The organism is Streptomyces sp. NPDC028314 (assembly GCF_055565795.1).
In genome coordinates this window covers 167,579-282,921 of the sequence record NZ_JBVHTP010000006.1, presented here as the reverse complement: position 1 = coordinate 282,921, position 115,343 = coordinate 167,579, and the positions used below count along the sequence as shown (strand labels likewise).

Here is a 115,343-nt window from a genome sequence, read left to right as displayed (position 1 = left end):
GAGCTGTCCGGCATCGCCTTGAAGCGGCGGATCGCGTCGTTGGGGAAGCGGGTGGTGATGGTCGTGTGCGCGCCGTCGCGCAGCAGCCGCAGCGCGATGTACATGCCGATCTTGGCGCGGCCGCCGGTGAGCAGGGCGCGGCGGCCGGTCAGGTCGGTGCGGGCGTCGCGGCGCGCGCGGTTGAAGGCGGCGCAGTCCTGGCAGAGCTGGTGGTAGAAGGCGTCGACCTCGACGTAGCGGGTCTTGCAGATGTAGCAGGAGCGCGGACGCTGGAGTATCCCGGCGATGGGGCCCTTGGTGGCGGCGGTCAGGGCGTTGCCCTGGGTCTCGTCGTCGATGCGCTCGGCGGAGCCGGTCGCGGTCGCCTCGGTGACGGCCTTGTCGTTGGCGGTCTTGGCGGCGCGGCGCTCCTGGCGGCGGCGCTGCTTGACCGTGCGGTAGAGGCCTGCGGTGGCGCGGCGTACGGTGATGGCGTCCGGGTGGTCGACGTCGAGCTTGTCCAGCTCGCCGAGCACGTTCAGGACGAGGGCCAGCCGCTCGGGGTCGATGCCCGGCCCGTATGCGTGGTTGTCTTCGGTCACCGTCATGGCCGCTGCCGTTCCTTGATCACTCGTCCGCGTCCGCCTGCTGCGGAGGTCCCAAAAGGGCAACTGTACGGACGCGGCGCGCCGGGAACCAAACCCGTGCCCGTGCGCCTCACGCACCGCGAGCGGGTGGCCACGGTACGGATGGGTTCGAGGGTGACGGCCGGGTGGCCGGAAATGGCCCGTCCGGAAGTCTCGTACTCCGTCTGGAGTATGCCGTGAGGATGACTCGAGGCCGCCTTGAGGGGCCTCGCGGGGGAGGAATAGGCTGCTCGGGTGGGGCATTGTGGAAATCATGAGTGCCCTAGCCCTGTCGGTACTGCTCTGCCTGGTTTCCGCCATCGCGTACGCCGGCGGCGCGATCGTCCAGGAACACGTGGCGGCCAGTTCCCCCGACCGCGCGTACGCGCCCCTGCGCCGGGCCGGCTGGTGGGTGGCGGTCGGGCTGAACGGCCTCGGCGCGCTCCTGCACGTGGTGGCCCTCGCGTACGGGCCGCTGAGCCTGGTCCAGCCGCTCGGGGCGCTGACCATCGTCTTCGCGCTCCCGATGGCGGCCGTCTTCGTACGCCGGCGGGCGGGCGCGGCGGCCTGGCGCGGTGCGGTGCTGGCCACGGCGGGGCTGGCGGCGCTGCTGGCCCTGACCGGCGGGAACGGCGACGCGGACCAGCCGCTGGCCGGCGGTGAGCGGAGCCTGCTGCTGGCCGTGACCGGAGCCGGGGTGGCCGCCCTCTTCCTGGCGGCGCACCGGATGGACCGGGCGGTGCTGCGCAGTGTGCTGCTGGCCGCGGCGGCCGGCACGGCCTTCGGCATGGCCTCGGTGTTCACCAAGTCGGTGGCCGAGGGCTTCTCCCCGGGTGCGCTGGGTGCGATGTGGCCGGATCTGGCGGCGATCGCCGTCCTGGCGGCGGTCGGGCTGCTGCTGTCCCAGGCGGCTTACCGGGGCGCGGGGCTCACCGCGCCGCTGGCCACGGTGACGGTGGTCAACCCGGTGGTCGCGGCGGCGGTCGGCGTCTCGCTGTTCGACGAGGGCTTCCGGTACGGGGCCCTGGGCACGCTGGCGGCGCTGGTGAGCGCCGTGGTGGCGGCGGCCGGCCTGATCCTGCTCACGGCCGTGCCGCCGCACGTACGGGGGTCAGATGCCGACGCCGTGGCCGCGGAGGTACTTCAGCGGGTCGATGTCGGTCCCGTAGCCGGGTCCGGTGCGGATCTCGAAGTGCAGGTGGGGTCCGGAGGTGTTGCCGGTCGAGCCGGAGCGGCCGATCCGCTGGCCTCCGGAGACCTGCTGCCCGGCCTTGACGCCGAGCGCGGAGAGGTGGGCGTACTGGGAGTAGCGGCCGTCGGGGTGCTTGATGACGACCTCGTAGCCGTACGCTCCGGACCAGCCGGCCGAGAGCACCGTGCCGGCGCCCACGGCCTTGATGCTGGTGCCCGTCGGCACTGGGAAGTCGATGCCCGTGTGGTAGCCGCTGGACCAGGAGGAACCGGCGACGTGGTAGGCGGTGCCGAGGGCGGCGTCGACGGGCGCGAAGAACCCTCCGGACGCCGGCTTCTGCTGCGCTGAGGCCGGCTCGGGCTTCGGCTTGGGCGTCTCGGCGGGCTTGCTCTGCTGCGGCTTGGGCTTCTCCGCGGGCTTCTCCGCGGGCTTCTCCGCGGGCTTCTCGGCCGGCTTGGTCTGTTCGGGTTTCGGCGCGGCCGGTGCCACGGGCTTGACCGGCTCTGCGGTGCGCGGCGGTTTCTCGGGGTTCTGTGCGGGCGGGGCGGTCGTGATCCGCAGGGTGAGCCGCTGACCGGGGAAGATCAGGTTCGGGTTGCCGCCGATGGTGGTCCGGTTGGTCTCGTACAGCGCCTGCCAGCCGCCCTCGACGTGCTGCTCGGTGGCGATCGCCGAGAGGGAGTCCCCCGGGGCGACGACGTACGGGTTCGGCAGGACGGAGGTGCCCGTCGGGCGGGGCGCGGTCTCGGGGGTGGGGGTCCCGCTCTGCGGGAGCTTGGCCGTGACCTGTACCTTCTGCGGCCCGGCCAAGGGCGTCGGGGCCTTCGCCTGCTGCGGCTTCGAGGTCTGCTGCGGGGTCACGGCGGGCGCCGGACCGCTGCGGCTGAGCCCGGCGGCGGGTCCGCACGAGGGCCAGGCCCGCGGCCCCTGCCCCTTGAGGACCTTCTCCGCGACCGCGATCTGCTGTTCCTTGGTCGCGAGGTCCGCCCGGGGCGCGAGGACGGTGCCCCCGAAGGCGCGCCACGTGCTCTGGCTGAACTGGAGGCCGCCGTAGTAGCCGTTGCCCGTGTTGATGTGCCAGTTGCCGGTGGATTCGCAGGTGGCGACCTTGTTCCAGGTGTCCACCGAGGCGGCGTGGGCGGAGCCGGCTCCGACGAGGGGGAGCGCGATCCCGGCACCACCCGCGGTGACGACGAGCGAGGCCCGGTTGATGCTGCTCGGCTGGTACCGGCGGTGCCGGCCCCGTACACCCATGGGAGCCCCCTTGAAGACATCAGGAACCGCACAACCTAACGGCGACACGAGGGGCTGACAAGGGCCACAACAAGCCGCGCTCAAGGCGAAGTTGAGAATACGTCCAGAACGGACGAGCCGTCGCATCCCGGCCGATGTAGCGTCGGGGGTTCCCCGCACATCGAGGCACGCAGGAGCGCACGCATGAGCAGCAGCACCGCCCAGATCGGTGTCACCGGACTCGCGGTGATGGGCAGTAACCTGGCCCGGAACTTCGCCCGCAACGGATTCACCGTCGCCGTCCACAACCGCACCACCGCCAAGACCAAGGCCCTGGTCGAGGAATTCGGCCACGAGGGCTCCTTCGTCGCGGCCGAGTCCGCTCAGGAGTTCGTGGACGCGCTGGAGCGACCCCGCCGGCTGATCGTCATGGTCAAGGCCGGCGAGCCGACCGATGCGGTGATCCGTGAGTTCGCCCCGCTGCTGGAGGAGGGCGACGTCATCATCGACGGCGGCAACGCCCACTTCGAGGACACCCGCCGCCGGGAGCGCGAACTGCGCGAGCAGGGCATCCATTTCGTGGGCGCGGGCATCTCGGGAGGCGAGGAGGGCGCACTGCTCGGCCCCAGCATCATGCCCGGCGGTTCGGCGCAGTCGTACACCTCGCTGGGCCCGATGCTGGAGAAGATCGCGGCGAAGGCCGCCGACGGCACCCCGTGCGTCTCGCACGTGGGCCCCGACGGCGCTGGCCACTTCGTGAAGATGGTGCACAACGGCATCGAGTACGCCGACATGCAGCTGATCGGCGAGGCGTACCACCTGCTGCGCGAGGTGGCCGGGTACTCCCCCGCGAAGATCGCGGAGACCTTCCGGACCTGGAACCGGGGCCGGCTGGACTCGTACCTGATCGAGATCACGGCGGAGGTGCTCGCGCACACGGACGCGGCGACCGGCGGCCCGTTCGTGGACGTCGTCGCGGACGCGGCCGAGCAGAAGGGGACCGGGCGCTGGACGGTGCAGATCGCCCTCGACCTGGGCGTTCCGGTCTCGGGGATCGCGGAGGCGGTCTTCGCCCGCGCGGTGTCGGGCCACGGCGAGCTGCGCAAGGCCGCGCGGGGACTGTCCGGCCCGACGGCCGCGCCGCTCTCGGGGGCGGCCGCCGACGCCTTCGCGGCCCAGGTGGAGCAGGCCCTGTACGCCTCGAAGATCGTTTCGTACACCCAGGGCTTCCACCAGATCCAGGCGGGCAGCGCGGAGTACGGCTGGGGCATCGACCTGGGCGCGGTGGCCTCGCTGTGGCGCGGCGGCTGCATCATCCGGGCGGCGTTCCTGGACCGGATCCGCGCCGCGTACGACGCCCGGCCGGAGCTGCCGAGCCTGCTCGCGGACGCGCACTTCGCCGAGGAGACCAGCGCGGCGCAGGACGACTGGCGGGAGGTGCTCGTCGCGGCGGTCCGCCAGGGCATCCCGGTGCCGGCGTTCGGGGCCTCACTGGCGTACTACGACGCGCTGCGCGCGGAGCGGCTCCCGGCGGCCCTGACCCAGGGCCAGCGGGACTTCTTCGGGGCGCACACCTACCGTCGCGTGGACCGCGAGGGCTCGTTCCACACGCTCTGGAGCGGCGACCGCTCCGAGGTCCGTACGGACTGACGCGCGCCCGGCGCCGCTGTCAGCTGAGGGGTCCGGGCTGCGGGAGCGGCGCGGGCCCCGGCGGCGGGGGCACCGGGTCCGGCTCGGGCACGGGCCCGGGCACGGGCGGCGCGGGCCGCGGCATCGGCTCGGGATCCGGGAACGGGCCGGGCCCCGGGGTCGGACCGGGCCCGGGCGGCGGGGCGGGGACGGGGGGCTGGGTCTGCTCATCGTTTCGCACCATGTGTCCCACCTTCCCCGGAACCGTACGAGTACGCCCCCCGGACCACGCCCCGGACGACGGCGCCCCCGGCAGCTCGGCGCTGCCGGGGGCGGGGTCGGGTGTCGGGCCTCAGACCTCGGGCCTCAGACCTCGGGCCTCAGGGGCGCGGGGTCACCACAGGTCGGAGTCCGAGTCCAGCTGCGCCTTGGCCGCCTCGACGACCTCGGCCGGGGCGGCCGGCGCCTGGTCGGGGTGTTTGGCGGCCCAGCTCGCCGCGTACGGGCAGAGCGGCACCACGGGCACGCCCTCGGCGGCCGCGATCCCGTAGAAGGTCTTCACCAGGTTCCCCGCGATCCCGCGGCCCTCGTGTCCGGGTTCGACGATCGTGTGCACCGCCACGAGGGCGCGGGGCTCACGCGCGAGCACGAAGTAGGCGATGAAGCCGACCACCGCCCCGCCCTCGACGGCGAGCAGCCGCCCGCCATTGCGGTCGTCCTCGAACACGATCGCCGGATCGTCCGCCATGTTCCCCACTCCCCTCAGACAGCCACCGCGTGGGGGCTGCGCTCCTGGTCCGTTCCCGGGACCGGGGCGGACGGATCCGCACCCAGCTCGATGATCCGGTTGTCCGCGTCCACGTGCACGACGCGGGGCTTCAGCGCCCGGGCCTCGGCGTCCTCGACCTGCGCGTAGCTGATGAGGATGACCAGGTCCCCGGGGTGCACGAGATGGGCGGCGGCGCCGTTGATCCCGATGACGCCGGACCCCCGCTCGCCCTCGATGACGTACGTCTCGAGCCGGGCCCCGTTGGTGATGTCCACGATGTGGACCAGCTCGCCGGGCAACAGGTCGGCCGCGTCCAGCAGATCGGCGTCGACGGTCACGGAGCCGACGTAGTGCAGGTCGGCCTGGGTCACGGTGGCCCGGTGGATCTTCGACTTGAACATGGTACGAAGCATGTGGAAACTCCCGAAGTGTCTGCTCCCTGCCTGCTTCTCGCAGGTCAAGGGCGATGCCCGGAGCCTACAGCGGTTCGCATGTCCGGTCAGCTTTCCGGACCATCCTGAACACCCGCTGGTGACCGCTTCCGGTCCGGTTGAAGGGGCGCCGTGGCGCATGCCCTGGGTTTCACCGAGGAAGACCTGCGCCGATTGGCGGGGGCGCGCCTCCTTCGAGCGGGGCTCGGCTGTCTGACCGCGGTGTCCCGGCTGGGCATCGGGGACGCGGTGATCACCACGACGGTGGACGGCACCGACACCTACGAGGTCGAGCTGAGCGAGGACGAGGGCGGCGGCCTCACCGGCTGGTGCGACTGCCCATACGGCAGGAGGGCAACTCGCCCTGGTCGACGAACAGCTCGCCGACAACCGTGAGCTGCGCCGCCGCCTCGAACTGCGCGCGGCCACCGCCGGGGAGGACGCCGGCATCGCCCGCGAGCGCATCCTGAGCCTGCTCGACACCCGCCCCTTCGCCCGCGACGGCTACGTCGAGTACGCCGATGCCCACGCCTACGGGCAGCGGGCGGCGGAGGCGGTCACCGCCCTGCGCGCACTGACCGCGGGCGGCCGGCCGGGCCGCTGACGCGGTGGAGGTCGCCCGCGAGGCGATCCGGTCCCTGGGCGGCACGTACCGGGAGATCGACGACGCGGACGGCCTGATCGGAGGCGTCGCCACCGGGCTGGCCGAAGCCCCCTGGAGGCCTGCCGGACTGCCCGGCCCGACCCGGTGGCGACCGCCGAGTGGCTGGTGGGCCACCTGACGGACGAGGTGAACGACGCCACCGACACGGACCTCTTCGACCACCGGGAGGTGCGGGGCGATCCGGGCATGGCCCGCGCGCGCGAACTGGCGGTGGCCGCCTGGCGGGCCAACCCCAAGGGGTGGGCGGAGAACTACCTCATGGACCGCCTCCTCAAGGTCGACGGCGGCAGCGTGGACGCGCTGATCGCCGTCCACGCGGCAGACCCCGCCCCGTACGGCCACACCCACCTGGCAGGGTGCCGCCGACGGGTACGCGGACGAGCAGCAGTGGCCGGCTCTGGCCGACCGGATCCGCTGCCTGCGACCGGCCGACGCGCTGACCGTTCACCTGCGCCGGATCGAACCGCTGCGCGAGCAGACCGGTGACAGCACGTACGGCTCATGGCGGAACTGCTGCTCAGCGCCCGGGCCTGCCACCATGCGCTGGGTACCGAGGCCGAGTTCGCCGTCTGCCTGGCGGCCCTGCGCGCGGACCAGAGGCGCAAGCCGGAGCTGATCGCGACGCTCGACCGGCACGGACTCTGAGCGGTACGCCCAGGGCCGTGCGCGCCCCCAAGGCCCGGGCATACGCTGGCGCTCGCGCGGAAGCCGGCCGCCGAAGACCCCGACTCGGCTCCGGCCCGACCGCACGGTCGGCGCCCCGTCCCGTCCCTCCGGTTATCGGCGGAGGCGCAGGTCGTCATCGACGCCGACACCCGCCTGGGCTGCCGCCCCCCTGGCCCGATCAGGACCTCTCCGCGGCGCCCTTGAGCGGGGGCACGTACTCATGCGCCTAGGTACAGGTACTCATGTGGAGCCCCGTACAGCACGGGTTGTGTGGTGCTGGTGCGATGTAGTGTTCTCGGCCGGAGTGATCCACAGGGTTATACGGGGGCTGGGCGTGGCGTGGGACGAGTGGGAACAGATCAAGGCCGGCGTGGCCGATGGGCAGGGCGTGTCGATGCGGCTCAACCACGTTCCGGTTGAGCCCAGCAGCGGGCCCAGCGCCGTGACGGGCGGCCTGAAATCCAGCAAGAAGGCGTGGACCACGGCCGGCGCGGGCGTGGGCTCCCTCCGCCAGGGCGTCAGCACCGCGCTGACCAAGCTGGAGGAGGGCCAGGCAGGGCTCGGCGCAACCACGGGCTGTCTGAGCGCGGCCGCGCAGAAGGACGTGTACGACTCCTGGAAGAAGTACGCCGAGAGCGTCAGCGAGCGGTGCGGTTCCCTCCAGGGGATCCTGGAGCAGGTGGGCCGCGACGTGCTGACGACCGATGAGGCGGTCAAGGGCGAGATGAACAAGCTGAACGCCAAGTACGCGGACACGGACGCCCCCGGCGGCCAGTCGACGGGCCGGTGACGACGGGATGGACTACGCCACCCTCAAGGCCTTCAAGCCCTCCGAGTTCGAGGAAGCCGCCGACGGATACCGGACCCTGGGCAATGCTGCCCAGGCGGCCAAGGACCACCTCGAGAACACCGTCGCCACCGGCATGCGCAAGTCGTTGGAGGGCGAGGCCGTGGAGGCGTCGCAGAAACAGCTCCAGGCCCTGGCGAAGAACTTCCACTACACCCTGACCGAGTGCGGCGTGATCAGCACGGCCCTCAACGGGTTCGCCTACGACATGGCGGCCGCCAAGCGGAAGCTGGAGGCGGCGGTCGACGACGCCCAGGCCGACGGCTGCACGGTGAACGGGGACGGCTCGGTCAAGTACCCGGCGGGTCAGAAGCCGGGCGACGAGAAGGTCACCGACGGCGGCACGGTGACGGGGAGCGCCGGAGGCAACGCGACCTCCGACGCCCTGGAGCGCCAGGCGGCGAACATCCACCCGAACCCGAACTACGGCAAGGCGATGGGGTACGCGAACCGGATCGCCGACGCGCTCAAGGAAGCCACCGACGCGGACACGAAGTGGGAGCCGAAGATACGGGCCCTCAAGGCCGATGACGACCTGACCGTGTCCGGCCGGGACTGGGCGGACGTCTCGTCGGACACGGGGGGCGTGCGCGACGCGGCCGATGCCTACCTCGACACGATCAAGCCTCCGCCCAAGAACGACTGGCCCCAGGACAACGCCAACTGGTGGAACGGGCTCTCCCAGGAGCAGCGCGACGCCTACGTCTCCATGCACCCCGCGAGCATCGGAGCCCTCGACGGCCTTCCCTCCGACGTGCGCGACGACGCGAACCGCACCGTGCTCGCGGAGCAGCGCGGCGCCAAGCAGGTCGAGTACGACGCCTGGCTCAAGAAGGAACCGCAGCAGTACAAGCCCTACATCAGCCCCATCACGGGTCGCGAGGTGAAGGGCGCGATGGTCCCGACCGAGGAGTGGAAGGAGTGGAACGAGAAGAAGAAGGAGCTGGAGAACGGCTACAAGGGCATGGACGACATACAGAAACGTTTCGACAGCTTCACGAGCGAGAGCAATCGCCCCTATCTGCTCGGATTCGACGGCAACAACATGGGGCGCGCCATCGTCTCCATCGGAAATCCGGACACCGCCGACAACGTGGTGACGTACGTGCCCGGGACGTTCGCCAAGCTGGAGTCCATCGATGGTGACATCGGCAGGGCCCAGCTTCTCCAGGCGCAGGCGGAAGCCACCGACGGATCCCGGAAGACGGCATCGATCGTGTGGCTCGGTTACGACGCCCCGCAGGGCATCACGACCGATGCGACGGAAACCAAGTGGGCCGACAACGCCAAGGAGCCGCTGGGCAACTTCATCCAGGGCCTCGAGGAATCCAATCACCGTGACGGCGGCGTGAACCAGACGCTCCTGGGTCACAGCTACGGGTCCCTGGTGGTGGGCGAGACGATGAGCATGCACATAGACCTGCCGGTCGACAACGCGATCATGGTGGGTAGTCCGGGGGTGGGCGTGGACCACGCGAAGGACCTGAACATCCCGGCGGACCGCGTCTTCGCGGCCACCGCCAGGAACGACCTCATCAACCTCGCCCCGCCCCCGGCAGGACCCCTGGCCCCCCTCAACCCGAAGGCCTACATGGAGTTCTTCGACGACCACTCGGTCGTCCACGGGACCGACCCGACCTCCGACGACTTCGGCGGCGAGGTCTTCAAGGTCCCCGCCGGGAAGCTGCCGGGCTCGGGCGGGGAGATGATGCCCGCGCACTCCCAGTACTGGGACGACAAGCCCCTCAGAAGCCTGGCAAACATCGTCACCGGAGGACGGCCGTGAATCTACGGAAGGCATTCCCGGCTGCTGCCCTGCTGGCCCTGACGGTCATGGTGACCGGGTGCGGGGCACAGGAAGACAACGGAGACACAGCGAAGCGGGTCACGATGGACAAGAAGCAAGCGATCGACCGGGCGGAACAGATCATTCACCAGGCGGTGGACGGCATGTCGCCCGAGCCGACACTGGAGCGCACCGGCCCCGAGACCGTCGGCCCCTGCATCGCCAGGGACGACCACGGTCCCGACGACCGGCTGCAGGTCACCCTCTTCTACAAGCTCACAGAGGTTCCGGGGACCGAGGCCAGGAACCTGGTGCTGCAGGCGCGGGATGCCTGGCTGAAGCAGGGCTACAAGTACAACTCCTCGACCGAGGAGGACATGTCCGGCCCCTACCCTTGGGTCAGCATGCGCACGGAGCCCGACGACTTCTGGATGGAAGGCATCACGGGAGTCCTGGACCGCACCAAGGGCGAGGGCATCGCCACCCTCAAGGTGAGGTCGCCCTGCTTCCTCCCGCCGGAGAAGTCCTCGGGGTCGACCGCGGCCGGCCCCGCCGCGTTCGAGGCCCCGCAGGCCGACGATCCCGCCACGCGCCGTGCCCTCGGCCACTCCAGCCGGATCTACGACGCGCTGCGGGTCGGATCGGCGCCCACGCAGCCCGGGGAAGGCCTCAGCACGGTCCGGGACGAGTCCGGGACCTCGGTCCACCACACCTGGTCCTCCGAGCCGCTGCCGCAGGACGAGACGGTAGGGGCGCTGGCACGCGCGCGGGCCTTCTTCCGGAGCTCGGGGTGGACGGTGCGCGAGGTACCGACGGCCGAGGGCACTCCCGCCGTCTTCGCCCGCCACCCTGCGGAGGGCACGATCGCCCAGGTCGCGGCCTCGGCCACCGGGGCGGTGCGCGTCGCGGTGACGACGCCCCTCGACGGTCCGGCATCCGCGGACGTATGACAGCCGGCCCGCCGTGCGGCCGGTGCGAGGTCCGGGCGCGGGCCCGGCTCGGACCCCGGGTGAGCGGCGGCAGCCTGGCAAAGATCGTTATCGGAGGAGGACCGTGAATCTGCGCAGAGTGATCGCGCCTGCCGTACTGCTGGCCATGACGGCCGTCGTGACCGCGTGCGGGGTGCAGAAGCAGGTCACGATGGATGAGCAGCAGGCGATCGACCGGGCAGAGGAAATCATCAACCAGGCGGTGGAGGGCATGTCCCCGAAACCGACCCTGGAGCGCATGGGCCCCGCGCCCGTCGGCGCTTGCATAGCCAGGGACGACCACGGTCCTGACGACCGCGTGGCGGTCACCGTCACCTACAAGCTGACCGGGGTTCCGGGGTCCGAGGCCCGGAACCTCGTACGGCAGGCACGGGACACCTGGCTGAAGCAGGGCTACAAGTACAACTCGTCGGGCGAGGTCGACTGGTCCGGCCCCTATCCGTCGGTCTACATGCGCACGGAGCCAGATGACTTCTGGATGGACGCCGTGACCGGGGTCCTGGACCGTACCAAGGGCGAGGGCCTCGCCTCCCTCAAGGTGACATCGCCCTGTTTCCTCCCGCCCGAGAAGGTCTCGGCTTCGACCGGGGCCGACCCCGCCGGACACGAGGGCTCGCGCATCGCGAGCCCCGGCGTCCTGGCGGAGCTGGACACCTCCCCGTACCGCGCCGAGCGCCTGCTGGCCACGGCCGGAAGCGCGGTGGCGCCCTCCCGGCCGGCCTGACGCCGCATGGCACGACCGGGCCGACGCGGCCCAAGAAACCGGACGTAAGTCCTCTTCTTAGCCGTGGAGCTACGCCTGGCGGTAGGTCAACAGGTAGCGCCAGAAGAGCAGTCTGCGCATCGTGGACCCGGGAAGCAGTCCGGAGGCCGCGGCCCGGATCTCCTCGTAGGACATGGTCGGCTGCTTCACCGGCGCCTGGAGCGGGGCGGGCGGGCCGCCGGGCCCGCGGCTCCTCTCCAGGGCCGCCACCAGGGCCCGGGCGGCCGCGTTGACGGGGACGGCGGCCAGGCTCCAGGCCCAGTCCAGGGCCGACCGCTCCGGGTGGCATCCCAGGATGACCAGGACGCCGCCCGGGGCGAGGGCCGCGCGGAGCTTCGCGACCGTGCCGAAGGGCAGGTGTGCCCGCGGTCAGCCGGCGGGCGCGGCGCCGTGCTCCGGGCCGGGCATGGCGCCCTGCTGCGCACCGTGCTCCGGACCGGGCGCTGCCCCGTGCTCCGCACCGTGCTCCTGGCCCGGCATCGCGCCCTGGTCCGCGCCGTGTTCCGCCCCGTGCGCGGTGCCGGTCTCGACCGTGCCGCCGAGGTGTTCGCGCAGCGGGGCCAGGGCCTCGGCCGAGGCGCCGGTGACCACCCAGCGGTTTCCGACGAGGTAGAAGCCCCCGTACATCCGCGACTCGTCGAGCCACGCACGCTGGCCCTGGTCGGCGCTGAAGACAGTCATCCGGAAACCGTCCCTCCCCGCCCCGCACGCGCCTTCTTTCAGTTCCTCCGCGTCGACGGTGATCTCGGGCTGGCAGCCGAGGGCGGCGGCGATCTCCTGGAGCGTGGCGGGGCGGGCGGTGGAAGCCGGGGTCGATGCCGGGGTCGATGCCGGGGCCGGGGCGGCCGCCGCGGCCGGGCGGCCGTCGTGCGCGTCCGTCCGCGCCCTCCCGTGGCCCGCGCAGCCGCCGCAGAGCATCGTGGCGAGCAGTACGGCGACACACGGCGCCACGTGGCGGGCGGTGATGCGGGATGAATCTGGCACGTCTCCCTCACAGGGGTCTGGGCGGGCACGGACACGGAACCGGGCTCGGGCCCGGTCAGCCGGCCGCCGGGACCTTCTTGCCGGCGTCGTTGACCGCGAACCAGAGTCCCTGCTTGCCGTGGCCGTTGGTCTGGCCGGGCTCGGTGTCTCCTGTGAACAGGTAGACGGGCCAGCAGTCGATCGTCAGCTGCTCGCTCCCGTCCGGGCGCTTGACCTTGCCCACGAGTCCGGCGGGAATTCCGGAGGACTTCTCCTTGTCCACGGGCGCGGCCGGCTTCCAGGTGTTCAGGCAGGCATCGAGGCAACCGAATTTCATCGGCCAGGCACTGTCCTTGTCGAATCGGTAGAGCGTACGGCCTGCGGCATCCACCAGAATCTTTCCGAGCTTTTCATTGACGGCCACCGAGAGTTCGATGCCCTCCTTGGAATTCATGTCCCCCATTCCGCCGCCGTTGCCGCCATCGGTCTTCGGCGGCTGCGCGTTCTTCTTGTCTATGGCCTTCTTCCCGTCGGCGGCGAGCGCGTGCCAGGTGCCGCCGACGCCCTCACCCTTGGCCTCGCCCGCCTGAGTGTCCTTCGCGTAGCGGTACACGGGCCAGCCGCCGAGGGTCAGCTGCTTGGAGCCGTCGGTGCGTTCGACCGAGCCGAGCAGGCTCGCGTCGATGCCGGCGGCGGCCGTGGCGTCGTCGGCCGGAACCGCTGGCCAGGCCGTGGCGCAGTCGCCGTCGCAGTTCGATTTGGGGGGCTTGGGCGTGTCCTTGTCGAACCGGTACAGGGTGGCCCCGGCGCTGTCGGTGACCACGCTGCCCACGTCCGCGATGTCCCGCAGGGCGAGCTGCCCGGCCGGTCCGGACTTCCCGGCGGGCGCTTCGCCTCCGTAGCCGGCTGCCGCGCCGGCCGCCGGGTTGGCGCCCGCTCCGGCGGACCCGTATCCGGAGCCGGATCCCGATCCGTATCCCGAGTCGTATCCGTTGCCGATGGCCTTGCCGGCGCCCGCCGGCTGTACGGAATTCACCGCGCGGTCCGACCCGCCTCCGCTGCATCCTGCCGCCAGCATCAGTACTGCCATTACCGATCCGGCGGCTGCCGTCCCACGATGCCTGTTGTTCACGATCACTCCTTCGGGTCCAGCCCGGCGTTTCGCTTACTGGCTTATTCATAAGGCCTGCGAGGCCTATTGAATTCAGAATCGAAGGAATTTGTCAGATCGCGCCAAAGGCTGAACTCGCGTCGACGGCAGCCGTTTACCGCGAGCTCATTCCTGAATACGCAGGGCCAGCGCCGGGCAGCGGCGCACCGCGCGGAGCGCCTTGGGCCGCAGGCGTCCGGGTACCGGCATGACCGCCTGCGCGGGGTAGCCGTCGGCGTCCAGCCGGACGACGTCGGGGAGCAGGTCCACGCACAGCCCGTGCCCCTTGCACAGCGTCCAGTCCACGACGAGCCGTTCGGGGTTCTCGTCGGCCGGCAGCGGCAGGGCGCCCAGGACGCGGCGTCCGCAGCCGCTGCCGAGGGCGTGGTCGCGGAACTCGTCGGGGAAGACGGCCAGTGCGGAGGCGACGAAGGACGAGGTGCCGTCGGGGTGGCTGCACGCACCGCGGCCGCGCACGCTGCGCATCCGTGCCTGCACCGCTTCGAGGGCGGCCCCGCCCCCGCCCCCCACGAGGGCGTCCACGGCGTCGGCCAGCGAGGGCAGGCCGCGGACGCACGGGCCGCACTGGCCGGCCGATTCGTCGGCCATCCAGCGGGTCACCCGGGCGACCTCGCCGGCCGGGCAGGTGTCCTCGGGCAGCGGCAGCACCGCCCCGGCGCCCAGTACCGCGTCGTACGAGGCCAGCGACTGCCGGGACAGGGCGGCCGAGCGCGCCGCGCCCGGGGCCAGCCAGCGGCCGTGGTAGCCGCCGACGAGCACGCCCTGGCCGGGGGCCGTGCCGCAGAGTTCCAGGACGTACTCCAGCGAGGTGCCGGTCGGCACTTCGACGACCGTGGCTCCGGCCACGGTCAGCATGATGGTGCCGGGCTCGGCCTCGGTGCCGGCCATGCAGTACTCCTCGACGCCCAGCCGGGCGGCGACGCCGAGCTGGGCGTACGTCTCGGTGTTGGACAGCAGGGTGGGCAGCCCGCCCAGCCCCCGTTCGCTGGTCCGCACCTTCTGCCCGGACGGCAGTGCGGGGCCGCCCTCGATCCCGTTGATGAGGGAGGTCCCCTCCCCCGTGACGAACCGCTCGGGGAGCCTGACGACGCGGACCCGGCGCCCCGAGGGGCCGCGTTCGGCGACGGCTTCCCGCAGGGACTGCTCGACGTCCTCCCGGGTCACGCCGACGGCCACGTCCTCGGCGCCGATCGCGGCGGCGGCCAGCAGGGCGCCGTCGATCACCAGGTGCGGTACGTGCAGCAGCAGGGCGGTGTCCTTGAGGCAGCTCGGTTCGCCCTCGCTGCCGTTGACGACCACGGCGGTACGACCGTCGCCGGCCCGGGCGGACCGGGTGACGGCGCGCAGCTTGCGGGCGAAGGGGAAGCCCGCTCCGCCGCGGCCCCGCAGGTCGATGCCCTCGGCGAGCTCCATGAGCTCCTCGGGGCGGTACCGGGGCAGCGGCCCGTGGACGGCGAGGTGGGCCGCGCGGTCGAGCCGCGCGGCGGCGTCGAGCCCCGCCAGCAGCCGGGGCATGCCCACGCAGCCGAGAGCCGGGTTCTGCACGGTCACTGTCGCCCCCGCATGCCGTCGACCGGCCCGCCGGGCCGGTCCGTGGTGACGCCGATGCGGCTGGGAAAGAACACCGAGCCGTAGGGCGGGTAGCCGGGTTCGGGCGGTACGGGCCGGGATGCGGTCACCGGCCCGGCCGCGCCGCGCTGGATGAGGAGGGGGTCCGGCTCGCGCCCGCCGGGCCGGCCGGCTCCCTGCCCGGCGAACGAAGGCTGTGCGTAGGGCTGTTCGTAGGGCTGTTCGGGAGTCCGCCCGGCGGCCGGTGGGGCCGGCTCCCACTCGGGCTCCCATTCGGGCTGCGGCTCCGGCTCCGGCCGCTGGTCGGTCTGCCGGGCCAGCCGGGCCGTCAGCCGGGCCGCGGCCCATTCCGCGGGCCTGCGGACGAACGGCCGGGGGGTGCGCGGGGGCGCCTGCCCGGGGGTGCGGGGTGCGGAGGGCGATCCGACCGAGGGCCGGGCGGGGGTGGCACGCAGTCGCGCCCGGAGCCGGACGGCCAGCACGCCCGCGACGCCGATCAGGCACAGGCCGTACGCCACGGTCACCCAACCGCTCGCCGGGCGGCCGGACTTCAGCCCGTGCACGAGCGAGGCCCCCCAGGCCGGGTACGCGCCCATGTGCAGGGCCCGCCACCACAGGGACCGGCCCTTGGTGGCGAAGGCGCTGCGGACCGCGCCGGAGACGGCCACGGAGACGAAGAGGTATCCCGCGAGGGTGCCGAGTCCGATGAGGACGGGCCGATCGCGGTCCGCGAAGGGCACGATCACGGAGGCGGCTCCCGTCTGCGACTCGGCGACCTTGACCCAGATGTGCAGGGCGAGGAAGCCGAGCCCGGAGACGGCGAGGCCGCGGTGCACCCCCTGGGCGACCAGCCGGTGTCCGGACCTGAGCAGCGTCCGGTCGGTGGCCGCCAGGCCCCACAGGACGGCGGAGGTGAGCGAGACGAGCGACAGTACGCCCGCCCCGTAGTCGAGGAACTCCCATACGTGCGACAGGGCGCCGGCCCGGGCCGCCACGGCCAGGGCGGCCAGGGCGGCGAGCGCCGCGAGGCTGAGGGCGCCGGGGTGCAGGCCTCCGGCCGCGGACAGAAGGGGCGGCCGCCGTACGGCCCGCCGCCCGGCGGCCGCGGCGGCGGCCACGCCGGCGTGGCGTCTGGTGCGGCGGGCCCGGTGTGAACGGGGCGTACGGGGTTGGGGCAGGGGCATGTAGTTCTCCCATACGCCCAGGCCCCGAGCACTCCACCTCGCGCTCGGCGCCCGGGGGCAGTCGTCGGAACTGCTCCGCGGCAGGCGGGAGATGGGTGCCTCGCCGGCCGGGAGCGGGGGCCGGAGTGCAGAAGCATCGTGGAGCTTCGCAGCACCTCCACGGGATTTATCGAAACGTGATAATTTCTGGCCCCCGCGCAGTCATCGACTCGAACATCCCCGGAAGATTCCCTTCCAGTGGTGCGGTAGCGACCAGGTTGACGCCTTGTCCGCCGCCACACCTCCCCGACGGCAAAATCGAGGCAAGGTCGCGGGACTGCAAGTGGTTGGCATGCTCCTGGAGGGAGTACGAGGCGCTCAACTCCCCTGTCGGCACGGACGCCGACGGGGAGGGGACAGCCCCGACAGGCTTGTCACCCTCCCACGGGGCAGGCCATACCCCGGCATGAACGAGGTAACAATGTGCGAACTTCTGAACCGCATCTGGTCCCGCCCACGTGGCGAGTGGACCCGGGTCCTGCGAAAGGAACTGCCCGCGCTGGCCGCGGGGATAGTGGAGGAACTGCGGGAGGGCAACCCCGGCTCCTCCGTACTCATCGAGGACATCGACGACGAGGTGGTCAGACGGCGGGTGGAGTCGGCTCTGCTCACGGCCCTCGGTTACCGCGAGCCCGCCGCCCCGCGGCAGGACGAGGAAACCGACCAGGAGACCGACGAGGAATCCGACCGGGAAGCCGACGAGGACCAGCGGGAGCGCCGTACGGCGACGGCCGCGGCCTCCCGGCAGCAGGACACTGACCGCGGCGCCTGCGACCCGCACCCCGCCGGACCGCTGCCTCCCCTCAAGGCCGTCCCGTCGACCGGATTCGCCCCGGCGCCCGAACGCGCCCGGCGTGAGCTCTTCGCCGCACTTACGGCTGACATGCCCATGTCCGAAATAGCCCTGACCGAACTGGCCTCGGCCGCCCGCTGGCCCCTGCCCGGCGCCGTACGGGCCATCGCCCTGGCCTCCCCCGGGGAGACCCAGCAGCTGGCGGCCGTCCTCGACGACGCCCTGGCCGGTATGGCCGGCGGCCAGCCGTGCCTGCTGGTCCCCACCCCCGACCCGGAAGCACGCGCCCCCTTCGAAGGCGCGCTGCGCGGCCGGTTCGCCGCCGTCGGACACCCCGTCCCCCTCCGCGACACCGCCTCCTCGCTGCGCTGGGCCGTACGGCTGCTCAACCTCACCCCGACCCGGTCCGGCCCGGACGCCCGGGCCGTCTTCGTCGACGACCACCTCTCGACCCTGCTGCTGCTCCAGGACGAACCCCTGGCCCACGCGCTGGCCGCCCGCTGGCTGCGGCCGCTGGCCGACCTCACCCCGCGCCAGAGCGAACGGCTCGAAGTGACCCTTCTGGCCTGGCTGGAGGGCGGCGGCGCACCCGAGGCCGCCAAGGCCCTCAGCGTGCATCCGCAGACCGTGCGCTACCGCATGCGGCAGTTGGAGAAGCTCTTCGGGCCCGGCCTGCGCGACCCCCGCACCCGGTTCGAGCTGGAGATGGCCCTGCGCAGCCGCCGCCTCATGGCCCAGGTCAGGCGCCAGCACTCCCGGGTCACCCGCCGGGCCCGGGTGGTCACCGCGGACTTCCGGCCCCCGCTGGGCGCCGGGCGGATGGCCCGCGTCAACGGCCTGTAGCCGGGAGACCCCCGGCGAACGGCCCCCCGACGAACGGCCCCGGCCCCTCCCCCACACCGACGGGGAGGGGCCGGGGCCGTTGCCGTTCACCTTGCGGCGAGTACCGGGCCCGGTCCGGCGCGCAGCGCGCCGTTGAGGTCGGCCAGCTCCGCGTAGGCCCGCGCGCAGGAGCCGCAGGCCGCCAGATGGCGGCCCAGGCCGCGCGACACCCCGCGGCGCCTGACAGCCGCGCCGAGCAGGGTGGAGTAGTGGCGGCACCGGTCATCGGCGCCGCCGTCGACGTGGGCGTCCAGGTAGGCCTCGCGCAGGCCCTCGCGGGCGCGGAAGGCCAGCGAGGTCACGGCGCTCGGGGTGATGCCGAGCAGTACGGGAACCTGGTGCGGGCAGTCGTCCTCCACGAGCGTGTGCCACAGAACGGCCTTCCAGCGCGCCGGCAGGGTCCGGAAGGAGCGCACGGCCAGCCGGCGGTCCTCCCGGTCCAGCAGCCCGCGCTGCGGGTCCGCGCCGGCCGGGCCGGGGCGGCACCAGGCCTCGATGTCGGGCGTCAGGACGGTCCGCTCCTCCCCGGTGCGCCATTCCGCGGCGGTGTGCCGGACGACGGCGAGGAGGTACGGACGCCAGTGGTCGCGGGGTCCCGCGCCGGACCGTACGGCCTGGAGGGTGCGGAGGAAGGCTTCCGACACGAGGTCCTCGGCGTCCTGCGGGGCCCGGCACCAGGACCGGGCGCAGGCGAGGACGGCCGGGAAGTGGCGCCGGTACAGGAGCTCGCAGGCCTCGGGGTCCATGGCGCCCGAGGTGCGGGGCCGCCGGAGCCGGCGGATGAGTTCCCGGTCGGACGCGGCGCGCGGAGCGCGGGAGTCGTTGTCTGAGGGCACGGGCATGTCGCTCCTCGTGTGCTGCGGGGCCGGCGGGCCCCGTCGGAGACAGCAGTACGCGGTGCCGGCCCGAAGTCGCCTTCGGACCGGCACCGCTCTCGGGGCCGCGCGGGGGGAGGTGGGAGGACGGGCGCCGCCCCGAGAGTCTCAGCGGCAGGCGCGCCCGCCGTTGATGCAGCGAACGGCGTTGGCCATCAGACCGTTCGACATGACGTTGATGAAGTCGCCGTGGTCGGTCACCGGCTTGTGCAGCTGCTCGGGGAAGCTGTCCACCGCGAACTTGGCGCCGGGCGCCACGCCGTACGTGATCCGCTGCACCAGCTGCGGGATGGCCTTGAAGCCGCGCGGGCAGGAGCCGTCGTTGCCGGCGAAGGCCACGTGGGTGCGGTGGTTGGCGCTGTCGATGTTCTTGCCGTCCCAGCAGCTCTGGAACTTGAAGGTGCGCACGACGTCACTGCCCTTGGGGCAGATCGGGTACTTGTCCTTCAGCTGCCGGTTCTCGAAGCCGGTGCAGCTCCAGGAGGCGTTCGCGTTGGCGTTGCCGTTGGTGAAGGCCTTGGCGTCGCCGGTGATGATGCGCAGGAAGCGCGGCATGGCGGCGACCCGGCTGACGGGGCTGCCCTTGAACTCGATCGTCACCTGCTTCGGCTGGAGGATGGTGCCCACGTTGGCGTCCTTGCCGCCGCCGGGGGCGTTCGCGTCCTTCTCCGCGCGGCCGTCGCGCAGCCGCAGCACCGGCCAGTAGTAGGTGGACTGGTCGCCGTTGGAACAGGTGGTGCCGGAGGCGGCGAGGCTGTTGTTCGTCGAGAAGGCGTCCGTGGTCTTGTTGCCCACGTAGTCGTGCATGTGGTGGGCGCCGTTGCTCACGCCTGGGGCGACGATGACGTTGTCCGGGTTGAAGTGCTTGTTCTCGTTGCGGCCGCACTGCACGCTGAGCGAGCCCTTGGAGGCACCGGACTTGGCGGCCGGGGTGCGCACGTTCGGTTTCACATTACCGATGGCGACGAAGTCGCTGCGCGCCGGCCCGCCACTGCCGTTGCCCTTGCCGGCGGCCTGGTTCTGCGGTGCCGCCGCCTTGGCATCGGCCTGGGCGCCCGGCTCGTCCGGGGTGTCGGCGGCCGCGGCCTGCTTCATCTCACAGCCGGCGAGCCCGTCCAGTCCTTCGGGCCGGGCGGCCGACCGGCCGATCGCCTCGGACATCTTGTTGATCGTCCTGCCCCGCTGGTCCTTCAGCTCGCCGAGCAGCGCGCCGCTCTGGGCCTTGCCCGTGGCGAGCCGCTGGTACGAGTCCGCGATCTGGGTGTCCAGCTTCGCCAGTTCCGCGTCGACTTCGGGGCGGGCCTGTTCGGGTACCTCGCGGAGTTTGTCGCCCACGTCGGGGCAGTCGATGGTGGCCGTCACCGGCGCCGTCCGCGCGGAGTCCTGTCCGGCTGATGCCCCCTGGGCGACGATCACTACCCCGCCGCCGCCCAGGACCAGGGCGGACACGATGGCGAGGGCCTTGTGCGACGGCCGTAGGCGGCGTTTGTGGCCCTTTTTACTCATGCGATCACTTCACTTCGTCGGGGGTCGGGAAACGGTGGAGGGGGCGGGCGAGGCGTCCGCCAGGCCGTCGAAGTCGACCAGCCCGCTGGCCTCGAGGACCGAGATGTGGTCCAGGACGGTGGTGTTGGCGTCCGTGGCGAGCGCCCGGACCATGGAGTTGCGGGTCTGCGCGCGGATCTGGGCCACCAGGGCGAACACCTTGCCGTGCGCCCGGCGCAGCAGCTGGACGAACAGCCTTTCGTACTCGTTGCCCTGGGCGCGGTTCAGTTGGTTGAGCCAGCCCTGCTGCTGTTCGTTGGGCTGGTCGGGCAGTTCCACGCCGAGCGCCTCGCCCACCTCGATGACGCGCCGGTCGAGCTCGGTGTGGCCTTCGATGAGGTGCTCGCCGGCGGTGCGCACCGTGGGCCGCGAGCCGCGCTGCTGGGCCTGCCGCCCGGCGGGCAGCTCCCACAGTCCGGCGAGCCGTACCTTGCGCACGAAGTCCCGGTCCTGGGGGGTCAGGGGTCCGAAGGCGGTGCTCATCACCCCGGCGCCGTCGTCATCGCCGGCCGGGGCCGTGGCCGCCGAGGCGTTCCTGCCGCCGAAGCTCTGCACGGGGATCAGCAGTGCGATCAGCGTGAAGGCGAGGGCGCCGATGACGATGCCCGTTCCCATCACGTGTCTCGACGCCACCGACATGGCTCCGACGGTCGACCGGCGGAATGACAGCACTGTGCCTCCTTGCTGCTGGACCGGGAGGAGCTGCGGGTCGCAAGGTCCGGCGGCGGTGCCTGTCGCGTCGCCAGGACGGACCACCGCCACCCGAACTCCCGGGTGGCAAGGGACGCTAGTGCCAGTTGTGGTGGCCTTTTTGAAGGACCATCACGAATGGACAAACATCCGGGCAACGCCTCGAAAGGCTGGTACGGTTCGGGCGCCCGGACCGCAGGCGGCCGCTCCGAAGCCCGCCTGCCGTTCAACGCTGCTGGCGTGTCGGCCAGTTGTCCGGATTTCCACTCATTCGCGAGGAGCATGAGAGCCGCCCTCCGGGATGATTCGCCCAGCCCTTCGGGTGCCACATCGTGTGCGGGGAAGCGTCCCTCACCCGAAAGGAACGGCACTTCGTGCGCAACAAACGATTCGCACCCCTGCTCGCCGCCGCCGGACTCCTCGCATCCGCCGTCCCCCTGCTGTCCGCGACCCAGGCCTCAGCCGCGCCCGGTTCCGACCCCTACTCGCCCCAGAAGCCCTCCTGGCACCGCTGCAGCGCGGACCAGCCGGCCTCGTACGAGTGCGCGACCCTCAAGGTCCCGCTCGACTACCAGCGCCCCAAGGGGCCCTCGATCGACCTCGCGATATCCCGGGTCAGGAGCGAGAACCCGGCCGGGCGGCACGGCGCCATGCTGCTGAACCCGGGCGGGCCGGGCGGTGCCGGCCTCGATCTGCCGCTGATGATGAACGAGGCGATGCCCAAGGAGGTCCGCGAGAAGTACGACCTCATCGGCTTCGACCCGCGCGGCGTCGGCGCCAGCAGCCCCATCACCTGCGGGCTGACGGAGGCCGAGAAGAACATGAACCGGCCCTACCGGCCCGAGACCTTCCCGTCGGACGTGGCCTGGGCGCGCACCGTCGCGGACAAGTGCCGGGACAAGGCCGGCTCCGTGCTCCCGCACATCACCACCCGCAACACCGCGCGCGACATGGACTCGATCCGTGCGGCGCTGGGCGAGCGGAAGATCTCGTACCTGGGCTACTCGTACGGGACCTACCTCGGCGCCGTGTACGCGCAGATGTTCCCGAACCGCACGGACCGCTTCGTCCTGGACAGCGGGGTCGACCCGGACCGGATCTGGCGCGGCATGATCCAGGTGTGGGCGACCGAGGCGGAGCCGGCCTTCGCACGGTGGACCCGGTGGACCGCCGAACGCGCGGACCACTACCGGCTCGGCGACAGCCCGAAGGCGGTGTCCGACACCTTCTGGGCCCTGGTGGCGCGCGCCGACAAGGACCCGATCGTCGTCGACGGGCAGAAGTACACCGGCGATGACATCCGGGCGGGGCGGGGGATGTTCTTCTACCCCGAGATGGCCGCCGAGGCCGTCAAGTCCCTCAAGGACGCGGCCGAGGGCCGGCCGCCGACGGCCGCGCCCGACCTCAAGCGGTTCTCCCAGCGCCCCGCCCCCGCCGCCGGGGCGGCGGACGACAACGGTGACGCCGTGTTCTGGTCCGTGGTGTGCGGGGACACCGACACCTGGTCGCACGACCCCGAGCGGTACCGCAGGGACGCGATCAGGGACAAGGCCGCCTACCCGCTGTACGGGGACATGGCGTCCAACATCAAGCCGTGCGCGTTCTGGCAGCGGCCGGTCGAGCGGGCCACGCCGATGAAGACCCGGGCGAACGTGATGACCGTGCAGAACGAGTGGGACTCCCAGACCCCGCTCGTCAGCGGCCGGGGCCTGCACCGCGCGCTCAAGGGCTCGCGGATGGTGCTGGCGCAGGGCGGCGAGGGCCACGCGGTGTATCTCTCCGACCCCAACTCCTGTGTGAACGCGCCGGTCAGCGCGTACCTGACCACCGGCCGGCTGCCCGCCCGGGACGTGACCTGCCGGTCGGTGCCGGGCGCTCCGCAGCGGCAGGCGGTACCGGATCCCTCGAAGCCGCTGCCCTTCCCGGCGGGACCGCAGCGGTTCTGATGCCGGCGGCTCCACGGGCGTTGCGCCGAGCGGAACGCCCGTGGGCCCTCACGTCAGGAGAGGGACGGGGACGCCTCCACGGCCGCCTTGATCCGGCGGCCGAAGTCGGGGGCGTCCTTGCGGGCGGCGCTCAGCGCGAAGCCGAGGAGGAGTTTGCCGAGGCCGTGCCCTTCGAGGGTGTTGTGGATCCGGACCCGGGTACGGCCTCCGGGGAGCGCCTCGAAGTCGTAGCCGCCCTCGGCGGTGATCAGGTTCTTGCTCTGCTCGGTCCAGCGGATCGAGTGCGGCGGGTCGAACCCGTCGATCCGGAACTCCCGGGCGGTCTTCATCCCGGCGTCCTTGACGGTGCTGCGGAAGACGGTGCCGACCGCCGTCGGTCCCTCGGGGACGCGGGTGATCTCCTGGACGCGCGGGCTGAACCGCGGGTCGTTGCGGCCGTCGGCGAGGTACGCGAACTCCAGGGTCTCGCGCAGGGTGGCGGTGAAGTCGAGGCGCAGGACGGCGAGGGCGGGGTCCGCCTCGTACGCGGCCACCAGCCCCGACGCGAGCGCCGGCGGCTACTACGGCCCGGCCGGCCGGTTCGGCCTGGCCGGCCCGACCGCCGAGGCCCGCATCACCCGGCGCGCCCTGGACCGCGCCGCCAGCGCCCGGCTCTGGGAGCAGGCGGAGCGCCTCACCGGCGTCGGGCCGGCCACACACGTCGCAGCAGGCCGCTGACCGGACCGCCGGGCGATCCGGCGACGGGACCCTGCGGGGCGCTGCGGCTGGTGCGCAGCGGTGTCAGCAGTGCGGCGGCGGCGATCAGCAGGCAGAAGGCCCCGCCCGCCACGCTGACGACCGGGACCCCGTGCCGGTCGGCCAGCACCGTGAGGACGGCCGCCCCGACCGGGCCCGAGGCGTTGTGCACCGTCCAGAACGCGGAGGTGACCCGGCCCAGCAGGTGGTCCGGGGTCACCTCCTGGCGCAGGGTCATGGAGCAGACGCCTGCCAGGGTGAGCCCGAACATGGACACGGCGGCCAGCACGGCGATGACGGGCACGCTGCGGCTGACGCCGATGCCGGCGACGGAGCCGCCGATCAGCGCGACCGCGCCCGACCAGCAGGCCCCGAACCCGAACGTCCGGCGCAGCGTCCCGGCGGCGAAGGCGGCGACGATGACGCCGAGTCCGCTGACCGCGATGACGTAGCCGAGGGTGGCGGCGTCCTGGCCGAGGTCGTGCTGGACCCGGAAGATCAGCAGGTCGGTGGCGCCCACGGTGACGAAGGTCAGCGCGGTGAGCAGTACGGTCAGCGGGCGCAGCAGCGCGTGCGCCCACAGGAAGCGGAAGCCGGCCAGGAACATCTCGCGCAGCATCGCGGCGCCGCCACCGGGCCGCAGCCGCTCCCCCGCCCCCTCGGCGTCCCCGCGCGGCGTGAACCGCACCCACCGCAGGCTGGCGGCGGAGACCAGGAAGGTGGCCCCGTCCACCCCCAGCGCCCAGTCCGCACCGACCCCGGCGGTGATGAACCCGGCGGCGACCGGGCCGAGCAGGGTGCCGAAGGCGAAGGTGCTCATGAGCCGGCCGTTGGCGGCGGTGAGGTCCTCGGGCGGGACCAGGTTCGGCACGGCCGTCACGTACGCCACGTCGAACAGGGTCCTCAGTACGCCCGTCAGCGCGGTCAGTACGTACAGCAGCCAGATCCGGGGCCCCGCCAGCCACAGGAACGGCACCGCGCCCAGGAGCACCGCGCGCGACAGATCGCAGACGATCATCAGCCTGCGCCGGTCCACCCGGTCGACGACGTAGCCGGCGAAGGTGCCCGTCACGATCCCGGTGGCCGCCGAGATGACGGTGATCAGACCCATCTGGACGATGGACCCGGTGGCGTCGAGCACCAGCAGCGGAAGCGCGAGGACGGAGACGGACCCGCCGAGGACCGAGAGCGCCTGGCCGAGCCAGAAGACGTTGAAGTCCCGGTTGCGGGACAGGGCGCCTCGGCCGGCCAAGTCCCTCATCCGAGCAGGGCGTAGACGGTGGAGGCCTTCGCGGCCGGTTCCGCCGATCCCTCGGGGGTCATGGTGATGTCGGCGAAGGCCATCCGCTTGCCGAGTTTGGTGATCCGTACGTCGATCAGCACATCGGCGCCGACCACCGGCCGCTGGAAGCTCGTCGACTGCTGCACGGTGGTCATCGGCCCGTACGCGCCGCGCGCGGCGGAGATCGCGATGACGGTGGCGGTGTCGGCGGCCGCCATCAGGGCCTGACCGCTGAGGCCGCCGCCGTCCCGGGCCAGCTCCTCGGACCAGGGCAGCCGCAGGACGGCATGCCGTTCACCCGTCTCCCGGACGGTGAGGCCGAGTGAGAGCACCCAGGGGGCGAAGTTGTCGGTGAGGATCTTGTCCGCGTCTGCCGGTGTCAGCGTCACCCGAAGATTGTGGCGGCCCGGCCGGGCCGCCACAACAGAATTGATCCGTACGGGAATTACGGCAACCGCAGGCCCGTCACAGGCGCGCGGCCAGCTCGGTGCCCTGCCGGACGGCCCGCTTGGCGTCGAGCTCGGCGGCGACGTCGGCGCCGCCGATCAGGTGCGCGTCGACGCCCGCGGCGCGCAGCGCCTCGTACAGGTCGCGGCGCGGCTCCTGCCCGGTGCACAGGACGACCGTGTCGGCGGGGATCAGGCGCTGCTCGCCGTCGACGGTGATGTGCAGGCCCTCGTCGTCGATCCGGTCGTACGCCGCGCCGGGCACCGAGACGACCCCGCGGTGCTTGAGCTCCGCGCGGTGGATCCAGCCGGTGGTGGTGCCGAGGTTCGCCCCGACCTTGGTGGCCTTGCGCTGGAGCAGGTGCACCTGGCGCGGGGGTGCGGGCCGCTCGGGCGCGGCGAGGCCGCCGGGGGCGGTGTACGCGGTGTCGACGCCCCAGTGCCGGAAGTACACCTCGGGGTCCTGGGAGGCGCCCTCGCCACTGTCGGTGAGGAACTCCGCGACGTCGAAGCCGATGCCGCCGGCGCCGACGACGGCCACGCGCTCGCCCACGGCGGCGCCGTCGCGCAGTACGTCGAGGTAGGTGACCACGTTCGGGTGGTCCACGCCCTCGATGGCGGGGGTGCGGGGGGTGACGCCGGTGGCGACGACCACCTCGTCGTAGCCCTGGAGGGTCTCCACGTCGGCGCGGGTGTTCAGGCGGACGTCGATCCGGTGGGCGGCGAGCTGCGTGCCGAAGTAGCGGATAGTCTCCTCGAACTCCTCCTTGCCCGGGATGCGGCGGGCGATGTCGAGCTGGCCGCCGATGTGCCCGGAGGCCTCGTACAGGGTGACGGCGTGGCCGCGCTCGGCGGCGGAGACGGCGCAGGCGAGGCCGGCGGGACCGGCGCCGACGACGGCGACGCTCTTCTTCAACTGCGTCGGCGACAGGACGAGTTCGGTCTCGTGGCAGGCGCGCGGGTTGACCAGGCAGCTGGTGATCTTGCCACTGAAGGTGTGGTCGAGGCAGGCCTGGTTGCAGCCGATGCAGGTGTTGATGGTCTCGGGGGCTCCGGCGCGCGCCTTGTTCACGAACTCGGCGTCGGCGAGGAAGGGCCGGGCCAGCGACACCAGGTCGGCGCGGCCGTCCGCCAGCAGCTCCTCGGCGATCTCGGGGGTGTTGATGCGGTTGCTGGTGACCAGCGGGACGGAGACCGCGCCCATGAGCCGCTTGGTGACCCAGGTGTAGGCGCCGCGCGGGACGGAGGTGGCGATGGTGGGGATGCGGGCCTCGTGCCAGCCGATGCCGGTGTTGATGATCGTGGCGCCGGCGGCCTCGATCTCCTTGGCGAGGCGGACCACCTCGTCGAGGGTGGAGCCGCCGGGGATCAGGTCGAGCATGGAGAGGCGGTAGATCAGGATGAAGTCGGGGCCCACGGCCTCGCGGGTGCGCCGGACGATCTCCAGCGGGAAGCGCATCCGGTTCTCGTACGCGCCGCCCCAGCGGTCGGTACGGCGGTTGGTGGCCGCGGCGATGAACTCGTTGATCAGGTAGCCCTCGGACCCCATGATCTCGACGCCGTCGTAGCCGGCGAGCCTGGCGAGGCGGGCGGCGCGGACGAAGTCCTCGATGGTCCGCTCGACCTCGATGTCGGTGAGTTCGTTCGGGACGAAGGGGCTGATCGGGGCCTGGAGGGCGCTGGGTGCGACCAGGTCCTTGTGGTAGGCGTAGCGGCCGAAGTGGAGGATCTGCATCGCGATCCTCCCGCCCTCGGCGTGGACGGCCTCGGTGATCACCCGGTGCTCGGCGGCCTCGTCCTCGGTGGTGAGGCGGGAGCCGCCCTCGAAGGGGCGGCCGGCGTCGTTGGGGGCGATCCCGCCCGTGACGATCAGGCCGGCGCCGCCGCGGGCGCGCTCGGCGTAGAAGGCGGCGAGGCGCTCGAAGCCGCCCTCGTGCTCTTCGAGGCCGGTGTGCATCGAGCCCATGATCACGCGGTTCGGCAGGGTGGTGAAACCGAGGTCCAGCGGGCTCAGCAGGTGGGGGTACCGGCTCTGCGACATGGGGGGCGCCTCCTCGCGCGGGGGTGATGAACCTGTTCTAGCGAGGGGAGGCCGGTTTTGCAACTAGGTGCATAACCGGGTGGGGGCGGCCGGGCCCGGGATTACCGGGGTCCGCGGCCCGGCCCACCGCCGCCTGTGTCGGAGTTCACGCCCCCGACTGCATCGACGAGAGTCGGCGCACGAAGACGACGGCCAGCCCCGCCGCGACGGCGTAGAGCAGGTCCGAGCCCATCCCGGCCAGCACGGAGTCGCGGAGCCCGGCCGGGCCCGGGTCGCCGTCGGCGATCCGGTTGGCGGCCAGCGACACGAGCATCGCCGCGCCGAAAGAACCGCACCAGGCCGCGACGGGGGCCGCGGAGACGGGGGCGGCGGCGCTGCCGGGCAGCCTCGACGCGCTGGCCGCCCACACCTTCACGGCGATCATGTACGGCAGGACGGTCCAGCCCACCAGCGGGATGAACCAGACCCCGATCGCCCAGCCCGCGCCCCGGCCGAACAGCTGCGGCGCGTACACCGCGGCGTTCACCCGGACCCGGTGGAACCAGATGACGAACACCACGGCGGTGGCGGCCATGGCCAGCAGGGCCAGGCTCATCGCGATCGAGAACAGCGGCCAGGACGCCCGCGCGGCATCGGCATCGGCGAGGGGGTCCAGGGCCAGGTACCGGTTGAAGCCGGCGGCCAGGGTGAGCAGCCGGGTCGCCGCACACAGGCCGAGCAGCAGCGTCAGCGCCGTGGCCAGGCCCTTCGGGGAGCGCAGGAGAGGGCGAGCCGCGGGCGAGCCGAGCGGAGGCAGCGATCTGGTGCCGAAGGACATGACGAGGGACCCCCCACGGGCGACGGTGACATGAAGAAACCCGCCGACGGGGGCGGGCAGCCAGGAACATACGGCAACGACGCGAGCGCCGTCCACGCCGTTGAGCTGGAATTTCACCGGAGCGGTGTCGGATTCCCCGCGGCCTTCCCCGCGGCCCGGCCCCGGACCGGGTAGCCGGTCCGGGGCCGGGTGGCCGCGCCGTCAGACCCGGGGCCGGGTGGCCGCGCCGTCAGGGCCTGCGCAGGCGGACCGTGAGGATCTGGAACGGGCGCAGGGTGAGGGGGATCGTGCCGTCCGGGGCCGGGGCGCCGACGGCCGCGCCCTCCAGCGGGCGTTCGAGCAGGTCGCTCTCGACCGCCGCCGTGATCGGGAAGCCCGCCGACAGGGCGGCGCGCGCCCGGCCGCCGCGGGATTCGTAGAGGCGGACGATCACGTCGCCGCTGCGGTCCTCGGCCAGCTTGACCGCCTCCACCACCACCGCGTCCTCGTCGACCACCACCAGCGGCGCCACCGGACCCGCCCCGGTGACGGTGCGCTCCGGCAGGTTGAGCGCGTGGCCCTCGCGGACCGCGTCCCCGATCCCCGCGCCCGGCGCGAGGGAGAAGCGCAGGGTGTGGGCGCCCTGGTCGGTCTCCGGGTCCGGGTAGCGCGGAGCCCTCAGCAGGGAGAGGCGGACGGTGGTGGTCTGGCCGCCGTCGGCGCGCACGTCCCGCGTGACGTCGTGGCCGTACGTGGAGTCGTTGAGCAGCGCCACGCCCCAGCCGGGTTCCTCGGCGTGGATCCACCGGTGGGCGCAGATCTCGAACTTGGCCGCCTCCCACGAGGTGTTGGTGTGGGTGGCCCGCTGGACGTGCCCGAACTGGGTCTCGGAAGAGGTCCGTTCGGCCTTGACGTCCAGCGGGAAGGCCGCCTTGAGGAGCTGTTCCGTCTCGTGCCAGTCGACCTCCGTGACGATGTCGACCGTCTTCGCCCCCGACCGCAGGGTGACCGACTGGACGGCCCGGGAGGAGCCGAAGGAGCGGGTGACCCGCACCGTCGCCGCGTCCGGCCCGGCGGCCGTCACCTCCAGCGCGTCCAACTCCACCAGGTCGGTGACCTTGTGGCGGTAGAACTCGTCGATGTCCCAGGCGTCCCACATGTTCGGGAAGTCGGTGTGGATCTGGAGCAGGTTCGCCGCGCCGCCCGGCGCGAGCGCCTCCCGGCCCGCGTCCAGGTCGTACGCGGACACGATCAGCCCGCGTCCGTCGATCTCCACCAGCAGCCGCCCGTTGGCGAGGACGTGCCCGCCCCCCTGGCGTTCCTCCACCGTGACCGGCTCCCCGTCCGCCACCGGCAGGCCCGCGCCGCCGGCCGGGATACCGCCGCGGGCGTGCGGGGCGCAGTTGAAGACCAGCCGCTCCTCACCCTCCCCCGCCAGCGCGAGCTGCGCGGCCAGGGTGATCCCGCGGAGTTCCTCCCGTACCCGCGCGTACGTCTCGCGCGCCTCGCGGTGCACCCAGGCGATGGACGAGCCCGGCAGGATGTCGTGGAACTGGTGCAGCAGCACCGTCTTCCAGATCCGCTCCAGGTCCTCGTACGGGTACTCGAACCCGGGCACCCGCACCGCGGCGGTGGCGGCCCACAGCTCGGCCTCGCGCAGCAGTGATTCGCTGTGCCGGTTGCCCTGTTTGGTCTTGGCCTGGGAGGTGTAGGTGCCGCGGTGCAGCTCCAGGTAGAGCTCGCCGGCCCAGACGGGAGCGTCCTCGTACTCGGCGCGGGCCTTCTCGAAGAAGGCGTCGGGCCGCTCGATCTCCACGCGCGGGGAGCCTTCCAGGTCCCGCTGCCGCCTGGCCCGGGCGAGGTGCTCACGGGTGGGGCCGCCACCGCCGTCGCCCCAGCCGAAGGGGGCCAGCGAGCGCGAACCCCGGCCCTTCTCCTGGTAGTTGCGGGCCGCGTGGGCGAGCTGGGCGCCGCCGAGGTCGCAGTTGTAGGTGTCGACGGGCGGGAAGTGCGTGAAGACGCGGCTGCCGTCGATGCCCTCCCACCAGAAGGTGTGGTGCGGGAACTTGTTGACCTGGGACCAGGAGATCTTCTGGGTCAGGAACCACTTGGAGCCGGAGAGCCGGACGATCTGCGGCATGGCCGCGGTGTAGCCGAAGGAGTCGGGCAGCCAGACGTTGTGGGTCTCGATCCCGAACTCGTCGAGGAAGAACTTCTTGCCGTAGAGGAACTGCCGGGCCATGGCCTCGCCGCCGACCATGTTCGTGTCGGACTCCACCCACATCCCGCCGACCGGCACGAACTGGCCGTCCGCGATCTTCTTCTTGATCCGCTCGAAGAGCTCGGGCCGGTGGGTCTTGATCCAGTCGAGCTGCTGGGCCTGCGACATGGCGAAGACGAACTCGGGGTGCTCGTCCATCAGGTTGACCATGTTGGCGGTGGTGCGGGAGACCTTGCGGACGGTCTCGCGCAGCGGCCACAGCCAGGCCGAGTCGATGTGGGCGTGACCGACCGCGCTGATCCGGTGCGCGGAGGCGTTGGCGGGGGCTGCGAGCACCCCGGCGAGGCGTGCGCGGGCGGCGGCGGCCGTGCCGGGGACGTCCGCGAGGTCCAGCTCGTCCAGCGACGCGTCGATCGCGCGCAGGATCTCGTACCGCCGGGCGTCGCCCTCGCCGAGCTGCGTCATCAGGTCGTAGAGGACCTCCAGGTCCTGTACGAGTTCCCAGACCTCGGTCTCGAAGACGGCCAGGTCCATCCGGGCGAGCCGGTAGAGCGGCTGGTCGCCGCTGGTCAGCCTGTCGCCCTCGTACGTGGCGCGGTGGTCGACGAGGACGGGGTTGGAGGCTCCCTCGACGTACCACTCGACGCGCTCGCCGCCCTCGGCGAAGTCCGCGACGCGCACCCAGTCGTTGTACGGGTTGAGCGCCTTGACCTCGGTGCCGTCGGCGCGGTGGACCAGGCCCTCGCACTGGAAGCCGGGCATCATCCGGTCGAAGCCGAGGTCGAGGACGGCTTCGACGGTGCGGCCCGCCCAGTCGGCGGGTACGGCGCCGGTGACCTTGAACCAGGTGGTGCCCCAGGCCGGGCCCCACATCGCGCCGACGGCGCAGGGCTCGTACGCGGCGGCCAGTCCCTCGGCGACCGGGACGGGCTCGCCCGGGGCCTCCCAGCGCTCGACGTCCAGCGGGACGGAGCGGGAGTGGACGGCGGGCTTGATCCGCTCCTTGAGGACCCGGCGGAGGCGGTGTTCGGTGATGCTGCGGTCGTCATGCATGACGGCTGCTCCAGGAGAGGGGAGGTCGTGTGGTGGGGCGATGACGGTGCGGGGCGGGCGGGCTCAGGTCTTGACGGCTCCTTCGCCCACGCCCTTGAAGAAGAAACGCTGGAGGGCGAAGAAGAGGAGCATCATCGGGACGAGCGCCGCCATCGCCCCGGCGGCGATGAGCCGCTGGTCGTTGACGGTGGTGGCGCCGGCGAGGGTCTTCAGGCCGAGCTGGAGTGTGTAGTGCTCGCTGTTGGTGAGGACCAGCAGGGGCCAGAGGAAGTCGTCCCAGGCGCCCATGAAGCTCGTGATGCAGACGACGGCGAGGGCGCCCTTGGCGGCGGGGAGGAAGACGCGGGTGAAGCGGGTCCATTCGCCGGCCCCGTCCAGTACCGCGGCCTCCTCCACCTCCCGGGGGACGGCGAGGAAGGCGGCTCGCATGATCATGACGTTGAGGACGGAGACGGCGCCGGGCAGCCAGACCCCGATGAGGGTGTCGACCAGGCCCATCTCGCGGACCGTCAGGAACATCGAGATCATCACGGACTCGAAGGGGAACATCAGGGTCGCGACGAGCACGGTGAAGACGGCCTTGCGGCCCTTCCAGCCGGCCCGGGAGAGGGCGTACCCGCCCATCGCGGCGAAGAGCATGTTCGAGGTGATGGCGAGCACCGCCACGACGAGGGTGTTGCCGACGTACTGGAGCAGCGGGAACGATTCGGCGACCCGGACGTAGTTGTCGAGGGTCGGCTGCGAGGGCAGCACCCCGTCGTACACGTTCTCCGTGCGGCCGCGGATCGAGGTCAGGAACTGCCAGACGATCGGCCCCAGCATGACGACGAGCATCAGGGTGAGCGTGGCGTACCGGCCGGCGAGGCCGAGCCGGCGGCGCCCGCGTCCGGCTCCGGCCCGCCGGGGCGGCTCGTCCGCGGGAAGGGCCGGGGTGCCCGCAGGGAGGGCGGGGGTGCCCGCAGGAAGGGCCGGGCTGCTCGCAGGGACGGCCGGGGTGCTCAATTCTCGTCTCCCTTCGAGAGACGGCGGCCCAGCAGGCTGAAGACCAGCGTCAGGAGGAACAGCAGGATGGAGATGGCCGAGGCGTAGCCGGTCTCCCCGGAGAAGCCGAGGCCGACCTGCCGGATCAGGAAGGGCAGGGTGCGGGCGCCGCCGCCGGGTCCGCCGCTCTCGCCGCCGAGGATGTAGATCTCCGTGAAGACCCGCAGCGCGGAGATGGCGGAGAGGGTGCCGACCAGCAGCATCATCGGCTTCACCTGGGGGACGGTGACGCTGAGGAAGCGGCGGACGGGGCCGGCGCCGTCGAGGGCGGCCGCCTCGTAGAGGGAGGCGGGGACGTTCCCGAGGGCCGCCAGGTAGAAGACCATGTAGTAGCCGAGGCCCTTCCACACGGTCACGATCATCGCGGAGACCAGCAGCATGGTGCTGTCGGTCAGGAACGGGACCGGCTCGGAGATGACGCTGAGCTCGCGGAAGACGGTGTTGACGAGCCCGTCGCTGCGCAGCACCCACTGCCAGATCAGGCCGACGACCACGGCCGAGGCGATCACCGGGGTGTAGAAGGCGGAGCGGAAGAAGCCGATGCCGGGGATCTTCGCCTGTACGAGGACGGCGAGGGCCAGCGGAAGGAAGACCAGGCACGGTACGACGACCACCAGGTAGAGCACGCTGTTGCCGGTCGCCACCCAGAAGTCGGGATCCGCGAACGCCCGGGTGTAGTTGTCGAAGCCGACGAAGCCGCCGCCGCGCAGGATCTGGGCGTCGGTGAAGGAGAGCAGGACGGTGTTGACGAACGGCCAGAGGCTGAACAGCGTCACCATCAGCAGGCCGGGTGCGAGGAAGAGGTAGGGGGTCCACCACGTGCGGTGGGGCAGTCCCGTCTCGGTCTCCATCGCCCGGCGGGCCCGCTCGGCCCGCTTCTTCGCGGCCCTGCCGGCGCGGCCCCCGACTCTGCCCGCCGCCTGCTGCGTGGTCACTTCCTCGCCGCCTGCGCGAGCAGCTTGTTCGCCTCCTCCTGCGCCTTGCGCACCGCCGTCTTCGGGTCCTGCTCGCCCTTGATGGCCTTCTGCATCTCGCGCACCACCGCGTCACCGACCTGGTTGGTCCACTGGACCGGGGTGTTGGCGTCGAGTTCCGCGGTCTTCAGCTCCTGCGCGCCCACCGCGCGGGCCAGCGTCTCGGCGTCCTTGCCGTCGCCCTTGTCGGAGAAGTACGGGTCCGCCAGGCCCTTGGCGTTGGACGGGTAGATGGTGGCCTTCTTGGCGAACTCCACCTGGTTGGGGCCGTTGGTCACCCACTTGGCGAACTCGGCCGCCGCGTCGAGGTGCTTGGTGTCCCTTCTGATGCCGAGCGACTGGGCGTAGATGCCGATGTGGCCGAGTTCGCCGGTGACGGCGCCCGCGACCTGGGTGCCGGCGTAGACCTGCGGGGCGTTCTGCTTGATGTCCTTGACGAAGCCCGGGGAGCCCGGCCCGAAGACGAGCTTGCCGCCGCCGTAGAGCTGGTTGATGTCGTCTGCCTTGAGGAGGGATTCCCTGGGCATCGCGCCCTTGGCGTAGAGGTCCTTCATCCGCTCGACCCACTGGACGGCCCTGTCGGTGTCGAAGGTGAAGGCGTCCTTGGGCCCGTTGAGGATCGGGATGCCCATCTTCTGCCAGTCCCCGGGCAGCCGGCCCTTGGGATCGGCCATGAACGCGGAGTACTGGCCACCGGATCTGGCCGCTATCTGCTCGGCGTAGTCGAAGAACTGCTCGACGCTGGTCGGCGGCTTGGCGGGGTCCAGGCCCGCCTTCACGAAGAGCTCCTTGTTGTACGTGAGGATCTCGGGGGTCACGTACCAGGGGTAGGCGAACACCCCGTCGCCCTTGCCGGGGAGCTTGAACTGCTCCCAGGAGCCGGGGACGTAGTCCTTGGCGACCTCCCCGTCGAGCTTGGCCACGTCGGCGAGCATGCCGCGGTCCCCGAGGAGCTGGAAGGAGTCGGTGGAGAGGTTGACCACGTCGGGGAGGGCGCCGGCCTGGGCGTCGGCGACGAGCTTCTCGTTGTAGCCGTCGCCGGGGACGTCCTCCCACTTCACCTTCACGTCCGGGTACTTCTTCTCGAAGGCGTCGATGACCCCCTGCACGTAGGACGTGTACACGGGCTTCAGCTGGAGCGTGCGGAACGTGATCTCGCCGGCCACCCTGCCGCTCTTCTGCGCCTCCTCCGCCTCTCCCGGGCCACCGTTCATGCCGCAGGCCGCGGTGGAGAAAAGGGAGCCGGCCGCCAGTGCGGCGAAGGCAATACGGGTCATCTGCAAACGGGTCATCGTCGCCGCCTTCAGGGGGAGTTCCGGCCTCGCTGCCGGAGCGCGGTGCCCACGCTGGCCCGAAATGGAGATCCCGTCAATGCGGCCGAAGTCCCGGTGGCCGGGTACCCGTACGTACCGAATCGCGACACCGGTCCGCCAGGCAGACCGAAGTCACTTCGTCAACACCGCAGCCACCTGGGCTAATGCGCTTTAGTTCCTAACCCGGACCAGGTGATATCGATTTCATAACGAACCTGGTTCCCCGTCAGAGGTTTGACTTCTTATGGGTGGTTCGAGAAAGGTTGCACTAATGCGCTTTACCTGGCGCCCGGTGAAAGCTTTTCGGCCGCCCGCTCAGGACGAGCCGCCCGCATGCCGGCCCTGGCTCCGGCGGGATACCCCTACTTCAGGCGGTACTCGACCTTCTCCGCGAGCCTGCCGTCCTTGAAGCAGAAGCGGAACACGGTGTCGTGGGAGGCCTGGGGGTCCGCGCTGGAGATGTACCAGGAGCACACGCTGCCCGCCGGTTCGGCCGGACCGCCCTCCTTCAGGGCCTCCTTGACAAAGGTCTCGCCCGAGGGCAGCTTCGCGCGGACGGCGTCCTCGGCGTCGCCCACACCGACGGACCGGTAGACGTCGGGCTCCAGGAGGGTCTTGTCGGCGATGTCCATGATCTTCCCGAAGCCGAGGACGAGCGCCACGGCGGCCGCTATGCCCAGGACGAGCACCACCCCGCAGCCGATCAGACAACCCTTGCGCTGTGCCACGCCATTCCTCCACGCCCTGCCGGTGCCGGCTTCGATCCTTCTGACGGTCAGACCTTCGCAGGGCGGCGGGGCGCGGTGCCGTCTTCCAAAGTCGTCGGCTCCCGCAACGTTCGTCGTTCGAGGTCGACCCCCTCCGCCCGTGTATACAGGGAGGCAAGGCAATTCGGGCGAACCGAGAGGAAACCACCGTGAGTGAGACCGCCGAGCCCCTGATCGTCGTCGGTGTGGACGGTTCGAACCACTCGAAGGAAGCGGTGCGCTGGGCGGTCGCCCAGGCCAAGGCGATCGGAGGCCGGGTGCACGCCGTGATGAGCTGGGAGTGGAACACCAACCCCTTCGCGGTGGATCCGGTCGTACAGGAGGAGTTGGTCGGCGCCGAGGAGGCGGCCCGCCGCAAGCTCGCGGACACCGTGGCCGGGGTGGTCGGAACCTCCCCCGGCGTACCGGTCTTCCGCCGCGTCGAACAGGGCCCGCCCGCCAAGGTCCTGGTGGAGGCCTCGAAGGAGGCCGAACTGACGGTGGTCGGCACGCGCGGCTACGGTGGCTTCAAGGGCGCCCTGCTGGGCTCGGTCAGTCAGCAGGTGGTCCAGTACGCGCAGAGCACGGTGGTCGTGGTCCGCGACAACGGCTCCGACTGAGGGCACGGACTCCTGCGGCACGGCTCCTGCGGCAAGGGTCCCTACGGCGTCGTCAGGTCGGCCGGGTCCGTGTTGGCACCGCACAGGATGACGGCGACCCGCTCGCCCAGCGGCTCCGGGGCGTGGTCCAGTGCCGCCAGGGCGGTGGCGGCGCCCGCCTCGACCACGATCCGGTGGTCCTCCCACAGGCCCCGGCGGGCGGCGGTGATCGCCGCGTCGGGCACGAGCACCGACTCCGCGTTCCCCTGCTGCGCGGCGGCCAGGGCGTCGGCCGAAACCCGGGTGGCGCCGAGGGAGTCGGCGGCCACCGAGGCCACCGGGACGTCGACCGGCCGGCCGGCCTCCAGGGCGGCGTGCAGGGCACGGCAGTGCTCGGGTTCGGCCGCGACCACGCGTACGCCGTGTTCGCGGGCGGCGGTGGCGACGCCCGCGAACAGACCGCCCCCGCCGACCGCGACGACCACGGTGTCCAGGCCGGGCAGAGCGGCCCGGATCTCGTCGAGCAGGGTGCCGGCGCCCGCGGCGATGAGCGGGTTGTCGTACGCGTGGCTGCTCAGCGCCCCGCTGCGGGCCGCGAACTCCTGGCAGGCGGCGAGCGCTTCGGCGTACCGGTCGCCGACGAGCCGCACATCGGCCCCGTACCCGCGCAGCCGCTCCACCTTGACGCGCGGGGCGCTCGCGGGCAGGAACACGGTGGCGGGCACGCCCTGGGCGCGGGCCGCCCAGGCGCAGGCGAGGCCGGCGTTGCCGCCGGAGGCGATGGTGACGCCGGCGGCCGGGAGGGTGCCGGCCTCGCGGTGGGCGGCGAGGAAGTTGCGGGCGCCGCGGGCCTTGAAGGAGCCGGTGTGCTGGAGGTACTCCAGCGCGTACCAGACGCCCTCGGAGGCGGGCACCACGGCGGCGGGGCGGATCGTTCCCGCTATCCGGCCGGCCGCGGCGCGTACGGCCGCGTAGTCGAGCTGGTGTTCCATGTGCGGCTCCCCTTCAGGCGGTGGCGGGCCGGGCGGCCTCGATGAGCTGGCGCAGGGCGCCGTAGTACACCTCGTGGTCGGTCAGGGCGGGCAGTACGTCGGCCAGCCCGGCGGAGAGCACGGGGAACTCGGCCGGGTCCAGCGCGGCCAGGGCGGCCCGGGAGGCCGCGGTGGCCCCGCCCGGATCGCGGTGGTCGACGAAGGCGGCGCTGCCGAGGGTGAGCAGGTACATCCGGCGGTAGACGGTCATCGCCTCGGCGGCGGTCATCCCGGCGGCGACGCTGTCGGCGAGGGCGGGTTCGACCAGGCGGGCGAGCAGCTGGCGGCCGAGCCAGGGCCGGCCACCGCGCAGGACGAGCAGCCCGGGGTGCGCGGTGAGCAGCCGGTAGAACGCGGAGAACCGCTGCTCGGTGGCCTGCGCCCAGTCGGTCCCGGCGGGGATCTCGGGCAGCTGGCCGGCGAGGTGCTCGGTGCAGAGGTCCAGCAGCCCGGCGAGGTCGGTGCAGCGCCGCTGGACGGTGGCGTGGGAGACGGCGAGCCGCTCGGCGAGGGCGCGGAAGCTGAGCGCGCCCGGCCCCTCCTCGTCGAGGATCCGCAGGGCGGCGACCGCGATCGCCCCGGGCGTCGCGCTGTCCAGGGCGGCTGATCTTCTCGGCATGAGATACACCGTAACAGACACCGTAAGAGACTGCGTAAGAGACGGCGTAAGAGACCACGTGACAGACGCCGTACCGGACGGGGTGCGCCCGACCCCGCGGTCAACCGCGGACACCGCGCGTCAATCCCTTCGTGTGACGCGGACTGCGCCCATATTGCTGGTCATCCACACATAACCATCGACTTATGTTGACAGCCGGTAGTCGCACCGCTGCACTGAGCGCTCGACAGCCCGTCGGTACGCCCCCCACGTCAAGGAGACCCCGTGCCGCCTCGCCTGCGTGCGTCGCTCCCCTGTCTGACCGCGGCCGCCCTGCTCGCCCTCACCTTCTCCCCCGCCCCGGCGGGGGCCGAGCCCACCGCCACCTCGGACACCCCGCTCGCGCTCACCCCTCCCATGGGCTGGAACAACTGGGCCCACTACATGTGCGACATCGACGAGGCCAAGGTGGTGGCGAACGCCGACGCGCTCGTGTCCACCGGTCTCGCCGCCAAGGGCTACGACACGGTGACCGTCGACGACTGCTGGATGCTGAAGAGCCGTGACGCGGCGGGCAACCTGGTCACCGACACGCAGAAGTTCCCGCACGGCATGGCCTGGCTGGGCGACCACCTGCACGCCAAGGGACTGAAGTTCGGCATCTACCAGGACGCCGGCTCCCTCACCTGCGAGCGCTACCCCGGCAGCGGCTCCCCCGAGGGCGGCGGCGAGGACCACTACGAGCGGGACGCCCGGCTGTTCGCCTCCTGGCACGTGGACTACGTCAAGATGGACGGCTGCAACCTGTACGTGCCGCCCGGCAGGACGAAGGAACAGGCCTACCGCGACGCGTACAACGGCGTTGCCCGCGCCCTCCGGAACAGCGGCCGCGACATGATCCTCTCGGCGTCCGCACCCGCCTACTTCCAGCAGGGCGAATGGGGCGGCGCCGACTGGCACAAGGTGCTCGACTGGGTCGGCGAGACCGGTCAGCTGTGGCGCGAGGGCCGGGACATCAAGGTCTACAAGCCCGCCGCTCCCACGACCTCGCGGTGGAGCTCGGTCCTGGGCAACTACGGCTACAACCGCTGGCTCGGCCGGTACGCGGGCCCGGGTAACTGGAACGACCCCGACTTCCTGATCGCGGGCGCACCGGGCCTCACCGAGGCCGAGGGCCGCAGCCAGGTCGGCCTGTGGGCCATGATGGCGGCCCCCTTCATCCTGTCCTCCGAGGTGTCCGAGCTGACCCCGGCCGGGCTCGCCGCGCTCGGCAACACCGATCTGATCGCCCTCGACCAGGACCCGCTGGGCCGGCAGGCCGCGGTGGTCTCCTCCAACGCCACCTTCGACATCCTGGTCCGGCCCCTCGCGGGCGGCGACCGCGCGGTGGCCGTGCTCAACCGCTCGGGCAGCGCCCGGAACATCGACGTACCGCTCGACGAGCTCGGGCTGCCCGCCTCGTGCACCGCCGACGCCAAGGACCTGTGGAGCGGGCAGCGCCGCGAGGTGGCCGTCTCGCTGACCGGGAAGGTGGCCGCGCACGACACCGGCGTCTGGCGACTCAGCCCGCGCGGGTGCGGCGAGGCCGTGCCGACCGGGCAGATCACCGGCGACGGGGCGAAGTGCGCGGACGGGGCGAACACCACCGGTGTCGGCGCGGTCGTGCTGGCGGCCTGCACCGGCGGCCCCGACCAGCGGTGGACCCTGGGCGGGGCGTCGAGCGTGCGGCTGGACGGCAAGTGCCTGACCGCCGGCGAGGACGGCCTCGTCGGGCTGGCCGGCTGCCGGCTCGGGCAGCCGGGGCAGAGCTGGGCGCACGAGCGGGCCGGGGCCCTGACCGACAAGGCGAGCGGACTGTGCCTGACCGCGCCCGCCGCGGCGGCGACCCCCGACGCCCCGGCCGAGCGGCTGCGGCTGACCGCCTGCGGCGACCACCGGGCCGACCAGACCTGGGCGCTGCCGGTCTGAGCGGGGCGCGGAGGAGCCGGCCGGAGACCGACCAGGAGACGAGGAACCCGATGCCACGAAGCGGGCGCCCGCGGGGGCGCCGCACGGTCACCGCGGCGGCGCTTCCCGCAGCGCTGCTCACGCTGGTACTGGCGGGGGCGGCGCCGGGGGCGAACGCCTCGGGGGCGGGATCGCCCGCACGTGCCGACGTACGACAGGGCGGGCAGGGGGCCGTACGCCCCGAGGCGCCGCCCGCGCCGAAGCCGCGGGAGTTCGACACCGGCCCGGCGCGGGCCGCCCTGGAGCGGCTGCTGCCGCAGCACGCCCGGCAGTTCACACTGGTGGCCGGCCAGGGCGCCGGGGCCGACACCTTCACGGTGTCCGGGACGGCAGGCGCCGTGACGGTCCGCGGATCCACCGGCGCGGCCCTGCTGACCGGGGCCGGCTGGTACCTCCAGCACGTCGCCGGGGTGGACATCGGCTGGCCCGGCGACAGCATCGGGATGCTGCCCGCCGTCCTGCCCGCGGTGCCGCAGCCCGTCACCCGCAGCGCGCTGGTCCCGCACCGGTACGCGCTCAACGACACCGACGACGGGTACTCGGGCCCGTACCGCACCTTCGAGCAGCACCAGCGGCAGATCGACCTGCTCGCCCTGCACGGCATCAACGAGGTGTTCGTGCAGGTCGGCGCGGAGTACCCGTACTACAAGGCGCTCCAGCGGTACGGATACACCGCCGCGGAGCTGCGCGGGTGGATCCCGGGGCCCGCGCACCAGAGCTGGTGGCTGCTGCAGAACCTGAGCGGCTTCGGCGGCCCGGTCACCGAGCCGCTGATGCGCGAGCGCGCGGAGCTGGGCCGCCGGATCGCGGACCAGCTGCGCGGGCTCGGCATGACCCCCGTCCTGCCGGGCTTCTTCGGCACGGTGCCGCCGGAGTTCGCCGCCCGCAACCGGGGCGCGGTGACGGTGCCGCAGGGCGACTGGGCGGGCTTCGAGCGGCCCGACTGGCTGGACCCGACCTCGCCGGTGTTCGCGGAGCTGGCCGCCGCGTACTACGCGGAGCAGCGCGCGGCGTTCGGGGACAGCACCATGTACCGGATGAGCCCGCTGCACGAGGGCGGGCAGACGGGCGCGGTCGACGTCAAGGCGGCCGCCGGAGCGGTGCAGAAGGCCCTGTGGGCGGCCCATCCGGGGGCGCTGTGGGCGGTGCTGGGCTGGCAGGACGACCCCACGAAGGAACTCCTGTCCGGGGTGGACACCTCGAAGCTGCTGATCCTCGACGGGCTGTCCGACCGGTACAACCGGCTCGACCGGGAAACCGGCTGGGGCCGGACGCCGTACGCGATGGGCACGATCTACAACTTCGGCGGGCACACCACGATCGGCGCCAACACCTCGGTCTGGATGGACCGGTTCGGCACCTGGCGCGCCAAGGCGGACAGCGCCCTGGCCGGGACCGCGTACCTGCCGGAGGCCACCGGGACCAATCCGGCGGCCTTCGACCTGTTCACCGATCTGGCGTGGGAGCCCGCGCCGATCGACCAGAAGAAGTGGTTCGCGGCCTTCGCGGCCCGCCGGTACGGGCGGCCCGACGCCGAGGCCGCGGCCGCCTGGGAGGAGCTGCGCAAGGGGCCGTACAGCACCTCCTCGGGGCTGTGGTCGGAGTCCCAGGACAGCCTGTTCACCGCCCGGCCGAGCCTGAGCGCGGCAGGGGCGGCGTACTGGAGCCCCAAGTCCATGCGCTACCCGGCGGGTTCGGTACGGCGGGCCCTGGACCACCTGCTCAAGGTGGATCCGCGGCTGCGGGCCTCCAGCGCCTACCGCTTCGACCTGGTGGACACGGCCCGGCAGGCGCTGGCGAACCACTCGCGGGTGCTGCTGCCCAAGATCAAGGCCGCGTACGAGGCCAAGGACCTGACCCTGTTCCGCGGGCTGACCGCCCAATGGCGCGACGGGGAACGGCGCTTGGACGCGGTCACCGGCGCCGACCCCCACTTCCTGCTCGGCAGCTGGCTCTCGGCCGCGCGGGCCCGGGGCGCGGACGCGGCCGAGAAGGACCGGTACGAGTACGACGCGCGTTCGATCCTGAGCGTGTGGGGCCGGCGCGGCACCAGCGAGGGCGGCTTCCTGCACGACTACGCGAACCGTGAATGGAACGGACTGGTCTCGGAGTTGTACGCCCCGCGCTGGGACGCCTACTTCGATGCGCTGGAGGAGGCGCTGGTAGGGGGGCGGGCACCGCGGGAGATCGACTGGCACGCGTTCGAGGAGCAGTGGGCGCGGCGCACGACGGGTCATCCGGGCGCGCCGAGCGGTGATCCGCATGCCCTGGCGGCGGGGATCGCGGCGGCACTGCCTGCCGCCGGATGACCTACACCACCGGGCGCGGTGGAGGCCGGGATTCTCCGTGACGGTCACCCTCCCGTGGGAACTTCCGCACTCGTGCGAGGGAGAGTGCGGACAGCGGATCGCCGCACGGGACGGGCGGTCGGTTCACTGACCCGGACACGAACAGGGGCGGTCGTCGGAGCGATCCGGCGGCCGCCCCTTCCGACGCCCTCAGGAGCGCACCGAGCATGTCCGAGACCGAGCCGGAGCGGCCCTCCCCGGCACTGGAACTGCTGGCCCACCTCGCCGCCGGGGCCGCCGGGCCGGCCCTCCTGCCGTTAGCCGGGCCCGACGAGCCGGCGCAGCCGCCACCGCGCCCCTCCGAACTGCGGGACCTGGTCGCGGACGGGGTGGTCGAGCTGCGCAAGCGCCGGCCCCGCGGATGTCCGACGGCGTGACACGGGCGGGCCGTGCGGCGCGCGGGCCGTGCGGCAGGAGGGACAATGCCGTCCCGCATGGGGGATAATTCAGACGAACCTGACGATTGGCTGCTCTGAACGGCCCGTGGAATGACCCGTGGAACGACCCGTGCGAAGGCAGACCCCAGGCACCCGCGGCCCAGGGCGTGGCAGAGCGCCCTCAGCGGGCTGGTCGCCGCGTTCGCCGGGCTGGCGCTGGCGGAGCTGACCGCGGCGGCGGTGCGGCCCGAGGCCTCCCCGGTCACCGCAGTCGGCGCGGCCGTGGTCGACCGTACGCCGGTGGCCGTCAAGGAGTGGGCCATCCGCTCGTTCGGCACCGCCGACAAGCCGCTGCTGGCCCTCGGCATCGTCGCCGTACTGGCCGCGATCGCCGTCGCGGCCGGCCTGCTCGCCGTACGGCACCTGCCCGCCGGCATCGCGCTCGCCGGCTGCCTCGGGGCCGTCGGGGCGCTGGCCGCGCTCAGCCGGCCGGCGGCGACCTGGAAGGACGCACTGCCCTCGCTGGTCGGCGGGCTGGCCTCGGCCGGGGTGTTGTTCCTGCTGGTCACCGCCCTGACCCGGCCCCGGCCGACGGGCGCGCCGCAGGGCGGGGCCTGGGCGCTGGACCGGCGCGGCTTCGGACGGCTGGCGGTGGCCGCGGTGGCGGCCTCGGCGGTGGCCGGGTTCGCCGGCCGGCGCCTGGGCGCGTTCGGCTCGGCGGGAGCCACGGCCTCCCGGGCGGACTTCGCGCTCCCTCCCGCCACCGAGCCGGCGGCGCCGGTCCCGGCCCGGGCCGACCTGCGCATCCCCGGGGCGAAGCCCTTCCTGACGCCCAACCGGGACTTCTACCGCGTCGACACCGCCCTGGTGGTCCCCCGGGTGGACGCGGACACCTGGCGGCTGCGCATCCACGGGGACGGCGTCACCAGGCCGCTCACCCTCGACCTGCGGGAACTGCTCGCCCGGCCGCTGGTCGAGCACGACATCACCCTCACCTGCGTCTCGAACGAGGTCGGCGGCCCGTACGTGGGCACTGCCCGCTGGCTCGGCGTCCGCCTGGCCGACCTGCTGCGCGAGGCCGGGGTACGGCCGCCGTCCCGGGGCGGTCCGGCGGACCAGCTGGTGGCGCGGTCGGTGGACGGGATGACCCTCGGCACCCCGGTGGAAGCCGTGATGGACGGCCGGGAGGCGCTGCTGGCGGTCGGGATGAACGGCGAGCCGCTCCCCTTCGCGCACGGCTTCCCCGTACGGATGGTGGTGCCCGGGCTGTACGGGTACGTCTCCGCCTGCAAGTGGCTGCGCGAGCTGCGGCTGACCACCTTCGACGCGTACGACGCCTACTGGGTGCGCCGGTCGTGGGCGGCTCGGGCACCCGTCAAGACCCAGTCGCGGATCGACACCCCGCGCCCGTCCGCCGAACCGGCGGCGGGCCGGGTGGCGGTGGCGGGGGTGGCATGGGCGCAGCACCGCGGGATCGCCCGGGTCGAGGTACGGGTCGACGGCGGTCCGTGGCACGAGGCGCGGCTGGGGGACGCGGACGGCGACGACACGTGGCGCCAGTGGGTGTGGCAGTGGAAGGCGGCTCCCGGCCGGCACCTCCTGGAGGTCCGGGCCACGGACCGCACCGGCGCCGTACAGACGGCGGAGCGCTCGGGCACCGTCCCTGACGGGGCGACCGGCCTGCACTCGGTGTCGGTACGGGTCCGGCCCGGCCCGGCGCTCGGCGGCGGGAGCCCAGGACCGGTCCCGTGAGGACCGGTCCCTTGAGGATCAGCCCCATGAGGATCGGTCCCTTGAGGATCGGTCCCTTGAGGATCGGTCCCGTCTTGGAGGCGCTCTCCTGCGGCAACTCCCGTTGCACGGCGGCCGACACGGCGTGCTCCGGCGGCCCGGCCGGCCGGGCCGGCCGTACATTGAGGCAATGGAGCTGACCAGCACGTCGTTCCTCGTGGCGCTGATCGTCGTCACCGCGCTCGCCATGCTCGCCGCGCTGCTGCTGTGGAACCGGATTCCCGGGCCCGGCTGGCTGCGCTGGCCCGCGCGGGTGCTGATGATCGGGCTGTGCCAGTTCACCGCCATCTGTGTGGTGGCCACCTGGATCAACGGCAGCTACGGCCTCTACGCCTCCTGGGACGACCTGCTGGGCACCGCGAACGGGCAGAACGCTTCCGCGATGACCGGGCCGCCGATCGGACGGGCCAGGTTCACGCAGGGCGGGGACGGGACGCGGAGCACGTACGTCCGGGGCTCCCACTCCAAGCTCGCCGGCCAGGTGTTCGTGTGGACTCCCCCGGAGTACGACGCCCCGGGCGCGCAGAAGACCCGCTTCCCGGTGCTGATGCTGCTGCACGGCTACCCGGGCTCGCCCCGCTCGTGGCTGGACCTGGGCTCGATGCCGGGATCGCTGGAACAGCTGGTGCAGCTGGGCGCGGCGCACCCCTTCATCCTGGTCATCCCGGAGATCGCGCCCGGCGGGGTGAACACCGACTGCAGCGACGTCCCGCGGCGCAAGGTGGCCACCTGGCTGGCGGACGACGTACCGGCGCTGGTGGCGCGGAACTTCCGTACGCTGCCACAGCCCGGGGGGTGGGGGCTGATGGGCATCTCGACCGGCGGGTTCTGCGCGGCGAAGCTGCCGTTGCAGTATCCGAAGGTGTTCGGGGCGGGCGTGGCACTGGACCCCGATCCGCTGACCGGGGACCCGGAGGTGCTGACGGATCCGGGGCTGCGGGAGCGCAACAGCCCGATGTGGCTGGTCCGGCACACGCGGAAGGCGGACACCGGGCTGTTCCTGGGCACCTCCGCGCAGGACAAGGACAGCCCGCCCCAGCAGCTGGCGGCCTTCGCCGATGCGGCGGAGGGCACCGGGATCCGGGTCAGGACCCTGGTCCGCCCGTCCGGCGGCCACAACTTCCAGACCTGGACCGGCATGTACCCCGACGCCCTGGGCTGGCTCGGTACCGAGCTCTCCGCGCCCGAAGCGGCCGGAGCCGACGGAGCGCGGTAGCCCCCGGCCGGGGCGGGGCCCCCGCCCCGGGGGACGTGCTGGCCGGCGCTGTCAGTCCCGTACCCGCACCCGCACCGGCAGCGTCTCCACGCTGTTGCCGATGAAGCTGCGCTGGTGCGCGAGCGCGGCTTCCGGGACCGCGAGGTCGAGGTCGGGGAAGCGGGTGAAGAGCCGCTCCAGGGCGATGGTGGCCTCCAGGCGGGCGAGGGGGGCGCCGACGCAGTAGTGCGCGCCGTGGCCGAAGGAGAGGTTGCGGCCGTTCTCCCGGGTGAGGTCGAAGCGGTCCGCTCCGGGTCCGTACGCGGCCTCGTCGCGGCCGGCCGCGGTGTAGCCGGCCAGGACCGGGGTGCCCTGCGGGATCAGGGTGCCGTCGAGCGTCAGGTCTCGGGTGGGGTAGCGGAAGGGGAACCAGCTGACCGGGCCGTCCCAGCGCAGGGTCTCGTCGACCACGTCCGACCAGCTCGCCCTGCCCTCCCGGACCAGGGCGAGCTGGTCCCGGTGGGTGCACAGGGCCCGGACGGCGTTGCTGATCAGGTTGAGGGTGGTCTCGTGGCCCGCGACGAGCATCAGCCGCATGGTGCCGATGAGTTCGGCCTCGCTGAGCCGGTCGCCGTCGCCGTCGCGGGCCGCGATCAGGGCGCTGGTGAGGTCCTCGCCCGGCTTGTCCCGGCGGGCGGCGGCGATGGTGCCCATCAGCTCGACGAGCTCGCGTACGGCGGCCATCACCTCGGCGGGGGTGGTGTCCGTCGAGATGATCACCGTGTTGGACAGGTGGTGGAGCCGGGCCCGGTGCTCGGGGTCGACGCCGAGCAGCTCGCAGATGACGCTCATCGGGAGGGGCAGTGCGAAGTGCGTGCGCAGATCGGCGACCCCGTCCGGGGACTCGGCCGCCGCCCGGTCGAGATCGTCCAGCAGGGCGGCGGTCAGCTCCTCCACGCGCGGCCGCAGCCGCTCCACCTGACGGGCGGTGAAGGCGTTGCCGACCAGGGAGCGCAGCCGGCGGTGGTCGGCTTCATCGGAGGTGTGCATGCCCTGGGCGTTGGCGAAGACGCGCAGCGGCCAGTCGGCGGGGACGGTGCCGTCGTGCAGGCCCGGGAAGTGGCGGGCGTCCTTGGCCACGTCGGGGTGGCCGAGGAACTCCTTCAGGGCGTCGTGGCCCAGGACGACCGCGCCGGGCACTCCGCCGGGGAGTACGACTTCCGCGACGGCTCCCCGGGCCCGCAGCCGCGCGTTGAGGGCGTGCGGGCACCCCCCGGCGGGGTCGATGACGTGCGCGTCTGCAGTGTGTGGCGACAAGCCGGTTCTCCTGACCGTGTGGACGGGACCCGGCCAACAGTGCGGCCTGGACGGCGGGTTGTTCAAGTCCTCTTCGTGCCGTCTCAGAACCAGTTGACCGTCAGCGGGAAGGCCGCGGTGGCGGTGGCTCCGGTGGAGTCGGTCGCGGTGACGGTGACCTGGACGGTGCCGCTGCCCCAGGGTTTGCCGGTGATACGGCCGGAGGCGGCGTCCAGGGCCAGTCCCCACGGGAGCCCGGTGGCGGTGTAGCGGATGGCCGGTTTGCCGCCGGTGGCGGTCAGCTGGATGGTGCAGGACTGGTTGAACCTGCACGTCTGCGGGCCCGGGTCGGCCACCTTCAGGTCACCGGGGGTGGGGGTCGGCGTGGGGGTCGGTGTCGGGGTGGGCGTCGGGATGCCGTCGCAGCCCGGGGTGGCCTCGGGGGGCAGCGGGACGCGCCAGATCTGTGTGTCGTTCTCCGAGCCGACCAGCAGGCTCGTGCAGTCCGCGTACGTCACCGTCTCGCCCTGCGACTGGGCCGGCAGGGCGACGTCCGCGAGCTTGGTTCCGGCCGAGTCGTACACGGAGGCGGTGTTGGCCCCCAGCGGCCCCCCGCTGCGCAGGGTGTACGAGGCGCCGGACGGCGAGAACGCCCCGTCGGTGGCGAAGACCGGTCCCGGGCGGACCGGGGTGAGGGTGTTGACCTGACCGGTGACCGGCGGCAGGGGGGCCTTGTACAGCTGGCCGGCGGCTCCGATGAGTTTGCTCGCTACGTAGAGCTGTCCGGTGACCGGGTCGGCCAGCAGCGATTCGGCGTCGTGCCTGCCGTCGGCGTAGCCGAAGCGGTAGGTCACCGGGGTGACGGTGGCGTTGGTGAGCTGGTCGGGTTCGGCGAAGCTGTGCACGGTGATCTCGGCGCGGCCGGCGAAGTTGTCACCGATGTCGCCGACCAGGATGACCGGGGCGCCGGAGGCGTCCTTGCCGATCGCGAGGCCCTCCCAGTCGGTGTTGCCCACCCCGGAAACGGTGTAGGTGGCCTTGAGCCGGCCGGTCGCCCCGGTGCAGTCGACGGCGAAGACCTGGTTGGTGTTGCCGCTGTCGTTGACGGCGTAGAAGACGCCCGGGTGCTTGCGGCTCATGGCGAGGCCGCTGAGCTCGGCCAGGCCGCCGGGCAGCGTGCACTTCTTCTCCGGGGCCAGGGCCGCGGATGCGGGCGCGGGCGCGGCGTAGCCGGTGGTGGCGGTGGCGGTGGAGCCGGTGAGCCAGGCGGCCGCCGGCAGGGCGGTGGCGAGGGCGGCGGTCGCGAGGGCGGCGGCCCACGGCGCTGTGAGGAGTCTGGACATGGACACCATGTGATGGGACATCAGGCGATGACGCCAGGGTCAACGACAGCCCGTTCGAGCATCGTTCAATGCCGCACCGGCATGGCGGGTCATCGGGTGGGTTCCCGGACGGGCCCGTTGTGGCGCGCGTGCGCGATGAAGGCGCGGGCCGCGCGGCTGAGCTGCCGCCGGGCGTGCGCGATGCCCACCGGGCGCAGCAGCGGCGGGGTGAAGGAGCGGATCTCCGCACGGCTGCCGAAGGCCCGCGTGACGACGTCCCGGTACCAGATGAGGGAGCCGCGCCCGTCCGTGACCCCGGTGACCCAGGCGAGACGCTCGTCCACCTCCAGCGACGGGACGGGCCGCACCCCGAGGCAGCTGAACATGGCCTCCATCTCGGTGCGCCGGCCGCCGCCGGGGCGGGGCAGCACCATCGGCAGCCCGTCGAGCATCCGGAACGGCACCGGGTCCGGCAGCCGGGAGCCGATCGGCGAGATCAGCACCACCTCGCGCTCCTGGATGAAGTGCGTGGACAGCTCCTTGTCGAGCGGCAGGTCGACCAGCGCCAGCTCCGCCCGTCCGTCGGCCAGCTCCTGGACCAGGGCCTCCCGGCTGCCGTGCTGCGAGAGCCGTACGTCCACGCCGGGATGCCGTTCGGTGAACGAGGGGATCAGCTCGGCGGCCAGGTCGAGGGCCAGGGTCGGGGTGGTGACGAGGACGAGGGTGGCGCGCGCGGTGTCGCCGTGGGCGGTGCCTATGTCGTCGATCGCCTCCACCGCGTCGAGGACGGTACGGGCCAGCCTGACCACCCTGGACCCCTCCGGAGTGAGGTCCACTCCCCTGCCCCGGCGGGCGAGGAGTTCCACCCCGAGGTCACGCTCCATGGCCTGGACGGCCCGGGACAGGGCGGACTGGGCGACGAAGACCGAGGCGGCCGCGCCGGTGATGGAGCGGCAGTCCGCGACGGCGACGAGGTAACGAAGCTGCGCGAGTGTGGGGGTCATGACCGGACGGTAACCGCGCGGTGCCGTACCTGTAAGGGGCAGCATGGTGAACAACTGCCGGACTCCGGCGGGGCGTTCATGCCCGGTCGGCGAAAAGGCATGCCGGCGCGGCATGAAGACACGCGTCACCGTACGCCGGACCGCGCACCGCCACCGGCCCGCCCGGGCGGACATCCGCGCAGGCCGGGTGCCCGTCGGGGGCGCGCGGCGGCACCGGACGGGGCCCGTCCGGGCCTGTCGGCGGCCGCCCCGGGAGCGGAGGAACGCGTTCTGCATGCCGGTTGACAGTGCACGGCCACCCCCGCACGATGCATCCCTGCGCCAGGGAAATTGACCCACGCTCAAGCCCGCCGTCACCAGTGGCGGGTCGCCCGGCAGCATCACGCACCGCGTCCGGCGGAACCTCGCCCCGGCGTCCTGCCCGTAGCGCCCGCCACCCCGGCAGGACCCCACCGCCCTCGCGGGCCCTCGTACGGGCTCCAACGGGTGCGGTGCCGCGCCCGGCAGCAAGCCATGTGACACAGCACTTGTGACACAGCACTTATGAGCCAGCACTGGAACGCACCGGAACGCACCGGAAAGAGGAGCGCCCGTGACCCCCCAGCCAGCCGCGACCCCCCAGCCGGCACAGCACGCACAGCCCGCGCGGCCCGCCGCCGACCGGGACCTCGTCGTCGCGGTCGGCCCCTTCGAGGAACCGCACCCGCGGATCGTGACCGCCGCCGAACGGGCCGGCGCCCTCGGCCTGCTCGACCTGGGCCGGGACGCCGCCGCCGCGCGGGCCGCCTTCGCGGAGCTGGCGCGGAGGCTGGAGGGCCGCCCCTACGGGGCGCGGGTGCCGGCGGGCTGTCCGCTGGGCCCCGGGAACCTCCCGGCCGCCGTCGACACGGTGCTGCTCGCCGCCCCCGCGGAGCACACCGCGGACCGGGTGGCCGCCTGGGCCGGCGCCGCCGGTGCGCCCAGGGTCTGGGCCGAGGTCACGGATCCGGTGGAGGCCCTGGAGGCGGTGGCCGCCGGGGCCGCCGGGCTCGTCGCCAAGGGCCACGAGGCCGGCGGCCGGGTCGGCGGGGCCACCACCTTCGTACTGCTCCAGCGGCTGCTGTCCGAGCCCCGGGTGGCGGTGCCCGTGCTGGCGTACGGCGGCATCGGGCCGCACACGGCGGCCGCGGCCGTCGCGGGCGGAGCCGCCGGGGTGCTGCTCGACGTACAACTGGCCCTGACGGTCGAAGGGGTGGCCGCGCTGCCCGGCGAGGTCGTGGCCGCGCTGCGGGCCATGGACGGCTCCGAGACCCGGCTCGTGGAAGGGCACCGGGTGTTCGCGCGGCCCGATCTGCCGCCGCCCGAGGGGCCGCCCGCGGCCCTGCTCGGCGCCCGGGACCTGCGGGCCCAGCTGCTGCCCGTGGGCCAGGACGGGGCTGCGGCCGCCCGGCTGGCGGACCGCCACCGCACCACGGGCGGGGTGCTCCAGGCCGTACGGACCGCCGTCACCGGGCACCTGGCGGCCGCGGCGGCGGCCCGGCCGCTGCTGCGGCCCCGGCCCGTGGCGCAGGGCCCGATGACCCGGGTGAGCGACCAGGCGGCGTTCGCCGAGGCGGTGGCCGCCGAGGGCGGTGTCCCGTACCTGGCGCTCGCCGTGATGGAAGGGCCGGACGTACGCCGCCTCCTGGCCGAGACCGCCGAGCGGCTCGGGGACCGGCCCTGGGGTGTGGGCCTGCTCGGATTCGCCCCGCCCGAACTGCGCCGGGAGCAGCTCGCGGCCGTGGCGGGCGTCCGGCCGCCGTACGCCGTCATTGCCGGCGGCACCCCGGCACAGGCGGCGCCGCTGGAGGCGGCCGGAACCCTGACCCATCTGCACGTGCCCTCGCCGGGTCTGCTGGAGCGGTATCTCGCCGAAGGGGCGCGGCGGTTCGTGTTCGAGGGGCTGGAATGCGGCGGCCACGTCGGGCCGCGCGCCTCGTTCCCGCTGTGGGAGGAACAGATCGAGCGGCTGCTGACCTGCCCCGAACCGGCGGCCCTGGACGTGCTGTTCGCGGGCGGCATCCACGACGCGCGCTCCGCGGCGATGGCGGTCGCGGCCGCTGCCCCGCTGGCCGAGCGGGGGGCGCGGGTCGGCGTACTGATGGGCACGGCCTACCTGTTCACGCGGGAGGCGGTGGCCGCGGGCGCGGTGCTGCCGGGGTTCCAGCGGGCGGCGGTGGAGTGCGCGGACACCGTGCTGCTGCACACCGCGCCGGGGCATGCCACCCGGTGCGCGGCCACCCCGTACGCCGGGACCTTCGAGGCCACCCGGCGGCGGCTCGCCGAGGGCGGGACCGAGCCGCGCGAGATGTGGGAGGAGCTGGAGCGGCTGAACCTGGGGCGGCTGCGGATCGCCAGCAAGGGGCTGCGCCGGGGCCCGGCCGGACTGGAGCCGGTGGGCGGGGAACAGCAGTGGGAGGACGGGCTGTTCATGCTCGGACAGGCCGCCACCCTGAGGTCCGCGACCACGACGGTCGCGGAGCTGCACGCCCAGGTCACCCGGGGGGCGACGGAGCTCCTGGAGCGGCGGGCCCGGGAGCTCGCCGGGCCCGCGGCTGACCCCGCGGACCAGGGCGGGCCGCTCGACGTCGCCATCGTCGGGATGGCGTGCGCCTATCCGGGCGCGCCCGACCTCGCCGCCTACTGGGCAAGGATCCTGGCCGGGACGGACGCCGTCACGGAGGTCCCGGCCGAGCGCTGGGATCCGGCGGTGTACTACGACCCCGACCCCGCGCGGGCCGGGGAGCGGACCCCTTCGCGCTGGGGCGGCTTCCTCGCGCCGATGCCCTTCGACGCCCTCGCGCACGGGATCCCGCCGGCCGCCCTCGCCGGGATCGAGCCGGTGCAGCTGCTGGCGCTGGAGATCTCGGCGCGGGCGCTCGGCGATGCCGGATACGGCAAGGACCGGGAGTTCGACCGCTCGCGCACCTCGGTGGTCTTCGGCGCGGAGGCCGGGACGGAGCTGGCGGGCGCGTACGGTCTGCGGGCGCTGCACCCCGCCTACCTGGGCGAGCTGCCGCCCGAGCTGGACGAGCAGCTGCCCCGGCTGACCGAGGACTCGTTCCCCGGGATCCTCGCGAACGTGATCGCGGGCCGGGTCGCCAACCGCCTCGACCTGGGCGGCGCCAACTGCACGGTCGACGCCGCCTGCGCCTCGTCGCTGGCCGCTCTGGACCTGGCCTGCCGTCAGCTGCGCGACGGGGACAGCGACATGGTGCTGTGCGGGGGCGCCGACGTGCACAACGGCATCAACGACTACCTGATGTTCGCGTCCGTGCGCGCCCTGTCGCCCGGGGGCCGCTGCCGGCCCTTCGACGCGGGCGCCGACGGGATCGCGCTCGGCGAGGGGGTGGGCGCGCTGGTACTGAAGCGGCTCGCGGACGCGGAACGGGACGGCGACCGGGTGTACGCCGTGATCAAGGCGGTCGGCGCGTCGAGCGACGGCCGGTCGCTGGGGCTCACCGCCCCGCGGCCGGAAGGCCAGCGGCGGGCGCTGGAGCGGGCCTACGCACGCGCCGGGATCTCTCCGGCCGAGGTGGGGCTGATCGAGGCGCACGGCACCGGCACCGTGGTCGGCGACAGCACCGAACTCACGGTGTTGAACGAGGTGTTCGCCGAGGCGGGGGCCGCGGCCGGCTCCTGTGCGGTGGGCTCGGTGAAGTCGCAGATCGGGCACACCAAGTGCGCGGCCGGACTCGCCGGACTGATCAAGGCGGCGTGGGCGGTGCACACGGGTGTCCGGCCGCCGACCCTGCACCTGGAGACACCGAACGCGGCCTGGCGGGCCGGCGCCGGCCCCTTCGCCTTCGACACCGAGGCCCGGCCGTGGGCGGCGCCGGTCGAGCGGCGGATCGCGGGAGTGAGCGCCTTCGGCTTCGGCGGCACCAACTACCACGCGGTGCTGGCGGGTTACGGGGGCGCTCCGGAGCCGCAGCACGGGGTGGCGCAGTGGCCGGCCGAGCTGTTCTGTTTCCGCGGCGAGGACCGGCGGGCGGCGGGCCGGGCCATGGCGCGGCTGGCGGCGCGGCTCGTGGAGAACGACGGCGCCGTGCGGCCGTGGGCGCTGCGGGACCTGGCCGCGGAGGCGGCGTCCGGTTCGGGTCCGGTACGGGTGGCCGTGGTCGCCGCCGATCTGGACGAGCTGGCGGTCCGGCTGGAGCAGGCGCGGGGCTTCACGGCGGGCCCGGGGGTCCACGTACGGGAGGAGTCGGCGGACCCGGGCCGGGTGGCGTTCCTCTTTCCCGGCCAGGGCAGTCAACGCATCGGCATGCTGGGGAACTTGTTCACCGCCTTCCCCGAGCTGCGGGAGCTGTTGGACGGGGCGCCGGCGCCGGTGGTCTCGGCGGTGTTCCCGGCAGCGGCGTTCAGCGCCGGGGAGCGGTCCGCGCAGCGGGCGGCGGTCACCGACACCCGGGTCGCGCAGCCTGCCCTCGGCCTGGCCGGGGCGGCGGCGCACCTGCTGCTGGGACGGCTCGGGGTGCGGCCGGACTGTGTGGCCGGGCATTCGTACGGGGAGCTCACCGCGCTGTGGGCGGCCGGGGTGTACGGCACGGAAAGCCTGCTGCGGCTCAGTGCGCGCCGGGCCGAGGCGATCCTGGCCGCCGCCGGGCCGGATCCGGGGGGCATGGCCGCGGTGACGGCAGCGCCTGCCGAGGTGGCGGAGATCGCGGCGCGGGCCGGGTGCGTGGTGGCGAACCACAACGCGCCGTCCCAGTGCGTGATCTCGGGCCGGACGGCCGCGGTGTCGGCGGCGGTGACCGCGCTGCGGGAGGCGGGGCTGTCGGCCGAACCCCTCCCGGTGGCCTGCGCGTTCCACAGCGAGGTCGTGGCGGGCGCAGCGGACGCGCTCGCCGGGGAACTGGCCGGGACGGCGGTGGCCGGCGCCGCGCTCCCGGTCTGGTCGAACACGACGGCCGCCCCCTACCCCGCCGATCCCGCGGGCGTACGGGAGCTGCTGGCGGGCCAGGTGGCGCGGCCGGTCCGCTTCGTGGAGCAGGTGGAGGCGATGTACGCGTCCGGCGTCCGGACGTTCGTGGAGGCCGGTCCGGGCCGGGTGCTGTCGGGCCTGGTGACCCGCATCCTGGGCGACCGCCCCCACACGGTGGTCCCGCTGGACGTACCGGGCGAGCACGGCCTGGTCCGCCTGGTCACGGCGGTGGCGGAGCTCGTGGCGGCGGGCGTCCCGGTCGACCCCGAGCAGTTGTTCCGCGGCCGGACGGCGCCGCTCCCGGACCGCGCGCCGCGCCGCCCCGGCTGGCTCGTGGACGGCCATCTGATCCGCACCTCGGCAGGTTCCCCGATCCCGGGCGGCCTGCGCCCGGCCCACCGCATCTCCCGTCCGGAGGCACCCATGACAGCCCAGCCCTCGGCCCCCGCGGCCGGCCCCTCCGCCGCCCTCCCGGCGCCGGCCGCTCCCGGGGGCGGCGGTGGCCCGCGGGACGAGGCGGTACTGGAGTACCTGCGCGGTTCCCGCCTGCTGATCCAGGCCCAACGGGAGGTACTGCTGGGCTACTTGGGCGCCGCTACGGCCGCCCCGGCTGCTCCTGCGACCGGTGTGGCGGCCGTGGGCGGCGACCCGGACCCCTGGCTGACCGGCGCCTGGCCGTCCGAAGCGCCGCAGCCCGGCCTGTGGGAGCCCGGCCCCGCCGAATCCGGCCCCTCGGATGCAGGCCCTGCGGATTCAGGCTCCGCAGATTCAGGCTCCGCGGATTCAGGCTCCGCGGATTCAGGCCTGTGGCAGCCCGACCGCGTCAACGGCTGGGACCCGGCGGCGGTGGCGCAGTCGCCCGGCGGCTCGGCGATGCCCGGCGGCTCGGCCGACGGGGCGGGGCCGGCGGGCGGCCCGACCCGTGCGTGGGAGCCCGGGCGGGCCACCGCCGAGGCGCCGGCGGACGCGGCCCGGCCGGGCGGGGCGGTGGCGACCGCCGACGAGGTGATGGAGGTGATCCTGGAGATCGTGCACACCCGCACGGGATACCCGCTGGACATGCTCGAACCCGACCTGGATCTCGAAGCCGACCTGTCCATCGACTCCATCAAGCGGGTCGAGATCATCGGCGCCCTGGCCGACCGGATCGGCCTCGCCGGGGATCCGGGCGGTTCCGCCGAGTCCGCCGAGTCCGCCGGTTCCGCCGTCGAGGAGCTGTCCCGCGTCAAGACCCTGCGCGGGATCGTGGAGTGGGTCACCACCCGCACCGCCGCCCCGGCCGACGCGCCACCGGAGCATCCCGCCGGGCCGGACCCGGAGCCCGTACGGGCCGCACCGGCCGGCGCCCCGAGCCCGGCCGGCCCTCCCCGCGCCGCCTCCACCGGTGGGCCCGCGCCCGCGCCCACGGCCCTCCCCGCGCCCGTCCCCACTGCGGCGCCGCTGCTCCGGATGCGGGTGGACCTCGTCCCCGCCCCGGCGCCCGACGGGGACCCGGAGAGCCTGCGCGGGCTGCGGATCGGCGTCGTCGAGGACGGCCAGGGGGTCGCCCCGGCGCTCAGCGGGGCGTTGGAGGCGTACGGGGTCCGGGTGCGGCTGCTGGCCGAGGCCGAAGCCGGCTTCGACGGGATCGTCGACCTCTCCGCCCTGCGGGCCGGCCAGGGCCTGGGGCAGGAGGCCGTGCTGCCGGCCGCGTTCCCCGGTCTCAAGCGGGCTCTGACCGGCGGCGTCCGCCGACTGGTCCTCGCCGCCGGCCCCGACACCGGACTGCACGGCTTCGCCCGTAGCGCCGCCCTGGAGTTCCCCGCCGCCTCGGTCCGGGCCGTCGGGATCCACCCCAAGGAGGACCCGGAGCGCATCGCGGCCCAGCTCCTCGCGGAGCTCGCCGACGACGGTGCCCGCGGCCGTGACGGCAACGGCAACGGCGACCGCGGCAGTACGGGCAACGGGCCGGGCCCCCTCACCCCGGCCGACCCCCTCGCCTCCCCGGCCCCGGCCGGGCCCCTCGCCTCCGTCGCCTACACCGCCGACGGCGTACGGGTCACCGCCCGCCCGGTACCGGCGGCTCTCGGCGCGCCCCCCGGAGGGCCTGCGCCACTCGGGCCCGGCTCCGTCGTCCTGCTCACCGGCGGCGCCCGCGGCATCACCGCCCGGACGGCCCTCGCGCTCGCCCGCGCCACCGGATGCCACGTCGAGCTGGTCGGACGTACGCCCGCGCCCCTGGGCGCGGACACCGCCGACGACGACCGGTTCGGGCAGGCCACCGACCGGGTCGCCCTGCGCGCCGCCCTGATCGCCTCGGGCCTGCGCACCCCCGCCGAAATCGAGGCCGCCGCCTCCCGGATCCTCGCCGAGCGCGAGGTACGGGCCACCCTCGACTCCCTCGCCGGCGTCGCCGCCTCGGTCCGCTACCACTGCGCCGACGTCACCGACGCACGGGCCGTACGGGCCGTCGTGGCCGACGTACGGGCCCGGCACGGCCGGCTCGACGGCATCGTGCACGGCGCCGGGATGCTGCGCGACGGTCTGCTCCGGGACAAGGAACCGGCCGCGTTCGAGGCGGTGTTCGCCGCCAAGGTGTCCGGCGCCCGGCACCTCGCCGCAGCGGCCGCCGAACACGGCGATGCGCCGGCCCCCGCCTTCCTGGCCCTCTTCGGCAGCGTCTCCGGGGTGTACGGCAACCGCGGCCAATGCGACTACGCCGCCGCCAACGACGCCCTCGACGGTCTCGCCCACGCCTGGTCCGCCACCTTCCCCGGACGGGTGCTGGCCGTCGACTGGGGCCCCTGGGCGGCCGAGGCGGGCGGCATGGTGACCCCCGAGCTGGAGCGCGCGTACGCCCGCCGCGGGATCCCCCTCATCGCCCCGGAGGCCGGGACCGCCGCCTTCCTCGCGGAACTCGCGCACGGCAGCGACGTACAGGTCGTCCTGGCGGCGGAGGAAGGGGACGGTGACGGCCGTGGCTGACCGCCGGCAGCGCGGCCCTCGGCCGACGGACGCGGCGATCGTCGGGATGGGCGCGGTGTTCCCGGGCGCCGCCGACCTGGCGGCCTACCGCCGCAACCTGCTCGCCGGTACGGACTCCATCGGCGAAGTCCCGCCGGAGCGATGGGATCCGGAGGTGTACTACGACCCGAGCGGCGCCGCCGGTCCCGCGCGCGGGGACCGCTTCTACTGCCGGCGCGGCGGCTTCGTCGACGGCCTCGCCGCCTTCGACCCGACCCGCTTCGGGATCATGCCGGCGGCGGTGGAGGGCGCGGAGCCCGACCAGATGCTGGCCCTGCACGCGACCGCCGAGGCCGTCGCGGACGCGGGTGGCGAGGCACGGCTGCCCGAGGACCGGTCGCGGATCGGTGTGGTGCTGGGGCGCGGCGGGTTCATGGGCGTGGCCACCGCCCGTCTCGACCAACGAGTGCGGACCGCACACCAGTTGGCGCAGACCTTGCGGGAGCTCGCACCCGAACTGGACGAGGGCCGGATCGCGCGGGTGCGCGCCGCCTTCCAGGACGCGCTGGGCCCGGAGCGGCCCGACGCCTCGATCGGGCTCGTGCCGAGTTTCACCGCCGCCCGGACGGCCAACCGGCTGGACTTCCGCGGTCCCGCCTACACGCTGGACGCCGCCTGCGCCTCCTCGCTGCTCGCCGTGGACCAGGCGGTCGCCCTGCTGGCGGGCGGGCGGTGTGACGCGGTGGTCGCGGGGGCGGTCCACCACTGCCACATCGCCACCCTGTGGAGCGTGTTCACCCAGCTGCGGGCGCTGAGTCCGACCGAGCGGATCCGCCCCTTCGACCGCAGGGCCGACGGAACCCTGCTCTCCGAGGGCACCGGTGTGGTGCTGCTCAAGCGGCTGGCCGACGCGGAACGGGCCGGCGACCGGATCTACGCGGTGATCCGGGGCACCGGTGTGGCCGGGGACGGCCGGGCCGCCAGTCTGATGAGCCCGCTCGTCGCGGGCCAGGTCCAGGCGCTGGAACGGGCCTGGCGGGAGGCGGGGCTGGATCCGCGTTCCCCCGGAGCCCTGGGGCTGCTGGAGGCGCACGGCACGGGCACCCCGGTGGGCGATGTGGCCGAACTGGACACGCTGGCGCAGGTGTTCGGCCCCTCGGGCTCCGCCGGGCCGCCGATCGGGTTCGGTTCCGTCAAGTCCATGCTCGGCCACACCATGCAGGCCTCGGGCATGGCCGGGCTGATCAAGGCCGCGCTCGCCGTGTACGAGGGGGTGCTGCCGCCGACCCTGCACCTGGAGGAGCCCCACCCGGACCTGGCCCGCACCCGGATGCGGCCCGTGACGGCGGCCGAGCCCTGGGAACGGGGGCCCGGGCCGCGCCGCGCCGGGGTCAACGCGTTCGGCTTCGGCGGGATCAACGCGCACGCGGTGCTGGAGGAGGCGCCGGGCACCGCGCGCCCCGCGCCGCCGGTACGCCGCTTCCTGCCCCTGGGCCCGTCCGGCGCGGCCGTGGTGGGGGCGGGCGCGCGGGACGACGTACTCCTGCTCGCGGCGGACGGTCCGGCGAAGCTCGCGGAACTCCTGTCGGGTCCGCCGGTGTCGGGCGGGGACGGCCCCTGCCGGCTCGCGGTGGCCGGACCCACCCCGCAGCGTCTGGCCCTGGCCGCGAAGGTGCTGGCGCGGGGGCGGACCTGGCGGGGACGGGGGGACGTGTGGTTCACGCCCGAACCGCTGGGCGGCCGGGTGGCGTTCCTCTTCCCCGGCCTGGAACCGGAGTTCGCGCCCGCCGCCGACGACGTGGCGGACCGGCTCGGCCTGGACCGGCCCTCCTTCCGGCGGGGCGGTGAGCTGATGGAGCGGGCCCTGGACGCGATCGAGGCGGGCCGGTTCTTCGCCCGCGCCCTGGGTGAACTGGGCGTCGAGGCCGATGTGCTGGCGGGCCATAGCCTGGGCGAATGGGCGGCGATGGTGGCCGCCGGGATGTATCCGGCGGAGGCCGCCGACGCCTTCCTCTCCTCGCTGCGGCCGGGTTCGCTGAAGGTGCCGGACCTCGTGTACGCGGCGCTGGGGTGCGGGGCGCAGCGGGCGGAGGCGGCGCTGCACGGCGTCCACGGGGTGGTGGTCAGCCATGACAACTGCCCGCACCAGTCGGTGGTCTGCGGTGATCCGGCCGGGGTCGGGCAGGTGCTGGCGAGGTTGCGCGCGGAGGGGGTGCTGGGTCAGGAACTGCCGTTCCGGTCGGGGTTCCACACGCCGATGTGGGAGCCGTACCTCGGGCAGGTCGGCGCGGCCTTCGACCGGCTCCCGCTGCGGTCGGCCCCGGCCGGCCGGGTGTGGTCGGCGACGACGGCCTCCCCCTTCCCGGCGTCCCCGGCCGAGGTCCGGGAGCTGGTGGTGCGGCACCTGCTGGAGCCGGTGCGGTTCCGGGAGCTGACGCTGCGGCTGTACGAGGAGGCGGGCGTCCGCAGCTTCGTCACACTGGGCCCGGGGAGCGTGCCGGGGTTCGTCGAGGACACCCTGCGCGACCGCCCGCACCTGTCGGTCGCCGCCTCCTCTCCCCGGCTGACGGGCCTGGCCGCGCTGCGGCGCGTCTGCGCGGCGCTGTGGACGGAGGGCCACGACCCGAAGTGGGACCGCCTGGAGCCCGCGCCGGTCCGGGGACCGGGCGGGCCCCGCGAGGCTGCCCGGCCCGCCGCCGGCCGCGCGGGGCGGGCCGTGCCGCTGAACCTCGGCTCCCCGCTGGTCCGCCTCGGCGCGGCGGCCCGGGCGCTGCCGGCCCTGGGCCCGCGCGAGGCCGCTCCCGCACCGCCCGCCCCGCCCCCCGCCGGAGCGCGACCGGCCGGAGCGCGACAGGCCGGCCCCCGCCCCGGACCGGCCGCCGACGGCCGTGCCCCCCGTACGGCCGGCCCCGGCGCGGCCACAGCGGGACGCGCGGGACCCCCGGCGGGCGCCGGCGCGGCGGGCGACGGCCGCGCCGCGGCGCACCGCACGGGGGAACCACAGCGGAAGGCGGCTCCGCGCGGGGCCGTCGACCCGGCGGCGGAGCCGGGGAGGGCCGCGCAGCCCGGGAGTTCCGCGGAGCCGGGGAAGGCCGCGCAGGCTCCGGGCAGGGTTTCGGGGAAATCCACCCTGCGGCTCAGCCTCGCCACCCTCCCCTGCGTGCGCGACCACCGGGTCTACCTCCAGCCCGACGGCTGGCCGGAGGAGTCCGACTGGTTCCCCGTCGTGCCCATGACCACCATGCTGGAGCTGGCCGCCCAGGCCGCGCAGCGCCTCGTCGGGGCGCACGGCGGCCCGACGGCCGTCCTCGGCTACGAGGACGTCCGCGCCCTGCGCTGGCTTCCCGTCGAGCCCGCCGTCGACATCGGGGTCGAGGCGACTGCCCGCCCCGACGACCCCGGGCGGGTCCACGTCCGCCTCGGCGACCACGCGAGCGTGACGGTCCTGCTGGGGCGGGGCGACGGGCAGCGGCCCGCCCCCGATACCACCCCGCTGCGCGACCCGGGGCCCGCCCCGGTGAGCGCCGAGGCGCTGTACCGCGACCGCTGGATGTTCCACGGCCCCCGGTTCGCCGGGGTCCACGAGGTCCGGACCGTCGCCGCCGACGGCATCCGCGGGGTGCTGCGCGTGCTCCCCGACCCCGGCGCCCTGCTCGACGCCGCCGGGCAGCTGTTCGGGCACTGGATGCAGCTGCGGTTGCCCGTCGACCGCCTGGTGTTCCCCGCCTCCGTCGACCGCATCCGTTTCTACGGGCCCCCGCCCGCCCCGTACGCCCTGCTCGACGCCACCGCCCGGATCCGCGAGGTGCGCGGGTCCGCCGTGCGCGGGGACCTCGAACTCCTGGACCCCGCCGGTCGGGTGTGGGCCCGGATCGAGGGCTGGACGTACCGCCGCTTCGGCGCCGACGAGCGGGTCTGGCCGATGAAGTTCACCCCCGAGGTCTGCGGGATCGGTGAGCCGCAGCCCGCCGGCTGGTGCCTGGCCCGGCGCCGGTGGACGGATCCCGCGTCCCAGGAGCTGGTGATGCGCCGCTACCTCGGCGCCGCCGAGCGCACCGCGTACGAGCGGGTGTCGCCGCGCGCCCGCCCCGGCTGGCTGCTGGGCCGGATCGCCGCCAAGGACGCGCTGCGGCAGCTGCTGTGGGACGGCGGGGCCGGGCCGGTGTTCCCGGTCGAGGTGCCCGTCGGCAACGACCCTTCGGGGAGGCCACTGGCCGGGGGTCCGCTGGTCCGCGGCCACCGCCTCTCCCTCGCCCACAAGGACCGGATCGCGGTCGCCCTGGCCCACCCCTCCCGGCCCGTCGGTATCGACGTGGAGACGGTGACCACCGACCCCGACGCCCTGATCCGGATCGCTCTGGGCCCCGGCGAACTCCGCCTGGCGCAAGGGCTGGCGGCCGACGGCGCCGGACTGCCCGCCGCGCTCACCGCGTTGTGGTGCGCCAAGGAGGCCGCCGCCAAGGCGGCGGGGACCGGCCTCGGCGGACGCCCCCGGGACTGGCGGGTGGCGGGCGATCCGGGCTCCGGCGGGCTGCGGGTCCTGTCCCCCGCGGGAGACGCCCACCAGGTCCGCACCGACACCATCCCGGCAAGCCCCACGACCCTCCTCGACCACATCGTCGCCTGGACGGAGCCCCACCATGACCACTGACACGATCCTCGCCGAGATCACGAGCATGCTCGTGGAGATCGTCGGCGACGAGTTCCTCCTCGCGGAAGGAGTCACGATGCGGACGACCTTCAACGAGGACCTCGCCCTGGAGAGCATCGAGTTCGTCGCCCTCGCCGAGCTCCTGCACCACCGCTACGGCTCCGAGGTGGACCTGATGGGCTTCCTCGCGGAGAAGGACATGGATGCGATCCTCGCCATGTCGGTCGGCGAACTCGTCGAGCACATCGCCCGGATCGCCCACACCTCCCTGTCCCGCGCCGCCGCGGCCTCCCCACCAGCGCCCGCCACGGCCTGCGCACCGGCCGCCGCCCCCGCCTCGGCCGGCTGAGCGCGCCATGGCCTTCGTGTCCGCAAGCGGTCTGCGCTTCCACGTCCAGCGGCTCCCGGCCACCGACGCGGCCGCCGCTCCCGGCCGGCCCGTCGTGGTCTTCCTGCACGGTCTGGTCGTCGACAACCTCTCCTCCTTCTACTGCCCGTTGGCCGTGCCGGTGGCCCGGTCCGGCCACGAGGCCGTGCTGTACGACCTCCGCGGCCACGGCCGCACCGAACGGCCGCCCACCGGCTACGACAGCCGCACGGCGGTACGCGATCTCGTGGCCCTGCTCGGCGCCCTGGATCTCGGGCACCGGCCGCTGCACCTGGTCGGCAACAGCTACGGCGGCACCCTCGCCCTGCACACCGCGCTCTCCCGCCCGGACCTCGTCGCCGGGCTGACCCTGCTCGAACCCCCGCTCAGCGGGCCGTGGGTGGAGAACATGGTGGACACCCTCTCGGCGGCGGCGCTGAGCCTGGAGGACAGTGCGGTGCCCGCCGAACTGCTCTCCCTGCGGCTGCGCAAGGCCGCCAACCTCACGGCGATCGCCGACGACCTCCTCAACCGGACCAGCCTGATCGACGACATCGCGGCCGTCCGGCCCTTCACCGCGGCGGACTACGCCCGGCTGCGCTGCCCGACGCTGGCCGTCTGCGGCGAGCATTCCGAACTCCTGCCGGGTGCCCGCGAGTTGGTCGCCCGTACGACGCGCGCGTCGCTGACGGTCCTGCCGGGCCTGGGGCACGACGTACTGAAGGAGAGCAGCGGTGTCCTGCGGGCCGCGGTGCTCGCCCACCTCGATGCGACGGCCGCGGCGCCGGCGCGGGCGGGGGCGCTGGTCCGATGAGGGTGCTGTTCACTGTCCCGCCGCTGGCGGGGCACGTCAATCCGACGGTGGCCGTCGGCGCCGAGCTGGCCGCCCGCGGCCACGAGGTCGCCTGGACCGGTCCGGCCTCGGCGCTGGCCCGGCTCCTCCCCACGCACGCCCGGATCCTGCCGGCGGGCGAGGAGGCGGGCGGCGGGTACGCGGCGCTGCACGAGCGCTGGCGCGACCTGCGCGGAGTGGGGGCCCTGCGCTTCCTGTGGGAGGAGGCGCTGGTGCCGCTGGCCCGGGCGATGGTGCCGGGCGTGAGCGAGGCGGTACGGGGCTTCGCGCCGGACCTCCTCGTCGCCGATCAGCAGGCGCTGGCCGGGCCGGTCGTGGCCCGCCGGCTGGGGGTCCCCTGGGCCACCTCGGCCAGCACCTCGGCGGAACTCACCCGGCCCTTCGCGGACTTCCCGAAGGTCGGGGAGTGGGTGGCCGGGCAGGTCTCGGGGTTGCTCGCCGAGTTCGGCGCGGAGGAGGGCGGCTGGGATCCGCGGTTCTCCGAGCGGCTGGTGCTGGTCTTCTCCACTCCCGAACTGGTCGGCACGGACCGGGAGTCCCCGTCCCACCACGCCTTCGTAGGCCCGGCCTTCGGAGCCCGGCCGCCCGCCCCCGGATTCCCCTGGCAGCGGCTGGACCCGGCGCGGCGCCGGGTCCTGGTGTCGCTGGGCACCCTCAACCAGGAGGCGGGCGGCCGGTTCTACCGCGCGGTCCTCGGGGCCGCCGAACGGCTGGCCGGGGAGGTTCAGCTGGTGCTGGCCGCACCGGCGGCCCTGCTCGGGTCGCAGCTGCCCGGCAACGTCCTGCTCCAGGAGAGCGTGCCGCAGCTGGAGCTGCTGCCCCACCTGGACGCCGTGGTCAGCCACGGCGGCCACAACACCGTCTGCGAGGCGCTCGCGTTCGGGCTTCCGCTGGTGGTCGCACCGATCCGCGACGACCAGCCGATCGTGGCCCGGCAGGTCGTCGAGGCGGGGGCCGGTGTACGGGTGCGGTTCGCCAGGACCGGGCCCGAGGAACTGCGTGACGCGCTCACGGCCGTGCTGGACGATCCCGGCCACCGCCGGGCCGCCCGGCGGATCCAGGCCTCCTTCGCCGCGGCGGGCGGGGCCGCCGCCGCGGCCGACCGGTTGGAGAAGCTGCTATGACACCACCCCCGATCCGCCGCGTCCCGTGGACCTCGGCGGTGTTACTGGCCGCGCTCGGCGCGGGTACCGTTCGCGCCCGGCGCAGGCTGCGGGCCGTCCCGGTGCTGCCCGTCACCCCGTCGGCCGCGTCGACCGGGCGGCCGCACGCCGCCGGATGGCGGTTGCTCACCGCGCGCGGCGTCGAACCCGATCCGGCCACCTTCCTGGCCGCGTGCGCGCACGCCGACCGGGAGGGGCTGCGGGTGCTCGATCTGCTGCCCGGCGACCTCGCGGCCGAGCGGGCGCTGGGGCTGCTGCGGCTGGTCGACCCCGACCGGTACCGGCAGGACCGGCTCGGCGAGGGGCGCGGCGCCGGGTACGCCGTGCTCGTCGCCGACGAGGTGCTGGCGCGGGCCGGGGTGGAGCCGGGTGAGCCGCGCCGGGATCCGGCGGAACTCCTGGCGCTGGTCCGGCTTCTGAAGGAGTACGCCGCCGACGCGACGGGGCTGGCCATCGCCCCGGCGCTCGAAGTGGGGCGCCTGCCGGAGCCGGCGGGCCCGGCCCGGGCCGCCGAGCTGCGTGCGCAGGGGCTGCCGCCGGGGGCGCTGGCCGCGGCCCAGCTCGCCGGTCTGGCGCTGCTCGCGGGGGTCGCCGTGCGCCAGGGGCGGTGGGGGGCCGCCGCGGCCGGGCTGTACTGGCTCCAGCCGTACCTCGTGTTCGGCGGACCGGGCGGGGCCGGCGGAGCGGGTGCTTCGCGCAGGCGGAGCGGGCAGGGCGCCCCGCTGCGTCCCGCCGACCTGGCCCGGGCGACCGCCGCCCGGCCGGCACGCTCCCTCGGCGCCGCCCTCCGTACGGCCGCCGCGCTCGCCCGTACGGCCCCCGAGGCGGACGAGTCCGCGCGGGCGGCCGCGTACCGCGCCGACCTGTCCGCCGGCCCGGAGCGGTTCCTGGAGCCGCGCCGCACGGACTGCCCCTGGTGCGGCTCCGCACGGCTCGGCGTCCGGGTGCGGGTTCCCGATCTCCTCCAGGGCAAGCCGGGCCGCTTCACGCTGGAGGAGTGCGGGGACTGCGGCCACGTCTTCCAGAACCCCCGGCTGACCCTGGAGGGGCTGGAGTTCTACTACCGCGACTTCTACGACGGGCGCGGCGGCGAGGGAGCCGGAAGGGTCTTCGGACAGCTCGGCGGCGCGTACCGGGGGCGCGCCGAGATGCTGCGGCCGTACGCCTCCCCCGCCTCCTGGCTCGATGTCGGGACCGGGCACGGCCACTTCTGCAACGCGGCGCGGGCGATCTGGCCCGAGACCCGCTTCGACGGCCTGGACATGGGCGCCGGGGTCCGCGAGGCCGAGCGGCGCGGCTGGGTGGAGACCGGATACCAGGGGCAGTTCCCGGAGTTCGGGTCGAAACTGGCGGGCCAGTACGAGGTGGTGAGCATGTACCACTACCTGGAGCACACCCGGGACCCGCTCGCCGAACTCGACACGGCGGCCACCGTCCTGGCACCGGGCGGGTACCTGAGCATCGAGCTGCCCGACCCGCAGTCGCGGATGGCCAGGCTGCTGGGTTCCGCCTGGCTGCCGTGGTTCCAGCCGCAGCACCAGCATCTGATCCCGGCGCCCAACCTGCGGGAGGCGCTGGCCGACCGGGGGTTCACCGTACTGGCCGAGGAGCACGGCCCGGCCCACCAGGGCAACGACTTCTTCGGCGCGGTGGCCCTGACGGCGACCCGGCTGGCCCCGGACCCGGACCGGCCGTGGGCTCCCCCTGCCACGCCCCGGCGGCGGGCCGTGGCACGTGCGGTACGGGTCGCCGCGCTGCCGTGCTTCGCGGGCGCGGCGGTGCTCGACGCGCTGCGCACGGCCGCCGCCCGGCGCACGGACGGCGGGAACGCGTACCGGATGCTGGCCCGGAAGGACGAGCGGTGATCCCGGCGCCCGTCGGCGCCGACGCGTCCGGTCTGGCCCGCCGGGCCACCGCCGACCCGCTCTTCCGCCTGGTCGCCTACGCCCTGGAGGCCGCGCACGGCCGCCCCCCGGCAGCCGTCTGGAGCGCCCCGTACGCCTTCCACCTGGGCTCCCCGGGGCTGGTGGCGGCGGCCGGCTGGCCGGTGGCGGCGGCGGCCTCACCGCGCGGGGACGGGCTGGTGCGGCTCAGCTCGCTCGGCCATCCGGCGGACGGCTGCGACCTGCCGCTGGCCCTGTCGGAGCCGGCGCCGAAGGCTCCGCCCTGGGCCGTCCGCCCGTACGCCGTGCTGCGGGCGCTGGCCCGGGCCGGGTACGGGCGCGGCGGGACGGACCTGCACGTGCAGGGCTCGCTGACCGCGGCCGCCGGGCTGGCCACGGCGGAGCCCGCCGACTGCGCGGTGGCGCTGGCCGTGGCCGACGCCCACACGCCGGCCGGTGTGGATCCCGACCGGGAGCTCCTGGCCCGGCTGCTGGCCGAGGCGCTGCCGGGCGGTGACGACGCGCTGCGCCGGGCGGTGCTCTTCGCCCGGCCGGGCCGGGCGCTGCTGCCGGGCGCCGGCCGCGGGCCCCGGTACGTCGCCTTCGACCCGGCCGCCTCCGGTACGCGGCTGGTGCTGCTCGCCGTACGGGGCGATCCGGCGGAGCGGGCGGCGGACCTGTCCCGGGCCGTGTCCCACGCCCGCCGGGCCGGGGCGCTGAGCGCCTGGCCGCCCGGGCAGCGGCCGGGGCGGAGCGTGCTGGTGCTGCTGCCCGAGGAGCGGCTGACGGCGGTCCGGGCGGGCGTCGCCGAGGAGTTCCGGGGCCGGGGACGGCCCGTACCGCGCTTCCTGAACATCGCCGTGGCCGGAGCGGCCCGGCGGGAGGAATGACACCACCGATCCCGACCACCGAGGAGGACATCCCCATGCACAGCCCCTCAGGACGGCGGACCCGAAGGTCCGCGCTCACGGCCGCGCTCGGCGCGCTCGGCCTGCTGGCCGCCTTCACCGTGGCCAGTTCGCAGGCCGCCGAGGGCGGTCCGGCCGCCCCGGCATCGGCGGCCGCCGCGCTGCCGGCGTACGACCACGTGGTGGTCGTCGTGTACGAGAACAAGCAGTACGGCGAGATCATCGGCAGTGCGAACGCCCCGTACATCAACCAGTTGGCGAACGGCGGCGCGAGCCTGACCGGGATGAAGGCGCTGACCCACCCCAGCCAGCCGAACTACTTCAACCTCTTCTCCGGGGCCACCCAGGGCATCACCGGCGACGGCTGCTACACCCCTCAGTCGATGACCGCCGCCAACCTCGGCCAGGAGGTCATCGCGGCGGGCAAGAGCTTCGCGACGTACAACGAGGACCTGCCGGCGGAGGGGTCCACGGCCTGCACCAACGGGCAGTACGCGCAGAAGCACAACCCGTGGTTCGCCTTCAAGAACGTCCCGTTGAACACCGGAAAGACCTGGGCGCAGTTCCCGCAGGGCAACTTCGCGGCGCTGCCGAACCTGTCCTTCGTGGTCCCCAACCAGTGCAACGACATGCACTCCTGCTCGGTGAACACGGGCGACACCTGGACGAGGAACAACATCGACGCGTACGCGCAGTGGGCGAAGGCCAACAACAGCCTGCTGGTGCTGACGTGGGACGAGGACAACTACCTCGGCTCCAACCAGATCGCCACCGTGTTCCACGGCGCGAACGTGAAGACAGGCAAGTACTCCACCGCCTTCAGCCACCACCACCTGCTGCGCACCCTGGAGGATCTCTTCGGCACGGCGACGCACGCGGGCAACGCGGCCAACGTCCAGCCGATCACCGAGGTGTTCGGCGGCTCCACCGAGCCCACCCCGACCCCGACCCCGACGCCGACCCCCGGTGATCTGAAGATCGCCAATCCGGGTCCGCAGACCTGCAAGATCAACCAGTCCTGCACGATCCAGCTGACGGCCACGGGCGGCAAGGCGCCCGTCCGCTACACCGCCACGGGCCTGCCCTGGGGCCTGACCCTCGACGCCGGCTCCGGCCGGATCAGCGGAAAGCCGTGGGCCACCGGGACCATCCAGATCTCCGCCACCGCCACCGACTCCACCGCAGCCGCCTCCAGCGTCACCTTCCCGCTCACCCTCAACTGGTTCTGACCCCGCTTCCGGCACCCGCGACCCAGGGAGACATCCGTGTACCTGTCGGCCGGCCGGGCGGCGGACGCCGCCCAGGGCCTCCCCCCGCCCGGCCGGCGTACGGCGGTCCGCCGCCGTACGCCGGTGCCCTCCGCCGTGCTCGCGCTCGGCCTGGTCAGTCTGGTCACGGATGTCTCCGCCGAGATGGTCACCGCCGTCCTGCCCCTGTACCTGGTGGCCGGGCTCGGCATGTCCCCGCTCGCCTTCGGGGCGCTCGACGGCCTCCAGCAGGGAGCCACCGCGCTGCTGCGGCTCGTCGGCGGCCGGGTCGCGGACCGCACCCGGCGCCGCAAGCTCGTCGCGGGCACCGGGTACGCCCTCTCGGCGCTCTGCAAGGCGGCCCTGCTCGCCGTCACCACCCCCTGGTCGGTGGCGGCGGTGCTGGCCGCCGACCGCACCGGCAAGGGCCTGCGCACCGCCCCGCGCGACGCGCTGATCTCGCTGTCCTGCCCGCCCGGGGAACAGGGCCGGGCCTTCGGGGTGCACCGTGCGATGGACACCGCGGGCGCGCTGCTGGGGCCGCTGGCCGCGTTCGGCGTGCTGTGGGTGGCGGTGGACGGGTACGACGCCGTGTTCACCGTGAGCGCCTGCGTCGCGGTGCTGGGGGTGGTGCTGCTCGCGCTGTTCGTACGCGAGTCCCCCGCGCCCGGCCCCGCCCCTGCCCCCGCCCCCGCTTCCGCTTCCGCTTCCCGGACCGCCTCGCCCCCGCCCGCGCGGACCCTGGTACGGATACCGGGGCTGCGCCGGCTCTGTCTGACCGCCGCCGCACTCGGCCTGTTCACCGTCGGCGACGCCTTCGTCTACCTGCTGCTCCAGCGGCGGCTCGACCTGCCCGCCGCCTACTTCCCGCTGCTGCCCGTCGCCACCGCGGCCGTGTTCCTGCTGGGCGCGCTGCCCGTGGGGCGGCTCGCCGACCGGGTGGGACGGCTGCGGGTGTTCCTCGGCGGGCACCTGCTGCTGTGCGGCGCCTGCCTGCTGCTCCTGGCACCCGTACCGGCAGGGCCGCCGCTGGCCGCCGCCGTGCTCGCGCTGCTCGGCCTGTTCTACGCGGCCACCGACGGGGTGCTCATGGCCGCCGCCGGGCCGCTGCTCCCGCCGGAGCTGCGCACCACCGGGCTCGCGGCCCTGCAGACCGCTCAGGCCGTGGCCCGGTTCGCGGGTTCGCTGCTGTTCGGGGCGGCCTGGACCCTGTGGGGGCCGGGCCCGGCGCTGGGGGCGGCGGCGGGCGGGCTGCTGCTGGCCCTCGTCTGCGCCGCTGCCGCCGCCGCGAAGCTCAGCGGGCCAGGTGCAGCCGGGTGTGGAAGTACCCCGCGGCCTCCTTCCCGGCCGGGTCCTCGCCGAGGGCGGTGACCGTCTCGACCGCGAGGCGCTGCTCCAGCGGGTCGGTGAACCTGCGCTGCGGCTGGGTTCCGGTGGCCCGCACCACGGTCATCCCGTACGACTCCAGGCAGCGGGAGATCCGCCGGAAGTCGTGCGTGCGCAGGACGAAGGCGGCCACCGGCACCGGCCTGCCCGCGGCGCCGAACAGCCGGGTGAAGGTGCGCTCGGTGAGGAAGCTGGCGCCGCCGGTGATGGTGATCAGGCCGGTGTCGGTCGCGGCCCCGCGCAGCCCCTCGCCGGGTTCGGCCTCCTCCAGGTTCTCGCAGTAGGCCTCGTCGAGCAGGCCGACGGCGAGCGCGTACGCCAGGGCGGGCCGCGAGACGTCGACGCCCACGGCCCGGACGGCGTCGGGGCGGCGCCGGGAGGCGTAGAACTCCCGGTCCGCGTGGATGAGCTGGGCGGTGGTGAGCCCGGCCGCCGCGGGCGAGGTGTAGCGGTCGTAGAGCTCGCTGAGCGTCACGTCGTGGTTGGCCAGCGCGGAGTTGATCCCGTATGAACAGCACAGGTCGGTGATCGTGCGCCGCCCGGGCGCGAGTTCACCGGCCAGCGCCCGGAACACCGGCTGCGCGTGGTGCGGCGTCTGGTACTCGTACGGCCCGAAGGCGGAGAAGTACCCCCGGGGGTCGGGCCGTACGTAGATCTCGTCGAAACTCGTCATTCCGGCTGGGCTCATCCCTCCGTGGTACCCGCCCGGGCCGGATCCGGAAAGGATGCCGATCCGGCCGCCGGCGCACCGCCGACACCTCCCCTCGCGGCTCGCCGATCGCCGTGGCCGGGGCACGGTCGCGGCGTAGGGTCGGTACATGTCGGACGCAGAGCAGACGCTTGAAGGCAAGGTCGCGCTGGTGGCGGGTGCGACCCGGGGTGCGGGCCGGGGCATCGCGGTCCAGCTGGGCGCGCGGGGCGCGACCGTGTACGTCTCGGGGCGCAGCACCGCCGGGAAGCGGTCGGAGTACGACCGGCCGGAAACCATCGAGGAGACCGCCGCACTGGTGACCGCGGCGGGCGGGCAGGGCATCGCGGTGGTCGCCGACCACCTGGTGCCCGGGGAGGTCGAGGCGCTGGTCCGCCGCATCGACTCCGAGCAGGGGCGGCTGGACGTCCTGGTCAACGACATCTGGGGCGGTGAGCGGCTCTTCGAGTGGAAGAGCACGGTCTGGGAGCACGACCTGGACAAGGGGCTGCGGCTGATGCGGCTCGCGGTGGAGACCCACGCCGTCACCAGCCACTACGCGCTGCCGCTGCTGCTGCGCGGGCCGGGCGGGCTGGTGGTGGAGATGACGGACGGGACGGCCGAGTACAACGCGGGCCACTACCGGGTGTCCTTCTTCTACGACATCGCCAAGTCGGCGGTGCTGCGGATGGCGTTCGCGCTCGGGCACGAGCTGGGACCGCGCGGGGCGACGGCGGTGGCGCTGACGCCGGGCTGGCTGCGCTCGGAGATGATGCTGGAGAACTTCGGCGTGAGCGAGGCCAATTGGCGCGACGCGCTGGACCAGATGCCGCACTTCGCGATCTCCGAGACCCCCGCGTACGTCGGCCGCGCCGTCGCGGCACTGGCCGCCGACCCCGAGGTGTCGCGGTGGAACGGGCAGTCCCTGTCCAGCGGGCAGCTGGCCGGGGTCTACGGCTTCACGGACCTGGACGGCAGCCGCCCGGACGCCTGGCGTTACCTGGTCGAGGTCCAGGACCCGGACCTGCCGGCGGACACCACCGGATACCGCTAGGCCGTCGGGCCGGGGTGGCGGCTACCCCTGCGGCTGCCGCCCGTCGAGGAGCCGGGCGAGTCCGTCGAGTACGCACCGCAGCCCGAAGGCCCACACGGTCTCGGGGCTGTACCCGCCGGCCGCGCTGCCGACGCGTCCGGCGAGCGGGTAGCGCTCGGGGTCCATGGCCCGCTCCAGCAGCGGTGCGCTGACGGCCCACCAGTCCTCGTCGCTCTGCCGGTCGTTGTGCGCGGCGGCGTCGGCCGCGGCCAGGGCCTGGGCGTGCACGAAGCCGAGGAGGTGGGTGAGGGCCGCGTCCATCTCGACGTCCGTGAGGCCGATGCCCTCGAAGGCCGCCAGTTCGTGCTCGTACTTCCCGATCACCCCGGGGCCCAGCGGGGGGCGGGTCACGGCCAGGTCGGCGATCCACGGGTGCCGCAGGAGCAGGTCCCGGTTGTCGTCGGCCACCCGGGCCACCCGTACCCGCCAGGGGTCGCCGGCGCCCGCGTCCCGGCGCGCCATGCGCTTGTACGCCTCGTCGAGCATGAGGTCGAGCAGCTCGGCCTTGCCGGGTACGTACGTGTAGACGGTCATCGGGGTCACGCCCAGGCGGGTGGCCAGCGCCCGCATGGTCAGGGCGGCCAGCCCGGCCTCGTCCGCCAGTACGGTCGCGGCGTCGACCACGGCGTCCACCGTCAGCCCCTGGCGGGGCCCGCGCCGCCCGCTCCGCGGCTCCTGCCCGGGCTCCCGCCAGAGCAGTTCCAGTGTGCGGACGGGGTCGCCCGCCCCGCTCCGGTCCTTCGCCATGCCCGGCCCCTCTCCACCTGCGCCCACACCGGGCGAAAACTTTCTACGCCGTACAGAATACTATGTACAATGTAGCCCGAGCCACCGCGCCACCGAGCCAGCGAGGAGTTCCGTGCAGATCGCCAGTACCGCAATATCCCTCACCGTTGACGACGTCCCCGCCTCCGCCGCCTTCCTGACCAGCCACTTCGGCTTCCAGGAGGCCATGGCCGCCGATGGCTTCGCCTCCCTCGCCCACCCGGACGGCCCGCAGGTGATCTTCCTGCGGCGCGGCATCGAGGTCCTGCCCGAGGGCTTGCGGGACCAGCACGCGGCCGGGCTCATCCTGGCCTTCACCGTCACCGACCTGCCGGGCGAGTACGCGCGGCTGCGCGCCGAGGGGGTCACCATCACCCTGGAACCGCGCGAAGAGCCCTGGGGCGAGCGGCTGTTCCAGGTCGCCGACCCGAACGGCGTCATCATCCAGCTCGTCGACTGGGTGCCCGCCTCCGACGGCCGCGAGCCGTCCGACGACCACGCGTAAGGGAGCCCCCGTGACCTCTCAGCCCATCGCCGCCGCCGACAGCCACCAGGTCATCCAGGTCCGCGGCGCCCGGGAGAACAACCTCGCGGACGTCTCCCTCGACATCCCCAAGCGCCGCCTCACCGTCTTCACCGGCGTCTCCGGCTCCGGCAAGTCCTCGCTGGTCTTCGGCACCATCGCCGCCGAGTCCCAGCGCATGATCAACGAGACGTACACGGCCTTCATCCAGTCGTTCATGCCGAGCCTGGGCCGCCCCGACGTGGACGGGCTGCACAACCTGAGCGCCGCCATCGTGGTCGACCAGGAGCGGATGGGCGCCAACTCCCGTTCCACCGTGGGCACCGCCACCGATGCCTACACGATGCTGCGGATCGTCTTCTCCCGCCTCGGCGTCCCGCACATCGGCACGTCCACCGCCTTCAGCTTCAACACCCCCGACGGCATGTGCACCCGCTGCGAGGGCATCGGCCAGGTCTCCGACATCGACGTGGACCAGCTCGTCGACCGCGAGCTCTCCCTCAACGAGGGCGCGATCACCGTCCCCGGCTTCGCCGTGGACTCCTGGTACTGGCAGGTCATGGCGAACTCCGGCTTCTACTCCCCCGACACGAAGCTCAAGGACTTCACGGAGCAGGAGTGGGCCGACTTCCTGCACAAGGCCCCGGTGAAGGTGAAGGCCGGCTCCAACAACTTCACCTACGAGGGCCTGATCACCAAGATCAGCCGTACCTACCTCGCCAAGGACCGCGAGTCCATGCAGCCCCACATCCGGGCCTTCGTGGACCGCGCCGTGGTCTTCACCGACTGCCCCGACTGCGGCGGCACCCGGCTCTCCGCCGCCGCGCTCTCCTCGCGGATCGAGGGCGTGAACATCGCCGACTGCTCGGCCATGCAGATCAGCGACCTCGCCGCCTTCGTCCGCCGGATCGACGACCCGGGCGTGGCTCCGCTGCTCGCGAGCCTGCGGGACCTGCTGGACTCCCTCGTGGAGATCGGCCTGGGCTACCTGAGCCTGGACCGGCCCGCCGGCACCCTCTCGGGCGGAGAGGCCCAGCGGGTCAAGATGGTGCGCCACCTCGGCTCCTCGCTCACGGACATCACGTACGTCTTCGACGAGCCGACCACCGGTCTGCACCCGCACGACATCCGGCGGATGAACGACCTGCTGCTGCGGCTGCGCGACAAGGGCAACACGGTGCTGGTGGTGGAGCACAAGCCGGAGGTCATCGCGATCGCGGACCACGTGGTGGACCTCGGCCCCGGCGCGGGGACCGCCGGCGGGCAGCTCTGCTACAGCGGGGACGTGGCGGGCCTGCGCGCCTCCGGCACCCTCACCGGCCGCCACCTCGGGCACCGCGCGAAGCTGCGGGAGCCGGTGCGCGCGCCGCGCGGGCACCTGTCCGTCAAGGGCGCCGATCTGCACAACCTGAAGGACGTCAGCGTGGACGTCCCGCTGGGGGTGCTCGCGGTGGTGACCGGGGTCGCGGGCTCCGGCAAGAGCTCGCTGATCCACGGCTACCTCGCCGGGCGCGAGGGCGTGGTGGTGGCCGACCAGTCGCCGATCCGCGGCTCGCGCCGGTCCAACCCGGCCACGTACACGGGGCTGCTGGGGCCTATCCGGACCGCGTTCGCCAAGGCCAACGGGGTCAAGGCTGCGCTGTTCAGCGCGAATTCGGAGGGCGCCTGCCCGAACTGCAACGGCCTCGGGCTGGTGTACACGGACCTCGCGATGATGGCCGGGGTGGCCTCGGTCTGCGAGGAGTGCGAGGGCAGGCGGTTCACGCCCGAGGTGCTCACGTATCGGCTGCGCGAGAAGAACATCAGCGAGGTCCTCGACATGCCGGTGGCCCAGGCGTACGAGTTCTTCACCAGCGGCCAGGCGCGGGCGATCCTGGGCCGGCTCGCGGACGTCGGTCTCGGCTACCTGCGGCTGGGGCAGCCCCTCAACACCCTGTCGGGCGGCGAACGCCAGCGGCTCAAGCTGGCGATCAACATGGCGGAGAAGTCCTCCACGTACATCCTGGACGAGCCGACGACCGGGCTGCACATGGCCGATGTCGACAAGCTGCTCGCCCTGCTGGACCGGCTCGTCGACGACGGGAACTCGGTGATCGTCATCGAGCACCACCAGGCGGTGATGGCGCACGCCGACTGGCTGATCGACATCGGCCCCGGCGGCGGGCACGACGGCGGCCAGGTGGTCTTCGAGGGCACGCCGGCCGAACTGGTGGCCGGAGCGGACACCCTGACGGCCCGCCATCTGCGCGAGTACGTGGGCTCGTAGGCCGCGCCCGGTCCGCCCCCTCCGGGGGTGGACCGGCTCAGCCGGCGGTGTCCCCGTCCTCCGGGAAGACCAGTTCGTGGTCCGCTCCGAGCGGGGCGAAGAAGCGGGCGACGTCCTCGTCGGTGACCTCTTCGAGGGTGGCGGGGGACCAGCGCGGCCTGCGGTCCTTGTCGATCACCTGTGCCCGGACGCCCTCCACCAGGTCGGGCGAGCCGAGTGCGTTGCAGGAGATCCGGTACTCCTGCTCCAGCACCCACTCCAGGGAGCCGAGTTCCCGGGCGCGGCGCACGGCGGCCAGCGTGACCTTGAGCGCGGTCGGGGACTTGGCCAGGATGGCTTCGGCGGCCTCCTTGGCGGCCGGGTCGCCCTCGGCGAGGAGCCGGTCGACGATCTCCTCGACCGTGTCGGCGGCGTAACAGCGGTCGATCCAGTCACGGCGGTCGGCCAGCTCGCCGGGGCCGGGCGTGCCGACGTAGTGCGGCAGCACCTCGTGGACCGGGGCGGAGGCGAGTTCGGCGGTCAGCCCCGCCAACCCCGCGGAGGGTACGAAGTGCCCGGCGAGCCCGCACAGCAGCGCGTCGGCGGCGCCGACGGCGCTGCCGGTCAGGGCGAGGTGGGTACCGAGCTCCCCCGGGGCGAGGGCCAGCAGGTACGTTCCGCCGACGTCGGGGACGAAGCCGATGCCGGTCTCGGGCATGGCGACGCGGGAGCGTTCGGTGACGATGCGGACGCCGCCGTGGGCCGACAGCCCGACGCCGCCGCCCATCACGATCCCGTCCATGAGGGCGACGTACGGCTTGGGGTAGCGGGCGATCAGGGCGTTCAGCCGGTACTCGTCCCGCCAGAAGGCGGCCGAGGCGGTGCCGCCCGCCTTCGCGTCGTCGTGGATGGCGCGGATGTCCCCGCCTGCGCACAGCCCGCGCTCTCCGGCGCCGCGCAGGAGGACCTGGGTCACGGCGGGGTCCCGCTCCCAGTCCCGCAGCGCGTCGGTGATCCGCCGCACCATGGGGTGGGTGAGGGCATTGAGGGCCCTGGGACGGTTGAGGGTGATCACCCCCGTGTGGCCCTGGATCTCGAACAGGGCCGTGTCGTCTGCGGCGTCTTGGCTCTTCACACCGGTCAGTATGGAGCGTGGCCCGCCGCGCGGAAGATCATCCTCGTCATGTCGGTGTCCCTCGGCGGCTTCATCGAGTCGACGGCGGGCGAGGCGCCGCCTGGGGATGTGTCCCCGGCGTGTGCCCGAAGGCGCGCCGGAACACGTCGATGAAGGCGCTCGCGGAGGACCAGCCGCAGCGGTGCGCGACCGCCGTCACCGGGGTGCCGACAGCCAGCAGGCGCAGCGCCTGGTGCAGCCGCAGCTGCGTGCGCCACTGCGGGAAGGTCATGCCGAGCTCGGCGCGGAACAGCCGGCTCAGGGTCCGCTCGCCGGCTCCCGCCCCCGACTCGGCCGCGAGGGCGGCCAGCCCGCGCGGATCGGCCGGATCGGCGTGCAGCAGCGCGCAGACGGCCGCCAGCCGCGGGTCGGCGGGCGCGGGCAGGTGCAGCGGCTGGAGCGGGGAGACCCGCAGCTGGTCGAGCAGCACCCCCAGCATCCGGCGGCGCTGCGGGCTCCCGTCCTCGGGCTCGCGGGTGTAGGCGAGGATCAGCTCGCGCAGCAGCGGCCCGACGGCGATCACCGCCGGGACGTCGAGGCCGAGCGGGTTGTGCCCGGTGGGCAGGCCCACGCAGTGCAGGTCGGTGCGTCCGTACGCGCGGTGCTCGTGCACCGTCCCGGCCGGGATCCACAGCGCCCGGGTCGTGGGGGCCACCCAGGTGCCGGCGTCGGTGGTGATGGACAGCACCCCGGAACCCGCGTAGGCGATCTGGTGGTCGTCGTGATGGTGCGCGGAGATCCCGATGTGGGTGTCGAGTCGGTTGATGTTGGTCGCGGCCCGTGGCCGGTGCTCGGCCTCCCGCTGGCGGAATTTCTGCATCATCCGGCAATTTATCGGAAGCGGGACGCCCCGGGCGAGGGCGATCCTCGATCGGTGACCTCGACATCAGCCCCTCCCCTGACCGACCGGCCCCGACGGGCTCCGGCCCGCCTGCGCACCGCCGCCTTCTCCGCCGGGCACTCGTGCGTGGACGTCTACCAGGGCGCCGTCGCGGCGCTCGTGCCCTTCCTCGTCTCCGAGCGGGCGTACGGGTACGCCGCCGCGTCCGGCATCGTGCTCGCCGCCTCCCTGCTGTCCTCCGTGGTGCAGCCGCTGTTCGGGGCCCTCACCGACCGGCGGGCCGCGCCGTGGCTGATACCGGTGGCCACGGCCGCCGCCGGGCTGGGGATCGGGCTGGTCGGCCTGGACGCCGGGTACCCGGCCACGCTGGCCGCGGTGGCGCTGTCGGGGCTCGGGGTGGCCGCGTACCACCCGGCGGCGGCCCGGCTGGTACGCACCAGCCTGGGCGACGGGCACACCGCGATGAGCTGGTTCGCCCTCGGCGGGAACATCGGCTTCGCCTGCGCCCCGCTGCTGGTGGTCGGGGCCCTGTCGGTGTCCGGCCCGGCCGGATGGTGGCTGCTGGCCCTCCCCGCGGCGCTCGGCGTGTTCCTGAACTGGCCGCCGTCCGCCCGCCGGCGGGGCGCCGCGCCCGGCTCCGTACGGGCGGACGCCGCACCGGCTCCCGAGGACCGGCGGGCGTTCCTGCGGCTGTCGCTCGTCGTGGTCGTCCGCTCGGTCGTCTTCATCGGCCTCAGCACCTTCATCGCCCTGTACGTACGGGAGCGCGGCGGTGGTGAAACGGCAGGTGCGGTGGCCCTGTTCGCCCTGTTCGCGGGCAGTGCGGGCGGCACGCTGCTCGGCGGGCGGCTCGCCGCGCGCTGGGGCCGGGTCACCACGGTGCACCGGGCCTACGCGGCGGCCGCGCCGGCCGTCGCGGGGATCCTGTTTCTGCCGCTGCCCCTGGCGTACGGGTGCGCGGCGCTGGCCGCCACCGCGCTGTACGTGCCGTTCTCCCTCCAGGTCACCCTGGGCCAGGACTACCTGCCGACCCGGATGGGGACCGCGAGCGGGGTCACCCTGGGGCTGACGGTCAGCGTCGGCGGTGTCGCGAGCCCCCTGATCGGCGCCGTCGCGGACGCCGCCTCGCTGCGCACCGCGCTGCTGCCGCTGGTGGTGCTGCCGCTGCTCGCGTGGGCGCTGGCGCGGCGGCTGCCGGAGCCGGTGGCGCCGGGGTTCCCGTCGAGCGCGGGAAAAAGTTAAGGCTAACTTCCAAGTTTGACTGTACATACCTATCCTGGCGGTATGTCCTCCGTGCCCTCCGGCCCGCCCCAGCCCCGCGACACCGCCGAGGAACTGCAGCACGCCCTCGGCATGCTGGTCCGGCAGATGCGGGCCGCCGCGGGCGGCGGGATCAGCCTGTCGCAGATGTCCGTGCTCAAGCGGCTCGACCGGACCGGCCCGTCCACCGCTTCGGAACTGGCCCGGGCGGAGAAGATCCGGCCGCAGTCGGTCATCGCGACCGTGAACTCCCTCCAGGCCGACGGCCACGTCGTGCGCACCCCGCACCCCACCGACGGACGGCAGCTGCTGATCTCCCTCACCGCCGGCGGCCGCGCCCTCGTCCGGGAACGCCGCGAGGCGGGCCACGGCCGGCTCGCCGAGCTGATCGCCGAACGGCTCGGTCCCGCCGAGCAGCGGCTGCTGTCCGAGGCCGTCCCGCTGCTGCGGCGGCTGGCCGAGGACTGAACCGCACACGACCCGAGGAGACCCGCCCCATGACCGCCGCCGACTCCGCGACGAACTCCGCCCCCGCCCTGGCCCTCGATTCCGGCACCGCCCTGGTCCTGATCGACCTCCAGCACGGCATCCTGGGCCTGCCCACCACCAGGCCCGCCCCCGAGGTCCTGAAGAACGGCATCGCGCTCGCCGAGGCCTTCCGCGCCCGGAGGCTGCCGGTGGTGCTGGTCAAGGTCGCCTGGTCGCCGGACGGCGGGGACCTGCCCACGGCCAACGTCGACCGCCCGGGCCCGGCGTCAGCGCCGCCCGCCGCGTTCTCGCAGATCCCGGCCGAACTCGCCGCACTCGGGGACGTGGTCGTCACCAAGCGGCACTGGGGCGCCTTCACCGGGACCGAGCTCGACCTGCAGCTGCGCCGCCGCGGCGTCCACCGCATCGTGCTCGCCGGCATCTCCACCAGCGTCGGCGTCGAATCCACCGCCCGGACCGCCTGGGAGCACAGCTACGAGCTGGTCTTCGCCGAGGACGCCACCGCCGACACGGACCCCGACGCGCACGCCCACAGCTTCGGCAAGATCTTCCCCCGCATCGGCAGGGTGAGCGCCACCGCCGAGATCATCGCGGCTCTGGACGCCCTGGACCCCAGGGACTGACCGCCCCGTCCCCCGGGCCGCGCGCTGCGCTCCCGCTGCCGACCGGCCGGCCCCCGGGGCCGGCCGCCCTGTCGCCGGGGCTGACCTCCAGCCAGACGCACTTTCCGTCCGCGCCCGGCCGGGAGCCCCAGCTCCGGGCGAGCCGCTCCACGATCAGCATCCCGTGCCCGCCGGGCCGGCCCGGTGTCACGAACCGGGCCGGCAGGGGCACCGGTGGCGCCGGGTTCCCGTCGGTCACCTCGATCCGCAGCCGCTCCGGAGTGCAGTCCAGTACGAGCGCGCCGGGCCCGCCGCCGTGCAGGCACGCGTTGGCCACGACCTCCGACACCAGCAGCAGTACGTCCTCGGCCGGCTCGGGGGCCCATTGCCAGGCGGCGAGCGCCCGCCGGGCGAATTCCCGGCTGCGGTACACGGGGTCGCGGGTCCCGGTCAGTTCCAGGAGCCAGGTCCGGCCGGGCGACTGCTCCATGGCCCTCGGACCTCCTCGTATCGACGTACGATTTTCCGCGCACCGGCGCCTGCCGAAGTCGACGGCCTATCCGGCCTCCCGCCGCAGCGCCTGCGCCACGTCCTCGTACACCGGGAACACCCCGTCCGCGCCGGTGATCCGGAACATCCGTGCGACCGGCCCGCTCAGGCCCGCCAGCTCAAGGGTGCCGCCGGCCTCCTGCGCCGTGAGCCGGCTGTGCAGCAGCACGTTCAGCCCGGTGGAATCGCAGAATCCCAGCCCCGCGAGGTCCACCAGCAGCCGGGCGCCCGGGGTGACCGCGGCGTCGAGGGCCTCCCGCAGGGGTGCGGCCGTGTCATGGTCCAGCTCCCCCGCGAGGGCCAGGACCACGGCACCGCTCTCTGCCCGTACCGCCACGGTGAACCGCTTGTCGTCCACTCCCGGCACCATCCCGCATCACCCTTCCGTCCTGCTGTCGATGCACCTGCCCCGATCCCGCCCCGATACGCATCGGGGCGGGAAGTGTGCCGGACCGGGCAGGCGCTGCCCCGCGACCCGTCGGGATCCTCACCGTAGGGGTTGCGGGGGCGGCCCCGACCGAGGCCCACGCCGTGTTCACCTGACCTGACGGCGGACCAGCTCGTGGAAGAGGCCGTCCGCGTCGGCGAGCAGTTCGGCGGGCGGCCCCTGCTGGGCGACCCGCCCGTCCGACATGACGATCACCCGGTCGGCGTCCATGACCGTGGACAGCCGGTGGGCGATCACGATGCGGGTGGCGCGCAGGGCCCGGGTGGACTCGATGACCACGCGCTGGGCCTCGTTGTCCAGCGCGCTGGTCGCCTCGTCCAGGAAGAGGATCCGCGGCTTGCGGATGAGGGCCTGGGCGATCATCAGCCGCTGGCGCTGGCCGCCCGAGACGGTGCCTCCGCCGTCGGACAGCATCGTGTGCATGCCCATCGGCATGGCCTTGATGTCCTCGGCCAGGTCCGCCAGCGCGGCCGCCTCCCAGGCCTCCTCCGGCGAGAACGCCTCGGCGCCGCGGATGCAGTCGAGGATCGAGCCGGAGAAGGGCTGGGCGTTCTGCAGGACGACACCGCACTGGCGGCGCACCGCCGCCTGGTCGAGCGCCGCCAGGTCCTGGCCGTCGTACGTCACGCTGCCCGAGGCGGGCTTGTCGAAGCCGATCAGCAGGCGCAGCAGTGTCGACTTGCCGCAGCCGCTGGCCCCGACGATCGCGACGAACTCGCCCGGCCGCACCCGGAACGACACGTCGTCGAGGACGAGCGGGGCGTCGTCGGCGTACCGGTAGGAGAGGTTCTTCACCTCGACGGCGCCGCTGAGCACTCCCGGGCGGATGCTCGAACCGCGCACCTCGGGGGTCTCCTCGAAGACCGGCTTGACCTGCTCGTACATCGGCTGCACCGAGGCGGCCGAGATCAGTGCGCCGGTCACCTGGGTGACGGAGGCGAGCATCATCGTGACGGCGGTGCTGAAGGTGAGGAACTCTCCGGCGGACATGGTGCCCCGGGCCGGCCCGGCCAGCAGTGCGAACATCACGAGCGTGCACAGCGGCAGGTAGACCGCGTTGAGCACCGTGACGACGTTCTTGATCCGGCCGATGCGCTGTTGCAGCTCGCGGGTACGGGCGAACTCCCGTGCCCAGGCGGCGTAGGCGAAGCTCTCGGCGGCGGCGACGCGCAGTTTGGGCAGTCCCCGCAGGGTCTGGAAGGCATGGTTGTTGAGCTTGTGGCCGAGCGCGACGAGCTGCCGCTGGTAGCGCAGCTGCCACCACCCCAGGCCGAGGAACACCGTGGCGATGACGAGCAGCATGGCGACCGCCACCAGCGCCAGCGGCACGCTGTAGAAGAGCAGCAGCGCGAGGTTCATCACGGCGACGGTGCCGGCCTGCACGGACACCGATCCGATCCCGGACACCACCCGGCGGATGGAGCTGATGCCCATCGCCGCACCCGCCAGTTCGCCCGTGGACCGGCCTGCGAAGAAGTTCACCGGCAGCCGCAGCAGCCGGTCCCACACGGCGGGCTGCAGCGTGGCCTCGACCCGGCCCTCGACCCGTAGGAGGGAGATGTTCTGCATCAGCATGAAGGCGGCCGAGACGACGCTGGTGGCGATGAGCGCCAGAGCCGTCTGCACGATGAGGCCGTTCTCGGCGCGGGGTACGTACTCCCCGAGCACCCTGCCGGTGGCGATGGGGACGAGCGCGCCCAGACCGACCGCCACCAGCCCGCCCAGGGCCAGACCGCGCAGGTCGCAGGCGCTGCCCCGGACGCTGAAGCGCAGCAGCCGCAGCAGACCCGGGTTCCCTTCGGGCAGCGGGCGGTAGAACATGACCGCGGACGGCTCGTACGCGGCCTCGTTGTCCTTGCCGACGCGCTCGCGGACACCGGTGGCGGGGTCGACGGCCTCGTACCGGCCGCGCCGCCACAGCAGCGCGACGGGCGCCTCGTCCTCCTCGCGCCGGCCGACCAGGGGCCCGGAGTTCTCCTTCCACCAGCGGCCGCCGAGCCCGACCTCGCGGGTGCGGATCCCCGAGGCGAGCGCGATGCGTTCGACCGCGTCCAGCCGCCCGGCGGCGGCGCCCGCCTCGCGCGGCTCGCTCAGGGTGATGCCGGCCTCGCCCGCGACCAGGCGGCACGCGGCGAACGCCGCGTCGTCGCTCGCGCCGCTCCGCGCACCCCTGCGGGACCGGCCGATGGAGGCGAGCAGCGTCCGGTCGGCCTGGGTACGGGCTGCCTCGCCGGCCTCGATGCCGGCGGCCATGCGGTCCTCGTGGGCGCGTTCGAGCTGCTCGATCCAGTGGTCCAGGGCGTACAGCAGCCGGTACTGCTGGTCGACCATGCCCTGCCACATCGCGCCGTCCACGAGCAGGGTGCCGGCCGCGCCCTGACCCGCGGAACCGCCGTATCCCGGGTGTTCCGCGTGGGCGCCGTACGCGCCGTAGTGGCCGTACTGGCCGTACGGGTCGTGGGGGGCGTGGGGGGCTCCCTCGTACACGGCGCCGTACTGCACGCTGCCCGGGACGATCCGCATCCACAGCACGTCGTCGTCGGCCCCGTCGTCGTCCGTGCTGGCGCGGTTCTGCAGCGGTGCCTGGTAGAGCACGCGCAGGCCGCGGCCGATGCCGAGCGCGAAGGCTTCCTCCAGGGGGCTCAGCACCCCGTCGGCGGCTCCGTACTGCCCCTGGTCGGCGTGCCAGGCCCAGGCTCCGTCCTGGGGGACCCCCGGGGCGCCGTACTCGGGGCGGTACAGCTCGCCCAGCTCGATGCGGCGCAGCCGGCAGCCCTGCAGGGGCCGGCCGAGCAGGGTGTGGCCGGGGCCCTCGGGCGGACCGAGCAGCAGGGTGCCCGCCGCCAGCCGGCCCAGGAAGTGCCAGTGCCCCGCCTGCGCGGCGTCGACGGCGAAGAGGTCCAGCTCCCCGTCCACGACGAGCCACAGCACGAGCGGGCCCTCCAGCGACAGGCTGCGCATACCGGCGCAGTCGACCGCGGAGCCGAGTCCGCCCAGGGCCGCCACGACCGGGTCGGGGGCCCGGCCCGGCGTCGTTCCGGTCACGGTGGCGGGGTGCGGGACGGTGCCGGGGTGCGGGGACGTCATCTCAGTGCTCCTTGACCAGCTCGGCGTACGGGCCCGGCGCCGCGAGCAGGTGCTCGTGGCGCCCCCGTTCGACGACCGTCCCCCGGTCGAGCACGACGATCTCGTCGCTGTCGCGCACCGTGCTCAGCCGGTGTGCGATGACCACGCAGGCGCAGCCGCGGCGGCGCAGGTTGTCGATGACGATCTGCTCGGTCGCCGCGTCGAGGGCGCTGGTCACCTCGTCCAGGACCATGACGCTGGGGCGGCGCACCAGTGCCCGGGCGATCTCCAGGCGCTGGCGCTGGCCGCCGGAGAAGTTGCGGCCGTCCTGTTCGACCCGGCTGTGGATGCCGCCGGCCCGGCGCGCGACCACGTCGTACACGGCCGCGTCCTCCAGGGCGGCGACGACGGCCTCGTCCGGGATCGAGGGGTCCCACAGCGCGACGTTGTCGCGGACGGTGCCCTCGAAGAGGAAGACGTCCTGGTCCACGAAGGACACGGAGGCCGCCAGCGCGCCGCGCGGGATGTCCTCCAGCCGCATCCCGTCGATGCGGATGGTGCCCTCCCACGGGGCGTAGAGACCGGAGATCAGCCGGGAGACCGTGGATTTCCCGCTGCCGGATCCGCCGACGAGCGCGACCTGCTGACCGGGGCCGACCGAGAGCGAGAAGTCCTTCAGCAGCGGCGCGTCCAACGGGCTGTATCCGAAGGTGACGTGGTCCAGTTCCACGTGACCCTTCAGGCGGCGGGTGCCGGCCCGGGGCTCGCGCCGGGAGTAGACCGGGTCGACGGGAAAGTTCTCGACGTCCTTGAGGCGGGCCACGTCGGCCGCGAAGTCCTGGATCCGGCCGGCCACGCCGTTGAGGCGGGTGATCGGGGCCGTGAAGCTGGTCACCAGGGCCTGGAAGGCGACCAGCAGACCGACCGTGAGGTGCCCCTCCACCGCCCGCAGGCCGCCGATCATCAGGATCAGCGCGCTGTTGAGGGCGGCCAGCGTGGGCGCGACGACGGCCAGCCACGCGCTGGGCACGCCGAGGCGCTGCTGCACGTCGAGGGTGATGGCGTGCTGGCCGGCCCAGCGGCGGAAGAAGCCGTTCTCCCCGCCGGTGGCCTTCATCGTCTCGATGAGCTGGAGCCCGCTGTAGGAGGTGTTGGTGAGCCGGGCGCTCTCGGCGCGCAGCTTCTGGGTGTCGGTCGCCCTGATGCGGATCACCGTCCGCATGGCCACGATGTTGAGCAGCGCGATCAGTACCCCGACGACGGTGAGCTGCGGGTCGTACGTCCACAGCAGCACCGCGTAGAGGACGACGACCACCGCGTCCACCCCGGCGGCGGCCAGGTCCCTGGCGAGGGTCTCGGCGACCGCGTCGTTGGACTGGAGGCGCTGGACCAGGTCGGCGGGGTTGCGCTGGGCGAAGAAGGTGACCGGGAGCCGGAGCAGGTGCCGCAGGAAGCGGGCGCTGCCCAGGGTGGAGGAGATGATCCGCCCGCGCAGCAGGTTGGCCTGCTGGAGGGCGGTGAGCGTCGCCGTGAGCACGAGGGCGGCGGCCATCGACGCGAAGAGCACGCCCAGCAGGGACGTCTGGTTGCCGATCAGGAACATGTCGATGTACGTACGGCTCAGCGCGGGCACCGTCGCGCCGACGGCCACCAGCAGCAGGCTGGAGAGGACGGCGGCGAGGAGGGTGCCCGAGGTGCCGCGCAGACGGGCCGGCATGGCGCCCATGACCCCGGGCTTGCGTCCGGTGCGGCGGAAGCCCTCGTCGGGCTGGAAGGTGAGCACGACACCGGTGAAGCTGCTGTCGAACTCCTCCATGGGGACGAACCTCCGCCCCTTCCCCGGGTCGTTGATGTACACGCCCCGGCGGCCGAAGCGGCGGCCCATGCCGTCGTAGACGACGTAGTGGTTGAACTCCCAGAAGAGGATGGCCGGCGGGCTCTCGCCGGCGAGGGCGGCCAGGTCCATCTGCATGCCCTTGGCCTTCAGCCCGTAGCTGCGGGCGGCCTTGAGGAGGTTGCTGGCGCGGGAGCCGTCGCGGGAGACCCCGCAGGCGATGCGGAGTTCCTCCAGGGGGACGAAGCGGCCGTGGTGGCCGAGCACCATGGCCAGCGCGGCGGCGCCGCACTCCACCGCCTCCATCTGGAGCACGGTCGGCGTGCGGACGGGCCGGGGCGTACGGCCCTTGGGAGTGGGGCTCTGGCGCGGGGAGCGCCGCCGGGAGTTCCTGCCCGCCGGCTCCGCCCGGCGGCGGCGGGCGCCGCCCTGGGGAGCGGGGCGGTGGCGCCGGTGTCCGGCGGCCGGAAGCAGGGGGGCCGGCGGCTGGGGGGCCGGAAGCAGGGGGGCCGGCGGCTGGGGGGATTCCTGGGCGGGTCGCTGCGGGGCGGTCACGGGAGCAGCCAATCGACGGGGTGCTGTGCGGAGAGGTGGACGGCTCCGGTGACCGGTGTCGCGGAGTCGACGGCGTACGGGGGCCCGTCCGCGGAGGACCACCGGTACCCGGACTCGGTCGCGGAGGAACGCTCCAGCTGTACGAGCACCGCCACGGGGTCGCCCTGCCGGGCGAACTCGGCGGCGAGCCGGCTGTCGCCGAGGAAGCCGCTGATCTGCGCGCCCGTCTGGGGCGTACGGCCGACCTCCTTGACCCGGCCGCGCAGCACGCCGAACCGCTGCTGGGGGACGGACCGGACGGCCAGGTCGACCTGGGCGCCCACGGGGATCGCCGCGCCGCTGCCGCCGCCCGGCACGTAGAGCACGGCCACCAGCGGGTCGTTCGGATCCTTCACGCGCTCCACGGTGGCCACGTCCGCGCCGGTCGTGAGGACCGAGCCGATCTTTGCGACCAGGTTCGTCACCCGCCCGCCGGCCACGACGCGCACGGCCCGCTCGCCCTGGTCCGTACTGACCTGGAGCAGGGGCGCGCCCGGGGAGAGCAGCTGGCCCTCCTTGGCGGAGACTCCGGTGACCTGTCCGGCGAAGGGGCTCTGCAGCAGGTAGCTGCCCTCGGCATGGGTGAGGATGCCGGGCGCGCTCAGTTTCGAGGACACGGTCCCGGTGAATGCCCAGAAGCCCGCCGCCGCCATGACGATGAGCGTGACGGCCAGGACGAGCCGGCCCTGCGGGCGCGCGAAGCGTACGGGCAGATCGAGTTCTTCGGGCGATTGCAGCTTCGAAAGAGCCTTTTGACGGAACTGCACGGACCATTTCCTTCGACTGCATTCGTCACACGGTTACCGAATGGGCGGGCAGCCGTGAAACCCCGGAACGAATGCGTTCCGGGGTTCACGGCTGCGGATATCGGTCAGAGACCGGCGACACCGACGTGAACGCCGGCGATGCCCGTGACCTGGCCGGGCACGGCCAGGGCGCCCTGAACGGTGTCGAGGGAGGTCACGGTGCCCAGCAGGCCCTGGACGTCGCCGGTCACGGCGCCGAGGAGGCCACCGGATATGCCGATGCCGCCGGAGACGGCGTCCAGCTCGGTGTCGGCGATCTCACGGGTCTCGATGTCGTTACGCATGTTGTGCGCACCCTTCATTGATCTGGCTTTTCGTCAAATGACGTGAACGGACCGCGACATGGCGGCCCGGTCACTCTCGCGACGCGGCCGGAACGAATCGACCAACGCTCCGGAAACGACCGCGATGGGCAGATGTAAGCACGCGAACGGGCCCCCCGGCCAATTGCGTTGACACCCCCCGGCTCCTCAAGTCGACACGCACTCGACAGGCTCACCGATTCATTTGGGAGATCGTCACACCTTCTCCACAGGATCGAGTAACACAAATGCGCGGCCCGTCGCCGCGGCGAAACAAAAGGGACATACGTCCACCAAGCGGAACCGGCAATTCCGGCATACCGAAGCCCCCTGCAAGAGGAGGCACCCCCTCCACTCTCACCATGTGAAGATTGGCGGAAGCGACCCCGAGTGACGCCCCCACCACAGCGAGTACCGCCCGCAGGCGTCGCGAAGCCGGTGCGCCACCGGTCGCGGACCAGGCGCCACATGCCGGTTTCGGGGGCCGCTCGATCACGGACCATGACGGGACGTCAGCGGCCCGGCGAAGCGTCGTAGCGCTCAACCCTCGAAATCTCTCGGGAACGCGCTCCGGGGATCAGACGTGCGGCAGTTCGCCGACGGCCGGCCGACGACCTCCGTAGGAGGCGACCAACGCGTCTGCCACGATCGCCGCGTCCGCCTCGGCCACGTCCGCCGGGTACTCCGGCAGCAAGTCGTCCCAGATGACCATCCACGAACCGTACAGTTGGGCTTGGCCCTCGGGACGGGCGAAGAACCAGACGTGCAGATGGGCGCCACCGTCTCCGATGCGATAGACGTGGGCCCGCGCGATGTGCGGCAGCGCTTGCACATGGCGGGCGATGTGGGTGGTGAGCACCCCCAGTTCGGCTGCCAGTTCGTCGGGCAGGTCCGCCAGGTCAAAGTGATCGCGTGGATGCAGCATCAGCACCAGCGGCACGCCGACTCCCGCGATCCGGGTGAGCCGCCAGCGGTCGTTGAGCCAGATCCCTTCGTCCCGGCTGCGGCACGCGTTGCAGTCCGACGGGTCCTCGCCGTGCCGCGCGGGTTCGGGCAGAACCGGCGGGCGCAGCGGCGCGACGCGCAGGCCCTCCGGCTCGAATGGACTGATGTCCCACCCCGTCATACGGGCCAGTGGGAGCCGCCGCTCACCATCCGCAGCGGTACGTGCGTGGGCGTAGAAATCGTCAGGTCGCAGAGCCATGGCCGAAGGCTACTGACGTTCGACGGCAACCAGTAGCAGGCCGCAGGCTGATCCTGCACAGCCTGCCGAGCCCCACCCACCATGCCCCGGGCATGGGAAAGGCCGCCTCAGGCGTCAGGTGTGGCCGGTGAGGAAGGGTCGATCGCTGGCTGTCCGTGCTCTTGACGGATGCGCTCCCGCAGGGTCTCAGCGGACTCTTGGATCCGGGTGCGCCGGGTCTCGGCTTCGATCTCCAGGCGTCTTGGCTCCGCCTCGATCTCGGCCATACGTACGTCCGCCCGCTTCTCGATCTTCGCCTTGGCCACGGTACTCACGGCCGCTGCCAAGGCGCCGGTGCTCGCTACCACCTCGGCCAATTGGATGAGCGCATCGCCCTGTGGTGACCCGCGAGTCGCCACCGCTTTCCGGCACCACGCACGAACAAATGCTCGTACGAGGGGCGATCCTGACGACCCGACGGCCGACCGCTCGGACCGCACAAGGTCCTCGACCGGCTACACCAGCTGTCCGAGGAAGCCGGCGTCCCGCGGATCACCGTCCACGACCTGCGCCACCTGGCGGCCACCATCACCATCTCCGCCGGCGTGCCGCTCACCGTGGTGTCCAAGACGCTGCGGCACTCCACGCTGTCGACCACCGCGAACATCTACAGCCACCTCACCCCACAGGCAGCCCGCGAAGCCGTCGACACCATCGTCCGCACCCTCACCGGAGCCCAGAAGACCGGTCCCGAGACGCGCTGCCCGGCATGGCTGCGACCACATTGCGACCGCCATGGCCCCGGACGCACGAAAGGCCGCTCCCTCACGGATGAGAGAACGGCCTCCGACCTACGTTTCCGCAAAGTCGGGACGACAGGATTTGAACCTGCGACCCCTTGACCCCCAGTCAAGTGCGCTACCAAGCTGCGCCACGTCCCGTTGTGCCTTCCACCTGGGGTTTCCCCCTCGCGGCGGGCACATGCAGAACATTACCCCACGTTGAGGGGTATTCGTGCACCGGTAATCGGCGCGAGGGAGGATGGGCGGGTGAACGTACGGGATCGGGATGGCGAAGGCCGTGCGCGCAGCGCGCGGCCCAGGGACGGGCTGGGCCGGCCGTTGCCCTACGGGGCGCCCGGGGTGGAGCGGCAGCCCGAGGGGGTGGTGCGGTCGCCCGCCGGGACCCTGGCGGAGGCGCAGCGGCTGCTGGACGCCGGGATGCCCTTCCACGCGCACGAGGTCTTCGAGGACGCCTGGAAGTCGGGGCCGCAGGCCGAGGCTCCGCTGTGGCGGGGGCTCGCGCAGCTGGCGGTGGGGCTGACGCACGCCGCGCGGGGGAACGCCGTCGGCGGGGCCCGGCTGTTGCGGCGCGGCGCCGGCGTGCTGGCCGGGCTGGACGGGGTCCACGGGATCGACCTGCCCGGTCTGGTCCGGTGGGCCGGGGCGCTGGCCGACCGGGTCGAGGCCGGTGCGGCCGTCGACGCCGCGGCCGAGGCGCCCCGGCTGGCCGCCGCGCCGGGCCTGCCGCCGCGCGATCACGCCTGAGCTCGGAGGCCGGCGGCGCCGCGCCGGAGGCTACGCCGGCTGGAGCAGGTCCCAGCGGTTGCCGTAGAGGTCCTCGAAGACGGCGACCGAGCCGTACGTCTCGTGGCGGGGCTCCTCCAGGAAGCGGACGCCCTCGGCCGTCATCCGGGCGTGGTCGCCCGCGAAGTCGTCGGTGTAGAGGAAGAAGCCGACACGGCCGCCCGTCTGGTCGCCTACCCGGGAGCGCTGGGCCTCGTCCTTGGCGCGGGCCAGCAGCAGCGCCGACTCGGTGGCGCCGGGCGGGCGCACCACGACCCAGCGGGAGCCGTCCGGGCGGGCGGTGTCCTCGGCAAGGGTGAAGCCGAGGGCCCGGGTGTAGAAGTCGATGGCCTCGTCGTAGTCGTGGACCACGAGGGCGGTGAGGGCGATGTGTGCGGACATGGCTCCTATTGTGCGGACCCGTGTGCGGACTCATCGAGCAGGACGACCTCGAGGGTGCGGGGGCCGTGTACGCCTTCCACCCGGTCCAGCTCGATGTCGCTGGTGGCGGAGGGGCCGGAGATCCAGGTCAGCGGGCGGGTGGGAGCGAGGCGTTCCAGGGCCTGCGGGACGGAGTCCACCAGCTGGCCGGGGACGCGGACCACGCAGATGTGGTGGTCGGGGATCAGGGTGATCCGTCGCCGGCCCTGGTCGGGACCGCCGTCGAGGACGATCGTGCCGGTCTCCGCGATGGCCAGGGCGCAGCCGGTCACGACACTGTCCACGCCGTCCAGTTCCTGCGGGGTGGATCCGGCCCGGTCGTGGATCCGGGTCGGGTCGGCGGCGGAGAGCCAGTACGGGGGCAGCGCGGGCGGGACGAGCACGGTCGCGGCGCCCCGTTCGGCGAGGAGCCGCGCCAGGAGTTCCGCCAGACCGTCCTCGTCGGTGCGGTGGACCGTGGCCCGGTACTCGGTGAGGTTGGCGGCGAGCAGGTCGGCGCTCTCCTCGGGGGTGCGGGATCCGTGGACGCGGAGGTAGTCCCGGGGGATGCCGGGGTCGGCGGAGGCGGAGGCGGCGGAGCCTGCGGCGGGCACGGCACGGCGGATGCGGCCCAGGATGCGGTCCCTGCTGCTCATCGGCGTGCCCCCCGCTGCTCCCCGCCTCGGTCCCCCCGCTGCTCCCCGGGCCGCTCCCCGCCCCGGTCCCCCCGCTCACGCGCCCACCAGTCGCGGAACGACTCCGCCGGCAGCTCCGGCAGCTCCCGGCCGGCGCTCCATGCCCGCCCCGGCCCCGGCAGCCGGCGCGGCCGAAGCCGGCGGGCCCGGGACAGCAGCCGCTCCGCGGCGCGGAGGGCTTGCGGACGGTCGAGCAGCAGCCGGGCGGCGCGCATGGCGGCCCGTTCGGCGGTGTGGCCGTGTGCGGGGCGGATCCGTACCCGGATGCCCTCGCGGGTCACGTCGCCGCCCTGGGCCACGCGTTCGCGCAGGTGGACGAGGACTTCCGGGATGTCGATGGCCACGGGGCAGACCTCGTAGCAGGCCCCGCACAGGGTGGAGGCGTAGGGCAGCGAGGCATCGATCTCGCTCGCGGTACCGCGCAGTTGAGGGCTGAGGATGGCGCCGATCGGGCCGGGGTAGACGGAGCCGTAGGCGTGGCCGCCGGCGCGCTCGTAGACGGGGCAGACGTTCAGGCAGGCGGAGCAGCGGATGCAGCGCAGGGCCTGGCGGCCGACCTCGTCGGCGAGGGCGTCGGTGCGGCCGTTGTCCAGGAGGATCAGGTGGAACGCGGAGGGGCCGTCGCCATCCGTGGTGCCCGTCCACATGGTCGTGTACGGGTTCATCCGCTCGGCCGTGGAGGAGCGCGGCAGGGTCTGGAGGAAGATCTCCAGGTCCCGGAAGGTCGGCACCACCTTCTCGATGCCCACGACCGAGATCAGCGTGTCGGGCAGGGTCAGGCACATCCTGCCGTTGCCCTCGGACTCGAAGACGACCATCGTGCCGGTCTCGGCGACCATGAAGTTGGCGCCGGACACGGCGACTTTGGCGCGCAGGAACTTCTCGCGCAGGTGCAGGCGGGCGGCCTCGGCCAGCTCCCTCGGGTCGTCGCCCAGCCCATCTGGCGCGGGCCGCCCCCAACTCCCCATCTCGGCCCGGAAGATGTCCCGGATCTCGCCCCGGTTGCGGTGGATGGCCGGGACCAGGATGTGCGAGGGCCGATCGTGGCCCAGCTGGACGATGAGCTCGGCCAGGTCGGTCTCGTACGCGGCGATCCCGGCGGCCTCCAGGGCCTCGTTGAGGCCGATTTCCTGGGTGGCCATCGATTTGACCTTGACGACCTCGCGCTCACCGGTGGCCAGCACCAGCTCCGTCACGATCCGGTTGGCCTCGTCCGCGTCCGCCGCCCAGTGGACGGTGCCGCCCGCGGCGGTCACGGAGGCCTCCAGCTCCAGCAGGTAGCGGTCGAGGTGACGGAGCGTGTGGTCCTTGACGGCCTTGCCCGCCGCGCGCAGCCGGTCCCAGTCCGCCAGCTCGGCGATCGCGCGGGCCCGTTTGTCGCGGATGGTGTGGGTGGCGTGCCGGAGGTTGGCGCGCAGTACGTCGTTCCGTACGGCCTCCCGCGCCGCCTCGGGGAAGGCGGGCATGCCGAGGTGGATGCCGGTCATCGCAGGGGTTCCTCCTCGGTCGCGGCCAGGATCTCGGCGAGGTGCAGGGCGCGCAGCGGGGAGCCGGCCCGGCGCAGCGTGCCGTCGAGGTGGGCGAGGCAGGAGTTGTCGGCGCCGCACAGCACCCGGGCGCCCGTGGCCTCGGCGTTGCGGATCTTGTCGGCGCCCATGGCGGTCGACACGTCGGGGTTCTTCACGGCGAAGGTGCCGCCGAACCCGCAGCATTCCTCGGCCCCGGGCAGCTCGACCAGGTCCAGGCCCTTGACGGCGGTGAGCAGCCGCCGGGGGCGGTCGCCCAACCCGAGGCCGCGCAGCCCGTGGCAGGAGGGGTGGTAGGTGACGGTGTGCGGGAAGTAGGCGCCCACGTCCGTCACCCCGAGGACGTCGACCAGGAACTCGGTCAGCTCGTACACGCGGGGGGCGATCTCCGCCGCGAGCTCCGCCAGCTCCGGCCCCCGCCCCTCCCCGGCGGCCTTCCGGCCGATCCGGGGGTAGTGCTCGCGGATCATCGCGGCGCAGGACCCGGAGGGGGTGACCACGTACGGGTGGCCCGCGAAGGCCTCGGCGGTGCGCCGCAGCAGCGGCTCGGTCTCGCGCCGGTAGCCGGTGTTGTACTGCGGCTGCCCGCAGCAGCTCTGCCCCGTCGGGAAGTCCACGTCGACGCCGAGGCGCTCCAGGAGGCGTACGACGGCGATGCCGGTCCGCGGGTACAGCGCGTCGTTGACGCAGGTGACGAACAGGGCGACACGCATGACGGGCAGAATAGCCGGGTGAAGAAGTTCTCAGTGATCGGCATAGGCGCGGGCGACCCGGACCACCTGACCCTCCAGGCGGTCAAGGCGATCGGTGCCACGGACGCATTCCTCATTCTGGAGAAGGGCGAGGAGAAGGCTGACCTGACCGGGCTGCGGCGCGCGATGCTGGAGGCGCACGCCCGCCCGGGGCACCGGCTGGTGGAGGGCCGCGACCCGGACCGCGACCGGGCCCCGGCCGACTACACCCCGACCGTGGACGGCTGGCGCAGCGCGCGGGCCGAGATCTTCGAGCGGTTCATCGCCGAGGACCTGGCGGACGGCGAGACCGGGGCGTTCCTGGTGTGGGGCGACCCCTCGCTGTACGACTCCACGCTCGCGATCCTCGACGAGGTGCTGGAGAAGGGGCGGGTCGCCTTCGAGCACGAGGTGGTGCCCGGCATCAGCAGCATCTCCTCGCTGCTGGCCCGGCACCGCACCAACTTGAACCGGGTGGGCCGGCCGGTCCAGATCACCACCGGCCGGCGCCTCGCGGAGGGCTGGCCGCAGGACGTGGACGACGTGGTGGTGATGCTGGACGCGCGGCACGCCTTCACCGCCCACCTGGACAAGGACCTGTACATCTACTGGGGCGCCTACGTCGGCACGCCCGACGAGATCCTGGTCTCGGGGAAGCTGGCGGAGGTCGCGGGCCGGATCGAGGAGCTGCGGACCGAGGCCCGCGCCCGCAAGGGCTGGATCATGGACACGTACCTGCTCAGGCGCCCCTGAGGTAGTCGGGCAGGGCCGCGGCGAGGCGTTCGTACTCCTCGGGCCGGTTGTAGATCTGCCCGCAGATCCGGATGCCGCCGCCGCCCGGCCACGGCCAGACCAGCACCCGGACGCGCAGTTCGGCCGCGAGCCGCTCGCGCAGGGCGCGGGCGGTCTCCGGCGTCTGCGCGACGCCCGGCGGCAGGCGCAGGGCCCGCATGGGGAGGCCCTCGGTGTGCGGGAGCGGGGTGAGCCCCGGGACCTCCGCGAGCAGGGCCGCCCCGTGGGCGGCGAGGGCGGTGTTGTGCGCCCGCACCCGGTCGGCGTCGAGGCGTTCGAGGAGGTCCAGGCCCTCGGGGGCGGCCAGCCAGCCGGTGTAGTCGACGGTGGCCCGGTACTCGACGGAACGGGGGAATCCGCTCTGGTCCTCCCAGGAGGGCACCAGCGCCCGGACCCGGGAGCGGTGGCGCGGGGCGACGGCGAGGATCGCGCTGCCGGACGGGGCGTACCCCCATTTGTGCAGGTTTCCGAACCAGAAGTCGGCGCCTCCGGCCAGCGGGTCGGCGAGCGTGCCGGGCGCGTGGGCGCCGTCGACGACGGTGGTGACGCCGCGGGCGGCCAGCTCGGCGAGCAGCTTCGGGCCGGCGAGGAGCCGGGCGGTGGGCGAGCTGATGTGGTCGAGCACCGCCACCTTGGTGCGCGGGGTGAGCCCGGCCAGCACGGCTTCCCGTACGGAGTCCTCGTCGGGGAGGTACGGGTCGAGGGTGACGGTCGTGAGGGGCGCGCGGCGGGCGGCGGCCGCGACGACGGTGCCGTAGCCGTGGTCGGTGACCAGGATCTCGTCGCCGTCCGCGAGGGGGATGGCGTCGAGGGCCAGGTTGGCGCCCTCGGTGGCGTTGGCGATGAAGCAGATGCCCTCGGGGCCGGTGCCGAGGTGGGCGGCGATCCGGGCGCGGGCGGCGTCGACGCGCTCCGACACGCCGACGAAGAAGGCGTCCGGGTCGTGGTGGACCTCGGCCTGGAGCGCGGCGTGCGCCTGCTGCACGGGGACCGGTACCGCGCCGAAGGAGCCGTGGTTCAGGTGGGCGACGCCGGGGTCGAGCCGGAACAGCTCGCGCCCGCCTGGGAACTCCGCGGGTCGTATCGGCTCGGTCACGCGTGCCTCCGGGTGCGGCGGGGCTGGAGTGCCGATCATCGCCGATCGATCGGCCGACCGAAAGCCCGGCCGGGCCGGGGGGGTGTGGCGCGGCGGCGGGGCCGGGGGCGGTGTGCGCGCGGCGGCGGAGGGCGCGGACCACGCGGGCGTCGGCCCCGTCCGTAACCGGCCGGTGCCCCGGAAATGGGGGGCGCTCGGTGGCGCGGGCTGCATAGGCTCGCGCCATGCCGAGCCCGATGCCGCGCCTCGCGGATGCCGACGCACTCACCCGGATCATCGCGTTCCAGGCCGACTTCGCCCGCCGCCAGGCCGAGCGCGTCGTCGAGTTGCCCGGAGGGTTCGCGGCGTACGACGACACGTACCCGCGGTCCCATGCCAACAACCTGGTGGTCATCGACCGGGCGGTGGACCCGGCGGCCCTGCCCTCGCTGGTGGAAGAGGCGCTGAGCGGGTTCGGGCACCGGCTGGTCTGCGTACTCGACGACGCGGTCGGGCGGGAGTGCGTGGAGCCGCTGGCCCGGGCCGGCTACACGCATTCCACGTACCTGGTGATGCTGCACACCGGCGCGGTGGCGCCGGCCGGCCCGGCGGGAGTGGTGGATCTCGCCGCCTTGCGGATCGCGGTGGCCCGCCGCTGGAGGAGCTTCCTTCCGGAGGCCGACGACGAGGTGGTGGGGCAGCTCGTGGAGCGTCGCGCGGTACGCCTGCGCGGCGCGGACTCCGTCCGGTTCGTCGGCGCCCGGACGCCGGAGGGCGAGATGGCCTCGTGGAGCGACCTCTATCTGGACCCGGTCCGCGGTCTGGCCCAGATCGAGGACCTCGTCACCTCGCAGGCCCACCTGCGGCAGGGCTACGGCGACGCCGTGCTCTCCACGGCCCTGCGGCTCGCCGCCGAGGCGGGCTGCGGAACCCGCTTCCTGATCGCCGACTCCGACGACTGGCCGCAGCGCTGGTACGAGCGCCGCGGCTTCTCGGTCATCGGCCGCTCGCACGCCTTCGAACGGCTCTAGGTTCCGTGCCCCGGTATCAGCTCCGGCCGCTGGTGGCCGCGTAGTACTGGAGGTCCTGGACCTCCACCTTGTGGTCCACCGGGTACGGGAGTTCCACCTCCGTGGCGGCCTTGCCGCCGCGGACCACCTCCGCCGCGCTCGTACCCGCCTTCAGCGGCAGCAGTTCGGAGTGCACCCCGGCCGGCGCGTCGTGGGAGTCCTTCGCGGCGCCGACGGTCGTACGGATGCTCGCGGGCCCCGTCAGGAAGCTCAGCACCTCCACCGTGTCGCGGGGGGCGGCGCTGCCCTTGCGCGGGGACATCAGCAGCGACTGGTCCCCCGTCGGGTCGGCGGAGGCGAACTGGGTGCGGGCCGTCAGGTAGAGGGTGTCCCGGACGATCTTCGGCCAGCTGCCCGTCTTGAATTTGGTCAGGTAGTACGAGGTCAGGTCCAGGTAGGCGTAGCCGTTGTGCAGCGAGGGCGCGAACTGGCTGCCCTCCGAGTAGTCGTTCCAGGTGGTCAGCTGCACCCAGTCCGCGCCGTCGTCGATGGCGTGCGTCCAGGTGGAGCGCAGGGTCGCGGTGTTGCCCGCCTCGTCGTAGATGCCCTGGTTGGGCCGGGCGTCCTGGACGGACACGGGCTGCATCCAGATCTTGCCCATGTCGTGGGCCCGCCGGACGTCCCGCGTGGAGCTCTCCTGGCCGACGTAGCTGCGGCTGCCCCATTCGGAGAAGCCGTAACTGATGGGAGCGAAGGACGCGTTGTGCGCGCCGAAGTCCAGGAAGAGCGGGACGAAGGCCGTACGGATGCCGTGCTTCGACTTGAGGAGGTCGATCACCCGGGTCCACCAGGCGGCACTCTTCTCCTCCGCCTTGAACGGGGACACCACGAGCCGGCCGTCGCCGAGCCTGTGCGCGGCGGGGCTCTTGCCGAGGGCGGCGACGGCGTCGGCGAGCACGCCCGGATCGTCGGTCTTCAGGGAGGTCATGTCGGGCATCAGCATGACCTTGAAGGCGGGGTCGACCGAACGGGCCGCCTCCATCAGGAGGTTGGAGCGCTCCCAGTTCTTCCCGGAGAGGGAGAGCATGTCGAGCGTGAACCCGTCGATTCCGGCGGAGCGGGCCGTGCGCACCTCCTGCTGGAGGTTGGCGTACTCCCAGTTGCCGTCCTTGGGCCGGACGGGCAGGGGGCGGTCGCGCAGCAGGCCACCGTACCGTTCGTGTTTGCCGCTCTCCCCGTCGGGGTCGAGGTAGTTGCGGGTGTAGTAGTCGCCGTCGGCGCTCGCGTTGTCGAGGGACAGCGGGTACGGGGTGAAGTAGTGGGCGAACACCAGCTTCCTGCCCGCGCCGGCGGAGCGCAGCGCGGCGGGCTGGGGCAGGTCGAAGGGCAGGGCTCCGGCGGGACGGGTGCCGCCGGTGTCGACCTGGCCGCGGGTGCCGCCCTGCTGCGGCTCCTCGGGGGCCGGGCTCGGGTCCTGCCCCGGTGCCGGCGCCCCGGTTGCGTCGGGTGAGGGGCTGCCCGCGGGGCCGGTGGACCAGGGCACGCTGATGTCGGGCGCCGAGCGGTCCTGGAGCGCGTCCGCCGAGAAGGGGTCCCAGGCTATGCCGGTCGCGGCGCAGACACCGACCAGCAGGAAGGCCGACAGGAGGAGGGCCAGCAGCGGTCTGCGGCCCCGGAAGCGGGGACGGCGCCGGTGCGACGAGGGCCGCGCCTGCCGCGCTGACCGCCGGTCCGCTCTCATCTGCGTTGCCCCTCCCGGAATATGCCCCGACTGCCGGGCTGCACAGCAGTAGAGCGGATTCCCGGCTCCCGGACAACCGTTCCCGGGGAGCCGGGCCTCGGCACGTACGTCACCGGGACCACGGCGCCTACGCCGACCGCAGTGCAGGCCCGGAGGCGGCCCGTCACCGTCCGCCCTTCGGGACGTACGGCCCGGTCCTGCTGCCGGGCGGCCTGACCAGGCCCGCGGTTCCCGGGTTGCGGGATCAGGTGCGGGCGGCGGCGATGTCCACGTTCTCCAGGATGCCGATGGCGTCGGGGACGAGGATCGCCGCCGAGTAGTAGGAGCTGACCAGGTAGGACATCACGGACTTCTGGTCGATTCCCATACAGCGGACGTTGAGTCCGGGCTCGATCTGCTCCGGGATGGCGGCCGGGCGCAGTCCGACCACCCCCTGCTGCTCCTCCCCCGTGCGCAGGGCGAGGACGGAGCTGGTGTGGCCGGCGGTGACCGGGATCTTGCCGCACGGCAGGAGGGGGATCCCGCGCCAGGAGGGCACCTGTTTGCCGTGCACCTCGGTGGTGGCGAGGGCGAGGCCGCGCTTGTTGCACTCGCGGAAGAAGGCGGCGATCGCCTTGGGGTGGGCCAGGAAGAACCTCGTTCCGCGGCGCATGCTGAGCAGGTCGTCCAGGTCGTCGGGGGTGGGCGGGCCGGACCAGGTGCTGATGCGCTGTTCGTAGTCCGCGTTGTGGAGCAGCCCGAACTCCCGGTTGTTCAGCAGCTCGGACTCCTCGCGCTCGCGCATCGCCTCTACGGTCAGGCGCAGTTGCTGCTCCAGCTGGTTCATCGGCTCGTTGTAGAGGTCGGCGACCCGGGTGTGGACGCGCAGGACGGTCTGGGCGAGGCTGAGTTCGTGCTCGCGCGGGCTGAGGTCGTAGTCCACGAAGGTGGCGGGCAGTTCCGCCTCGCCCGCGTGGCCGGAGAACAGTGCGATGTCGGCCTCCCCGCGCCGGTTGACCGGGCGCGAGCCGTTCTCCACGTACTGTTCGAGGTGGGCGCGCAGGCTCGCGGAGCGCGCCAGCACCTCCTGGAACGAACTCCAGCGCAGCACCATGACGGTCGCGGCGGTGGTGGCGCGCACGGAGTAGCCCCAGTGCGGGTCGGCCTGGCCGAGTGCGTCGTCGCCGAGCTGGTCACCGTCGGTGGTCACGCCGAGCAGTTCGAGGCCTCCGTAGGGCCCTTGCGCGAGGCGCTCCAGGCGGCCGTGGGCGACGACGAACACCTCGTCCACCGGGGCGCCCGCCTCGACCAGGGCGTCGCCGGCCCGCAGGTCGCGTTTGACGAACCGTACGGCGAGTTCCTCCAGCACCGCGGTGTCGCCGAAGCCCCTGAGCGTGGGAAGTTCGGCGAGGGTCGGCGCCACGATGTTCACGTGGTCCGCGCCGCTCTGCACGAAGGAGACCCGGCCGCGGCCGACGGCGTGGGTCAGGCGCCGGTTGACCCGGTAGGTGCCGGCGCCGAGGTGGACCCAGGGCAGCATGCGCAGCAGCCAGCGGGAGCTGATGCCCTGCATCTGCGGTACGGACTTGGTGGTCGTCGCGAGGTTGCGGGCAGCGGCGGTGGTCAGGCTCAACTGTCGCTCGGCGTGCGGGTCCGGTGGTGGCTGCGCCTGTGCGGTCATGCGGGTTCCTCCCTGGGTCGGGTCCTCGCGGAGCGGGCGGTGCGCTCCGCGGTGGGGCGTTGCGCAGGGCTCACGGTGCGGGGCGGGGAGTCACTCGCGGTAGTCGCCGCGGCGGGGGGCCTGTTGAAAGTCGCGCAGGGTTGAAGCGGTGCACAGGTGTACGGGTTTCAACGCGCCCGGGATTTTCAACAGGCGCCATCGGCTCGGGGCTTACCGCGGGGGCGGGGCGGACGGCTCCATGGGTGGGTGTGCCGATCGCCAGGAGGACCCATGGCCCGCCCCGACCCCGTGCCCGACCCCCTGCCCCGTCGCGTTCCCGGCCCCCTGCCCGCCGGCCCGGGCAGGGCGCTGAGCCGGCTGCCGGCCGGCCGGACCGGGCTGGGGCCGCGCGTCGGACCGTGGCCGCCGCCCGCGCCGGGCCGCAGGGCGAGCGCCCCGGCCCCGACCCGGGCCCCGGGGCTCGGCTCCGCGTCCGGTCTGGGCCTGGGTCTGGGCCTGGGTCCGCGCCTCGGTCCTCGGGCACACCCGGCGCCCGGAGCCGGCGCGGGCGCCCGGGCCGATCCGAAGTCCGGGTCCGGCGGCTCTGGTTCGGGAGTCGTCGTACCGCCGCTGTACTGCCCGGACGCCGTACGGGACGATCCCGCCCTGGCCGAGGACGTCAACGAGCGCCTCGTGGACTGGGCCGACGAGATCGGGATCTACCGGGGGCGGCTGGACGCGCTCCGGGCCGCGGGCTTCGGCCGGCTGATGATGCTCGGCCACCCGGACTGCGACGACCCGGACCGGCTGCTCGCCGCCGCCAAGTGCGCGCTCGCGGAGTGGTCCGTGGACGACCACTGGGTGGACGAGGGCGAGGACGCCGATCCCAGCCTGGTCGGCCTGCGCAACTCGCTGGCGCACGCGGTGGTGGACCCGGTGCGGATGCCCCCCAGGTACGCGGCGCAGTTCGAGGAGACGGTGGCCGGGGAACCGGTGCTGCGGGCCTTCCGGTCGGCCCTGGAACACCTCGGCAGGTTCGCCTCCCCCACCCAGGTGGGCCGGCTGCGCCACGAGCTGGCCGTGATGTTCGTCGGGTACGGGATCGAGGCGCAGTGGCGGATGTCGGGCCGTCGGCCCCCGGTGTGGGAGTACCTGACGCACCGGTACGAGAACGCCTTCTTCCCCTGCATGGTCGTGATCGACCCGGTGGGCGGGTACGAGCTGCCCGCGCACGAGTTCGCCGACCAGCGGGTGCGCCGTACGTACCTGTACGCGGCGGTCGCCGCCGTGCTGCTCAACGACCTGTACTCGATGGCCCGGGAGGATCCGGCCGACACCAACCTGCCGAACCTGATCGCGGCGGAGGACGGGGTCCCGCTCCAGGAGGCGGTCGACCGCACGGCGGCGATCCACGACGAGGTGATGCGCACCATCGAGGCCGAGTCGGCGGCGCTGACCGCAGCGGGCTCCCCGATGCTGGGCCGGTACCTGGCCGGGGTGTGGGCCTGGATGGGCGGCTCCAAGGAGTGGCACGCGACCAGCCTGCGCTACCGGGAGCCGCCCCGGACCTGACGATCCCCCGCGGACGCTCCGATCCGGTCCGACCCCGCCGCCAGCGGTACCCCCCGCGTGGGTGATCATGGAGTCCATGACTCCGATCGCCAACATGGACCTCACCGGCTTCACTGAGCGGGAGCCCGGGGTGTGGACCGACGCACAGGGCCTCGTCCTGTCGGTGCATTTCTTCGACCTCGTACCGGACCTGCCGGCGCCGCTGCACGAGGCCGAGCGGCTCCGGTACGGCCTGGCCCGGAACGCGGCCCAGGCCGGGGCGGGCCTCATCGAGGCGATGACGGGCGAGGTGGACTCCGTACCCGCCGTGCGCCAGCTGATCAAGGTCCGGCGGCCGGACGGCCACGGGCAGGTCTTCCTCGGCTCGTGGACCCTGCCGAGGGCCGGCTGCAGCACGGTGGTGAAGGTGCAGGCGGGTGAGGGGCCGATGACCGGCATGCGCGAGGCCGTGGTCCTCGCCCAGGTCGGTCCCGAGCAGTACTTCGCACCGCACCCCTACGGGCCCGACATCTCGGGCGGCCTGCCCTACCACGTCGGCGACCACGAGCAGTGGGACGCGCAGTTCCCCGAGCACCCGCTGACGCAGGTGCGCGCCGCGCTGCGGCGGATCAGCCCGACCATCACCCTGCACGAGAGCTTCAAGGCCCTGCCGCCCTTCGGCGCGCAGCCGACCCCTCCCGCGCAGCCGGCCCCGATCCCGGCCCCGCCCGCCCAGCCGGCCCCGCCTGCGGCTCCGATCCCAGCCCCGGCCCCACCGACGCAGCCGGCCCCGCCCGCGCAGCCGACTCCGCCCGCGGCCGGCCGCGCCGGCATCGCGGACCCCCGCCTCTGGTTCCGACGGGGCTGACCCGGCCCCACCGACAAGACCCGTCCTACGACAGCGCGCTCACCCGCACCAGCAGCGCCTGCGCGATGCGGTTGCCGCGGACCGCGTGCAGCCGTCCGCGCAGCCTGCGCAGGGCGTCGTACACCCGAGCCGACTGGAGTTGCGGCACCGCGTCCAGGGTCTCGTGCCAGGTGGCGCAGGCGCGCTCCAGGTGCCCGTGGGCCAGGTGCAGTTCCGCCAGCCGCGCCGAGGTGATCGCCCGGGCCCGGCGTTCCGCTGCCGGGCGGTGCCGCAGTGAGGCGCGGAGCGCGGCGATCGCCCCCTTGGTGTCGCCCAGTGCGGCCATCGCCTCCGCCTGCTGGTGGTGCAGCGCGGCCAGATGGTAGTCGCCGATCGGCACGCTCTGCCCGGTGGATCGTTCCAGCAGCCGCTGCGCCGCGGCCAGGTGGGACAGGGCCGCCCGCCGGTCCCCGCAGGCCGCCTCCGCCACGGCCAGCTGCCCCGTGACGAACGCGGCCTGCACGCCGGGGAGCCGGCCTGCCTCCCGGGCCGCCGCCTCGGCCAGTTCCAGGGCCTGCTTGCGGTGGCCGAGGTGGTGCGCCTGCACGCTCATCCCGCGCAGGGCGGGCGCGTGGCACTGCGGGTCGCCCGCCTCCTGGCCGAGCCGCAGCGCCACCCGGTAGTAGGCCTGGGCGACTCCGTGCTGGTTGCTGTCGAAGCAGAGGAACGCCGCCGTGTAGGCGAGCCGGGAGGTGGCGCCGAGCAGCCTGTGCCGGACGGCGGGCGGGGCGCCGGCCCGTAGCCAGGGGGCCACGGTGGTGGCGAGGTAGGCGGTCAGGGCGGCCCGCGCCTGCCCGCTGCCGAACGTCATGTCGGCGTCGCGGAACACCGGCAGTACCGCCTCGGCGGCCAGCACGTGGTCCAGGCCGATCCGGCCCTGCGGGTCGGCCGGTGCGGTGGACGGCTCGGGGTCCCCGTCCGGCGGGCGCCAGGCCGAGGAGTAGACGGGGACCTCACCGAAGAGCCCCGTCCCGTGGTCCGGCCCGCCCCCGTCCGGAAAGGCGGCGAGTGCGTCCGGGCCCGGGGGCGCGCTGCCGGGACGGTCCCTCGTACGCACGCCCGCCGGGCGGGCGAGTCCGGTGTCGGCGGCGCTGACGCGGCGTCCGGTGCGGCGGCTGAGGGCTTCGGCGGCGAGGGAGACGACGTGGGCGGGCGGGCGGGTCCCCGCGAGCCAGTGCGAGACGGAGGTCCGGTCGTAGCGGAGGGTGAGGCCGGTTTCGGCCGCCACGCCGTTGACGGCGCGGGCGAAGTCCTGCCCGCTCCAGCGGGCGTCGGCGAGAAGGGTGCGCAGTCGTCCGTTCGGTTCGCGCTTGGGATCACGATTCGGATCACGCTTGGGCTCACGCTTGGCCATCAGCACCTGTCCAGGTCGTACACGTGTCCAGTCCTTCAACACAGTCGGACATTCAACAGGGCGAGGCGGGGCGGGCGTACCGGACGGGGCCGTCCTGCCTCTCACTTAGACGTGTGCACAGGGCGGCACGCGGTCACACCGGGTGCCCGATGGCGTGCGGGAGCACTGCAGATCACTGGGGAGCGGGTTTCCTCCCCCGTAGCACCCCGCACGCCACCCCCGCCCAGGCGGACCGCGCCGGCCCCCGCACCGGTGGAACCGCCCCGACCGACCGAGAGGAAGGCCGTCATGCCCGTCGACCCGACCGCCGCAGAGAGCGCCGAAGCCGCGGCAGAGCCGGGCTCCGCCGCCCGGCAGAGCCTCAGTACCGAGGCCGCCCGCCGGCTGGCCACCACCACCAAGTCCGCCCCCCAGATGCAGGGCATCAGCTCGCGCTGGCTGCTGAAGATCCTCCCCTGGGTACAGACGGGCGGCGGCACGTACCGCGTGAACCGCACCGTGAGCTACACGCTCGGCGACGGGCGGATCAGCTTCGTGAAGACCGGTACGGAGCTGCGGGTCATCCCCGCCATGCTGCGCGAGCTCGGCATGCTCCGGCACTTCCCCGACGACGAGGTGGTGGCGTCGATCGCGGACCGGTTCGTGAAGGAGGAGTTCCGCAAGGGCGACGTCATCGTCCGGCAGGGGGAACCCGTCGACAAGATCTACCTGGTCGCCCACGGCCGGATCGAGCGGACCGGCCACAGCGCCTACGGGGACGAAGCCGGCCTCGGCGTCCTGAGCGACGGCGACCACTTCGGCCACCACCCCCTGCCGGACTCCCGCTGGGAGTTCACCGCCCGGGCCCAGACCGACGTGGTCACGATGACCTACAACCGCGGCGACTGGGACGCCTCCCTGAACGCCTCCCCCGCGCTGCGCCGGCACGCCGAGGCCTACCTGGAGGCCGAACGCGTCGGCCGCCGGGGCAGCGAGGCCGTGGAGCTGTCCGCCGGCCACACCGGCGAGCCGTTCCTGCCGGGCACGTACGTGGACTACGACCTGAGCCCGCGCGAGTACGAACTGAGCGTCGCCCAGACCGTCCTGCGCGTGCACAGCCGGGTGGCCGACCTCTACAACCAGCCGATGAACCAGTCGGAGCAGCAACTGCGCCTGACCATCGAGGCCCTGAAGGAGCGCCAGGAGAGCGAGCTGGTCAACAACCCCGAGTTCGGGCTGCTCCACAACGCCGACTACGAGCAGCGGATCTACGCCCGTTCCGGCCCGCCCACCCCCGACGACCTGGACGAACTCCTCAGCCGTCGCCGCGGTTCGCAGCACTTCCTCGCCCACCCGCGCACCATCGCCGCCTTCGGCCGCGAGTGCAGTCGGCGCGGCCTGTACCCGGACACCGTCGACTTCCAGGGGCACCGGCTGCCGTCCTGGCGCGGGGTGCCGCTGCTGCCCTGCAACAAGATCCCCGTGACCCCGGAGCGCACCAGCTCGATCCTGGTCCTGCGCACCGGCGAGGACAACGAGGGCGTGATCGGTCTGCACCAGACCGGCCTGCCGGACGAGTACCAGCCGGGCCTGTCCGTCCGGTTCATGCACATCAACGAGCAGGCGATCATCTCCTACCTGGTCACCGCCTACTACTCGGCGGCGATCCTGGTCCCCGACGCCGTCGGGGTGCTGGAGAACGTGGAGATCTCGCGGTTCGACGACTGAGGGAGGGCGGCCCGAGAGTGAGCGCCGACAGCATCCGGCAGCGGCCGAGGCAGGACCAACAGCCCTTCGAGCTGCCCGAGTTCTACGTACCGCATCCCGCCCGCCTCAATCCCCACCTGGCGCAGGCCCGCGAGCACGCCCGCACCTGGGCCGATGCCATGGGCATGCTGGAGGGGTCCGGCGTGTGGGGCCTCGACGACCTGGAAGCCCACGACTACGCCCTGCTGTGCGCCTACACCCACCCCGAGTGCGACGGACCGATGCTTTCGCTGGTCACCGACTGGTACGTGTGGGTGTTCTTCTTCGACGACTGGTTCCTGGAGGTCTTCAAGCGCCCGGGAAACCGGACCGGCGGCCGGGACGCCCTGGAACGCCTGGCCCTCTTCATGCCGGAGGACCCCGCCTGCGCCGTACCGGAACCGGTGAACCCGGTGGAGGCCGGGCTCGCGGACCTGTGGGCGCGCACCGTCCCCGGCCATTCGCCGGACTGGACGGCCCGGTTCTCCCTGAGCACCCGCCACCTCCTGATGGAGTCGCTGTGGGAGCTCGACAACATCAGGATCGGCCGCGTCGCCAATCCGGTCGAGTACGTGGAGCAGCGCCGCAAGGTCGGCGGCGCCCCCTGGTCGGCGGGGATCGTCGAGCACGCGACGGGCGCCGAGGTGCCCGCCGAGGTCTCCGGCGAGCGGCCGTTGCGCGTGCTGCGCGACTGCTTCGCCGACTCGGTGCACTTCCGCAACGACCTGTTCTCCTACGAGCGCGAGGTCGGCAAGGAGGGCGAGCTCAGCAACGGGGTCCTGGTCCTGGAGAGGTTCTTCGGCTGCACCACCCAGGAGGCGGCCGACCGGCTCAACCGGCTCCTGACCTCCCGGCTCCAGCAGTTCGAGCACACCTTCTTCACCGAGCTGCCGCCGATGTTCGTCCGTACGGGCCTGGGCCCGGACCAGATCGCGGCGGTACTGGCCTACGCCCGCGGCCTCCAGGACTGGCAGTCCGGCGGCCACGAGTGGCACCTGCGCTCCAGCCGCTACATGAACGGGCGCGCGGGCGCCGCCGGCCCCACCCTGCCCGGCCGGCCCGCCCTGCCGCAGTGGCCGGCCCCGCCGGGGTGGCCGCCCGGCCCGTCGGGACTGGGCACCGCCGGGGCCAACGTCAGGGCGCTGCTGGGCCTCACCGGCGGGGCGCAGCGCGCCCGGCGGCACGCGCACGGCCCCCGTCTGGTGGGGCCCTCCGTGATCCCGGAGTTCTACCTGCCGTACTCGGCCCCCCTCAATCCGCACCTCGCGGGGGCCCGCACCCGGCTCGTCGAGTGGGACCGGAAGGTGGGCATCCTCGACGAGGGCCTGTGGTGGGAGGAGAAGGCGGCCGGCTACGACTTCGCGCTCTGCTCGGCCGGCATCGACCCGGAGTGCTCGGCGGAGGAGCTCGACATCAGCGCGTGCTGGCTGAGCTGGGGTACGTACGCCGACGACGTCTACCCGCGGCGCTTCGGAGCCCCCCGCGATCTGGCGGGGGCCGCCCTGCAGACGGCGCGGCTGCGCGCCCTCATGCCGCTGGACCTGGTGCCGCCGCCCTCGCCGCCGGTGAACGCGATGGAACGGGGGCTGGCCGACCTGTGGCCGCGCACGGCCGGTCCGATGTCCGGGGAGCAGCGCCGGATGTTCCGGGCGGCGATGGACCAGGTGCTGGACGGCTGGGTCTGGGAGCTGGAGAACCAGGCCGCCCACCGGGTGCCGGACCCGGTGGACTACCTGGAGATGCGGCGCCTGACGTTCGGCGCGCCGATGACCAGTGCCCTCGGCCGGATGCGCCACCTGGACGTCATCCCGCCGGAGGTCTACGAGAGCGCGGCGGTGCAGTCCCTGGAGGCGGCCGCCTTCGACTACTCGGGGCTGATGAACGACGTGTACTCGTACCAGAAGGAGGTGGAGTACGAGGGCGAGCTGCACAACATGCTGGTGGTCACGCAGACCTTCTTCGACTGCGACTACCCGACCGCGCTCGGGATCGTGAACGACCTGATGACCTCGCGGATGGAGCAGTTCGAGCACGTGCTGGAGAAGGAGTTTCCCGTCGTCTACGAGGACCTCGGGCTGGACCCGCCGGCCCGTGCGGCCCTCGACCGGTACGCCGACGGGCTGAAGCTGTGGATGGCGGCGCTCGCCGTGTGGCACGAGCGGACGCGGCGCTACCGGGAGGAGGACCTGCGGTGGCACCACTGCGGACGCCGGGCGGACGCGGCCCCCGGGCCCCTGCCGCGGGCGCCGCACCGGGTCTCCTGGGTCTGACGCGCGGGGCCGCGACCGGCGCGGGGGTCAGGTGTGCAGGGCCGTCCCCTTCTAGGTGGCGGCGCACCTCGGCGAGGTCCATGTGCGCTGATCCCGATGGTCCACAGCAGGCGTCTGCGGTAGGTCCCGCTGAGGGTGTCTGCGGCGGCCGGGGGCGCACCGTGGTCGTGGCCCATGATCAGCATCCGACCACATGCCCCGGTCAGCGGCACTTCGGTGGACAGGCGCGGACCGGGTGTACAACTGCGGTGATCATCGGACGGCACGGGCCATTCGGCGGAATGCGACATTCCCCTGGTCTTGCGGTGGAACTGGCGCATAATCGTCGGCATGCGGCCTGAATCATTCCTCTCGCCGCGCCTGGTCACGCATGCAATGGGGGGCATCGTGCCGATGGGGGAACCGCGACGGTCCGGAACTCTGCCGACGACATCAAACGAACTGTCCTGGCTGCTGACCACCGTCCGGCGGGGCCGGGTGCTGACCGTGACCGGCCGGTTCCGCGCCCCGCGCAGTCTGCTGGTACGTGACATCGCGCAGCGGCTCTCGTCGAACTTCTGCGACGGCGTGGCCGTGGTCACCGTCGCGGAGGGCGGCGGCGTACGGGAACTCGTGGCCGCACTGGGCTGCGTACCCGGCATGCCCTTCCTGCCCTACGGGACGCGCAACGCCGCCTCCTGGCTCGCGGAGCGGGACATGCTGCTCGTCCTGGACGGCAGCGACCACCTGAGGGCCGAGACCCTGGGCTGGCTGCGCGAACTGCTCGCCGTCGCACCCGGGCTGCGGATCCTGGCCGCCGGACGGTACCCGCTGGCCGTCGGACAGGGCCGGGTCCACCGGCTCTGAGCCGCGCGGGCCCGCGCGGGGCCCGGATCGGCGCCCGGGCGCGCCGCGCCGCCCCCGGCGCACCGGGGCAACACGCGCGGCACGGCCACGCCATGACGGCGCCACACCACTGCCACAGCACTGCCATACGGGAGTCATTGAGTGGGGGCGACCCGGCTCCTAGGGTCTGACCTGCGGGTCCCGGCGGGCACGGCGTGCCGCCGGGAGCCCGGTACGTACGTCAACTTCTCCGCGCGTACAGGAGATTCTCGTGAGCGAGCACACCACCGGGTCCCGGAAGGCCCCCGTCGGCAGACGCGGCTTCCTCGCCGGGGCCGCGGTCGCCGCCGCCGCGGCGGCCACCCCGGCCTTCGCCAGGACAGCGGCGGCCGCGCCCTCGTCACGCCCCAACATCCTGCTGATCGTCACCGACGACCAGCCCAAGCACACCGACTGGGCCATCCCGAAGACCATCGAGTGGCTCGGCGGCCACGGGGTGACCTTCACCCACGGGCACTCCGCGACCCCGCTGTGCGCGCCCTCGCGGTCCTCGGTCTTCTCCGGGCGGCACGCGCACCACCACGGCGTGCGCAACAACGCCGCCTCGCACAGCCTCGACCAGTCCACCACCGTGCAGCGCCACCTCAAGCAGGCCGGCTACCGCACCGGGCTCTTCGGCAAGTACCTCAACTCCTGGACGCTGGCGGACAGTCCGCCGCACTTCGAGGAGTTCGCGCTGCTCCAGCCCGGCTACAACGACGCCCGGTGGAACATCGACGGCACCGTCCAGCAGCTTCCCGGGTACACCACCAACATCATCAAGAACAGGACCCTCGGCTTCCTGGACAAGGCCGCGACGGACCCCCGCCCGTGGTTCGCGTACGTCACCCCGTACGCCTCGCACGCGCCGAACACCCCGGCCCCCAAGTACGCCGAGACCCCCGTGCCCGCCTGGAACGGCCGCCCCTCGGTCCCGGAGGACGACCGGGCCGACAAACCCCCGTACATCCGCAACGCGACGTCGACCCTCGACGACGCCCGCGAGACGCGGGGGCGCCAGCTGCGCAGCCTGCTCTCCGTCGACGACGCGGTGCAGGCCATCCACGACAAGCTGGCCGCGCTCGGCCAGCTGGAGAACACCCTCGTCATCTTCACCGGGGACAACGGCTACACCTGGGCCGACCACGGCTGGCTGAAGAAGTCGGTGCCCTACTCCCCCGCCCACGAGGTGCCCTTCTACCTGTCCTGGCCGGCCGGCGGCCTCGGCGGGGGCACCACGGACCACCGCATCGTCGCCAACATCGACATCGCACCGACGATCCTGGACGCCGCCGGGATCAGCCCGACCACCCCGCAGGACGGCCGGTCGCTGCTCACGCCGGCCGCGCGCGATCACCTGCTCGTGCAGTGGTGGAAGCAGGGCACGGGCGGTACGGGGCCGAAGACCTGGGCCTCGTACGTGGCCAAGGACAGGCAGTACACGGAATATTACGATCTGCACACCGACGCGGCGGGCCAGGTCTCCGGGACCGGGCAGGTGACCTTCCGCGAGTACTACGACCTGGCCGACGATCCGTACCAGCTGAAGAACCTGCTGTACCAGGCCACCCCGGCCCAGGAACAGGCCCTCGGCATACCGGCGTTGGCGGCGCAGCTGGCCGCCGACCGCGCCGGCTGACCCCGTACCACCGCCCCCAGGAGTGAGACCCGTGCCGCCCAAGTCCTGCTGCAGCCCCGGCCGCGAACCCGACGCCACCGCCGTCCTGAGCCTCGCCCCGGCACCGCCGCGGCCCCGGGCGGACCCGGCGGCGGGGCGGGCGGCACGGGGCCTGGTGGACCTCGCGGGCGGGCGGTTCCTGATGGGGACCGAGGATCCCGACGGCTTCCCGGGGGACGGCGAGGGGCCGGTGCGGGAGGAGGTGGTCGGGGCGTTCCGCATCGCCCCGACCACCGTCACCAACGCCCGGTTCGCCTCCTTCGTGAAGGCCACCGGCCATGTCACGGAGGCGGAGTCCTTCGGCTTCAGCTTCGTCTTCGCCGGCTTCCTCGGCCCCCCGCTCGCCGCGGCCTCCCCCGCGGTGGCCGGTACCCCGTGGTGGCGGGCGGTGTCCGGCGCGGACTGGCGCCGGCCCGAGGGACCGGGCTCCTCGTTCGCCGCCCGGCAGGACCACCCCGTCGTGCACGTGTCGTGGAACGACGCCCAGGCCTACTGCGCCTGGTCCGGCACCCGGCTGCCGACGGAGCCCGAGTGGGAGTTCGCGGCGCGCGGCGGCCTGGAGCAGCGGCGCTACCCCTGGGGCGACGAACTGCGGCCCGGCGGGCGGCACATGTGCAACATCTGGAACGGGGACTTCCCGCGGCACAACACCCGGGCGGACGGCTACGCGGGCACGGCGCCCGCGAAGTCCTTCCGCCCCAACGGCTACGGGCTGTACAACACGGTCGGCAACGTGTGGGAGTGGTCGGCGGACCACTTCGCCCCCGCCGCCCCGGAGCGCGCGATGCGCGGCGGCTCGCACATGTGCCACGACTCGTACTGCAACCGCTACCGGGTCGCGGCCCGCACCCGCAACACCCCGGACAGCTCGGCGGGCAACATCGGCTTCCGGGTGGCGGCGGACTCCGTCCGCCCCGGCTCCCCTGCCCGTTGAGGCCCGGGTACGCCACCGCCCCGGCCGGAGACTTCCCGGCCGGGGCGGAGCGGACACGCCGTGGGCGTCAGCCCAGGATCGCGAGCGCCTGGTTCAGGGTCGCGGACGGGCGCATGACCGCCGAGGCCTTGGCGGCGTCGGGCTGGTAGTACCCGCCGATCTCGGCCGGGGAGCCCTGGACGGCGATGAGCTCGCCGACGATCTTCTCCTCGGACTCGGCCAGCGTCTTGGCCAGCGGGTCGAACGCGGCGGCCAGCTTCGGGTCGTCGGTCTGGCGCGACAGCTCCTGTGCCCAGTACAGGGCGAGGTAGAAGTGGCTGCCGCGGTTGTCGATGCCGCCCAGCTTGCGGCTCGGCGACTTGTCCTCGTTGAGGAAGGTCCCGGTCGCGCGGTCCAGGGTGTCGGCCAGCACCTGGGCGCGGGCGTTGCCGGTGGTGACCGCCAGGTGCTCGAAGGAGACGGCCAGCGCGAGGAACTCACCGAGGGAGTCCCAGCGCAGGTAGTTCTCCTTGACCAGCTGCTGGACGTGCTTCGGGGCGGAGCCGCCGGCGCCGGTCTCGAAGAGGCCGCCGCCGTTCATCAGCGGGACGACCGACAGCATCTTGGCGCTGGTGCCCAGCTCCAGGATCGGGAAGAGGTCGGTCAGGTAGTCGCGCAGCACGTTGCCGGTCACCGAGATGGTGTCCTCGCCGCGGCGGATGCGCTCCAGGGAGTAGGCGGTGGCCTCGACCGGGGAGAGGATCTTGATGGTCAGACCCTCGGTGTCGTGGTCCGCGAGGTACGTCTTGACCTTGGCGATGAGCTGCGCGTCGTGCGCGCGGCCCTCGTCCAGCCAGAAGACGGCCGGGACGCCGGTGGCGCGGGCGCGGGTGACGGCGAGCTTGACCCAGTCCTGGATCGGCGCGTCCTTGGTCTGGCAGGCGCGGAAGACGTCACCGGCGGCGACCTCCTGCTCCAGGACCACGTTGCCCTCGGCGTCGACGAGGCGGACGGTGCCCGCGGCGGCGATCTCGAAGGTCTTGTCGTGGCTGCCGTACTCCTCGGCCTTCTGGGCCATGAGGCCGACGTTCGGCACCGAGCCCATCGTGGACGGGTCGTAGGCGCCGTGCGCGCGGCAGTCGTCGATGACGACCTGGTAGACGCCGGCGTAGCTGCTGTCCGGCAGGACGGCGAGGGTGTCGGCCTCGGCGCCGTCCGGGCCCCACATGTGGCCGGAGGTGCGGATCATGGCCGGCATGGAGGCGTCGACGATGACGTCGGACGGGACGTGCAGGTTGGTGATGCCCTTGTCCGAGTCGACCATCGCGAGGGCCGGGCCCTCGGCGATCTCGGCCTCGAAGGAGGCCTTGATCGCGTCGGCGTCGGGCAGCGCGCCCAGGCCGTTCAGGATCGTGCCGAGGCCGTCGTTCGGGGACAGGCCGGCGGCGGCCAGGGTCTCGCCGTAGCGGGCGAAGGTCTTCGGGAAGAAGGCGCGGACCACATGGCCGAAGATGATCGGGTCGGAGACCTTCATCATCGTGGCCTTGAGGTGCACCGAGAACAGCACGTCCTCGGCCTTGGCGCGCTCGATCTGGTCGTTCAGGAAGGTGCGCAGCGCGTCGACGTGCAGGACGGACGCGTCCACGACCTCGCCGGCGAGGACCGGTACGGACTCGCGCAGGACGGTGGTGGCCCCGTCGGCGGCGACGTGCTCGATGCGGAGCGTGCCGGCCTCGGAGATCACGGTGGACTTCTCGGTGGAGCGGAAGTCGTCGGCGCCCATGGTGGCGACGTTCGTCTTCGACTCGGAGGTCCAGGCGCCCATGCGGTGCGGGTGGGCCTTGGCGTAGTTCTTCACCGAGGCGGGGGCGCGGCGGTCGGAGTTGCCCTCGCGCAGGACCGGGTTGACGGCGCTGCCCTTGACCTTGTCGTAGCGGGCGCGGATCTCGCGCTCCTCGTCGGTCTTCGGGTCGTCCGGGTAGTCCGGAAGCGCGTAGCCCTGGCTCTGGAGCTCGGCGACCGCGGCCTTCAGCTGCGGGATCGAAGCCGAGATGTTGGGCAGCTTGATGATGTTCGCGCCCGGGGTCTTCGCCAGCTCGCCGAGCTCGGCGAGGGCGTCCGCGATCCGCTGGCCCTCTTCCAGGTGCTCGGGGAAGCTGGCGATGATCCGACCGGCCAGGGAGATGTCACGGGTCTCGACATTCACACCGGCCGTCGACGCGTAAGCCTGGATCACAGGCAGGAAGGAATACGTCGCGAGGGCCGGGGCCTCGTCAGTGTGCGTGTAGATGATGGTCGAGTCAGTCACCGGATGCTCCGCTCCACAGTCTGCGTCTCTCGTCTGCAACATTGCTCGACATCAAGATATCTCGTGATCGGGCCGGTCTGGACAGCCCCCTGCCGGAACCGGGGCGAGACGCGCGTCACCCGGCGCCGCGCCGCGGCCGCCCGGGACGCGTCGAGCGCCCCCATCGGCGGATTTCCGCAGGTGGGGGCGCTCGGGCGAGGCGTGGGATCCAGCCGGGTCAGGCGCGGATCTCCCTGGGGATCAGGCGCGGATCTCCTTGGGGTTCGCTCCGTACTCGTTGGCGCCGGGGTGCCCCTCGGTCGCCGCCAGGACGATGAACCAGATCCATCCGACGAACGGGATGATGCTGACCAGGTACCACCAGCCGGACTTTCCGATGTCGTGCAGCCGGCGGATCGCGAGGCCCAGGCTCGGCAGGAAGACGGCCAGGCTGTAGACCCAGGTGAGGATCGGGTACGTCTCCAGGACGAAGTCCAGGATGGTGAGGACGACGATGATCGGGATGTTCGCCAGCACGAACATCCAGTACTCCTGCCGGCGCGCCCGGCCGGCGAAGTCCGCGTACCGCTTTATGACGTCCACGTAGTAGTGCACGGGTCCCCCCGGAGGACGGATCGGCGGCCCCTCCCGCAGGGGCGGCCCCAGGCCGAACTTATGCCCTTCTTACACGGCCCTCAAGCCCCTCGACGGACCTCAAGATGCTCCGTTTTCCCTTTGTGACAGCGGCAGTTGACCTTCCGCTCCCCCGGGTGCGGCGGCGCCCGCCGGGTGGGCACCGCCGCGCGGGGGCCGGCCTCAGCCGATGTGGAAGGAGTCCCCGTAGACCTTCCAGTCGAGCGGGGTGTCGAGGTTGAGGTTGCCCTTCTTCAGGAAGACCCGCTGGGCGGTGTCGACGCGGCTGGTGTCGCTGTGCGCCTCCTCCTGCTTCATCGCCCAGACGCGGGCGTCGAGGAAGGCGTTCAGCCAGGCGGTCTCGCTGCCGCCCTGGGCCGGGGGCTTGGCCTTGGCCAGGGCGCGCTTGCGGATGTTGCGGAAGCTGGTGGAGTCGCCGCCGTCCCCGTGCATGACGATGGCGTCGTAGTAGATGAACTGGCCGAGCGCGGCGACCCCGTCGGCCTTGCCCTGCTTGACGGCGGGGTCGAAGTAGACCCGGTCGCGCTCGTGGTCCTGGGCCTTCTTGAACTCCGCGTCCTGGGCGGCCTTCGCCCAGTCCCTGGTGAAGTTCGGGTCGAGGCCGGCGTGCGAGTCGCTGCCGTCCACCTTGCGCAGCGCGGGGAGGTACCTGGCGAGCACGTTACCCGGCTTGACCTGCGTGTAGTACTCGACGAGGTCGAGCATGTCGCCGGTGCCGGAACAGAAGCCGATGATGCCGGCGGTGTAGCCGCGGCCGTCACCTATGTCCTCTATGTACTTGTACTGCGCCTTCCAGTCCAGCGAGGAGTTCTCCGCGCTGGAGACGATCTGCATGGCGACGTCCTTCTTCGCCGGGTCGTCGAGCCCGGTCGCCGCCACCGCCGCCGTGGGGGAGGCGGCGGGTGCGGCGGCCGGGGCCGCGGTGGCGTGCGCCGCGACGGGGGCGGCGAGCAGGGCCGCGCCGAGCAGGGCGCCGATCGCGACTGTCTTGTTCCTGCGGTGGGGGGCGAACACAAGGCCTCCATACGGTGGTTGAGGCTTCCCGATTCCGTTAGGAAACTTTCCTACCAGATATCAGGGGCAGCGAACACCCCTTGTTGTCACTTCCGGAGCAAACCAATCCACGGCGGCCCGGACTACGAAACCCTCCATGTGCGACCCCTGTCCCCCGCCGCCGCCCCCGAAGGACACCAGCCATGACCTGCACCCGAAACGGCCAGCCGTCCGGACGAAGGGGGCTCACGTGCGGCAACCGGTGACCTTCGGCGCGCCCTGGGAGAAGCCCGGCCCCGACCTGCCCGACCTCATGGACCGGATCGCCCGCGGCGACCAGGACGCCTTCGCCGCGCTCTACGACGTGGTCGCCGGACCCGTCCACGGCATCGTCGTCAAGGTGCTGCGGGACCGCGCCCAGTCCGAGGAGGTCGCCCAGGAGGTGCTGATCGACGTCTGGCGGCAGGCGGCGCGCTACCGCTCCGACAAGGGCAGCGTCATGACGTGGGTGATGACCATCGCGCACCGCCGCGCGGTGGACCGGGTCCGCTCCGCCCAGTCGGCCGCGGCCCGGGAGCAGGACAACGCGGCGCGGGAGCACGCGCGCCCCTACGACGAGGTGAGCGAGCAGGTGGAGGTCCGGCTGGAGAGCGAGCAGGTACGCCGCTGCGTGCGCGGGCTCACCGAACTGCAGCGGC

92 protein-coding genes, 1 tRNA gene and 1 pseudogene (2 of these 94 running past the window's edge) are annotated in these 115,343 nt (G+C 73.4%); 43 read left to right on the top strand and 51 right to left on the bottom strand.

Going from position 1 to position 115,343, the window contains the following annotated elements:
• Positions 1-587 carry the start of an SDR family NAD(P)-dependent oxidoreductase gene (locus ACZ4TG_RS16705; RefSeq protein WP_468163194.1) on the bottom strand. It extends 877 nt beyond the left edge of the window, so the window shows 587 of its 1,464 coding nt (coding positions 1-587); it begins with the start codon at positions 585-587; the stop codon falls past the left edge of the window.
• A 292-nt stretch (positions 588-879) separates the two neighbouring features.
• On the opposite strand from ACZ4TG_RS16705, the pseudogene ACZ4TG_RS16700 reads away from it, so the two are divergent.
• Positions 880-1,611 (top strand): annotated as a pseudogene (locus ACZ4TG_RS16700) (DMT family transporter); the annotation flags it as partial.
• 105 nt (positions 1,612-1,716) lie between these two features.
• Here the strand turns inward: ACZ4TG_RS16700 and ACZ4TG_RS16695 are convergent.
• On the bottom strand, positions 1,717-3,051 hold the full coding sequence (locus tag ACZ4TG_RS16695) for a transglycosylase family protein (RefSeq protein WP_468163192.1): 1,335 nt from the start codon (positions 3,049-3,051) through the stop codon (positions 1,717-1,719).
• Positions 3,052-3,234: 183 nt separating this feature from the next.
• On the opposite strand from ACZ4TG_RS16695, the gene gndA reads away from it, so the two are divergent.
• Positions 3,235-4,680, top strand: coding sequence for an NADP-dependent phosphogluconate dehydrogenase (gene gndA / locus ACZ4TG_RS16690; protein WP_468163190.1), 1,446 nt, complete (start codon positions 3,235-3,237; stop codon positions 4,678-4,680).
• Between the two features lie 373 nt (positions 4,681-5,053).
• Here the strand turns inward: gndA and ACZ4TG_RS16685 are convergent, their stop codons facing one another.
• From ACZ4TG_RS16685 to ACZ4TG_RS16675, 3 genes are all read right to left on the bottom strand, one after another.
• Entirely contained in the window at positions 5,054-5,407 is a 354-nt protein-coding gene (locus ACZ4TG_RS16685; RefSeq protein ID WP_468163188.1) for a GNAT family N-acetyltransferase, read from the bottom strand.
• 14 nt (positions 5,408-5,421) lie between these two features.
• On the bottom strand, positions 5,422-5,841 hold the full coding sequence (gene panD / locus ACZ4TG_RS16680) for an aspartate 1-decarboxylase (protein WP_048475279.1): 420 nt from the start codon (positions 5,839-5,841) through the stop codon (positions 5,422-5,424).
• A gap of 337 nt (positions 5,842-6,178) precedes the next feature.
• A complete protein-coding gene (locus tag ACZ4TG_RS16675; protein ID WP_468163185.1) occupies positions 6,179-6,508 on the bottom strand; it encodes a hypothetical protein in 330 nt (109 codons plus the stop codon).
• Between the two features lie 99 nt (positions 6,509-6,607).
• On the opposite strand from ACZ4TG_RS16675, the gene ACZ4TG_RS16670 reads away from it, so the two are divergent.
• The 6 genes from ACZ4TG_RS16670 (at position 6,608) to ACZ4TG_RS16645 (ending at position 11,535) form a co-directional block, all read left to right on the top strand.
• A complete protein-coding gene (locus tag ACZ4TG_RS16670; RefSeq protein ID WP_468163183.1) occupies positions 6,608-7,009 on the top strand; it encodes a hypothetical protein in 402 nt (133 codons plus the stop codon).
• Between the two features lie 15 nt (positions 7,010-7,024).
• A complete protein-coding gene (locus tag ACZ4TG_RS16665) occupies positions 7,025-7,168 on the top strand; it encodes a hypothetical protein (RefSeq protein ID WP_468163181.1) in 144 nt (47 codons plus the stop codon).
• Positions 7,169-7,523: 355 nt separating this feature from the next.
• Positions 7,524-7,979: a hypothetical protein gene (locus tag ACZ4TG_RS16660; RefSeq protein WP_468163179.1), complete on the top strand. Its 456-nt coding sequence runs from the start codon at positions 7,524-7,526 to the stop codon at positions 7,977-7,979.
• A gap of 7 nt (positions 7,980-7,986) precedes the next feature.
• Entirely contained in the window at positions 7,987-9,822 is a 1,836-nt protein-coding gene (locus tag ACZ4TG_RS16655; RefSeq protein WP_468163177.1) for an alpha/beta hydrolase, read from the top strand.
• Between the two features lie 104 nt (positions 9,823-9,926).
• Positions 9,927-10,772, top strand: coding sequence for a hypothetical protein (locus tag ACZ4TG_RS16650; protein ID WP_468163176.1), 846 nt, complete (start codon positions 9,927-9,929; stop codon positions 10,770-10,772).
• Between the two features lie 103 nt (positions 10,773-10,875).
• Positions 10,876-11,535 (top strand): hypothetical protein, encoded by a 660-nt coding sequence (locus tag ACZ4TG_RS16645; RefSeq protein ID WP_468163174.1) that lies wholly within the window; start codon positions 10,876-10,878, stop codon positions 11,533-11,535.
• A 408-nt stretch (positions 11,536-11,943) separates the two neighbouring features.
• Here ACZ4TG_RS16645 and ACZ4TG_RS16640 read toward each other — a convergent pair whose 3' ends face one another.
• From ACZ4TG_RS16640 to ACZ4TG_RS16625, 4 genes are all read right to left on the bottom strand, one after another.
• Positions 11,944-12,558: a hypothetical protein gene (locus ACZ4TG_RS16640; protein ID WP_468163172.1), complete on the bottom strand. Its 615-nt coding sequence runs from the start codon at positions 12,556-12,558 to the stop codon at positions 11,944-11,946.
• 55 nt (positions 12,559-12,613) lie between these two features.
• Entirely contained in the window at positions 12,614-13,669 is a 1,056-nt protein-coding gene (locus ACZ4TG_RS16635; RefSeq protein WP_468163170.1) for an SCO0930 family lipoprotein, read from the bottom strand.
• Positions 13,670-13,813: 144 nt separating this feature from the next.
• Entirely contained in the window at positions 13,814-15,259 is a 1,446-nt protein-coding gene (locus ACZ4TG_RS16630) for an NADH-ubiquinone oxidoreductase-F iron-sulfur binding region domain-containing protein (protein ID WP_468163168.1), read from the bottom strand.
• Positions 15,256-16,461: a hypothetical protein gene (locus tag ACZ4TG_RS16625; protein ID WP_468163166.1), complete on the bottom strand. Its 1,206-nt coding sequence runs from the start codon at positions 16,459-16,461 to the stop codon at positions 15,256-15,258. The genes ACZ4TG_RS16630 and ACZ4TG_RS16625 overlap by 4 nt, the downstream gene beginning before the upstream one ends.
• Positions 16,462-16,921: 460 nt before the next feature.
• Here ACZ4TG_RS16625 and ACZ4TG_RS16620 point away from each other — a divergent pair, with 460 nt between their 5' ends.
• Entirely contained in the window at positions 16,922-18,136 is a 1,215-nt protein-coding gene (locus ACZ4TG_RS16620; protein WP_468163164.1) for a PucR family transcriptional regulator, read from the top strand.
• Positions 18,137-18,222: 86 nt separating this feature from the next.
• On the opposite strand, the gene ACZ4TG_RS16615 is transcribed toward ACZ4TG_RS16620, so the two are convergent.
• The 3 genes from ACZ4TG_RS16615 to ACZ4TG_RS16605 form a co-directional block, all read right to left on the bottom strand.
• Entirely contained in the window at positions 18,223-19,017 is a 795-nt protein-coding gene (locus tag ACZ4TG_RS16615) for an RNA polymerase sigma factor (RefSeq protein WP_468163162.1), read from the bottom strand.
• 141 nt (positions 19,018-19,158) lie between these two features.
• The gene (locus ACZ4TG_RS16610) at positions 19,159-20,556 is read right to left on the bottom strand and encodes a DUF1996 domain-containing protein (protein ID WP_468163160.1); all 1,398 of its coding nucleotides are present in this window, start codon (positions 20,554-20,556) and stop codon (positions 19,159-19,161) included.
• Between the two features lie 9 nt (positions 20,557-20,565).
• Positions 20,566-21,234 carry a DUF4142 domain-containing protein gene (locus ACZ4TG_RS16605; RefSeq protein ID WP_468163462.1) on the bottom strand — a complete coding sequence of 223 codons (669 nt, stop codon included), beginning with the start codon at positions 21,232-21,234 and terminating at the stop codon, positions 20,566-20,568.
• A gap of 425 nt (positions 21,235-21,659) precedes the next feature.
• On the opposite strand from ACZ4TG_RS16605, the gene ACZ4TG_RS16600 reads away from it, so the two are divergent.
• On the top strand, positions 21,660-23,231 hold the full coding sequence (locus ACZ4TG_RS16600; protein ID WP_468163158.1) for an alpha/beta hydrolase: 1,572 nt from the start codon (positions 21,660-21,662) through the stop codon (positions 23,229-23,231).
• A 53-nt stretch (positions 23,232-23,284) separates the two neighbouring features.
• Here the strand turns inward: ACZ4TG_RS16600 and ACZ4TG_RS16595 are convergent, their stop codons facing one another.
• The 10 genes from ACZ4TG_RS16595 to ACZ4TG_RS16550 form a co-directional block, all read right to left on the bottom strand.
• The gene (locus ACZ4TG_RS16595; RefSeq protein WP_468163460.1) at positions 23,285-23,728 is read right to left on the bottom strand and encodes an SRPBCC family protein; all 444 of its coding nucleotides are present in this window, start codon (positions 23,726-23,728) and stop codon (positions 23,285-23,287) included.
• A gap of 176 nt (positions 23,729-23,904) precedes the next feature.
• Positions 23,905-25,227 carry an MFS transporter gene (locus ACZ4TG_RS16590; protein ID WP_468163156.1) on the bottom strand — a complete coding sequence of 441 codons (1,323 nt, stop codon included), beginning with the start codon at positions 25,225-25,227 and terminating at the stop codon, positions 23,905-23,907.
• Positions 25,224-25,637 carry a PaaI family thioesterase gene (locus tag ACZ4TG_RS16585; protein ID WP_468163154.1) on the bottom strand — a complete coding sequence of 138 codons (414 nt, stop codon included), beginning with the start codon at positions 25,635-25,637 and terminating at the stop codon, positions 25,224-25,226. Before ACZ4TG_RS16585 ends, ACZ4TG_RS16590 begins: the two co-directional genes overlap by 4 nt.
• Positions 25,638-25,713: 76 nt before the next feature.
• Positions 25,714-27,735, bottom strand: a complete 2,022-nt coding sequence (locus ACZ4TG_RS16580) for an oxidoreductase (protein ID WP_468163151.1) — start codon at positions 27,733-27,735, stop codon at positions 25,714-25,716.
• A gap of 145 nt (positions 27,736-27,880) precedes the next feature.
• Entirely contained in the window at positions 27,881-28,669 is a 789-nt protein-coding gene (locus ACZ4TG_RS16575) for a DUF4328 domain-containing protein (RefSeq protein WP_468163148.1), read from the bottom strand.
• Between the two features lie 112 nt (positions 28,670-28,781).
• Entirely contained in the window at positions 28,782-31,805 is a 3,024-nt protein-coding gene (locus tag ACZ4TG_RS16570; RefSeq protein WP_468163145.1) for an alpha-mannosidase, read from the bottom strand.
• 63 nt (positions 31,806-31,868) lie between these two features.
• On the bottom strand, positions 31,869-32,807 hold the full coding sequence (locus tag ACZ4TG_RS16565; protein WP_468163142.1) for a carbohydrate ABC transporter permease: 939 nt from the start codon (positions 32,805-32,807) through the stop codon (positions 31,869-31,871).
• Positions 32,804-33,697, bottom strand: coding sequence for a carbohydrate ABC transporter permease (locus ACZ4TG_RS16560; RefSeq protein WP_468163457.1), 894 nt, complete (start codon positions 33,695-33,697; stop codon positions 32,804-32,806). The genes ACZ4TG_RS16565 and ACZ4TG_RS16560 overlap by 4 nt, the downstream gene beginning before the upstream one ends.
• Before the next feature lie 80 nt (positions 33,698-33,777).
• Positions 33,778-35,097 (bottom strand): ABC transporter substrate-binding protein, encoded by a 1,320-nt coding sequence (locus ACZ4TG_RS16555; protein ID WP_468163139.1) that lies wholly within the window; start codon positions 35,095-35,097, stop codon positions 33,778-33,780.
• A 398-nt stretch (positions 35,098-35,495) separates the two neighbouring features.
• Complete coding sequence (locus ACZ4TG_RS16550) at positions 35,496-35,861, bottom strand: hypothetical protein (protein WP_468163136.1); 366 nt, start codon at positions 35,859-35,861, stop codon at positions 35,496-35,498.
• A gap of 188 nt (positions 35,862-36,049) precedes the next feature.
• Here ACZ4TG_RS16550 and ACZ4TG_RS16545 point away from each other — a divergent pair, with 188 nt between their 5' ends.
• Positions 36,050-36,499 (top strand): universal stress protein, encoded by a 450-nt coding sequence (locus tag ACZ4TG_RS16545; protein ID WP_468163133.1) that lies wholly within the window; start codon positions 36,050-36,052, stop codon positions 36,497-36,499.
• A gap of 41 nt (positions 36,500-36,540) precedes the next feature.
• Here the strand turns inward: ACZ4TG_RS16545 and ACZ4TG_RS16540 are convergent, their stop codons facing one another.
• Positions 36,541-37,470, bottom strand: a complete 930-nt coding sequence (locus ACZ4TG_RS16540) for a serine/threonine dehydratase (RefSeq protein WP_468163130.1) — start codon at positions 37,468-37,470, stop codon at positions 36,541-36,543.
• A 13-nt stretch (positions 37,471-37,483) separates the two neighbouring features.
• Positions 37,484-38,128, bottom strand: coding sequence for a TetR/AcrR family transcriptional regulator (locus ACZ4TG_RS16535; protein WP_468163128.1), 645 nt, complete (start codon positions 38,126-38,128; stop codon positions 37,484-37,486).
• A 264-nt stretch (positions 38,129-38,392) separates the two neighbouring features.
• On the opposite strand from ACZ4TG_RS16535, the gene ACZ4TG_RS16530 reads away from it, so the two are divergent.
• The 5 genes from ACZ4TG_RS16530 (at position 38,393) to ACZ4TG_RS16510 (ending at position 45,846) form a co-directional block, all read left to right on the top strand.
• Positions 38,393-40,075: a ricin-type beta-trefoil lectin domain protein gene (locus ACZ4TG_RS16530; protein ID WP_468163126.1), complete on the top strand. Its 1,683-nt coding sequence runs from the start codon at positions 38,393-38,395 to the stop codon at positions 40,073-40,075.
• A gap of 50 nt (positions 40,076-40,125) precedes the next feature.
• Positions 40,126-42,423 (top strand): alpha-N-acetylglucosaminidase, encoded by a 2,298-nt coding sequence (locus tag ACZ4TG_RS16525; RefSeq protein WP_468163124.1) that lies wholly within the window; start codon positions 40,126-40,128, stop codon positions 42,421-42,423.
• Between the two features lie 206 nt (positions 42,424-42,629).
• A complete protein-coding gene (locus ACZ4TG_RS16520; RefSeq protein ID WP_468163121.1) occupies positions 42,630-42,839 on the top strand; it encodes a hypothetical protein in 210 nt (69 codons plus the stop codon).
• 111 nt (positions 42,840-42,950) lie between these two features.
• Positions 42,951-44,591 (top strand): molybdopterin-dependent oxidoreductase, encoded by a 1,641-nt coding sequence (locus ACZ4TG_RS16515; protein ID WP_468163119.1) that lies wholly within the window; start codon positions 42,951-42,953, stop codon positions 44,589-44,591.
• 169 nt (positions 44,592-44,760) lie between these two features.
• The gene (locus tag ACZ4TG_RS16510; protein ID WP_468163117.1) at positions 44,761-45,846 is read left to right on the top strand and encodes an alpha/beta hydrolase; all 1,086 of its coding nucleotides are present in this window, start codon (positions 44,761-44,763) and stop codon (positions 45,844-45,846) included.
• A gap of 51 nt (positions 45,847-45,897) precedes the next feature.
• Here ACZ4TG_RS16510 and ACZ4TG_RS16505 read toward each other — a convergent pair whose 3' ends face one another.
• The 3 genes from ACZ4TG_RS16505 to ACZ4TG_RS16495 form a co-directional block, all read right to left on the bottom strand.
• On the bottom strand, positions 45,898-47,142 hold the full coding sequence (locus ACZ4TG_RS16505) for a cytochrome P450 family protein (protein WP_468163115.1): 1,245 nt from the start codon (positions 47,140-47,142) through the stop codon (positions 45,898-45,900).
• Between the two features lie 83 nt (positions 47,143-47,225).
• Positions 47,226-48,464 (bottom strand): putative Ig domain-containing protein, encoded by a 1,239-nt coding sequence (locus ACZ4TG_RS16500; RefSeq protein WP_468163113.1) that lies wholly within the window; start codon positions 48,462-48,464, stop codon positions 47,226-47,228.
• 89 nt (positions 48,465-48,553) lie between these two features.
• A complete protein-coding gene (locus ACZ4TG_RS16495; protein WP_468163111.1) occupies positions 48,554-49,447 on the bottom strand; it encodes a LysR family transcriptional regulator in 894 nt (297 codons plus the stop codon).
• Between the two features lie 592 nt (positions 49,448-50,039).
• Between ACZ4TG_RS16495 and ACZ4TG_RS16490 the strand changes: the two genes are divergently transcribed.
• Genes ACZ4TG_RS16490 through ACZ4TG_RS16450 form a run of 9 tightly spaced genes read left to right on the top strand, consistent with a single transcriptional unit; the run spans position 50,040 to position 69,778 of the window.
• Positions 50,040-57,356: an SDR family NAD(P)-dependent oxidoreductase gene (locus ACZ4TG_RS16490; protein WP_468163109.1), complete on the top strand. Its 7,317-nt coding sequence runs from the start codon at positions 50,040-50,042 to the stop codon at positions 57,354-57,356.
• Positions 57,349-61,986, top strand: a complete 4,638-nt coding sequence (locus tag ACZ4TG_RS16485) for a beta-ketoacyl synthase N-terminal-like domain-containing protein (RefSeq protein WP_468163107.1) — start codon at positions 57,349-57,351, stop codon at positions 61,984-61,986. The genes ACZ4TG_RS16490 and ACZ4TG_RS16485 overlap by 8 nt, the downstream gene beginning before the upstream one ends.
• Entirely contained in the window at positions 61,976-62,335 is a 360-nt protein-coding gene (locus ACZ4TG_RS16480) for an acyl carrier protein (RefSeq protein WP_468163105.1), read from the top strand. Before ACZ4TG_RS16485 ends, ACZ4TG_RS16480 begins: the two co-directional genes overlap by 11 nt.
• Before the next feature lie 7 nt (positions 62,336-62,342).
• Positions 62,343-63,167 (top strand): alpha/beta fold hydrolase, encoded by an 825-nt coding sequence (locus tag ACZ4TG_RS16475; RefSeq protein ID WP_468163103.1) that lies wholly within the window; start codon positions 62,343-62,345, stop codon positions 63,165-63,167.
• Positions 63,164-64,330, top strand: a complete 1,167-nt coding sequence (locus ACZ4TG_RS16470) for a glycosyltransferase (RefSeq protein ID WP_468163101.1) — start codon at positions 63,164-63,166, stop codon at positions 64,328-64,330. Before ACZ4TG_RS16475 ends, ACZ4TG_RS16470 begins: the two co-directional genes overlap by 4 nt.
• The gene (locus ACZ4TG_RS16465) at positions 64,327-66,234 is read left to right on the top strand and encodes a methyltransferase domain-containing protein (RefSeq protein ID WP_468163099.1); all 1,908 of its coding nucleotides are present in this window, start codon (positions 64,327-64,329) and stop codon (positions 66,232-66,234) included. Before ACZ4TG_RS16470 ends, ACZ4TG_RS16465 begins: the two co-directional genes overlap by 4 nt.
• Entirely contained in the window at positions 66,231-67,142 is a 912-nt protein-coding gene (locus ACZ4TG_RS16460) for a galactokinase (RefSeq protein ID WP_468163096.1), read from the top strand. The genes ACZ4TG_RS16465 and ACZ4TG_RS16460 overlap by 4 nt, the downstream gene beginning before the upstream one ends.
• Positions 67,139-68,389, top strand: a complete 1,251-nt coding sequence (locus ACZ4TG_RS16455) for an alkaline phosphatase family protein (protein ID WP_468163094.1) — start codon at positions 67,139-67,141, stop codon at positions 68,387-68,389. Before ACZ4TG_RS16460 ends, ACZ4TG_RS16455 begins: the two co-directional genes overlap by 4 nt.
• Positions 68,390-68,425: 36 nt before the next feature.
• Positions 68,426-69,778 carry an MFS transporter gene (locus tag ACZ4TG_RS16450; RefSeq protein WP_468163092.1) on the top strand — a complete coding sequence of 451 codons (1,353 nt, stop codon included), beginning with the start codon at positions 68,426-68,428 and terminating at the stop codon, positions 69,776-69,778.
• On the opposite strand, the gene ACZ4TG_RS16445 is transcribed toward ACZ4TG_RS16450, so the two are convergent.
• Positions 69,702-70,481: a hypothetical protein gene (locus ACZ4TG_RS16445; RefSeq protein WP_468163090.1), complete on the bottom strand. Its 780-nt coding sequence runs from the start codon at positions 70,479-70,481 to the stop codon at positions 69,702-69,704. The two genes, ACZ4TG_RS16450 and ACZ4TG_RS16445, sit on opposite strands and share 77 nt — an antisense overlap.
• Before the next feature lie 130 nt (positions 70,482-70,611).
• Between ACZ4TG_RS16445 and ACZ4TG_RS16440 the strand changes: the two genes are divergently transcribed.
• Complete coding sequence (locus ACZ4TG_RS16440) at positions 70,612-71,535, top strand: SDR family oxidoreductase (RefSeq protein WP_468163088.1); 924 nt, start codon at positions 70,612-70,614, stop codon at positions 71,533-71,535.
• A 21-nt stretch (positions 71,536-71,556) separates the two neighbouring features.
• Here the strand turns inward: ACZ4TG_RS16440 and ACZ4TG_RS16435 are convergent, their stop codons facing one another.
• Complete coding sequence (locus tag ACZ4TG_RS16435) at positions 71,557-72,321, bottom strand: TetR/AcrR family transcriptional regulator (RefSeq protein ID WP_468163086.1); 765 nt, start codon at positions 72,319-72,321, stop codon at positions 71,557-71,559.
• 112 nt (positions 72,322-72,433) lie between these two features.
• Here ACZ4TG_RS16435 and ACZ4TG_RS16430 point away from each other — a divergent pair, with 112 nt between their 5' ends.
• Entirely contained in the window at positions 72,434-72,844 is a 411-nt protein-coding gene (locus tag ACZ4TG_RS16430) for a VOC family protein (RefSeq protein WP_468163084.1), read from the top strand.
• Positions 72,845-72,854: 10 nt separating this feature from the next.
• On the top strand, positions 72,855-75,128 hold the full coding sequence (locus tag ACZ4TG_RS16425; RefSeq protein WP_468163082.1) for an ATP-binding cassette domain-containing protein: 2,274 nt from the start codon (positions 72,855-72,857) through the stop codon (positions 75,126-75,128).
• Between the two features lie 37 nt (positions 75,129-75,165).
• On the opposite strand, the gene ACZ4TG_RS16420 is transcribed toward ACZ4TG_RS16425, so the two are convergent.
• Positions 75,166-76,242 (bottom strand): enoyl-CoA hydratase/isomerase family protein, encoded by a 1,077-nt coding sequence (locus ACZ4TG_RS16420; RefSeq protein ID WP_468163080.1) that lies wholly within the window; start codon positions 76,240-76,242, stop codon positions 75,166-75,168.
• A 70-nt stretch (positions 76,243-76,312) separates the two neighbouring features.
• A complete protein-coding gene (locus ACZ4TG_RS16415; RefSeq protein WP_468163078.1) occupies positions 76,313-77,104 on the bottom strand; it encodes an AraC family transcriptional regulator in 792 nt (263 codons plus the stop codon).
• 108 nt (positions 77,105-77,212) lie between these two features.
• On the opposite strand from ACZ4TG_RS16415, the gene ACZ4TG_RS16410 reads away from it, so the two are divergent.
• From ACZ4TG_RS16410 to ACZ4TG_RS16400, 3 genes are read left to right on the top strand one after another with little or no spacing between them, the layout of a single operon-like run.
• The gene (locus tag ACZ4TG_RS16410) at positions 77,213-78,364 is read left to right on the top strand and encodes an MFS transporter (RefSeq protein ID WP_468163454.1); all 1,152 of its coding nucleotides are present in this window, start codon (positions 77,213-77,215) and stop codon (positions 78,362-78,364) included.
• A 42-nt stretch (positions 78,365-78,406) separates the two neighbouring features.
• A complete protein-coding gene (locus ACZ4TG_RS16405; RefSeq protein ID WP_468163076.1) occupies positions 78,407-78,850 on the top strand; it encodes a MarR family winged helix-turn-helix transcriptional regulator in 444 nt (147 codons plus the stop codon).
• Positions 78,851-78,879: 29 nt separating this feature from the next.
• Complete coding sequence (locus ACZ4TG_RS16400; protein ID WP_468163074.1) at positions 78,880-79,494, top strand: hydrolase; 615 nt, start codon at positions 78,880-78,882, stop codon at positions 79,492-79,494.
• Here the strand turns inward: ACZ4TG_RS16400 and ACZ4TG_RS16395 are convergent.
• The 8 genes from ACZ4TG_RS16395 to ACZ4TG_RS16360 form a co-directional block, all read right to left on the bottom strand.
• Positions 79,457-79,963, bottom strand: coding sequence for an ATP-binding protein (locus tag ACZ4TG_RS16395; RefSeq protein ID WP_468163072.1), 507 nt, complete (start codon positions 79,961-79,963; stop codon positions 79,457-79,459). The two genes, ACZ4TG_RS16400 and ACZ4TG_RS16395, sit on opposite strands and share 38 nt — an antisense overlap.
• 66 nt (positions 79,964-80,029) lie before the next feature.
• Positions 80,030-80,392, bottom strand: coding sequence for an STAS domain-containing protein (locus ACZ4TG_RS16390; RefSeq protein ID WP_468163070.1), 363 nt, complete (start codon positions 80,390-80,392; stop codon positions 80,030-80,032).
• 165 nt (positions 80,393-80,557) lie between these two features.
• On the bottom strand, positions 80,558-83,557 hold the full coding sequence (locus ACZ4TG_RS16385) for an NHLP bacteriocin export ABC transporter permease/ATPase subunit (protein ID WP_468163068.1): 3,000 nt from the start codon (positions 83,555-83,557) through the stop codon (positions 80,558-80,560).
• Position 83,558: 1 nt separating this feature from the next.
• A complete protein-coding gene (locus ACZ4TG_RS16380) occupies positions 83,559-85,676 on the bottom strand; it encodes an NHLP family bacteriocin export ABC transporter peptidase/permease/ATPase subunit (protein ID WP_468163452.1) in 2,118 nt (705 codons plus the stop codon).
• 245 nt (positions 85,677-85,921) lie between these two features.
• Positions 85,922-86,731 carry a hypothetical protein gene (locus ACZ4TG_RS16375; protein WP_468163066.1) on the bottom strand — a complete coding sequence of 270 codons (810 nt, stop codon included), beginning with the start codon at positions 86,729-86,731 and terminating at the stop codon, positions 85,922-85,924.
• Positions 86,732-86,835: 104 nt separating this feature from the next.
• Positions 86,836-87,054 carry a hypothetical protein gene (locus tag ACZ4TG_RS16370; RefSeq protein ID WP_468163064.1) on the bottom strand — a complete coding sequence of 73 codons (219 nt, stop codon included), beginning with the start codon at positions 87,052-87,054 and terminating at the stop codon, positions 86,836-86,838.
• A gap of 595 nt (positions 87,055-87,649) precedes the next feature.
• Entirely contained in the window at positions 87,650-88,276 is a 627-nt protein-coding gene (locus tag ACZ4TG_RS16365; protein WP_468163062.1) for a hypothetical protein, read from the bottom strand.
• 107 nt (positions 88,277-88,383) lie between these two features.
• Positions 88,384-88,632 carry a hypothetical protein gene (locus ACZ4TG_RS16360; protein ID WP_468163060.1) on the bottom strand — a complete coding sequence of 83 codons (249 nt, stop codon included), beginning with the start codon at positions 88,630-88,632 and terminating at the stop codon, positions 88,384-88,386.
• Positions 88,633-88,779: 147 nt separating this feature from the next.
• On the opposite strand from ACZ4TG_RS16360, the gene ACZ4TG_RS16355 reads away from it, so the two are divergent.
• Positions 88,780-89,157, top strand: coding sequence for a tyrosine-type recombinase/integrase (locus ACZ4TG_RS16355; protein WP_468163450.1), 378 nt, complete (start codon positions 88,780-88,782; stop codon positions 89,155-89,157).
• Here ACZ4TG_RS16355 and ACZ4TG_RS16350 read toward each other — a convergent pair.
• A tRNA-Pro gene (locus ACZ4TG_RS16350) sits at positions 89,123-89,196 on the bottom strand. The two genes, ACZ4TG_RS16355 and ACZ4TG_RS16350, sit on opposite strands and share 35 nt — an antisense overlap.
• 108 nt (positions 89,197-89,304) lie before the next feature.
• Between ACZ4TG_RS16350 and ACZ4TG_RS16345 the strand changes: the two genes are divergently transcribed.
• Positions 89,305-89,802, top strand: coding sequence for a DUF309 domain-containing protein (locus tag ACZ4TG_RS16345; protein ID WP_468163058.1), 498 nt, complete (start codon positions 89,305-89,307; stop codon positions 89,800-89,802).
• Positions 89,803-89,832: 30 nt separating this feature from the next.
• Here ACZ4TG_RS16345 and ACZ4TG_RS16340 read toward each other — a convergent pair whose 3' ends face one another.
• Genes ACZ4TG_RS16340 through ACZ4TG_RS16325 form a run of 4 tightly spaced genes read right to left on the bottom strand, consistent with a single transcriptional unit; the run spans position 89,833 to position 93,174 of the window.
• Positions 89,833-90,222 (bottom strand): VOC family protein, encoded by a 390-nt coding sequence (locus ACZ4TG_RS16340; RefSeq protein WP_468163056.1) that lies wholly within the window; start codon positions 90,220-90,222, stop codon positions 89,833-89,835.
• A gap of 5 nt (positions 90,223-90,227) precedes the next feature.
• Positions 90,228-90,896, bottom strand: coding sequence for a LutC/YkgG family protein (locus tag ACZ4TG_RS16335; RefSeq protein ID WP_468163054.1), 669 nt, complete (start codon positions 90,894-90,896; stop codon positions 90,228-90,230).
• Positions 90,893-92,422, bottom strand: a complete 1,530-nt coding sequence (locus ACZ4TG_RS16330) for a lactate utilization protein B (protein ID WP_468163052.1) — start codon at positions 92,420-92,422, stop codon at positions 90,893-90,895. Before ACZ4TG_RS16330 ends, ACZ4TG_RS16335 begins: the two co-directional genes overlap by 4 nt.
• Complete coding sequence (locus ACZ4TG_RS16325; protein WP_468163050.1) at positions 92,419-93,174, bottom strand: (Fe-S)-binding protein; 756 nt, start codon at positions 93,172-93,174, stop codon at positions 92,419-92,421. The genes ACZ4TG_RS16330 and ACZ4TG_RS16325 overlap by 4 nt, the downstream gene beginning before the upstream one ends.
• 18 nt (positions 93,175-93,192) lie before the next feature.
• On the opposite strand from ACZ4TG_RS16325, the gene cobF reads away from it, so the two are divergent.
• A complete protein-coding gene (gene cobF, locus ACZ4TG_RS16320) occupies positions 93,193-93,945 on the top strand; it encodes a precorrin-6A synthase (deacetylating) (protein WP_468163048.1) in 753 nt (250 codons plus the stop codon).
• Here the strand turns inward: cobF and ACZ4TG_RS16315 are convergent.
• Positions 93,932-95,080 carry an aminotransferase class V-fold PLP-dependent enzyme gene (locus ACZ4TG_RS16315; protein ID WP_468163046.1) on the bottom strand — a complete coding sequence of 383 codons (1,149 nt, stop codon included), beginning with the start codon at positions 95,078-95,080 and terminating at the stop codon, positions 93,932-93,934. The genes cobF and ACZ4TG_RS16315 overlap by 14 nt on opposite strands.
• A 224-nt stretch (positions 95,081-95,304) precedes the next feature.
• Between ACZ4TG_RS16315 and ACZ4TG_RS16310 the strand changes: the two genes are divergently transcribed.
• Positions 95,305-96,090, top strand: coding sequence for a GNAT family N-acetyltransferase (locus ACZ4TG_RS16310; RefSeq protein WP_468163044.1), 786 nt, complete (start codon positions 95,305-95,307; stop codon positions 96,088-96,090).
• 16 nt (positions 96,091-96,106) lie between these two features.
• Here the strand turns inward: ACZ4TG_RS16310 and ACZ4TG_RS16305 are convergent, their stop codons facing one another.
• Both ACZ4TG_RS16305 and ACZ4TG_RS16300 read right to left on the bottom strand, forming a co-directional pair.
• Positions 96,107-97,810 (bottom strand): glycoside hydrolase family 71 protein, encoded by a 1,704-nt coding sequence (locus ACZ4TG_RS16305; protein WP_468163042.1) that lies wholly within the window; start codon positions 97,808-97,810, stop codon positions 96,107-96,109.
• A 244-nt stretch (positions 97,811-98,054) separates the two neighbouring features.
• Entirely contained in the window at positions 98,055-99,470 is a 1,416-nt protein-coding gene (locus tag ACZ4TG_RS16300) for a family 2B encapsulin nanocompartment shell protein (protein WP_468163040.1), read from the bottom strand.
• A 270-nt stretch (positions 99,471-99,740) separates the two neighbouring features.
• Between ACZ4TG_RS16300 and ACZ4TG_RS16295 the strand changes: the two genes are divergently transcribed.
• Both ACZ4TG_RS16295 and ACZ4TG_RS16290 read left to right on the top strand, forming a co-directional pair.
• Complete coding sequence (locus tag ACZ4TG_RS16295) at positions 99,741-101,021, top strand: family 2 encapsulin nanocompartment cargo protein terpene cyclase (protein ID WP_468163038.1); 1,281 nt, start codon at positions 99,741-99,743, stop codon at positions 101,019-101,021.
• 76 nt (positions 101,022-101,097) lie between these two features.
• On the top strand, positions 101,098-101,868 hold the full coding sequence (locus ACZ4TG_RS16290) for a hypothetical protein (RefSeq protein ID WP_468163036.1): 771 nt from the start codon (positions 101,098-101,100) through the stop codon (positions 101,866-101,868).
• A 25-nt stretch (positions 101,869-101,893) separates the two neighbouring features.
• Here the strand turns inward: ACZ4TG_RS16290 and ACZ4TG_RS16285 are convergent, their stop codons facing one another.
• Entirely contained in the window at positions 101,894-103,261 is a 1,368-nt protein-coding gene (locus ACZ4TG_RS16285; protein ID WP_468163034.1) for a hypothetical protein, read from the bottom strand.
• A gap of 288 nt (positions 103,262-103,549) precedes the next feature.
• Here ACZ4TG_RS16285 and ACZ4TG_RS16280 point away from each other — a divergent pair, with 288 nt between their 5' ends.
• The 5 genes from ACZ4TG_RS16280 (at position 103,550) to ACZ4TG_RS16260 (ending at position 110,732) form a co-directional block, all read left to right on the top strand.
• Positions 103,550-104,968: a family 2B encapsulin nanocompartment shell protein gene (locus ACZ4TG_RS16280; protein ID WP_468163031.1), complete on the top strand. Its 1,419-nt coding sequence runs from the start codon at positions 103,550-103,552 to the stop codon at positions 104,966-104,968.
• 17 nt (positions 104,969-104,985) lie between these two features.
• A complete protein-coding gene (locus tag ACZ4TG_RS16275; protein ID WP_468163029.1) occupies positions 104,986-107,256 on the top strand; it encodes a terpene synthase family protein in 2,271 nt (756 codons plus the stop codon).
• A 330-nt stretch (positions 107,257-107,586) separates the two neighbouring features.
• On the top strand, positions 107,587-108,102 hold the full coding sequence (locus ACZ4TG_RS16270; protein ID WP_468163027.1) for a hypothetical protein: 516 nt from the start codon (positions 107,587-107,589) through the stop codon (positions 108,100-108,102).
• A gap of 250 nt (positions 108,103-108,352) precedes the next feature.
• On the top strand, positions 108,353-109,759 hold the full coding sequence (locus tag ACZ4TG_RS16265) for a sulfatase family protein (protein ID WP_468163025.1): 1,407 nt from the start codon (positions 108,353-108,355) through the stop codon (positions 109,757-109,759).
• Positions 109,760-109,781: 22 nt separating this feature from the next.
• Positions 109,782-110,732, top strand: coding sequence for a formylglycine-generating enzyme family protein (locus ACZ4TG_RS16260; RefSeq protein WP_468163023.1), 951 nt, complete (start codon positions 109,782-109,784; stop codon positions 110,730-110,732).
• Positions 110,733-110,799: 67 nt separating this feature from the next.
• Here the strand turns inward: ACZ4TG_RS16260 and ACZ4TG_RS16255 are convergent, their stop codons facing one another.
• From ACZ4TG_RS16255 to ACZ4TG_RS16245, 3 genes are all read right to left on the bottom strand, one after another.
• Positions 110,800-113,019, bottom strand: a complete 2,220-nt coding sequence (locus ACZ4TG_RS16255; RefSeq protein WP_468163021.1) for an NADP-dependent isocitrate dehydrogenase — start codon at positions 113,017-113,019, stop codon at positions 110,800-110,802.
• Positions 113,020-113,259: 240 nt separating this feature from the next.
• The gene (locus ACZ4TG_RS16250; RefSeq protein WP_468163019.1) at positions 113,260-113,613 is read right to left on the bottom strand and encodes a DUF805 domain-containing protein; all 354 of its coding nucleotides are present in this window, start codon (positions 113,611-113,613) and stop codon (positions 113,260-113,262) included.
• A 201-nt stretch (positions 113,614-113,814) separates the two neighbouring features.
• Positions 113,815-114,666 (bottom strand): chitosanase, encoded by an 852-nt coding sequence (locus tag ACZ4TG_RS16245; protein ID WP_468163017.1) that lies wholly within the window; start codon positions 114,664-114,666, stop codon positions 113,815-113,817.
• A 292-nt stretch (positions 114,667-114,958) separates the two neighbouring features.
• Here ACZ4TG_RS16245 and sigK point away from each other — a divergent pair, with 292 nt between their 5' ends.
• Positions 114,959-115,343, top strand: partial view of an ECF RNA polymerase sigma factor SigK gene (sigK, locus tag ACZ4TG_RS16240; RefSeq protein ID WP_468163448.1) — the 5' portion only. The gene runs 143 nt beyond the window's last position; only the first 385 of its 528 coding nucleotides appear in the window; the start codon lies at positions 114,959-114,961; the stop codon falls past the right edge of the window.

Bases quoted from the DNA above. Each gene is read 5' to 3' on its own strand.
- ACZ4TG_RS16695 (WP_468163192.1), bottom strand. From the start codon at position 3,051: ATGGGTGTACGGGGCCGGCACCGCCGGTACCAGCCGAGCAGCATCAAC.
- gndA (WP_468163190.1), top strand. From the start codon at position 3,235: ATGAGCAGCAGCACCGCCCAGATCGGTGTCACCGGACTCGCGGTGATG.
- ACZ4TG_RS16685 (WP_468163188.1), bottom strand. From the start codon at position 5,407: ATGGCGGACGATCCGGCGATCGTGTTCGAGGACGACCGCAATGGCGGG.
- panD (WP_048475279.1), bottom strand. From the start codon at position 5,841: ATGCTTCGTACCATGTTCAAGTCGAAGATCCACCGGGCCACCGTGACC.
- ACZ4TG_RS16665 (WP_468163181.1), top strand. From the start codon at position 7,025: ATGGCGGAACTGCTGCTCAGCGCCCGGGCCTGCCACCATGCGCTGGGT.
- ACZ4TG_RS16655 (WP_468163177.1), top strand. From the start codon at position 7,987: ATGGACTACGCCACCCTCAAGGCCTTCAAGCCCTCCGAGTTCGAGGAA.
- ACZ4TG_RS16650 (WP_468163176.1), top strand. From the start codon at position 9,927: ATGGACAAGAAGCAAGCGATCGACCGGGCGGAACAGATCATTCACCAG.
- ACZ4TG_RS16625 (WP_468163166.1), bottom strand. From the start codon at position 16,461: ATGCCCCTGCCCCAACCCCGTACGCCCCGTTCACACCGGGCCCGCCGC.
- ACZ4TG_RS16620 (WP_468163164.1), top strand. From the start codon at position 16,922: ATGTGCGAACTTCTGAACCGCATCTGGTCCCGCCCACGTGGCGAGTGG.
- ACZ4TG_RS16615 (WP_468163162.1), bottom strand. From the start codon at position 19,017: ATGCCCGTGCCCTCAGACAACGACTCCCGCGCTCCGCGCGCCGCGTCC.
- ACZ4TG_RS16610 (WP_468163160.1), bottom strand. From the start codon at position 20,556: ATGAGTAAAAAGGGCCACAAACGCCGCCTACGGCCGTCGCACAAGGCC.
- ACZ4TG_RS16605 (WP_468163462.1), bottom strand. From the start codon at position 21,234: ATGTCGGTGGCGTCGAGACACGTGATGGGAACGGGCATCGTCATCGGC.
- ACZ4TG_RS16590 (WP_468163156.1), bottom strand. From the start codon at position 25,227: ATGAGGGACTTGGCCGGCCGAGGCGCCCTGTCCCGCAACCGGGACTTC.
- ACZ4TG_RS16580 (WP_468163151.1), bottom strand. From the start codon at position 27,735: ATGTCGCAGAGCCGGTACCCCCACCTGCTGAGCCCGCTGGACCTCGGT.
- ACZ4TG_RS16570 (WP_468163145.1), bottom strand. From the start codon at position 31,805: ATGCATGACGACCGCAGCATCACCGAACACCGCCTCCGCCGGGTCCTC.
- ACZ4TG_RS16560 (WP_468163457.1), bottom strand. From the start codon at position 33,697: ATGGAGACCGAGACGGGACTGCCCCACCGCACGTGGTGGACCCCCTAC.
- ACZ4TG_RS16555 (WP_468163139.1), bottom strand. From the start codon at position 35,097: ATGACCCGTATTGCCTTCGCCGCACTGGCGGCCGGCTCCCTTTTCTCC.
- ACZ4TG_RS16540 (WP_468163130.1), bottom strand. From the start codon at position 37,470: ATGGAACACCAGCTCGACTACGCGGCCGTACGCGCCGCGGCCGGCCGG.
- ACZ4TG_RS16535 (WP_468163128.1), bottom strand. From the start codon at position 38,128: ATGCCGAGAAGATCAGCCGCCCTGGACAGCGCGACGCCCGGGGCGATC.
- ACZ4TG_RS16525 (WP_468163124.1), top strand. From the start codon at position 40,126: ATGCCACGAAGCGGGCGCCCGCGGGGGCGCCGCACGGTCACCGCGGCG.
- ACZ4TG_RS16520 (WP_468163121.1), top strand. From the start codon at position 42,630: ATGTCCGAGACCGAGCCGGAGCGGCCCTCCCCGGCACTGGAACTGCTG.
- ACZ4TG_RS16515 (WP_468163119.1), top strand. From the start codon at position 42,951: ATGACCCGTGGAACGACCCGTGCGAAGGCAGACCCCAGGCACCCGCGG.
- ACZ4TG_RS16510 (WP_468163117.1), top strand. From the start codon at position 44,761: ATGGAGCTGACCAGCACGTCGTTCCTCGTGGCGCTGATCGTCGTCACC.
- ACZ4TG_RS16500 (WP_468163113.1), bottom strand. From the start codon at position 48,464: ATGTCCAGACTCCTCACAGCGCCGTGGGCCGCCGCCCTCGCGACCGCC.
- ACZ4TG_RS16495 (WP_468163111.1), bottom strand. From the start codon at position 49,447: ATGACCCCCACACTCGCGCAGCTTCGTTACCTCGTCGCCGTCGCGGAC.
- ACZ4TG_RS16480 (WP_468163105.1), top strand. From the start codon at position 61,976: ATGACCACTGACACGATCCTCGCCGAGATCACGAGCATGCTCGTGGAG.
- ACZ4TG_RS16475 (WP_468163103.1), top strand. From the start codon at position 62,343: ATGGCCTTCGTGTCCGCAAGCGGTCTGCGCTTCCACGTCCAGCGGCTC.
- ACZ4TG_RS16470 (WP_468163101.1), top strand. From the start codon at position 63,164: ATGAGGGTGCTGTTCACTGTCCCGCCGCTGGCGGGGCACGTCAATCCG.
- ACZ4TG_RS16465 (WP_468163099.1), top strand. From the start codon at position 64,327: ATGACACCACCCCCGATCCGCCGCGTCCCGTGGACCTCGGCGGTGTTA.
- ACZ4TG_RS16455 (WP_468163094.1), top strand. From the start codon at position 67,139: ATGACACCACCGATCCCGACCACCGAGGAGGACATCCCCATGCACAGC.
- ACZ4TG_RS16445 (WP_468163090.1), bottom strand. From the start codon at position 70,481: ATGAGCCCAGCCGGAATGACGAGTTTCGACGAGATCTACGTACGGCCC.
- ACZ4TG_RS16440 (WP_468163088.1), top strand. From the start codon at position 70,612: ATGTCGGACGCAGAGCAGACGCTTGAAGGCAAGGTCGCGCTGGTGGCG.
- ACZ4TG_RS16435 (WP_468163086.1), bottom strand. From the start codon at position 72,321: ATGGCGAAGGACCGGAGCGGGGCGGGCGACCCCGTCCGCACACTGGAA.
- ACZ4TG_RS16415 (WP_468163078.1), bottom strand. From the start codon at position 77,104: ATGATGCAGAAATTCCGCCAGCGGGAGGCCGAGCACCGGCCACGGGCC.
- ACZ4TG_RS16405 (WP_468163076.1), top strand. From the start codon at position 78,407: ATGTCCTCCGTGCCCTCCGGCCCGCCCCAGCCCCGCGACACCGCCGAG.
- ACZ4TG_RS16400 (WP_468163074.1), top strand. From the start codon at position 78,880: ATGACCGCCGCCGACTCCGCGACGAACTCCGCCCCCGCCCTGGCCCTC.
- ACZ4TG_RS16395 (WP_468163072.1), bottom strand. From the start codon at position 79,963: ATGGAGCAGTCGCCCGGCCGGACCTGGCTCCTGGAACTGACCGGGACC.
- ACZ4TG_RS16390 (WP_468163070.1), bottom strand. From the start codon at position 80,392: ATGGTGCCGGGAGTGGACGACAAGCGGTTCACCGTGGCGGTACGGGCA.
- ACZ4TG_RS16385 (WP_468163068.1), bottom strand. From the start codon at position 83,557: ATGACGTCCCCGCACCCCGGCACCGTCCCGCACCCCGCCACCGTGACC.
- ACZ4TG_RS16380 (WP_468163452.1), bottom strand. From the start codon at position 85,676: ATGGAGGCGGTGGAGTGCGGCGCCGCCGCGCTGGCCATGGTGCTCGGC.
- ACZ4TG_RS16370 (WP_468163064.1), bottom strand. From the start codon at position 87,054: ATGCGTAACGACATCGAGACCCGTGAGATCGCCGACACCGAGCTGGAC.
- ACZ4TG_RS16365 (WP_468163062.1), bottom strand. From the start codon at position 88,276: ATGGCTCTGCGACCTGACGATTTCTACGCCCACGCACGTACCGCTGCG.
- ACZ4TG_RS16340 (WP_468163056.1), bottom strand. From the start codon at position 90,222: ATGTCCGCACACATCGCCCTCACCGCCCTCGTGGTCCACGACTACGAC.
- ACZ4TG_RS16335 (WP_468163054.1), bottom strand. From the start codon at position 90,896: ATGAGCAGCAGGGACCGCATCCTGGGCCGCATCCGCCGTGCCGTGCCC.
- ACZ4TG_RS16330 (WP_468163052.1), bottom strand. From the start codon at position 92,422: ATGACCGGCATCCACCTCGGCATGCCCGCCTTCCCCGAGGCGGCGCGG.
- ACZ4TG_RS16325 (WP_468163050.1), bottom strand. From the start codon at position 93,174: ATGCGTGTCGCCCTGTTCGTCACCTGCGTCAACGACGCGCTGTACCCG.
- ACZ4TG_RS16310 (WP_468163044.1), top strand. From the start codon at position 95,305: ATGCCGAGCCCGATGCCGCGCCTCGCGGATGCCGACGCACTCACCCGG.
- ACZ4TG_RS16305 (WP_468163042.1), bottom strand. From the start codon at position 97,810: ATGAGAGCGGACCGGCGGTCAGCGCGGCAGGCGCGGCCCTCGTCGCAC.
- ACZ4TG_RS16300 (WP_468163040.1), bottom strand. From the start codon at position 99,470: ATGACCGCACAGGCGCAGCCACCACCGGACCCGCACGCCGAGCGACAG.
- ACZ4TG_RS16295 (WP_468163038.1), top strand. From the start codon at position 99,741: ATGGCCCGCCCCGACCCCGTGCCCGACCCCCTGCCCCGTCGCGTTCCC.
- ACZ4TG_RS16290 (WP_468163036.1), top strand. From the start codon at position 101,098: ATGACTCCGATCGCCAACATGGACCTCACCGGCTTCACTGAGCGGGAG.
- ACZ4TG_RS16285 (WP_468163034.1), bottom strand. From the start codon at position 103,261: ATGGCCAAGCGTGAGCCCAAGCGTGATCCGAATCGTGATCCCAAGCGC.
- ACZ4TG_RS16280 (WP_468163031.1), top strand. From the start codon at position 103,550: ATGCCCGTCGACCCGACCGCCGCAGAGAGCGCCGAAGCCGCGGCAGAG.
- ACZ4TG_RS16270 (WP_468163027.1), top strand. From the start codon at position 107,587: ATGCGGCCTGAATCATTCCTCTCGCCGCGCCTGGTCACGCATGCAATG.